Genomic DNA, 115,343 nt, shown 5'->3' with positions numbered 1-115,343 from the left:
GCGTCGAGTACCGAAGCGCCACCACCGTTCCCGAATATCGAGCCGTATGAGCGCGGACTGCTCGATGTCGGCGACGCAAAGCGGGTCCATTGGGAGACCAGCGGCAATCCCGACGGCAAGCCCGCGCTCGTCGTGCACGGCGGACCAGGCAGCGGCGGCCAGCACGGATCGCGAAAGTTGTTCGATCCCAACCTGTATCGGATCGTGATCTTCGACCAGCGCGGCTGCGGGGAATGCCTCCCGCATGCCTCGGATCCCGCTGCGGGTATGGCGCACAACACCACTGACCATCTGATCGCGGATATGGAGCGGTTGCGCAAGCATCTCGGGGTGACCGATCAGATTATCGGTATGGTCGAGGCCGAATTCCTGGCGAAGATCGCCGACGGCGCGATCGTCGCCCCCCACGCAGGCGCGGCGTCAACTATGCGAACCGCGGCCGCGTGACGCGCGCGAGCGTTCGGATCAACGCATCCGATGCCAGTTGCCCACGTTCGATCCGCAGCCCGGCGTAGCACGGATCGCCGTTGTCGACGAGCCCGACGATCATCGGCTCATCCAATTGCTCTGCGGCGAAGGCGTATATCTGCTCCAACTTCGGCACGATCAGCCCGTAGTCGAGCGCCCGTGCCACCCGTCCCTCCATCGCGAGCACCGCATCGACGGACATATTCACCAGCGGATACACCTCGGGAAAGACATTGCGCAGGTCGAGAAACAGCCGAACCGAGCTGCGGCGCGGATCAGCCGACCAGCCGCCGAGGCCCCCCAACCGGCCGAGGGCGAGCGTCGGTCGCGCCACCAGGACGTGTGTGAACAGCACCCGCATGAGCGTCACATTGATCATCAGCCGTTCGGCGGGCAGTTCGGCCGCGGCCAACTCCTGATGTTCCAGATAACCTGCGACGATGCTGCGATTGTGCGCCCGGTACCACGCAGCGGGCGAAGGGGTCGTGAGGAAGTCGAGCCATAGCCTGGCCCCGGGCGTCGAGCCATCGCGCGCACCGGCACGATGCAGCAGCGCTGCCTCCAGCTTGTCGTGCAGCAGGCGGTCGTTGATGGCCCGCCACCACGGGCTGCCGGCCTCGGCGTGCAGCACGCCGCGGCCGAGTTCCCACTGCAGGAAGGCGACTTCGGCCCGACCGTAGGCGCGGAGTTGCGGTGGATAGAAGCTTTCGGCGAGCGCGACACGCCGCTGCGCGTCGGAATGCGCGGCACCGACCCGCCGAGCCGCCAGCTCGCTTGCCTTATCCGCGTTCATCGTCCCCTACTTTACGATCTGGACGTCGCCCACACCCGCAACCGGATACGCACAGCATTCTGATGTCTCTTATAGGCGTTCGTATTGCTGGTCCGATGAATGGGTACCTAACGTCGACATCGCTACGAACTGGCACGCTGGATAGGCAACAGTGCATCGCCCAATTTTCCGATCAGGAGGCACACGATGTCGAAGGTTCTCTTCGTCATGACCGGCGTCGATCACTGGACGCTGGCCGATGGCACCAAACATCCGACCGGCTATTGGGCCGAAGAGGTGGTGGCGCCGTATAAGGCCATCAAGGCGGCGGGTCACCAGATCGTGGTTGCGACTCCCGGCGGTGTCGTACCGACCGTCGACCAGGGCAGTCTCGCGCCCGAGGTCAACGGCGGCGCGGACGGTGCCGCACAGATCGCACGGACCTTGGCCGACGCGGCGGAACTGCGCAGTCCGATCCGGCTCGAGGATGTCGACTCGGCCGACTACGACGCGGTCTACTACCCGGGCGGACACGGCCCGATGGAGGATCTGTCGGTGAACACCGACTCCGGCGCATTGCTCAATGCCGCGCTGGCCTCGGACAAACCGCTCGGCGTCGTCTGCCACGCGCCCGCCGCGCTGCTCGCGACCGCCATCGACGGCGATTCCCCGTTCGTCGGCTATCGGGTCACCGGGTTCACCAATGCCGAAGAGACACAAGCTGGTTTGGCCGATAAGGCCAAGTGGCTGCTGCAGGATCGACTGGTCGAGCTCGGTGTCGATTTCCGTGAGGGCGAGCCGTGGGCACCGCATATCGAGGTCGATCGCAATCTCTACACCGGTCAGAATCCAGCATCGTCGGCACCGCTCGCGGCGGAGATCGTCAAAGCCCTTGGCTGACGCCTCCTGGACCGCGGCGGTGCTGGATGCCACGCGTCGCCGCCTGATCCGCTACGGCCATCCTCCTCGGCCGGGTATCCTGGCGGGTCACCGAACCCGATGAGGCACTGATCATCTCCGGATTCCGCGCGGGTGAACGACAGACCTTCGGCGCGAGCATGGGCTTCCGGATCGTCACCGGCCGCGACAGTCTGTTCGCACCCAGCTCGACCAAGGTGCGCCGAATCTCGTTGGAGCATACGAAAGCCACATCCAGCAGTAGATCAGTTCGCAGCTGGCCGGTGCCGTGGTCTACAAGATCGGGGAGGACTATCGGTCCATCGGGGAATGCGCACAACAGCGAGGTCGAACTCCCGAGTTGGACCGCGAGTCGGCGGCGATCGTCGAACGGCGCGCCGCCGACTCCCGAAGTACCCCTTGGTAAGGGACGTTGGTCCCTTGTCCGACATTCGGCGTCTCTGCGACCGTGATGCGTCCGATCGTCTGCAAGCCGAAAGCGAACTACCCGTGACATCGCTGTTGTGGATCGTGCTGCCCTACAGCGCGTTCGTGTCGTTCGTACTCGGTCACGTGTGGCGCTACCGGCGCGACGGTTTCCGCAATTACACCCGCTATCCGGAGATGGACCGCAGCCAACGGTTCGGATCGACGGCATTCCGGTCCGGAGTCTGCCTCATAGTCGTCGTCCGCCTGATCAAGGTGTTCACCGCCGAACCACATGCCCGCCCCTCCGGTGCGCTGCACGTGGTCGCCACGATCGTGCAGATCGGCGGTGTCGCCGCGGCCTCGGTCGGAGCTGTGTTGCTGTTCCTACCGGATCTGATCGCGGGTCCGTCGCATCCGGTGATCACGCCGCTGGACCGAATCACCTTCCCGGCCTTGTCGGCCGCGCTGCTGTCGGGGGTGATCATCGAATACGATCCGACCACGGTGGCGCGCGAATATCGAACGGGGGAAACGCTTTTCGCCTGGTTCCGTTCGCTGTGCACCATCGATCCGCATCCCGAGGCCATGCAGCATGCACCGCTCATCTACCAGGCGCGCGGCTTGATCCTGCTGCTGACCCTCGGTATCTGGCCCTTCACGAGGCTCGCGGGCATCTTCGCGGGCCCGGTCGTTCGGCTGGTCCTGCGCGCCGTCCCACGCGGGTCTCGCGAATTGGACGGCGCGGCTACGCGAGCCTGAACGGCTCAGTTCTCGTTGCGCGCCTTGGGAAAGCGGGTCTGCCGGGCGACCCAACCGGCCATCTTGGCCCAGTGCCCCTTGCGGGGGGTAACCACTGAAATCAGCTCGCGATCCCATTCGTCGGCCTCGGTAAGGCCGTTGACGGTTTCGACCAATTCCTTGGCTGTCGTCAGATCGTCGACCACACGGTCGCCGAGGACACCGTCGGAACCGACCAGGGTGACGCGCACGCCCGCGCGGCCGATCGGCTGCAGTACGGCGGTGGCGGAGCCGCCGTGCTCGGCGACGAATCCCTTGACCGAATCCACCAGAGAACCCGACAGCCGCACTGGGGCGGCGGCTTCAACACTCATGCCGGCTAGTTTACTGACCGGTACGTTCGGGTCCAGCCCCCGTGGGTGTAGAACGGATCTCATGCGCGCTATTCAGGTTTCCGAGCACGGCGGTCCCGAAGTCCTGAACTACGTCGAGGTGCCGGATCCGCAGATCGGTCCGGATCAGCTGCTCGTCGACACCGAGGCGATCGGCATCAACTTCATCGACACCTATATCCGCACCGGCCGCTACCCGCAGGCGGTTCCCTATATTCCCGGCGCCGAGGGCACCGGCGTGGTGGCCGAGGTCGGGGCGAATGTGACCGAATTCGCCGTTGGCGACCGAGTCGCCTGGGCGGCCGCGCCCGGTAGCTATGCCAAGCGGGTCGCGGTACCGGCGGCGGTCGCGGTCAAGGTGCCCGATGGTGTCGAAGCACCGGTCGCCGCCTCGGCGCTGCTGCAGGGTATGACGGCGCACTACCTGATCGAATCGATCTACAAGCCCGAACCCGGCGAGACCGTGCTGGTGCACGCGGGCGCGGGTGGCGTTGGTCTTGTGCTCACCCAGCTCGCCGTCGCGCGCGGTGTGCGGGTGATCACCACCGTCTCCTCGGACGCCAAGGAGAAGCTGTCCCGCGAGGCGGGCGCGAGTGAGGTCCTGCGCTACACCGATGATCTTGCCGATCGAGTCCGCGCACTTACCGAGGGCATCGGCGTCGCGGCCGTATACGACGGTGTCGGCGCGGCCACTTTCGAGGCCAGCCTCGCATCTCTGCGGGTACGCGGCATGCTCGCCCTCTTCGGGGCGGCCAGCGGCCCGGTCCCGCCCTTCGATCTGCAGCGACTCAACCCGGCGGGCTCGCTGTTCGTCACCCGCCCCACGCTGGTGCACTACACCCGCGATCGCACCGAATTGCTTTGGCGTGCAACCGATATCTTCAACGCGATCGCCAACGGTATCTTGCACGTGCGGATCGGAGCCACCTATCCGCTTGCCGAGGCCGAGCAGGCGCACCGCGACCTGGAGGGCCGCAAGACCACGGGTTCGATCGTTCTGCTGCCGTAACGCACGATCGACGGCACAGCCGCAGCGAGGCCATAGGACCTCGCATCCACTATCCGACGGCACGATCGGCATATCCGCATCCGGTGCGGCTGTGGAACGGTGACAACGCTCGCCAACCAGCGGTCGATCGTCGTCGGTATGGACGGATCGCCTATCGCGGCCGCGCGGTGGGCGGTGGGCGGCCGAGATAGCCGCACGACAACATGGATTCGGCCAGCCAGAACCGGCTACACCACGCACGGTGCCCGACGATCATTTGCCGTGATCAGAATTGATCCCGGGCTCGGCCGGGTCAGTAGTCCCGTCCGGTCAGACCACGGTAGATGAACCGCGTCAGCCCCTCGATCGCCTGCTCATCGGTCAACGCGACGGTGCCGTCCTCGACCAGCGCCAACATGCCCTGGGCGACCTGGAACATCATCGCCAGACTGGCATCAACGCTGCTCGGCAGACGTAATCCCTTGTCGGACAGGCCATCCAGATGATCGGCGATATCCGCGCGCTGTTCGACCCCGAACTGTCCGAGCATGCGAGCGAAATCCTCGCTGACGATCGCAGCCTGAGTGATCGCACGCAGGACCGGCGCATGTTCCCGCGAGAAGGTCCAATACCCCGCGACGTGATACCGCACCGCCTCCGGATCACTGAAATCGGATTTGTGATCGGGCTGCTCCGCGCGCTCGTCTCCCGCGCTCGCCAGATCGTTCAGCAGCGCCTGGAGTAGCTCCTCCTTGCTCGAGAAGTGGTTGTAGAACGACCCGGCCGCGCGCCCCGCGGCGGCGGTGATGTCGGTGATCTTGGTGTTCCAGTAGCCGCGTTCGGCGAACACCCGCCGCGCCGCATCCTTCAGTGCCTTTTCGGTCTCTGCGGACTTCTCCCGGCGACTGGACGTCATTCACACCACCTCCTTGACAGGAAAACCTACCAACCTCACACTGAATTCAGATTCAGTGAATTTCAATTCAGATTGGCGAATATCATGAAAGCAGCAGTTCTGAGCAACGCCGGTGGAGTTCCCGTATACGGCGACTTCGATGAGCCTCAGGTGACCGAAGGTCGGGAACTGGTCGAACTGGTGGCCGCGGGCATCCACCCGATCGTTCGATCGCTGGCCGCCGGTACGCACTACGGCAGCACCGACGCCTACCCCCTGATCCCGGGCCTCGACGCGGTGGCACGCACCGCCGATGGCGCCCTCGTCTACACCGGTTTCGTGCAAGCCCCCTACGGCACGCTGGCCGAACGTATGGCGGTGCCCACCCGGATGCGGATTCCGCTCCCGACCGGCGCCGATCCCGCACGAATCGCCGGTGGCCTCAACCCCGGATTGTCCTCGTGGCTGGTCCTGCGTGAACGCCGCGACACACTGCCCGACCAGCAGCTCGGCACCGTGCTTATCCTCGGTGCCACCGGCGCCGCCGGGCTGCTGGCCGTACAGAACGCCTTCGCGCTGGGCGCGAACCGGGTGATCGCTGCCGGACGCAATCCATCGGCACTCGAGCGGGCTGCGGGATTCGGCGCGAACACGGTCACGCTGCAGGACGACAAGGACGCCACCGCGTCGGTGCTGTCCGAAGCCATCGGCACCGAGGCGCCGAGCCTGGTGCTCGACTATGTGTGGGGCGCACCGGCCGAGGCAGCCTTCGCAGCCCTCGGACGCCAGGGCCTCACCGAGGACGACGCGGATATCGCATATCTCCAGATCGGCTCCATGGCAGGTGCGGAGGCGGCCATTCCGGCGGCGCTGTTGCGCAGCCGGCGCATCACGATCTCGGGTAGCGGAGCCGGATCCCTGTCCGTGCAGTGGATCCTGGCCGCCATCCCCGAATACACGCAGTTGCTCGCCGACGGCCGATTGGACACCGCGGTGCAGGAGTTCCCGCTCTCGAAGATCGAAGACGCCTGGGCCGCCGCGCAATTCGGCGTCACCCGAGTGGTCGTGGTCCCGGATTGATCCATCGACGTATAACACCAAAACAATTCAGTACGGAGCTATCGTGCACACGCAAGTACTCATCGCAGGCGCCGGACCCACCGGCCTCACCCTCGCCATCGACCTGGCCCGCCGCGATATCCCGGTGCGGATTATCGACCGGGCCACCGAATTCTTCGCCGGATCGCGCGGCGACGGCATCCAGCCACGCACGCTGGAAGTTTTCGACGACCTCGGCGTACTGAATGCGGTTCGGCGGGCCGGATCGCCGACACCGGTAATCCGTGTGTACTCCGGCGCTGAATTCGCGGGCGAACATCGGATGGCCGAACCGGTGGAGCCGACGCCCGCGGTCCCCTACCCCAACCCCTGGATACTCGGGCAGTCCCGGACCGAGGCGATCCTGCGCGATCGGCTCGCGGAATTCGGTGTGCGGGTAGAACTCGCCACGGCGCTGGTCACTTTCGAGCAGGACGAGACCGGAGTCAGCGTCGAGTTGGCACACGACGGCCTCGTCGAGACGCTGCGTGTCGCCTATCTGGTCGGCGCGGACGGCGGCAAGAGCACGGTCCGCAAGACGCTCGGAATTCCATTCGAGGGCACCACTGACGATTCGATCCGCATGTTGCTGGGCGATGTCAGTGCCGACGCACTCGATCACGACTACGGCTACTGGTTCGCCGCCGCCGGTCGGCCGATGGAGGGAATCATATTGTCCCCGTTGCCCGGTGGCAGCCAGTTCCAGTTCGGCGCGCCATTGGACTCCGACGCCGAGCCCACCCTCGAGGTGCTGCAGGACTTCGTCGACCGCTATGCCGCAAATCTGGATATCGTCCTCACCGATCTCACCTGGGCAACGGTGTGGCGGCCGAATATCCGTCTGGCGCAGCGGTTCCGGGCGGGCCGGGTACTCCTCGCGGGCGATGCCGCGCATGTACATCCGCCCACCGGCGGACAGGGTATGAACACCGGTGTCCAGGACGCCTACAACCTGGGCTGGAAGCTCGCCGCCGCCGTCGGGGGCGACGAATCACTGCTGGACAGCTACGAATCCGAGCGCCGCACGGTAGCCGCACGGGTGCTCGGCATCAGTACCGATCTGCTGGACAAGCTGATCGACGGTGCGCACGACGCCATGCAGCGCGGCGAGGAGACGCGTCAACTGGATATCAGTTACCGCGATCCCGCCGACCACGGCGTGCTCGTCGCGGGTGATCGCGCACCCGACGCACCGGTCAAAGATGCCGAAGGGCGGCCGATTCGACTGTTCGACCTGTTCCGCGGACCGCACGCGACCCTGCTGTCATTCGGCGAAACCGACGTACCGTCCGAACCCGGTGTCGAGGTCTATAGGGTGATCCGCCCAGGCGCCCAGGCGACCGGACAATACGTTGTGGATGTCGACGGTCACGCGTTCGCCGCCTATGCCGCGGTCGACGGCACCACCATACGAGTCCGGCCCGACGGATATCTAGGCTGACCTACCCGAAGAAGCTGCCGATCGTGTCCCATCCGAGCACCGAATCCACCGCCAGACCACAGAAAACCACGGCCAGATAGTTGTTGGACTGCAGGAACAGTCGCAGCGGCTTCACCGACTCACCGCGTCGCACTCCGGAGTACAGCTGATGCGCCATGAGCAGGAACCATGCTCCGGCCACCAGCGCGACGGCCGCGTAGACCACACCGGTCGCGGGCACCAGCGCGAGAGTGGTCAGCACGGTGAGCCAGGTGTAGATAACGATCTGCTTGGTGACGGCCTGCTCGGTGGCCACGACCGGCAGCATCGGCACACCGGCGGCCCGGTAGTCCTCCTTGTAGCGCATGGCCAAGGCCCAGGTGTGCGGCGGTGTCCAGAAGAAGATGACGCCGAACAGCGCGATCGCGGGCCAACCGATATTTCCGGTCGCCGCCGACCAGCCGACCAGCGCGGGCATACATCCGGCCGCTCCGCCCCACACCACATTCTGCGAGGTCCGGCGCTTCAGGCCGAGGGTGTATACGAAGACGTAGAACAGGATCGTCGCGACGACCAGGAGTCCACTGAGCAGATTTGCCTGCCACCACAACCAGGCGAAAGAACCGATGCCGAGCGTCACCCCGAAGACGAAGGCGTGTGAGGTCGGCACGGCCTCCCTGGCCAGCGGCCGCTTCGCGGTCCGCTTCATCACCTTGTCGATATCGGCGTCGGCGACACAGTTGAGCGTATTGGCGCTCGCGGCACCCATCCAACCGCCGAACAGCGTGGCCAGGATCAGTCGGATATCGACGTGGCCACGATCGGCCAGCAACATCGTCGGAATCGTCGCGACCAGCAGCAACTCGATGACGCGCGGCTTGGTCAACGCGATATAGGCGAGCGGTCGCCGCAGTAGTCGGGACAGCAGGCCATCGCCGGTCAACCGGTCGGCCAGCGCCGTCGCGGAGGAGCCGTGTGCGCCATTGCCACCCGGCTGTTGCCCAATCCGCACTATCTCTCCTCGCACGCTGTGCATCGCATCCGGCATGTACCACTACCGCGCTCCCCCTGCTCTAGCTGGTGCGAGGCGGCAACTACTACAGACGATGGTAGACCCAGCCGCACAGCCTTCTTTCCATAGCCCCTCGCTCCGGCACCCTGTCGCAGCGATTCGACACCCGGACTAAGCCGGGTTCGTCACATGCCGGTCACCGGGCACATCTAGGGTAGTTGGGGTAAACCGGTTCGCATTCCACAGCTGCCGTGCGTGCACCCTGCGCCACCGTCGACGAAACCAATGTCAGGAGAACCTCGGTCGTGTCAGTCACAGACGACATCCGCGCCCTCACTCAGCCGAACCACCCGGACGACTGGACGGATCTGGACACCAAGGCCGTCGACACCGTTCGGGTTCTTGCCGCCGATTCGGTGCAGAACGCCGGAAACGGGCACCCCGGCACCGCGATGAGCCTCGCACCACTGGCCTACACGCTCTATCAGCGCACCATGCGCCTGGACCCGAGCGATCCGAGCTGGGTCGGCCGCGACCGCTTCGTGCTGTCCTGTGGTCACTCCAGCATCACCCAGTACATCCAGCTCTACCTGGCCGGATACGGTCTGGAGCTGAACGATCTCGAGCATCTGCGCAAATGGGGGTCGCTCACCCCCGGCCACCCGGAATTCCGCCACACCGACGGCGTCGAGATCACCACCGGCCCGCTGGGCCAGGGGCTGGCCTCCGCGGTCGGCATGGCCATGGCGGCGCGGCGCGAGCGCGGGCTGTTCGATCCGGACGCCGCGCCGGGCACCAGCCCGTTCGACCACTTCATCTACGCGATCGCCTCCGACGGTGATATGGAGGAGGGCGTCACCTCCGAGGCATCCTCGCTGGCGGGCACCCAGCAGCTGGGCAACCTCGTCGTGATCTACGACGACAACAAGATCTCCATCGAGGACGACACCACCATCGCCTTCACCGAGGATGTCGCCGAGCGCTATCAGGCCTACGGCTGGCATGTGCAGGTGGTCGAGGGCGGCGAGGACGTCGTCGCCATCGAGGCGGCGCTGGCCGCGGCCAAGGCGGAGACCGGCAAGCCGTCGATCATCGTGCTGCGCACCATCATCGGCTACCCGGCCCCCAACAAGATGAACACCGGCGCCGCGCACGGCGCCGCGCTCGGCGCCGACGAAGTGGCCGCCACCAAGAAGATCCTCGGCTTCGATCCGGAGAAGAACTTCCAGGTCGACGACGATGTCATCGCGCACACCCGCAAGGTCATCGAGCGCGGCCAGCAGGCACATGCGGCCTGGCAGCAGCAGTTCGACGCGTGGGCCGCGGCGAACCCGCAGAACAAGGCGCTGTTCGATCGGCTCGCCAAGCGTGATCTGCCCGCGGGTTGGGCCGCGAATCTGCCGACCTACGAGCCGGACCCGAAGGGAATGGCCACCCGCAAGGCCTCCGGCAAGGTGCTCGCCGCGCTGGCGCCGGTGCTTCCCGAGCTGTGGGGCGGTTCGGCCGACCTCGCCGAATCCAACAACACGACCATGCCCGACGCGCCGAGCTTCGGTCCGGAATCGATCTCGACCGGTATGTGGAAGGCCAACCCGTACGGCCGCACCCTGCACTTCGGTGTGCGCGAGCACGCCATGGGCGCGATCCTCAACGGTATCGCCCTGCACGGCCCGACCCGTCCGTACGGTGGCACCTTCCTGGTGTTCTCCGATTACATGCGCCCGGCAGTGCGCCTGGCCGCGCTGATGCGGGTGCCCGCGATCTACGTCTGGACCCACGACTCCATCGGCCTCGGCGAGGACGGCCCGACGCATCAGCCGATCGAACATCTGGCCGCGCTGCGCGCGATTCCGGGGCTGAACGTGGTCCGCCCCGGCGACGCCAACGAAACCACCTACGCCTGGCGCACCATCCTCGAGCGCGACAGCAGCGAGCACACTTCGCACTTCTCGGTCTCCGAACCCGCCCACCAGGACGGACCGTCCGCACTCGCGCTGACCCGCCAGGACCTGCCGATCGTCGAGGGCACCAGCTACGAAGGTGTCAAGAGGGGCGGCTATGTGCTGGCCGAGGCGTCCTCCGGTACCCCGCAGGTAATCCTGATCGCGACCGGATCCGAGCTCCAGCTCGCGGTCGCCGCCCGCACTACGCTGGAGGCGCAGGGCATCGGCACCCGCGTGGTCTCGATGCCGTGTGTGGAGTGGTTCGACGCGCAGGACAAGGCATATCGGGACGAGGTGCTGCCGCCGGCGATCGCCGCTCGCGTGGCCGTCGAGGCCGGTATCGCGATGCCGTGGTATCGGTTCACCGGTGATGCGGGTGAGATCGTGTCGATCGAGCACTTCGGTGCCTCGGCCGACTTCAAGACCTTGTTCCGCGAGTTCGGGATCACCGCGGAAGCCGTTGTGGCTGCCGCGCAGCGCACGCTGGAAAACGTGAAGGGATAAGAGCTCATGGCACAGAACGAAAACCTCGCCGCCCTCTCGGCCGCCGGCGTCTCGGTGTGGCTCGATGATCTGTCGCGGGACCGGATCCAGTCCGGCAACCTGGCCGAGCTCATCGAAACCCGCAGCGTCGTCGGCGTAACCACCAATCCGACCATCTTCCAGGTCGCCCTGAGTCAGGGCCACGCCTACGACGGCCAGGTGAAAGAGCTTGCCGCCCAAGGCGCGGATGTGGATTCCGCGATCCGGACCATCACCACCGACGATGTGCGTGCGGCCTGCGATGTGCTGGCCGTGGCCTACGAGGCCAGCAACGGCGTCGACGGCCGGGTCTCCATCGAGGTCGACCCGCGTCTGGCCTTCGACGCCGACCAGACGGTCGCGCAGGCCATCGACCTGTGGAAGACGGTGGACCGTCCCAACCTGTTCATCAAGATTCCGGCCACCGAGGCGGGCCTGCCCGCGATCACCCGGGTGATCGCGGAGGGCATCAGCGTCAATGTGACACTGATCTTCTCGGTCAAGCGCTACCGCGAGGTGATGGGCGCCTATCTCGATGGTCTGCGCAACGCCAAGGCCGCCAGCCATGATCTGGCCAAAATCCATTCGGTCGCCTCGTTCTTCGTCTCCCGGGTGGACACCGAGATCGATAAGCGACTCGAGGCGATCGGCACGCCGGAGGCGCTGGCACTGCGTGGACAGGCGGGTGTCGCCAACGCGCGCCTGGCCTACGCCGAATACCAGGATGTCTTCGACGGTGGTGCGCACACCTCGACCTACAACCATCTGGCCGCCGCCGGTGCGAATCGGCAACGACCGCTGTGGGCTTCGACGGGTGTGAAGAATCCGGAGTACTCCGACACGCTGTATGTCACCGAGCTGGTGGCACCGAATACGGTGAACACGCTGCCGGAAAAGACTCTGGAGGCCGTCGCCGATCACGGCGAGGTCCGTGGCGACGCGGTCAGCGGTACCGCCGCCGCCGCGCAGGAGATCTTCGACAAGCTCACCGCGGTCGGTGTCGACCTCGACGACGTGTTCGAGGTACTCGAGCGCGAGGGTGTGGAGAAGTTCGAGAAGTCGTGGGAGGAGCTGCTTTCCGCCACGGCAGGCGAACTGGCCAAGACCGGGGATAACTGACCCGATGGCCGGCACTCAGACGAATACCTGGAAGAATCCGCTGCGCGAAGAGCGGGATAAGCGAGTTCCCCGCATCGCGGGACCGTGCAGCATGGTGATCTTCGGCGTCACCGGCGATCTGTCCCGGAAGAAACTGATGCCGGCCATCTACGATCTGTCGAACCGGGGGCTGCTGCCCCCGGGCTTCGCACTGGTCGGCTTCGCGCGCCGGGACTACGCGGACGAGGATTTCGCGGGGGTTGTGCTGGACGCGGTGAAAGCGCACGCACGCACCCCATTTCGGCAGGAGGTCTGGGACCACCTGGCCGAAGGCATCCGATTCGTGCAGGGCTCCTTCGACGACGATTCCGCCTTCGCTAAACTCGCCGATGTGTTGGCGAAGCTGGACAAGGATCGCGGCACCGGCGGCAATCACGCCTTCTACCTGTCGATTCCGCCGAATATGTTCCCGGTGGTGCTCGATCAGCTCTCCGAGCACAAACTGGCCCAACCGACGAAAACCGATGGCGAGGGCCGCAAGCCGTGGCGCCGGGTGGTGATCGAGAAACCGTTCGGTCACGATCTGGACAGCGCGGTCGAACTCAACGCATTGGTCAACCGGGTGTTCCCGGAGGAGACGGTGTTCCGCATCGATCACTATCTCGGCAAGGAGACGGTGCAGAACATCCTGGCACTGCGCTTCGCCAACCAGCTCTACGAGCCGATCTGGAATGCCAATTACGTCGACCATGTGCAGATCACCATGGCCGAGGACATCGGATTGGGTGGGCGGGCAGGCTATTACGACGGTATCGGCGCGGCCCGCGATGTCATCCAGAACCACCTGCTGCAGTTGCTCGCGCTGACTGCCATGGAGGAACCGATCAGCTTCGAGCCCAAACAGCTGCAGGCGGAGAAGATCAAGGTGCTCTCGGCGACCAAACTCGTCGAGCCGCTCGATGAAACCACCGCACGCGGACAGTACGCGGAGGGGTGGCAGGGCGGCGAGCATGTGGTCGGACTGCTCGACGAGGAGGGTTTCGACCCGCAATCGCGCACCGAGACCTACGCGGCGATCACCCTCGAGGTCGACACCCGACGATGGGCGGGTGTGCCGTTCTACCTGCGCACCGGAAAACGCCTGGGCCGCAGGGTGACCGAGATCGCCGTGGTGTTCAAGCGGGCCCCGCATCTGCCGTTCGACCAGACCATGACCGAGGATCTCGGGCAGAACGCACTGGTCATCCGGGTGCAGCCCGATGAGGGCATTACCACCCGGTTCGGTTCGAAGGTGCCGGGGTCGAGCATGGAAGTGCGCGACGTCAACATGGATTTCAGCTACGGCGAGGCGTTCACCGAATCCTCCCCCGAGGCCTACGAACGCCTGATCCTCGATGTGCTGCTCGGGGTGCCGTCCCTGTTCCCGGTGAACGCGGAGGTCGAATTGTCCTGGCGCATCCTGGATCCGGTGCTCGAGCACTGGGCCGCCGACGGTAAGCCCGAACAGTACGAGGCGGGCACCTGGGGTCCGGCCTCGGCTGACGAGGTGTTGGCACGCACCGGGCGCGAATGGCGGCGGCCATGATCGTCGATATGCCGCAGACCACCACCTCTGAAGTCACCAAACGCCTGGTTCGCCTTCGGGAGAGCAATGGTGTGATCACCATGGGCCGGGTGCTGACGCTGGTCGTGTGCACGCTGGACAGCTCCGAGGCCGAGGACGCCATCGACGCCGCCAATGACGCCAGCCGCGAACACCCCTGTCGCGTGGTGGTTTTGGCGCGCGGCGATCGCGATGCCGAGACCCGGTTGGATGCCCAGATCCGCGTTGGCGGTGATGCGGGTGCGGCCGAGGTGATAGTGCTGCGGCTGCAGGGTGATCTGATCAACCACGAAAGCAGCGTAGTCATCCCGTTCCTGCTGCCGGATACCCCGGTGGTGGCCTGGTGGCCACGTGGCGCACCGGAGTTCCCGTCGAAGGATTCGGTGGGACGCTTGGCGACTCGCCGCATCACCGACGCCACCTTCGCGGCCGATCCGCAGGCGACGATCAAGAAGCGCCTCGGCTCCTATGCCTCCGGGGATACCGATTTGGCGTGGAGTCGCATCACCTATTGGCGTGCGCTGTTGGCGGCCGCCATGGACGAACCGCCGTTCGAGCCGGTGGATTCGGTGACCGTCTCCGGACTGCGCGACGAACCCGCGCTGGATATGCTCGCGGGCTGGTTGGCCGCCCGCCTCGACTGCCCGGTGCGTCGTCGTTCGGGTGCGTTGCGGGTGCAAGTGCATCGCCCGACGGTATCGATCGCCATCGAGCGACCACAGACCGGACGCACCGCGACACTGACCCGCACCGGTGACCCGGATCAGCGAATCGCATTGGCGCGCCGGGAAACTCGCGACTGCCTCGCCGAGGAACTGCGACGGCTGGATGCCGACGAGATCTATGCCGAGGCGCTCGCCGGAATCGAGAAGGTGATCTATGAGTGAGCGCGCGAACTTCCCCGCGAACACCGTCGAAGTATACGACGACACCGAGGCCTTGATTGCCGCCGCGGCCGCGCGATTCGTCGCGGTCGTGGTGGCCGCACAGGCGGCGCGCGGCTCCGCATCAGTGGTGTTGACCGGCGGTGGGACCGGGATCGGACTGTTGGAATTGGTCCGCAAGACACCCGGCGACATCGACTGGTCGCGGCTCGATGTGTTCTGGGGCGACGAGCGATTCGTGCCGGCGGGCGATTCCGAGCGCAATGATCTGCAGGCACGGCAGGCGCTGCTGGATCATGTGTCGGTGGACCCGTCGCGGGTGCATCCGGTCGCCACCTCCGATGGTGAGTATCCGGATCCGGTCGAGGCCGCCGCCGAATATGCTGCGGCAGTGCACGCGCACTTGGCGGAATACGGGGCCTTCGATCTGCATCTGCTCGGAATGGGCGGTGAGGGACATGTGAATTCGCTGTTCCCGCATACCGATGCGGTGCGTGAACAGCACGAACTCGTTGTCGCGGTGCCGAATTCACCCAAGCCGCCGCCGGTGCGGGTCACGCTGACGCTGCCCGCGGTGCGGCACAGTCGCCATGTTGTGCTGGTCGTCGGTGGTGCGGCCAAGGCCGAAGCCGTTGCCGCGGCGGTGGCGGGTGCGGATCCGGTGGAGATTCCCGCGGCGGGTGCCGTCGGGTCGGAATCCACTACGTGGCTGTTGGATCGGGATGCCGCCGCGGCATTGCCGAGTACCGCGAGTTAACCCAGCAGTTCCCGCGCGGTTGCGCCGAGGACCAATTCGCGTACCTGCGGTGAGCGGGTGGCGCGTTCGACGGTGGTACGTGCGATGACCGGGTCGCCGTAGGGGGCATCCGAGCCGAACAGAGTGCGCTCGGGAATTTCGGCTATGGCCAGGCGCACCGCGAAAACGATACTGGCAGTGGATAGTTCGAGGTACATATTCGGGCTGTCGCGGACCAGTTCGATCGCGTCCATCCAATGCGCTCCGCCGAGTTGGGAGACCACGAGCGGCACGCGTGGATAGCGGCGTGCGAGGTCGGTCATGGTGCGCAGGTCGGCGGCGGTCGTGGGCGCTGCGCCGTGTACGACGACAGGGAGTCCACCCTGGTCGGTGGCGGCACGGAGTACCGGCTCGATACGCGCGGCCTGGTCGGGCGGCGGGGTCAACTCTCCGATGCCGCACATTCCGCGCCCGACTACCTCGCGTTCGACGAGCGCATCGGCATCGGGTGCGTCGAGCGGCACCGAGGCGAAGCCGATGAAGCGGTCCGGGTAGGCGTCGAGGGCGGCGTCGAGTTCACGCCGTGCCGTTTGGCGACCGAGGGCAGCGCTACCGGCTAGCGCCTGCGTCAGCAGGTCCATCTCTGTGCGGAGTTCGGTCAGGGTTCCGGCCCGTTCCGGATGCGGTCGGGTCATGAAGAGGACGGTCTTGTCCACGCCCGCCTCGTCGAGTAGCGCGATGTGGTCGGTGAGCGGGTCGTGGACGTGGCTGTGTGCGTCGATGATCAACATTTCTCCTGACGGAATCGAGTTGCGGACTCGAGTGTTGATCCCTGACACCGTGGGAAGGTCAAATCATGCTGATCGGTGAGCTGGCGAGCCGGACCCGCACCAACGAGCGGCTGCTGCGGTATTACGAGCGGGTCGGGCTGCTGTCGGCCGAACGCCGCCACAATGGGTATCGCGAGTACGACGCGGCTGCCGAACAGCGGGTCGGACAGATTCGCGCATTGCTCGCCGCGGGACTCTCGACCCGGGTGATCGGGCAGCTGCTGCCGTGCGCTGTCGACGATGGCAGGTTACGGGCCTGTCCTGGCGTATTGCCCGCGCTGCGGGATCGGCTGACAGAGTTGGACCGTCGGGCCGTCGAGCTCGATGTCGCTCGCGATCTGCTGCGACGGACGATCACGCAGACCGAGCGGTCCGGCTGATGCCGTGCCCGACCGAGCCGATAAATACGCGACTCGACACCGCAGTTCTCGGAGAAATTTCTTGCAATCACCGAGATGGTCAGAATATTTTCTGAAATCGTACCGGAATCGACTTCCTCGAGCAGCGTCCGTCGGAGATGATCACAGCGTGACCGAACAGCGAGCCGACCTCGAGGAGCGGTTCCGTGCCGAGATATCGGCGCTGGAGCCACAGCCGAGCCGTCCCGTCGATCAGCCGCTCGATGGTGTCGGGCTCACCGGAGCCCAATGCCTGGACCTGTTCGAATCACAGGCGACCAGTAGGCATCTCGATCTCGCGGCACGCCGATTGGGCAGCGCCAAGCGCGGCTATTACAGCATCGGATCCGCCGGACACGAGGGCAATGCGGCGGTCGCGGCCGCCCTGCGCACCACCGATCCCGTGCTGCTGCACTATCGCTCCGGAGCATTCTTCGTGCACCGGGCCAGGCAGGTGCCGGGTCTCGATCCGATCCGCGATGTGCTGCTCGGCGTGGTGGCGGCGAGCACTGAACCGATATCGGGCGGCCGTCATAAGGTTTTCGGCAGCAAACCGGGCGCGGTGATCCCACAGACCTCCACCATCGCCTCACATCTGCCGCGCGCTGTCGGACTCGCCTTCGCGATCGAACGCGCGGCCCGGCTCGGCGTCGCGTGCGAATGGCCGTCGGATTCGGTGGTGTTGTGCAGTTTCGGCGACGCGTCGGCCAATCACTCCACCGCCGCCGGCGCCATCAATGCCGCGATTCACACTGCGCGCCAAGGGGTTCCGCTGCCCCTGCTGTTCGTCTGCGAAGACAACGGCATCGGCATCAGCGTCGCGACCCCGCCCGGCTGGATCGAACAGTCCTACGGCATTCGCCTCGGTCTGCAGTATTTCGACGCCGATGGCTGCGATCTCCTCGACGCCGCGACAACCGCGACCAAGGCGGTCGACTGGGTGCGCGAACACCGCAAACCCGCCTTCCTCCACCTGAGCACCGTACGGCTCATGGGACACGCTGGATCCGACGTAGAGTCCGCCTACCGCAGCCCCACCGATATCGCCGCCGACCTGCGCCGAGACCCGGTGATCGCAACCGGTCGCCTCCTGGTCACCTCCGGCCTCGTAGCCCCGGCCGAAGTCATCGCACGCTACGACGATATCGGCGTCCGAGTCGCCGCCGTGGCCGAATCGGTGTGCCGCGAACCGAAGTTGACCTCCGCCGCTGCGGTGATGGAACCGTTGGCCCCGCTACATCCGGACCGGGTGCGGGCCGATGTCTTGCGTCGAGGCCCGCTCGGGTCTGGTGTCGCCGGCGAGCTCGGCGATGGCCGACGCGACGCGCAGCCGGCCAATGCCGAGCGACGGGTCGACAACAGTTCCTCCCGCACGAGTACGGTCTCTCGCGACAGTGAGGCGGTCAGAACATCAGCTCGGGTACCGCAGACGGTCGACACCATCGTTCGCGACGTCGCGATGAGCGGCACGACCGCCCACGACCCCCACAAGGGCCGCCGGGCCATAGCGGAACAAACAGTTGCACAAGACGATTCGGTGACGCTGGCGCAGGCGATCAATCAAACGCTCGCGGCACTGCTCGACCGCGACAACGACGTCCTGGTGTTCGGCGAGGATGTCGGCCGCAAAGGCGGCGTATACGGCGTCACCAAGGGCCTGCAGAAACAGTTCGGAGTGCGGCGTGTCTTCGATACGCTGCTCGACGAACAGAGCGTGCTCGGCACGGCCCTTGGCGCCGCACTCGCCGGATTCGTGCCGATTCCGGAGATCCAATATCTGGCCTACGTGCACAATGCCGCCGACCAATTGCGGGGTGAAGCCGCCACACTATCGTACTTCTCACAGGGGCAATACCGGAATCCGATGGTCGTGCGCATCGCCGGATACGGCTATCAGAAGGGGTTCGGCGGCCACTTCCACAACGACAATTCCATTGCGGCACTGCGCGATATCCCGGGCCTGATCATCGCCTCCCCCGCTCGCGCCGATGACGCCGCGGCCATGCTGCGCACCTGTGTCTGCGCCGCTCGCGTCGACGGCCGCGTCTGCGTCTACCTCGAACCCATCGCCCTCTACCACACCCGCGACCTACACCGTCCCGGCGATAGTGCCTGGCTCGCAACACCTTCCGATTCCGACCACATCGCCATCGGACGTGCCCGCGTCTACGGCGATGGCACCGACCTCACCATCGTCACTTTCGCCAACGGCGTGCCCATGAGCCTACGGGTAGCCCAACGCCTCGCATCTCACGGTATTCGAACTCGCGTGCTCGACCTCCGATGGCTATCCCCGCTCCCTCTCGATGACCTTCTTCACCACGCCAACGCCACCGGCCGAGTCCTCATCGCCGACGAAACGCGCCACACCGGCGGCGTCTCCGAATCCCTCTGCGCCGCCCTGATCGACGCCGGTTTCAACGGCCCAATAACCCGCGTGACCAGCGAAGACTCCTTCATCCCGCTGGGCCATGCGGCCAGCACCGTCCTCCTCGACGAACCCCGAATCGAAGCAGCAGCCAGCAAACTCGTCAACCGCTGAACTCACGCGGTACTCGCCAACCCCTCGAATCGGCGAGTACCGCGCGCCCGATGGTCGGCTATCGCCGCAACCGCAGTACCGCTTCCAGAATTTCGCGCATCGACGGCCGAAACCCGGTGCCTGGCTCGTGGATCCACCGTCGAAACCCGCGTCGCTCATCATCAGGAGACGGCAGCACAATGCATTTCGACGCAACGCCGATATTCCAGCGCAGCAGCGCGGGCGTCAGACTCTCCGGACATGGCCCGGAGGGTCCGGTCAGAAAGGACCACCGCCGTGACGCAGGGTGCTCGATCACCGGCCCCAACTGCCCCTGCTGATCGGCAACGAATTCCGTTGCCAGCCCCGAGGGCATCACCACCGCACCGACCGATCCGGTCTGCACGATGATCCGCGTCTCGGCCTCGGGCATGATCACCGCGGGCAGTCCCAGATCACGTTGGTAGTGCCGGCAGCGTTGCGCGGTTGTCTCTGCGCTACTTGGCATTTCACACCATCCGACAATCGTTCGTGGCTGTCGTCATCCGACACCCCCTCTGCCCCCGCGACGCAGTGGATGGTCCTCGATGACGCCCCACCGCCTCGGCGTGCCGTGATATCTTTGGTGTGGTAATGCTAGCGTGATTATCACGCTCCAGGTAGTGAATCGGATGAGTCGGGTCGGGCCGATACGCTGGGGAGCCATGGGAACTCGATTGCGGACCGCGCGAAAATTGTTGCTGGGACGCGAAATCGAGCACATGGTCCGCACAGCGGGCGTAAGTCAGACCGAAGCCGGGAAGATCATCGAGTCGACCCAGAGCCGTATCAACCAGTTGATCAATGGAATCGGTGCCATCAGCGTCGGTGATCTCGAACTTCTCACGACCACATTGGGTTTCACCGACCCCGGTTATATCGAGACGCTCAAAGAACTGCGCCGCGACAATCACAAGCGCGGATTCTGGACCACCGGCCACCGCCGCGCCTACGTCGAGGATCTGCGGCTACTCGTCGATCTGGAGGCGCATGCCAGCCTGTTGCGCACCGCTGAGGCAGAGATCATGCCGGGGCTCATCCAGTGCGAGTCCTACATTCGCGCACTACACGAGCCGGTCGCGACGGCCGGCGTCACCGTCGAGGAGTCGGTGCAGGCGCGGCTGGCGCGGCAGCAGGTGCTGATCGAGGCGGACCCACCGCAGTTCCGCGCGATCCTGTCCGAATCCTGTCTACGCCGCGAATACGGCGGACGCGAGGTGATGCTCGAACAACTCGAGCATCTGTCGAATCTGTCCAGACGACCCAACATCCTGATCCAGGTGCTCCCATTCACCGTCACCACACGCGGGGCGGGGATGGAGGACCGCTACACCCTGGTACGGGTGCCGTCACCGGGTGCGGCGGGCGATCTGGAGATGGCGATCGTGGAGAGTCAGGGCGATATCCGCTACATCGATGACAAACCCGCGGTGGCCGCCCGCGAAACGGTATGGTCCCGGCTCAGCGCCGCCGCTCTCGGCGCCGAGGACTCCCGGAAATTCATGGAGCACGTCGCACGATCGTTGCGCCGCAAGACATTCAGCAGCAGTTGACGAATCAGGAGTACCCGGATGTCCGCCGACTTCGAGCCCCGCGAAATTGATGCGAGCCGACCATCCGCCGCCCGCATGTATCACTACTATCTGTCCGGGGAAGCCGTCTTCGAGGTCGACAAGATCTTCGGTGAGCGACTGTTCGAAATACTTCCATTCCTCGATGTGTGGGCCCATCACAATCGCGGATTCCTGCGCCGCGCAACACGATTCATGGTCGAGCAGGGTATCCGGCAATTCCTCGATATCGGTTCCGGACTACCCACCGTCGGCAATACACACGAGGTTGCGCGGGAAGCCGCGCCGGATTCGCGCGTGGTGTATGTCGACAACGATCTGGAAGCGGTCAATCGTGCCCATGACCTGCTGCTGCACGGCGATGCCCTCGACAACACCGCCATCATCGAGGCCGATCTCCGTTATCCCGACCTGATTCTCGACCACCCGGATACTCGTCGGCTGATCGACTTCGAGCAACCGCTCGGGCTCTTGATCGTCAGCGTCTGGCCGTTTGTACCCGATGCCGCCGATCCGCCCGCGCTGATGGCGCGACTGCGCGATCGACTCCCCTCGGGCAGCTATATCGCGATGACCCACGTGTCCCTGGACGACGCCGGGCCGGAGATCAAGCAGCAAATGGCCGCTGCCGCCGCACTCTATGACGAAACCTCCGATCCGGTGACCCTGCGCACCCGCGCCGCGTTCACTGCGCTCTACGACGGACTGGACCTGATCGAACCCGGTATCGCCTACGCACCGGACTGGCGTCCGGACCAACCGGTCGACCTGGACGATAAGGCGCGGCCGTGTAATTTCGCCGCCGTTGGCTATAAGGCTTAAAGGACTAGCGACGGGCCTGCCAACCCTGCGCGACTCCTGCTCCACCTGTTGAAAGGACATGCAATGACGCAGCCCACCTTCACCGTCGCCGAATTCCGCAAGGCGACCTTCAGCTCGCCCAACCAGAACTGCGTGTGCGTCGCACGTAGGAACGGGTGGACCGCGGTATGGGACGACAAGCTCGCCGACGAGCGCTACACGCCCGAAATGTCATTGCCCGACAACGAACTGCTCGTCTTCACCGACGATCAGTTCGACGCCTTCCAGGTCGGTATGCGGGCGGGTCGCGTCGAGGATCCGCATCTGGCGATATCGCGCCGCGACGGCGGATATGTTTTCCAGGCCGCCATCCCCCAGCTGATCGCAGGCGTGGAACTACGCTTCGACGAGGCCGAGTTCGACGCCTTCCGGCAGGGTGTGCTGAACCACGAATTCGATGGCGCGCGATTCATCGCCGCCTGAGTAACCTCCCGATAACGCCGACGGATCCGACACGCGGTGGCCCGCTTCCCGTGAATCGGATTCGGCGGCGTGACCGAGGAAATACAGTGGACATACGGTGACCAGCGGCGAAAGGGCACGGCTATGACCACGATGTCCATGCTCGGCGAGGTACGACCCGAACACGATCGGGCGATCGAGGAAGGCCGGGTGCTCCTGCACTTTCTGCGGTCATTCCGCATGCCTGTCCTCGACGTATGGTCCGCATGCGTCGAGCTCCGGCAATTGGATCGCTGGTTCGGCAAAGTCACCAGCGGCAACGGCAACCTGACCATCGAACCGTTCGACGGACCGGTCCCCGGCCCCATCGCGATCCGCGTCGAAGACTGCCGCGCACCACATGACCTGGTGATCCATATCGACGGCGGCATCCTCGAACTGCATATGACCCAGGTCGGCGTCGTCACCAATCTCGAACTGATCCGCCGCCACGTCTGCCCGGCCGAGGCCAGCTCGGTCGGCCCACGCTGGCAGTACCTGCTGGACCGCCTCACCGCCTACCTGGACCGACGCCCCCTCCCCAGCTGGGCCGACTACCCCGAATTGACCAACGAATATCGTTGAAGGGTCATTGTGTGAGAGCTGGATCCGCGACCAGGTCGCGAAGGTGAGTGGTGATCAGCGTATTGACCTCGTCGGTGCGTTCCCACTGCACGAGGTGACCCGCATCCGCGATCTTGGTGACGGCGCGCAGGTCGGGAACGTTCGCGCGCAGAGTCGCCAGCGGATCGCGGCCGCTGAATCCCTCCATATCCGGGTCTCGGTCGCCATAGAGGAAATACGTCGGAACACAGATCTCGGCGTCGGCGAATTCGGCGGTGAGTTCCCAGTTCCGATCGAGCACCCGGTACCAATTGAGGCCGCCCGTGAAGCCGGTGCGCTCGAAATCCCCTGCCAGAATGTCGAATTCGGCGGTGGAGAGCCAGCGCCACGGCAGCGGTGGCGCCTCAGGTAGAACATCGAGGTAGCCGGTGCCCGCCGCGGGAAAGCGCCAGGTGTCGAGGTAGTGATAGTCGGCGCTGAGCGAATAGTAGACGCGAGCCAGGAATTCCCTTGTGCTCCCGCCCAATTCAGCATCGGCCACACCGGGTTTCTGAAAATAGTCCAGGTGCAGAAAGTGGCGCTGGGCGGCCTTTGCCCACAACTGCGATGGCGCGCGCGGCGGGCGCGGGGCGAACGGATTATTGAGCACGATGACACCGCTCACCCGCTCGGGCACGCGCAATGCCAGCTCCCACACCAGCGCCGCGCCGAAGTCCAGGCCGACGAACACCGCCTGCTCGGCATCCATGTCATCGAGCAGGGCGAGCAGATCGCCGATGACGGCGCGGTTGCTGTAGTCCTCGATATCGGTAGGCACATCGGTACGCCCGTATCCGCGCAAATCCGGCGCAATGGCCCGGTAACCCGCTGCGGCGACGGCCGCGAGTTGGCGATGCCAGATGAACCAGGTATGCGGAAAGCCGTGGCAGAAGATCACCGGATGACCCTCGCCCTGTTCTGCGACATGCATGCGAATGCCGTTGCTCGTCACGAACCGATGGATCAATTCCACTACGGCCTCCAATAGCTAGAACGTGTTCTTGTTTCACGGTAATATCCCGGGATCGTGAACGGAATACCTCAGGCCCTAGGCGGCCGAGTCGCGGTGGTGACCGGCGCGAGCCGTGGCATCGGCAAGGGCATCGCGCTGGAGTTGGGTGCGGCGGGCGCCACCGTGTACGTCACCGGGCGCTCGGCCGTACCGGGACGCCTACCGGGAACCGTGCACGCGACCGCGGCCGAGATCGACCTGCTCGGCGGTGTCGGCGTTCCGGTTGTCTGCGATCATCGCGACGACGATGCGGTCGAGCGACTATTCGAGCGGATTCGCAACGAGCACGGCCGCCTCGATGTGCTGGTGAACAATGTCTACAACGCCCCCGCCGCCGCGCGTTGGCTGGGCAAACCGTTCTGGGAGGTGCCGCCACAGGCCTGGGATGAGACCTTCGACGTCGGCGTCCGATCACATTATGTCGCAAGCGTTTTCGCGGCTCCCCTGCTGATCGAGTCGGCGGGCTTGATCGCCAATATCTCCTCCCCAGGTGCCGAGCGCTATATGCACAACGCGGTATACGGCGTCGCGAAGGCCGCGCTGGACCGGCTCACCTCGGATATGGCCGATGATCTCGCCGATTCGGGCGTCACCGTGGTCTCGCTCTGGCCCGGCATCGTCGATACCGAACTGCTGCAAATGGTGCCACGCGATAAGGACGGCCGCCGCGTCGTCACGCTGCCCGGCGAGGGCGCCTACGACCTCGACAATGCCGAGTCGCCACGCTTTCCGGGTCGCGCCGTCGTCGCACTCGCCGCCGATCCGGACCGCTGCCAACGCTCCGGATCGGCTTGGCGCATAGCCGATCTCGCCGAAGAGTACGGATTCACCGACGTCGACGGCCGTATCCCACGCAACGACTGAGATTCAGACGAGACTCAGGAAGCGCTGCACCGATCGCAACGGCGTCGGCTTGACCCGCCAGGTCAGATAGATACGCGAGCGCGGCGCATCCACGATGTCGAGATAGACCACGCCCGGATGCGGTGCCCGGGTGCGCGCCAGCACCGGCACGATCCCGATACCGCGTTCCGCCGCGACTAGTTCGATCCATTCGTCGAAATTCGTACAGGTGATGACGGCGCGATCCGGATCGGGCGAATCCCACGATTCGGCATTGGTCGTGCCGGAAACGGTATTGGCCACCAGTGGATAGTGCGCGAGATCGGCCCAGCGCACCTCGACGGCGTTTGCCAGCGGCGAATGCACCGAAACCGCCAGCACCCGCTGCTCCGAATCGATTTCGCGGGATTCGAGATGGTGCGGCAGCCAGATATCGTTGCGGTGGATCGCGATATCGATCGAGCGGTCGTCGAGTGCCGCCATCGGATCCTCCACTCGGCGCAGCGCAATCCGGCCGCCCAGCGCCTCGAAGCGAGTGCGGATCGCAGCGAACCAGGCATCGGGCAACAGCCAGGAGAATCCGACCTCGATCGTGGCGCGCATGCGCAGATCCGCCTTGACGGTCTCGATATCGCCGATGATGCGCCTGCTGTGGTCGAGCAGTTCGGCTCCCTCGTCGGTCAGCTCGAAGCGCCGGGATGTGCGCTCGATCAACCGGCATTCGACCACGCGCTCCAACTGCTGGATGGTTCGGGTCAGCGCGGGCTGGCTCAGGTTCAGCCGGGCGGCGGCGCGGGTGTAATTCGCTTCCTCGCAGAGCGCAAGGTACGCGCGCAGGTGCCGCAGCTCGATATCCATGCGTCGAGCGTATACATGGCGCACAGCAAGCATTTCGCAGGTTTCTCAGTGGAGAATGCCGTCGGATCCTGTGCGGTCCTTTGCAGCATGGCCACGAATCGCTGGACGCCCGCTACCGTCCTGGTGCTCGCGCAGTGCGCGTCGTCGGCGCTGCCCGACGAAGACCATGTGGGTGCGATCTTCGCAGCGCCGCTGTTCGGCGTGACGTTTCATGGCGATCTACATGCTCGCGATCCAGATCGGCACCGAATTGACCGCATCGGGCCGCGGCGACACTAGCCTCGGGCCATGGGGCCGGCAGATGTGGGGTCCACTCTTCACACCGGTAATCGGCAAAGCTATGCGATGGTCTTCGTCATCGCCACCCTCACAGTGACGGCGACGGCGCCCGCCGTCATCGTCGCCGAGCAAATCAAGCGAACTTGATCTCCAGGCCGATACCGAGAATGGCGATGAGCCAGATGAGGCCGGTGAAGATGGTGATGCGGTCGAGGTTCTTCTCGACGACGGTCGAACCCGAAAGGCTGGACTGCACACCGCCACCAAACAAGCTGGACAGACCTCCACCCTTGGCGCGGTGCAGCAGCACCAGCAGCACCAGCAGCACGCTGGTGATGATCAGGAGGATATCCAGGAACATCCGCATGCCGGACAGTCTATGGGTGCGCATCGGCACCCGCATAATCACCCTGGCTCGACGCGACCTACGGAGTGTCTACCGCGACCAGGTGTGTGGTGGTGTCCTGGCCGATCATGAACTCCGCGACGGCGCGTTCGCGCAGTTGATCCTGGGCGGTCAGCCGCACCTGATGCTGGTGCATATGCTCCGACCACGAACGCACCACGAATGCCTCCACATAGCGGTCGACCACCCCGACGTCGCGATACAGCCGCCATTCCATCGCGCCGGTGCGCTGCATGGACCGTCCGACGAACACCATCGCGGACAGGAATTCGTCGACCTTCTCCGGCGGGACATCGTAGGTGCGCAGCACCAGCACAGGTCCGTCCTCGGGATCCGGTTCGACCACGAGTTGCGGTTCCGGCCAGAAGACGCTCGGGCTCAGATCCATCTCCTCCGCATTGTGGCGGATCGGCAGCCAGACCGAACTCAGCGCGGAACCCGCCAACAGCACCGCGGCCGCAAGCAGTGCGGCCACTGGCCCCACCGCGCCAGCGACCAGACCCCACACGAGCGAACCGAGTGCCTGGCCACCCATGAACACCAGCATGTAGACCGATAGTCCGCGCGCCCGCACCCACGCGGGCAGCAGCAATTGCATGGTCGCGTTCATCGTCGACATCGCGAGCAGCCCAGGCGAATCCGGCTCCGACCAACAGCACCAGCACCACCGGCACGCTGTGCAGCAACGCCGTACCCGCCGAGGCTATGCCGAACAGGATCGCGGCCGCGGTCAAGCGTTGTGTTGGTGTGAGCAGGGCGCGAATCCGCCCCAAGCCGACCGCGCCCGTCACCGCGCCGAGCCCGAGCGCGCCGAGCAGCAGTCCGTAGCCGGACGAGGACAAACCCAACTCGTCACGGGCGATGACCGGGAGCAGCGCCCACACCGCGCTGGCCGGGGCGATGAACAGAATCGAGCGCAACAGCACCCGCCGGATCGCGGGCGCGGCACGAATGAACCGGGTCCCCGCCTGCAGCGCGGCCAGCGGACGTTCACTGGGCAGCTTCGATTCCTTCGTCGGTCTGCGCCAGCTGAGCAGCACCGCGACAATGCCGACGAACGAGACCGCATTCAGCGCGAACACCAGCGTCGGCCCCGACACCGAAACCAGCACACCCGCGATGGCCGGACCTACCGCGCGCCCGATATTGATATTCATACTGCCCAGCGCCGCGGCAGACGGAATCTCTTCGCGCGCAACGAGTTCCGGTTGAATAGCCTGCCAAGACGGCCCCGTCAACGCCTGCCCGCACCCGAGTAGGAACAGCAACGTCAACAGCACCCCTGGCGTGGTGTGCCCGGTCGCCGTCGATATCGCGAGCACCGCCGCCAATACCGCCATCGCCGACTGCGCCCCCACCAACAACCTGCGCCGATCCAATAGATCCGCAAGGACCCCCGACGGAATCGACAACAGCATCACCGGCAATGTCGTCGCCGTCTGCACGAACGCCACCAATGTCGCGGCATTGGGCGCATCGACCAGAATCCACTGCGCCCCAACGGTTTGCATCCAGGTACCCAGATTCGAAACCAGCTGCGCGATCCAGAGCGCCCGATAGATTCGCGACCGTAACGGCGCCCAGGTGGATAACGGTGTCGTCGCATCGGCAGTGGTCACGGGCCCGAGCATAGCTACGGGTCGAAATACGTGCCGTTCGCAATTTCCCTCAGTGGTGCGGAGCTGATGGCCGAGGCGTGGTTCGGGTCGGTGCGGTGGCAGGCCGGGGCGGCTGGTAGTCGACCAGCCGGATCGGCTGCCGCAGGTCGACCATGGTGACGACTTCGCGCGCCGCTCGACCGAATAACACCGCCCGAGCCGTGATAGATATCGGTCTCGTCATCGCGAAACCTCCCTGAGGTGTAGCTGCGGTTCACCCACGCTCAGCCGAACCCGAACGGCCGGAACAGCGGGGCGCGTGAACTCGCGAATATGAAGAGTCGGCTTCAGGTCCCCGGCCACCTGCACGCGAACCAGCGGCAGACGCGGATCGCTACGGCCCGCGCGCGACGGATCGCCCGCCTGCTTACGCCGTCGGCGCAGTACGAACGTCGCCACACCGAGGGCGAGAAGGAACACGCCAATTCCCAACACTTCCCCGACGTGGTTCACCCGCCGCGGATCATCCGCCGTTGGCCCTGCGGTCGGCGTGTCGGATGCTTCCACAACTGCTTGTGTGGTGGTCGTCGTGATCGGCTTGGTGGAGGTCGTGGTGGTCGACCCGGACCGAGGGGCGATCGTGATCTGCCGGACCGCGGATTCTTTCTCGCCGCACGCGGCGCTGATCGTCTGCGGTCCGGTTGCGGCCTGATTGGACACGTCGATCGAGGTTTCGAACGACCCCTGGGAGACGGTCACGTTTTTCGGCGAACCGGACCAGCTCGGAGTAATCCGGACCTCGATACAGCGCCAGTAATCGCCGCTAACTGTGAACCGTGTGCCGCGTTCCGCACGAGCTGGCACACCGTTGAAAGTGGGGTCGGGACGCTTACAAGTCTCCCCCACCGCTGTGGGAGTTGTAGTGCACGCACCCGCCTGTCCTGTGGTTGGCGTAGGCGTGGTCGACGCAGACGTGGTCGTGGCATATGTGGTCGGGGCATATGTGGTCGGGGCATATGTGGTCGGCGTAGGCTCCGACACCGCGATCGGTACCGACACCGCGCCCACCACCGCCGCCGCGGCCACCGCGACAAGAAACGCTCGCGCCTCACTTCTCATAACTGCCTCTTTCGAAAACGCGGATCGCCGAGCATCGATCCGTGCCTCGGAATCAAGTCTGTGCCCACCCCGATGCACCGACATGAGTAACCGACTACCTGTTTCGACGGACGCACCCGCCGGAACGGCCAGCTGATTTGCGCGGTTTCCAGCGGCGACGCCCGTACCATCGGCTACATGTCGGCTATAGCGGTGCGCGTCGGAAGCCTGCTGGCCATCGCGGCCAGTCTGATGGCCGGATGTTCGAATGACGACAAGAATGAGGAGAAACCGGCAGTCTCACCGATGGGGCGTACCTTTATCTCGACCGGGGTCGAGGGGCGGCAGATTCCTGGCGGCGGACCGATGACTCTCACCTTCGCCGATGGCAGGATCTCGGCGAACTCCGGCTGTAATACGGCCGATGGCACGGTGGATCTGACCGATGGGATCCTGCATGTCGGAACGCTCGCGAGCACATTGCTGGCATGTCCGGACGAACGTAGTCAGGCCGATAGTTGGCAGGACACCGTGTTGACCTCACTGCCCAAATGGCGGCTCGACGATTCGACACTGACGCTGACCGGGAAGGAAACCACGGTCATTTTGCTGGACAAAAAGATCGCCCAGCCAAATAAACCGCTCACCGGCACGACATGGATCGTCTCCGCCTTGATGACGCCCAATGCACAAATCCGTTCGCAGACGCTGGACGATGTGAAGCCCACCCTCAACATTGCGGCCGACGGTGGGGTCTCCGGGAGCGCCGGATGCAATCGCATGACCGGTCACGCCACGGCATCCCCGACCGCCAACGGTCCGGACGTCACGTTCCGGATCGGCACCACGAAGATGGCGTGCGCACCGGAGATCATGGAGGTCGAGCAGGCGGTGCTGAAGGCACTCGACGGCAAGACGTCCGCAACCATCGACGCGGAAACGCTGATCCTGCGCAATACCAACGGCTTCGGCCTGACGCTGCGCGCGGCATAGCCATGAACCAAAACGCCTCGCGCACACCGGATCTGCGCCACCCGGACCGCAAGCGCACCTGGCATGTGGAGATCGGTCCATGGCCGGATCTTCCGTCCGCCCACATCGAGAAGCTGCCCGCACCGCCGTCACCGGTAACCCTCGTGCGCTACGCGGAGCTATACACTGCCGCCGGGCGCACCCGCCGCACGGAAGACGGCGGCTGGGATATGGATACCGTCGCCGCATTAATAGCGGCGCGAGACGAATTCCTCGACACCATCTTCACTTTGGGATTCATCGACCCGGATGGCGCGCTCCTGGCCGAATGTTCGGTCGGCATTTGCGGTACCAAGGCCAGGCTGTACATCGTGCACGCCACCAAGCAACCCGCCGAACTCGCCCACCTCCTGCGCGGCACCCTGTACCGGTTACATGTGCACTATCCGGACGTGCGGACCGCCGAGATCTCGACGGATCCGCACGACGAGCCACTCGAGCTGGCACTCACCGCCAGCGGCTTCATCGTGAATCACCTCTGATTCCGATTACTTCCGCGTCAGGATCACTCGGTCCGCAATCCGCTCCGCCTCCCCGGGCGGCGCGAAGTAGAGCTCCATGGTCACCCGATCCGCCGACTCCAGTTCGATCACCGTCCGCATCGGAATCGTCTTGCCGACGAACTGCGGACCGAGCACACCCGGATCGGTGAACTCCCCGAACACCTCGATGTCCACAGCGCCGCCGCTGCCCTTGGCGCCCTTGTAGGTCATCATCATTGGCGTCACGCTGTCCACCGTCGACCATTCGTAGCGGTCGTCGGTCGGCGAATAACCGAGCGTGCCGAGTCGGTAGTACGGTTTGCCGCCGAAGGTCCCCTCGGCCTCCTCCTGCATGAAGTTATTGCCCGTCTTGCCGATCCAGTGCCAGCGCGAGGTGATATCGCTCTTGATCGGATTATCCGCGGTACCGCCCGCGATGAAGGTCGATTTCGCGCCGTTCCATTCGCCCACCAGCTGATTCAGCTTCTGGTGCCCAGCATCCTGGTTGGTGGGAGCCACCTCGGAGCTCGATACGATTCCCACCGGCGAGGCGGAGCCGTCGGAGCATCCGGTCCCGAACGCGGTGCACGCCATGAGCGCAACCGTGACCAGTGCGCGCGCCTTAGTTGATCTCACGTGAAAGTCCTTGTCGGCCAATTGGATCTTCAGATGACAGCATCGCATCCCCGGCACCGGTACGCCTCGCCCCGAGCGGGAAGTCCCCAACGCAAATCAGCCCGGTAGCACACGATCAGGCGTGCTACCGGGCTGGTTTCAACATTCCTACCCGTTAGGGCAGCGGACCACCCGCGGCAATCGCGGACAGCGTGGCGAATTCGTCGCCCTTGAGCGACGCACCGCCGACAAGCGCGCCATCGATATCGGTCTGCGCGACCAACTCGCCGACATTCTTGGCATTCACCGAACCGCCGTAGAGCACCCGCACACCCGCCGCGACCTCGGCGGAGGCCAGTTCGACAAGTTCCGCGCGAATCGCACCACAGACTTCCTGCGCGTCGGCGGGGGTGGCGACCTTACCGGTTCCGATGGCCCAGACCGGCTCGTAGGCGATGACGATCTTCGAAATCTCTTCGGCCGTCAGGCCTTTGAGCGAACCACGCAGCTGTTCGAGGTTGTACTCGACGTGGGTCTTCGCCTCGCGGACATTGAGACCCTCGCCGATGCACACGATCGGGGTGATCCCGTACTTCAGCGCCTGCTTGGTCTTGGCCAGCACGATGGCGTCGTCCTCGGAGTGGTACTGCCGCCGCTCCGAGTGGCCGACGACCGCGAAGGTGCAGCCCAACTTGGACAGCATCGCGGCGCTGATCTCACCGGTATACGCGCCCTCATCATGCGTCGAAACATCCTGCGCACCATAGGTGAGCAGCAGCTTGTCGCCCTCGACGAGAGTCTGCACGCTGCGAATATCGGTGAACGGCGGAATCACCGCGACGTCGACCTTGGCGAAGTACTTCTCCGGCAGCGCGAAGGCGATCTTCTGCACCAGGGCGATGGCCTCGAGGTGATTGAGGTTCATCTTCCAATTGCCCGCGATGAGCGGTTTGCGTGCCATGGTTCAGTCCTCCAATACCGCGATACCGGGCAGTTCCTTGCCTTCGAGGTATTCCAGGGATGCGCCGCCACCGGTGGAGATGTGCGAGAAACCGTCCTCGGGCAGTCCGAGCGCGCGCACGGCCGCGGCCGAATCGCCACCGCCGACAACGGTGAAGGCACCCTTGCCCGTCGCGGTCACGATCGCCTCGGCGACACCTCGGGTACCAGCGGCGAAGTTCTCGAACTCGAATACGCCCATCGGGCCGTTCCAGAACACCGTCTTGGCCTCGGTGAGCAGTGCCGCGAACCGGTCCACCGACTCGGGACCGACATCGAGTCCGAGCCAACCATCGGGAATCTCGTGGGCTGGAACCACCTTCGAGTCCGCGTCGGCCGCGAATTTATTCGCGACGACGATATCGCGTGGCAGGTGAATGACGTCCGCGTAACGCTCCAGCAGCCCCTTGCAGGTCTCGATCATCTCCTCCTGCAGCAGCGAGGCGCCCACCGAAAGGCCCTGTGCGGCAAGGAAGGTGAAGCACATGCCGCCGCCGATCACCAGGGTGTCGACCGTCGGGGCCAGTGCCTCGATGACGGCCAGTTTGTCGGAGACCTTGGATCCACCGAGCACGACCGCGTACGGGCGCTGCGAGTTCTCGGTCAGCTTGGCAAGCACCTCGACCTCGGCGGCAACCAGCGTGCCCGCGTAATGCGGCAGCAGCTTGGCCACATCGTAGACCGAGGCCTGCTTGCGGTGCACCACGCCGAAGCCGTCGGAAACGAAGGCACCGTCGTCGCCGACCAGCTCGACCAGCGCCGCCGCCAGCTTGGCCCGCTCGGCATCGTCCTTGCTGGTCTCGCGCGCATCGAAGCGGACGTTCTCCAACAGCAGCACATCGCCGTCGGTCAGACCCTCCGAGCGCGACAGCGCGTCGTAACCGACGACGTCACCGGCCAGCTGGACATTGCGGCCCAGCAGCTCGGCCAGCTTCACCGCGACCGGGGCGAGCGAGAACTTCGGATCCGGCTCACCCTTCGGCCGGCCCAGATGCGTCGTGACGACCACCTTGGCGCCGGCTTCGACCAACGCCCGCAGCGTCGGTACCGAGGCGATGATGCGGCCCGGGTCGGTGATCTCGCCGTTTTCGTCGAGAGGGACGTTCAGGTCGGAGCGCACGAGCACGCCCCGACCCTCGACACCCTCGTTCAGCAGGTCCCGCAGTGTTGCGACCGCCATGTCAGAGCGACTTGCCGACGAGGCCGATGAGGTCGGCCAGGCGGTTGGAGTAGCCCCACTCGTTGTCGTACCAGGAGTACACCTTCACCTGGTCGTCGATGACCTTGGTCAGCGGCGCGTCGAAGATCGACGAGTGCGGGTCGGTGACGATATCGCTGGACACGATCGGGTCCACGCTGTACTTCAGGATGCCCTTCAGCGGGCCCTCGGCGGCGGCCTTGAAGGCGGCGTTGATCTCCTCGACCGTGGCCTTCTTGGCCAGGTCCGCGGTCAGGTCGGTGATCGAACCGGTGGGGATCGGGACGCGCAGCGAGTAGCCGTCCAGCTTGCCGTTCAGTTCGGGCAGCACCAGACCGATAGCCTTCGCGGCGCCGGTGCTGGTCGGCACGATGTTCAGCGCGGCGGCGCGAGCACGGCGCAGATCCTTGTGCGGGCCGTCCTGCAGGTTCTGGTCCTGGGTGTAGGCGTGGATGGTGGTCATCAGACCCTTGACGATGCCGAACTCGTCGTTGAGCACCTTCGCCAGCGGACCGAGGCAGTTGGTGGTGCACGAGGCGTTGGAGATGATGTTCTGGCTGCCGTCGTATTTGTCGTCGTTGACGCCCATCACGACGGTCAGGTCCTCACCCTTGGCGGGCGCGGAGATGATGACCTTCTTGGCGCCCGCGGCGATGTGCCCCTTCGCCTTGGTCGCGTCGGTGAAGATGCCGGTGGATTCGACGACCACGTCGACGCCGAGGTCGCCCCACGGCAGGGCGGCCGGGCCCTCCTTGATGGCCAGCGCCTTGATCCGCTGGTCGCCGACCACGATGGTGTCGTCGCCGTCGAGCGACACGTCCTGCGGCAAGCGGCCCAGGATCGAGTCGTACTTGAGCAGAGTGGCCAGCGTCGCGTTGTCGGTGAGGTCGTTGACCGCGACGATCTCGATGTCGGTGGTGCCGAGCGCCTTCTGCGCCTCCACCGCCCGGAAGAAGTTACGTCCGATACGGCCGAAGCCGTTGATGCCAACCCGGACAGTCACGTTATCGCTCCTCAGCTTTCAAGCGGATTCATTCCGATGCCATAACCACAGTAGTGCCCGAGCTGTGTTCGATTTGCAGCGCCTCCGGCGCTGCGTGTTCGCGGCCCCCCCGGTGTCTCGGGTCCGAGCCGTCGAGACTCGCGCCTACGGCGCATGCGCTTCGACGGCTCGGACCCGAGACGGGCCGCGAACGTCGCTCATAAGACTCGCTCCGTTGTGGTCGACCAGGCCGGAACAGGCTCGTCGTGCAGCGAGTTCATGGTTGTCGGATAACTCTGCGGTGGTGGCCCCGAACTACCGGGCTCATCGCACCGCCAAGTGAATACCACCGATATGCGTCTCGAGACGCATCGACATGTAGCGTCCGATCGAATCGGATCGCCGCCCAGTGGGGCGGCGATCCGACTCACGCTTCGTCGAGCAGTTCGGCGGTGACGGCCGATTCGGTATCGGGTACCCCCAACTCCTTTGCCCGGCGGTCCGCCATGGACAGCAGCCGTCGAATGCGACCCGCCACAGCGTCTTTCGTCATCGGCGGATCGGCGAGCTGGCCGAGTTCCTCCAGGGAAGCCTGTCGGTGCTGTACCCGCAGCTTGCCAGCCGCGGCCAAATGGTCGGGCACCTCGTCGCCCAGAATGTCCAGTGCGCGTTCGACTCTCGCGGCAGCGGCGACCGCGGCGCGGGCCGAGCGGCGCAGATTCGCATCATCGAAATTTGCCAGGCGGTTCGCGGTGGCCCGCACCTCGCGGCGCAGCCTGCGCTCCTCCCAGACGATCCGGGTGTCCTGGGCACCCATCCGGGTCAGCAGCGCGCCGATCGCCTCGCCATCACGCACTACCACCCGATCGGTGCCGCGCACCTCACGCGCCTTGGCGGTGATGCCGAGCCGCCGAGCCGCACCGACGAGCGCCAGCGCGGCCTCCGGACCGGGGCAGCTGACCTCGAGCGCCGAGGAGCGACCCGGTTCGGTGAGCGAGCCGTGTGCGAGAAAAGCTCCGCGCCAGGCGGCTTCGGCATCGCCGATGCTGCCGCCGACCACTTGGGCGGGTAGACCGCGCACCGGACGCCCGCGCACATCGAGCAGACCGGTCTGTCTGGCCAGCGCCTCACCCTCCTTGGACACCCGCACCACATAGCGCGAGGTCTTGCGCAGACCGCCCGCGCCGAGCACGTGCACATCGGAGCCATAGCCGTACAGCTCGAAGATCTCCCGCCGTAGCCGGCGCGCGATGGAGCCCATATCCACCTCGGCCTCGACGATCACCCGCCCGCCGACGATGTGCAGGCCGCCCGCAAACCGCAGCAGCGCAGACAGTTCCGCCTTGCGAGAACTCACCTGCGAGACTGTGAGCCTGCTCAGCTCGTCCTTCACTTCGGCTGTCATCGCCACGAGACGCGCTCCTTTCCACCCAACCCGGAACGCACATCCTGACCCATGTGCCGTCCCTCGACTCGAAGCCCTGCCATATGTGGCCGAGGTTGCCGGATCAGCTGATCCAGTGCGGCGGCAAGCTTTCCGGGGTGATGCCGGTCGGTTCCCGCTTCGGCGACATCGGAGAAGGTTACTCGTGCCCGCAATTGTTCGGCAGCCCTGGCCACATGTTCTCTTTCGCGACCCTCCGGCACCGACCCGGAATCGACCAGTACCTCATCGACCACGAATTCCGGTGCGTGCTGGGACAATACATGGAGATGGCGTTCCGCGGAGAAACCTGCCGTTTCTCCCGGCTCCGCGGCCAGATTCAGCACCAGGACTTTGCGCGCTCTGGTATACACCAGTGCGTCACGCAATTCGGGCACCAGCACATGCGGAATGACGCTGGTGAACCAGGAACCGGGGCCCAGCACAACGACATCGGCGTGTTCGATGGCCGAGGTGGCCTCCGGACTGGCGGGCGGATCGGACGGAATCAGCCGCACGCGCCGCACCTTACCCGGTGTCGTCGCGATGGCGACCTGGCCGCGGATGCACCGGCTCACGCGTGGATCTGCTTCCAGCCCAGCAACATCCGCCTCGATGTCGAGCGCGATGGGCGACATCGGCAGCACCCGACCGGTGATACGCAACATCTTGGCGACCTCGTCGAGCGCGGCGACCGGATCGCCGAGCACCTCGGTCAGCCCCGCGAGGATCAGATTGCCGACCGAATGGCCGGCGAGCGCGCCGGTGCCACCGAAGCGATGCTGCACTGTGCGCGTCCACACATCGTCACCGTCGGCGGCCAGCGCCGCGAGGGCCATGCGCAGATCGCCAGGCGGTGGCACACCGAGTTCGGCGCGCAGTCTGCCGGATGATCCGCCGTCGTCGGCGACGGTCACCACCGCGCTGATCTTTCTGGTCAGCCGCCGCACCGCGGTGAGTGTCGCGTACAGACCATGCCCGCCACCGAGCGCAACTATGGCGGGATCCGATTCCCACCCCGTCATTCGCGCCCCAGATCCCGGTGCACGACCCGTACCACATCGGCCCCGGCAGATTTCTCCGCATGCGGTGAATCGAACACCGCGGAGCCGATCAGTTCGCCGAGCGCCTCGGCTATCGCAACGCTGCGGTGTTTGCCTCCGGTGCAGCCCACTGCCACCGTCATGTATCGCTTCCCCTCTTGGCGGTAACCATTCGTCGTCAGGTCGACCAGGTGGTGGCAGGTGCTCAAGTAATCGGCCGCGCCCGGACGCGACAATACATACTCGCTGACCACGGTCTCCTGTCCCGAATGTTCCCGAAGTTCCGGTATCCAATGCGGATTGGGTAGAAAACGCACATCCAACACCATGTCCGCATCGAGGGGAACCCCGTACTTGAATCCGAACGACTGCACCGTCAGCTGCAGTGCCGTCGGCGCACCGCCGCCGTAGGCCTCCTCCAACTTGCGGTGTAGCTGGTGGATCGAGAGTTCGGTCGTGTCGATTACCAGGTCAGCCGCCGTTTTCACGGCGGCCAGCCGTATCCGTTCGGCCGCGATGCCCGCCGAGAGCGTACCGTCGGCGCTTTCGCTCTGCAGCGGATGGCGTCGGCGCGCGAAGCCGAAGCGCCGGATCAGCACGTCATCGGAGGCCTCCAGGAACAGGATCCTGGTCGGCACGCCCGTGGACCGCAGCTGATCGGTGACCGCCGAGAGGTCGCCGGTGAAGAAGCGGCTGCGCACATCCATGACCAGCGCGAGGCGGCGAATCGGCGGTTCGGCGGAGGCGCCGAGTTCCACCATCCGGCCGATCAGCTCCGGCGGCAAGTTATCAGTGACATACCAACCCAGATCCTCGAGTACGCGGGCCGCGGTGCCGCGACCCGCACCCGATAGGCCGGTCACGATGACCACCTCGACCTTTGGCGGTGGGTTGCCGTCGCCGCGTTCGACAGATGCGCCGAGGGTGCCCGCCGGGCCGGGCCGCCCAGCGGTCGACCGCGGGTTGCCCGCACTGTTGTTCGATTCGACGCGTGTCATGTCCTACCGGATCTGTGTCAGGGTGCCTGTCGATCATCCCGCACCGGTTCCGGTATCGGGCGCAGACACACAACGTAGGTGGCTTATTCCTCCCGCAATGCGGCCAAAACGGCCTTCGCGGTCGCCACACCGATGCCGGGCACCTCGGTTATCTGCTCGACGGTGGCTTCCTTCAGTTTGGCAACCGACCCGAAATGGGTGACGAGCGCGGTCCGGCGGGACTCACCGAGGCCGCGCACCGAGTCCAATGCGGATGCGGTCATCCTGCGGGAGCGTTTGCTGCGGTGGAAGGTGATGGCGAAGCGGTGCGCCTCGTCGCGCACCCGTTGCAGCAGATATAGCGACTCACTATTGCGCGGCATGATCACCGGGTCGCTCTCCCCCGGCACCCACACCTCCTCCAGCCGTTTGGCCAGCCCGATCACCGCGACATCGGTGATGCCGAGTTCGTCGAGGACCTCAGCGGCGGCAGCCACCTGAGGTGCGCCCCCGTCGACCACATAGAGATTGGGCGGGTAGGCGAATTTCCGCGGACGCCCGGTGCGTGGGTCGATGCCGGGGAGTGACGTGAGTTCGAGCTCGTCGTCGGCGTGTCCGTTCTCCGGACCGGATGCCAGCTCCTCGGCGGCCAGTTCATCGCGTTCACGGCGCAGGCGATAGAACCGCCGCCTGGTGACCTCCGCGATGCTGCCGACATCGTCGGAGCGGCCTTCGCCCGCGGCCTCCTTGATCGCGTAGTGGCGATACTCGGACTTGCGCGGCAGTCCGTCCTCGAACACCACAAGCGAAGCAACCACATCGGTGCCCTGCACGTGGCTTATATCCACACACTCGATTCGTAGCGGGGCGCTGTCCAGCTCGAGTGCGTCTTGAATATCTTGCAGTGCAGCGGATCTCGAGGTCAGATCGCCGGCGCGCTTGAGTTTGTGCTGGGCCAGCGCCTCCATCGCATTGCGCTGCACGGTTTCGGCGAGCGCCTTCTTGTCACCGCGCTGCGGCACCCGCAGCCGCACCGCGGAGCCGCGCAGTGCGCTCAGCCATTCCTGTACCTGTTCGGCGTCGGCGGGCAGTTCCGGTACCAGCACCTCCCGTGGCACCGCGGTGGCCGGTTGTTCGTCCTCGCCCTGTTCGGCCATTGCGGCCTGCTCACCGTAGAACTGGGTGAGGAACTGCTCGACCAGTGCGGCGACCTCGCCACCAGCCTCATGGCCGTCGATGGCGTCGCCGGATTTGTCGACCACCCAGCCGCGCTGGCCGCGCACCCGGCCGTCACGGACGTGGAAGATCTGGACCGCGACCTCCAATTCATCGATGGCGAAGGCGACCACATCGGCATCGGTACCGGTGCCGAGGACGACGGCCTGCTTCTCCAGCGCCCGCCGCAGCGCTTGGACATCATCACGCAACCGTGCCGCTGTTTCGAAGTCGAGGTCCTCGGCGGCGGCGTGCATCTTGCGCTCCAACTCGCGGACCATGCGATCGGTGCGCCCGGCCAGGAAGTCGCAGAAGTCCTCGACGATCCGGCGATGCTCGTCGGCATCCACGCGGCCGATGCACGGGGCCGAGCATTTGTCGATATAGCCGAGCAGACACGGTCGCCCGATCTGGTTGTGCCGCTTGAAAACTCCGTTGGAACAGGTGCGCGCGGGAAAGACCCGCAGCAGCAGATCGAGGGTCTCCCGAATGGCCCAGGCATGTGCGTACGGACCGAAGTAGCGCACGCCCTTCTTGCGCGCGCCGCGATAGACGAACAGCCGCGGGTACTCCTCGTTCAAGGTGACCGCCAGTACCGGGTACGACTTGTCGTCCCGATACCGCACGTTGAATCGCGGATCGAACTCCTTGATCCAGTTGTATTCCAGCTGAAGGGCTTCCACTTCGGTGGAGACCACGGTCCATTCGACGCTGGCCGCTGTGGTGACCATCTGTTTGGTCCGCGGATGCAGCGAAGCCACATCGGCGAAGTACGAATTCAACCTGCTGCGCAGGCTCTTCGCCTTGCCGACATAGATCACACGCCCGTACGCGTCCCGGAATTTGTAGACACCAGGTTCAACGGGAATCGTGCCCGGCTTCGGCCGGTAGGTCGCGGGATCTGCCACGGATCCAAGCCTATCGACCGGCTCCGACACATCCGCACGGGCGGCTCAGCCGAAGCGGCGGGCACCGGCGACGCTCGCCTCGCACGCGCCTGCTCGGCCGCGGACAGGGTCGCGCGACGGCGCATCAGGACGAACTCGAGGTCGCCGAAAACTGGAAGCCTCGGGTCGGCGAGGACATAGGCCGTCCGGGATCGCCGGGCGGGCGTTTGCCGACGACGAGGTCGAGTTCGCCGGTTCCATGCGGACCTATCGCGCTCAATGTGCGGAGTCGCAGTGTCGGCGCGTGAAGTTCCTCGCCGAACTCCGGAGCGATGCGTTCATTCTCGGCATCCTGGCCAGCATCGGGGCGGCGGCCGCGGTGTTGCCCGCGCGGGGTATGGCGGGCGACGCACTCGACTGGATCACCAAGGTCGCGATCGCTGTACTTTTCCTGTTGTACGGCGCTCGACGCGAGCCCCGTTCAACCCGCCCGGTCCGAAGCGTTCACCACTGCGCGCCGGTGACCGGGATGTCGAACCACGCCTTGGCCTCCGGTCGCCACAGCTGGTAGACGATCGTCGCCGACGCACCCAACACGAAGAGGACGACGACCAACCTGGCCAGATCCGGCACAGCCTCGACATGAATCCGCAGCACCGCGATGGACTGCAGCACGGCCGACACGACCGCGACACGGCGCACCCGCGGCCCACGACCGATAACGAGTACCGCGAGACCGAGCAGCCAACTGCAGCCGAATTGCATGGCCGCGGATCGTGCCGCCTCATCCCCTGCGATCAGACCCATGACGACCGGATAGGCGAGGCCGAAGCTCACGAGCCCCAATGCGGCCTCTCTGGCCTGGCGGACCGATTCGGGCAGGCCGACGGGACGCGCTGTCCGCACGGCCGACGATTCGAAATATGCCTCGGCTTCATCCATGGCCACTCCCCGTCGAGCTTACGCACCACGATGTGGTGGGCGTCACAGCAAGCTAATTCAGTTCGGGGGCATCGGCATTCAGGACCGGCAGAGTGTGTCACAGGTCACATAATGGACGCTAGGCCAGTTCATGCCGCCGCAACACCTCGAGCAGACCTTCGGCGCGCTCGACCGTCGGCAACGGATCAACCAGCGCGAAACCGCAGCCCGCCGCGACCGCGCCGCCATCGGCCACGGCACTGTCGCCGACCATGAGCGCCGATTCGGGACGCACGCCGAGTTGTTCCACTGCGGTCAGGAAAATCCGTGGATCCGGCTTCACCGCACCGACTTCGAACGACAGCGTGTGGGCGGCGACGAGCCGATCCCAATCATTGGCGGCGAATGCCGGGCGGATATCGAAGGCGATATTGCTCACTACCGCGACCGGGATACCCTGTGCCGCTAGCGTTTTCAGAACCGCACCGGTATCCGGGTACGGCGTCCACACCAGCGGATCGAGCATCCAGTCGTAGAGCCGCTCGACCAGCGCCGGTGTCGGCAGTCCGGCTTGGCGCAGCACCTCGCGATAGGCTGTGCGGTGCATTGCCGGATCAAGATCCCGCCGCTCCCAAGCCAGCTGGCCCTCGGCGTCGAAGACCGCGCCGTCACCGATCGGCCTCGTCATGCGATCCAGGATCGCGTCCTGCTGCGACCGGTTCAGGGGTTTGCCATCGGCCCCGACCAGATCGGCCCAGGTTTCATCGGGTTCCAGCCGGAAGAGCGTGCCGGAGAAGTCGAACAACACCGCCTCGATCGCCACCGTGCCAGGTTACCGACGTCCGGCTTCGAGCGGCGGCCCCATCGCTCATGCCTGCGGAAACCGTATTCGAATGGCTGCTCAATGCGGTTGCCAGCTAACCGTTTTCGCTGAACTCACCAGTGCTGGGCACCGGATTTCCCACGACGCTCGATGATCGGCGATACAGTGCCGTCCATGAGTGGCACGCGAGGAACCTGGGTCAGCGCCGCGGCGGCGCTCACGCTCATCGTCGGCGTTGTCAGCGGATGTTCATCCGATGACACTCCGGCGAATGCGGCGTGTAGTGCGACGCCGAACGGGACCCCGGTGGTCGCGACCGCAGCGGGTGCGGCCCCCGGGGCGACCAAGGATCTGAGCACCAATCCCGAGATCGCGACCGGCTATCGGTCCGATATGACGGCGGTACGTACCAAGACCTATGCGGTGTCGACGGCCAACCCACTCTCTACCAAGGCCGCTTGTGAGGTGCTCAGCAATGGCGGCACTGCCGCGGATGCGCTCATCGCGGCGCAGACGGTACTCGGGTTGGTCGAGCCGCAGGCCTCCGGCATCGGCGGTGGCTCATTCCTGCTCTATTACGATGCGGCCAGCAAGAGCGTAGAGGCGTACGACGGTCGGGAGATCGCCCCGGCGGCGGCGACGGAGAATTATCTGCGTTGGATCAGCGATACCGATCGGACCGAGCCGAAGCCGAGTGCCCGTGCGAGCGGACGCTCGATCGGCGTGCCCGGTGCCCTGCGCATGCTGGAGTTGGCGCATCGCGACCATGGCAAGACCGCATGGCGGGACTTGTTCGATCCGGCCATCGGACTGGCCGATCGCGGCTTCCCGATCAGTCCGCGGCTGGCGGGGCAGATCGCCGAATCCGCTAAGGATCTCGCTGTGGATGAGTCCGCGAAGGCCTACTTCCTCAACCCGGACGGCACGCCGAAACGGGCCGACACCGTACTGACCAACCCGGCAATGTCCAAGACCTTGAACGCCATTGCCACCGATGGCGCCAATGCCTTCTATACCGGCGCGATCGCCCATGACATCGTGGACGCGGCCGGGTCCACGGCGGGAGGACGCACCCCGAGCCTGATCACCGCCAATGATCTCGCCGGATATCAGGCCAAGAAGCGGACCGCGCTCTGCACGACCTACCGCACGCACGAGATCTGCGGCATGCCCAGCCCGTCCTCGGGCGGCATCACCGTCGCGGCCACCCTCGGTATCTTGGAGAACTTCGACCTGTCCGCGCTGAAGCCGAACAACATCGACCGCAACGGCGGCAAACCAACGGCTGAAGCGGTGCATCTGATCTCAGAGGCCGAGCGGCTCGCCTACGCCGACCGGAACAAGTACGTCGCCGATACCGATTTCATTCCGCTGCCGGGCAATTCGCCGCAGACGCTGCTCAACAAGGACTATCTGAAGCAGCGCGCCGGTCTCATCGATCCCGGCCACAGCATGGGCACCGCGCAGCCCGGCGATTTCGGACCGGTTCCAGTCGGTATCGGGCCGCAGCCGCCCGAGCACGGCACCAGCCATATCTCGGTAGTCGATAAATACGGCAATGCCGCCTCGATGACCACAACGGTGGAATCGGCCTTCGGATCATTCCATCTAGTCGACGGATTCGTGCTGAACAACCAGCTCACCGATTTTTCCGCCGACCCGCTCGGCACCGATGGCGCCCCCGTCGCCAATCGGGTGCAGCCGGGTAAGCGGCCGCGCAGCTCGATGAGCCCGACTCTGGTCTTCGACCACAATGCCGATGGCTCCCGCGGCGATCTGACTCAGGTCGCGGGCTCTCCCGGGGGTTCGGTGATCATCCAGTTCGTCGTGAAAGCCCTGATCGGCGTCCTGGATTGGGGCCTGGACCCACAACAGGCGGTCTCCGCGGTCGCGTTCGGCGCCGGAAATAGTCCGGCAACCGGCGTTGGCGGCGAACACCCCGCCATCAACGCCACCGATAACGGCGACCACGACCCATTGGTCGTCCGCCTACGCCAACTCGGCCACCAGGTCTCGGTCGCCCCGCAATCCAGCGGCCTCAGTGCGTTGCAACGTGACGACAGCGACGGGTGGATCGGTGGCGCGGACCCCCGGCGCGAAGGCGCCGTCCTGGGCGACACCCGCTGACGTGCGGCTGCTCTATCCGATCAGCGGCATCGGATAGAGCACCGGGCCGTCATCGAGCACCAGGTCGCCTTGCCGTTCGAATCCGCACGCTCGTAGAACGGCACATTCGATAGTTCGATCGCCACCAGGAAACACGGGTCCGTGGCACCGGATAGATGGCTCTCGATAGACGCCGACACGATACCCATGCGCCGCGCGTCGAGTCGGGTTCCGATGGCCGCAGAGACAGATGCGGAATGGGGCCGAACACCATCGATCCGCTTTACGGCCGGTAACGCCGGCCGCAGCCGGTACGCCGACTAGTCCTGTGCGGCAGTATATTTCGCGCCAAGCGCGCGCAGCTTGTCCAGGGACTCGACGGCGCGTTGCTTGTCGTTGGATCGGATTGCCATGAGCGGCACGTAGTCGTCGTCGACGAGTTCGAGCCGGGCCCAGGACTTTCGGTCCGGGAAGGAGACGCCGCGGATGTACTCCCAGGGAAATTCGGTATCACCCAGGATGTTCCGTACCGAGATGCCGCGCTTGCCGACACGGACACGCGGGCGGGTCAGCAGGAGCACTGCCGCCGCACCGAGTACGCCGATGCCGAACATCGCGAACTGATCCGCGAGCCGAAAGTTCACGCCCGTCGAACCGTGGCGCAAGAGGATGCCGCCCGCGGTGAAACCGGCGACGAGCAGCACCGCCACGGCCCACGCGGTGCGCACCGCGCGATACGGACGCACCTCGAGCTCCCACTCGCCGGATTCCGATTGGCCGGCCGAGGCGGGACCTCTGCGCCAGATACGGACGACCGGCATGATTACGCGGACTGCCGCAGGGCGCGCAGGGTGAGCGCGGCGTCGAGCGCCGCCGCGGCGGCCTGTTCGCCCTTGTTCTCGGCGGAACCAGGCAGTCCGGCCCGATCCAGCGCCTGCTCTTCGTTATTGGTGGTGAGCACACCGTTCGCGACAGGCGTGCCCGCGTCGAGCGAGACCCGGGTCAGACCGGCGGTCACCGCATCGCAGACGTATTCGAAATGCGGTGTGCCACCGCGGATCACCACGCCGAGCGCGACTACCGCGTCGTGCGAGTTGGCCAATTCCTGAGCGACCACCGGCAGTTCCATCGCACCCGCACAGCGCACCACGGTGATGTGCTCGACTCCCGCGTCCTTGGCCACCTTCTCCGCATTCGCGACCAACGTGTCGCAGATCTGGGTGTGCCAACGCGAGGCGACGATGCCGAGCTTCAGATCCTTCGCATCCGACAGCTCGAAGCTGGGTACGCCAGTGCCACTCATCGGTATCCTTTCCAGGCTGCGTCGATGTGAGAAATCACTGCGCGGTCTCGCCGAGATCGAGTTCGTCGAGTCCGATCAGGTCGTGGCCCATCCGATCCCGCTTGGTGCGCAGGTACCGCAGATTTTCGGCGTTGGCGCGCAACGGCATCGGCACCCGCTCGGTGATCTTCAGCCCGTAGCCATCCAGTCCGACGCGCTTGGCCGGATTATTGGTGAGCAGGCGCATGGACCGAATCCCGAGATCCACCAGGATCTGCGCACCGGTGCCGTAGTCGCGGGCGTCGGCGGGCAGGCCGAGCTCCAGATTCGCATCGACGGTGTCGTGACCCGAATCCTGCAGTTGGTAGGCCTGCAGCTTGTGCATCAGACCGATGCCGCGCCCCTCGTGTCCGCGCATGTAGAGCACCACACCGCGACCCTCCTGGGCCACCATCTCCAGTGCCGCGTCCAACTGCGGACCGCAATCGCAGCGCAGCGAACCGAAGACGTCCCCGGTGAGGCATTCCGAATGCACCCGCACCAGCACATCGTCGCCGTCATCGATATCGCCGCGCACCAGCGCGACATGTTCGACATCGTCGTAGATGCTCTGATAGCCGACGGCCTTGAATTCGCCGTGTGCCGTGGGGATCCTGGCCTCGGCGACCCGAATGACCTGCTTCTCGTGCTTGCGCCGCCAAGCGATCATCTCCGCGATGGAGATCAGCGCCAGGTTGTGCTCATCGGCGAAGACGCGCAGTTCCTCGGTGCGGGCCATGTGGCCCTCATCCTTCTGGCTCACGATCTCGCAGATGACACCGGCGGGCTGCAATCCGGCCATTCGCGCCAGATCGACCGCGGCCTCGGTGTGGCCGGGGCGACGCAGCACGCCACCCTCCTTGGCGCGCAACGGAACCACGTGACCGGGACGGGTCAGATCGTCGGCCTTCGCATTCGGGTCCGCGAGTAGTCGCATGGTAGTGGCACGGTCGGCGCCGGAGATGCCGGTGGTGATGCCCTCCCTGGCATCGACCGACACGGTGTAGGCGGTGCCGTGCTTGTCCTGGTTCTGCGCGTACATCGGCGGCAGGCCGAGCCGATCGCAGTCCTCGCCCGTGAGCGGCACACAGATATAACCCGAGGTGTAGCGAATCATGAAGGCGACCAGCTCGGGCGTCGCCTTTTCCGCCGCGAAGATGAGGTCGCCCTCGTTCTCACGGTCCTCGTCGTCGACGACGACGACCGCCTTACCGGCAGCGATATCGGCGACTGCGCGCTCGATGGTGTCGAACCTGGTCACGTCTGTTGTGCTCCATCTCGAAATAGGTGCCCCATTACAGTAGTCGACGGGTTGAGGCGAACCCCGACCGCTCGCTCGGCCACCACGGAGCGAGTCTTACCAGCGACCATTCGCGGTCCGTCTCGCGTTCGAGTGGACCGAGCCCATGCGCCGCAGGCACGGCAAATCAGACAGAGCGCTGTTGGAGGCGTTCGACGTATTTGGCAATGACATCGACTTCCAGGTTCACCGTGCTGCCGACGGTGGCGGCGCCCAGATTCGTCATGGACAGGGTGGTCGGGATCAGCGAGACCTCGAACCAGTCCCGATTGCCGTCGGCGGCCGGTGCGTCGGCGATGCCGAGGCCCGAGACGGTCAGTGAAATACCGTCAACGGTGATCGAACCCTTCTCCACTACATAGCGGGCGATCGCGTCGGGCAGGGAGATGCGCACGACCTCCCAGTTCTGCGACGGTGTGCGCGCGAGCACAGTCCCGGTGCCGTCGACGTGGCCCTGCACCAAGTGGCCTCCGAGCCTACTGTTCAGCGCAGCCGCACGCTCGAGATTCACCCGCGAACCCGTGCCGAGTCCGCCGATGCTGGAGCGATTCAACGTCTCCTGCATCACATCGACGGTGAACGAATCGCCGTCGACCACATCGACAACGGTCAGGCAGACGCCGTTGACGGCGATCGAATCACCGTGTCCGGCATCGGAAGTGACCAGCTTGCCCCGGATCGTCAGCCGAGCGGCATCGGCCAGCTCTTCGGTGGCGACGATCTCGCCGAGTTCCTCGACGATGCCTGTGAACATGCCTTGACTCCCTGTCGCGTGGTTTCTACGGTTGCCGAACAACCGGGATCCGGCGACTATTCCCGCCGGTACGCCGATCCTCCTCAGCCTAACGACGCGGAGTCGTAGACGGCACGGCGGTTCCAGCCAGCGGTCGGTGGATATACCGAGGTTCGGCAAGTAGCGGGAAAGCGGACCGCAGGTCTGCGTGGCGCACATCGAACCAGCGGCAATTATTTTTCGACGGGAAATATTACGCATCCGCGCGGAAATATCGCCGTTTCCCCGGCGACAATGATTATTAATTCCCATTTCCACAACCACGCGAACGGATTTCATCCGTCACACTTAACGTCGCACCGGTCTCAATACCCAACGGAAACACGATTACGCCAAAACCTTGCGCAGCGCCGAAAATGGTCGCAAGATTGTTATGCAGCTGATTCCTACCGTTCAACTCGACCCCAGCAATGCAGTCCGGAACGGTTCCACCCGGTCCGACGCGGTCCGGTGAGTTCGATCCAGGGACATTCACCACTCGAGGAAGCCAGAGACAGCCGTGGGTCAAAACAGGTTCGACACTTATGGGGGTGCTGCGTGACCACCCTTGTCGATTCGACGCTGGAAGTTCGCTGCGCGCAGTACCGGCGCGAATTTCATATGCCGGCATCAATCGACCCGACGTCCCGCCGCATCCTGCTCCATATCGGCGCCCATTACGGCGCGATCACGATGCCCGCCGAACTGGGCGTACTGGTGCAGCAGCAGCTCATCCAGGCACAGATCGCCGCACCGGTGGTGCACCACCCGCGAGCCGAGCGCTGGACCTTCATTACCGGTCCGACCCGCGCCGATACCCTCAGCGCGGCCGTCTCCGCGCAGTTGTTCCGGCTGTACGCGACCGTCGCCTGCACCGGGAGTCAGGTTGTGCTGCCCTCACCGGATGACGAGCGCACCGGCTATCGCACCTGGATCCAGCCGCCGGAGAACGCGAAGACCCTGCCACCGCTGAGCGCGGTGATCGAGGCAACGCGCGCCATCGGCGGCCGGAAAGCGCCCGCCCGCTAGCAGTTTCGCGAGCTAGGAACTGCGCAGCGCTGCGGCCTGCTGCCGCAGCTTTTCGACGGTCGCACCCGGATCGGCGGTGTTGTAGACCGCGGATCCGGCGACGAAACAATCGATGCCAGCCTCCGCGGCGGCCTCGATCGTGTCGGCATTGATGCCGCCGTCGATTTCCACGATCAAACGCAGCTCGCCCGCGTCCACCAGTCGGCGCACGATGCGCGACTTTTCCAGCACGTCCGCAATGAACGATTGCCCGCCGAAGCCCGGCTCCACGCTCATCACCAGCAATGTGTCGAAGTGCCGCAGAATTTCCAGATACGGCTCGATCGGCGTATTCGGCTTCACCGAAAGACCCGCCTTGGCGCCGGCCGCGCGAATATCGCGCGCGACCGCGATCGGATCGTCGGTCGCCTCGGCGTGGAAGGTGACGTTGTACGCACCAGCCTCCGCGTAGGGCGGAGCCCAGCGGGCCGGATCGTCGATCATCAGATGGCAGTCGAGCGGAATGTCGGTGGCTTTCAACAGACTTTCGACCACCGGAAGTCCGAGGGTGAGATTCGGCACGAAGTGCGCGTCCATCACATCGACATGCAACCAATCGGCGCCATGCACGGCTTTCGCCTCATCCGCGAGGCGGGCGAAGTCGGCGGCGAGGATGGAAGGGGCGATCATCGGCGTGGTCGGGCGCGTAAACGTCGAAGAGGACACATCGCGGGAGCTTACCGGTACCTAGGGTTGCTCCGGCCGGGAGTGGGTAGCCTGCATAAGGTGATCAACATTTCGGCGGAACAGGGGCTCTACAGCACCCCGGTGGAGATTCGGGTGGCTGCGTCGGTGACGCAGCTGCCGATCGTGCGCGGGCTCGCCGAAACACTGGTGCTGCTCAGCGATTTCACCCTCGATGAGGTGGCCGATATCCGGTTGGCCGTGGACGAGGTGTGCTCGACGCTGATCGCGGTCGCGGCACCGGCGACCAGCCTGCACTGCCGGTTCACCGTGGGTGATACCGAATTGCTCGTCAAGGTGACCGGCCTCGCCGGGAAGGAGGGGCTGCCGGATCAGCGCAGCTTCGGTTGGCATGTGCTGCGCACGCTCACCGATGAAGTACACGCGACACAGGACCCATTCGACTCGGCCGCATCCGGATATCCGACGACGGTGGAGTTCCGTCGGGTCCGGGGGAAAGCGTAGTGGCGGACGAGAACATCGTGTCCGACGCCGAGCAGGACGACACCGAACCCGTGCTGACCGAAGAGGCCGCGGAGGAAGTCGAAACCCTCCAGGCGTCCGGCGCGGGGTACGACGATGTCGGCGCGCTGTTCGAGCAGCTCGCCGCAAGTAAACCGGGCACCGCGCGGCATACCGCACTGCGTGCCGAGCTGATCGGCCGGTGCATTCCGCTCGCGGATCACATCGCACGCAAATTCAGCGGTCGCGGTGAGCCGTTCGACGATCTGACGCAAGTGGCGCGGGTCGGTTTGGTGCACGCGGTGGACCGCTTCGATATTTCGCGCGGCTCCAACTTCCTATCCTTCGCGGTGCCGACGATCATGGGTGAGGTGCGTCGCTATTTCCGCGACAACACCTGGGCCATGCGGGTACCGAGACGGGTGAAGGAGACTCATCTGCGCATCGGCGCGGCCATCGACGCGCTCTCCCAAACCCTCGGCCGCTCCCCCACCGCGAAAGAGATTGCCGCCGAACTCGATGTGGACCCCGACGAGGTGACCCAGGCCGTCATCGCCGGCAACGCCTACCAGCCGAGTTCCATCGATGCCGCCTCACTCGGGCGCGATACCGAGGCATCGCTACTGGACACCCTCGGCGAAGAGGAATCCCAATTCGACCGGGTGGAGGAGTATGTCGCGATCCGTCCGCTGCTCGCCGGACTCCCGGAACGGGAACGCCGCATACTCACCATGCGGTTCTTCGAATCGATGACGCAGACCCAGATCGCTCAGCGCATGGGTATTTCGCAGATGCACGTCTCGCGTATTCTCGCGAAAACCCTTGCGCGCCTGCGCGAACAGTCCGCCCGCGACTGAGCCGCGTCAGCGTGCCTGCCGTTTGCGTAGTTTCGCGGGCGCCGACAACCACCAGGCGGCGTCGAGCAAGCTCGCGGAGTTGATCGGGCTCGATCCGGTCGAGGTCGATGAGGATGTCAGGGTTTCCGTCGTAGTGCGGGTTGGTGTAGAAGGCCGGGCCACCGGAAGCGACCATGGCCTCCTTCTCCGCCATCTCGCACCGCAGCAACGCCCGCCGACCTGTCACCGTCGCAGGCCGACTGTCGCGGCGGACGCGCGATCTGAGGTCTGGTGCTACTCGAGAGGCTTGCGTAGGGCCGCGAGGAACATGGCGTCGGTGCCGTGGCGGTGCGGCCACAGTTGCGCGCCGGGGCCGTCGCCGACATCGGTGACGCCGGGGAGGAGGTCGCGGGTGTCGAGTTGGATGGCGTTGGTGCGGCGGGCCGCGTCGGCCACCACCGCGACGGTCTCCAGCAGGTGCGGGGAGCAGGTCGAGTAGAGGACCACGCCGCCGGGGCGAAGGAGATCCCATGCGGCGGTAAGGAGTTCGCGTTGCAGCACGACCAGTTCGGCGACATCGGCCGGGGTCCGCCGCCAGCGCGCCTCCGGGCGGCGACGCAGTGCGCCGAGGCCGGTGCACGGGGCGTCGACGAGGATGCGATCGTAGCCGGGGGTCAGGCCGCTCTCGCGACCGTCGGCGACATGTACGTCGACGGGTAGGTCATGCACGACCTTGCGGACGAGTTCGGCGCGATGTTCGGCCGGTTCCACCGCGTCGACGCGATGGCCGTCGATGGCGGCGATCGCACCGAGCAGGGCCGCTTTGCCGCCGGGCCCCGCGCACAGGTCGAGCCAGCGGCCGTTGTCCTGGCCCTCCAATTCCGCGCGGGTCAGCGCGAGTGCGACAAGCTGACTGCCCTCGTCCTGAACTGCCGCCATACCTTCGCGGACGGGTTCCAGCTTGCCCGGATCGCCGCCACCGTCGAGGTAGACCGCGTACGGCGACCATTTGCCCTCTTCGCCACCCGTCACCAGTGCCAGCTCCTCGGCGGTGATATCGCCGGGACGAGCCACCAGATGCACGATCGGACGAGCATCGTCGGCGGCCAGCACATCCCGCAGTTCGCCGGCCCGGGCGCCGAGCGCATCCGCGAACGCCTGCGCGATCCACACCGGATGCGCGAACTCGAAAGCCAACCGCCCCACCGGATCTCGCGGCGCGAGTTCATCCACCCACGCGTCGACGGACTTCTCCCCCGCCCGCCGCAGCACGGCATTCACGAAACCCGCCTTGCCCGCACCGAATTCCATGCGCGCCAAGGCCACCGACGTATCCACTGCCGCATGCGCCCCGATCCGGGTGCGCAGCAACTGATATGCCCCGAGTCGCAGCACATCCAGCAGCGGCCCATCGATCTCGTCAACCGGCCGCCCAGCGCCCGCCGCGATCACCGCATCGAGCAACCCGAGCGAACGGCAGGCCCCGTATGTCAGTTCGGTCGCCAGCGCCGCATCCCGCCCCGAAATCCGCCGCTCGCGCAGCAGTCCCGGCAGCACCAGATTCGCGTAAGCCTCCCGCTCCCGCACCGCCCGCAACACATCCCGCGCCACCAGCCGCACCGGATCGCCATGGGTCACTGAATCCTTTTGCCGCCCACGGCCTTTCGGTGCATTTGCGGTCCGATCCGAAGTGCCGCCAGCCCTGCCGCCTGCGGTCGAAGCCGAACTCCCGGCACGATTCGACCGTCGCTCATCACCGCCCATAGACCGCTTACCCGGCCGCCCTTGGTTTCCTTCCGCGGAACCGGACTTCGCCGAATCCGACCGATTACCCCGTCGCTGCCCGCCGGATGCCACACCGCTGCCCTGCGAACGCGCACTCTGGTCTGGCGAGGCGGCCGAATTCCCGGGCTTCGCCAGATCCCTTTGTCCGGCAGCGGTACCTTCCCGATCGGCCCGCGCGGTGCTGCCCTGCCATCCACCGCGCACCGAGCCTTTGCGCTGCGCCGAAGTCGAGTCTCTGCGCGGGGACGAACCGCCCCCCGATGATGCGGATTTTCGCTGTTCGGTCATATTCCGCCGCTCTGCTCGGGTCCGCGGCCCATCGCCACGGCTCTGGTCGGTGCGCGACGGTCGGGCTTCGTCGTCGCTCCGCGTAGTCTGCGAAGTCTTCCGTTGTGCACCACTTTTCGATGACGACGCGCGGGCGAGCCAACCGCCGTCGACGGATTTCTCGGCGGACTTGCGATTCGTGGTCATTCGACCACCGCGCCCGGCTGCAGGCGTGCGCCGCGGGCCCAGTCGAGGGCGGACATCATGCGTTTGCCCTGTGGCTGGACCTGATCGAGGCGGACCGCGGTAGTCGCGGTGCCGACGAAGACGCCGGATTTGCGGACCTCGATCGTCCGTTCCGGCAGGACTTCCTCGACCATCTCGACCGGACCGACCTTCAAGCGGGTGCCGTTGACCTCGGTCCAGGCACCGGGTGCGGGAGTGACCGAGCGAATGCGGCGATTGATCGCCAGCGCGGGCTGATCCCAGCGGATATGTCCGGCCTCGACCGGTACCTTGGGCGCATAGGAAACACCGTCCTGGGCTTGTGGAACCGCTTGCAGCGTCCCGTCTTCCACGCCGTCGAGCGTCTTCTCGAGCAGTACCGCCCCGCTGTTCGCGAGCCGGTCGAGCAACGCGCCCGCGGTATCGGTCACCGCGATCTTTTCGGTCACCACACCGAAGACCGGCCCGGTGTCCAAGCCGGCCTCGATCCGGAACGTGGACGCGCCGGTGATCTCGTCGCCCGCGTCGATGGCCGCCTGCACCGGCGCCGCGCCACGCCATGCGGGCAGCAGCGAGAAGTGCAGATTGATCCAACCGAAGCGCGGAATATCGAGAACCTGCTGCGGCAGTAGCGCACCGTAAGCCACCACCGGACAACAGTCGGGGGCCAATTCAGTGAGCTGCTCGATGAATTCGGGCTCGGCGGGGCGCCGTGGCGTCAGCACCGGAATGCCATGCTCATCGGCGAGCCGCCCGACCGGCGACCGTTGCACCTTGCGCCCGCGCCCGGCGATCGCATCGGGCCTGGTCAGCACGGCGAGCACCTCGTGCCGCTCGGAATCGATGAAACGCTGCAGCGACGGGACGGCCGGTTCCGGTGTGCCCGCGAAGACAATGCGCATCAGCGACCCCGTCCGAACGGTCCGGCCTCGGTCGAGCCGAGTGCACGCGAACTGCGCACGGTGATACCCGCACTGAACCAATCGGATTCGCGAATGGTGCGCATGGCCTCCTTGCGCTGGGCGGGATCGAGCCGATCGATGAACAGCACACCGTCCAAATGATCGGTCTCATGCTGCACACACCTGGCCAGCAGGCCCTCGGCCGCGAATTCCACCGGCTTACCGTTCACGTCGACACCGGCGGCCCGTACCCGCAGGGCGCGACGCGTGTCATAGCGCAGCCCGGGAATGGACAGGCAGCCCTCGGGCCCGACCTGCTCCTCCGCTCCGACCACCTCGTAGGTCGGATTGATCAAATGTCCGCTGGCGTCCTCGGTGTCGTAGACGAAAACCCGCAGACCGACACCGATCTGCGGAGCGGCCATCCCGACCCCGCCGTCATCGTGCATGGTTTCGGTCAGATCGGTGACCAACTGCCGCAGCTCACGATCGAATTCGGTGACCTCCGCCGCACGTGATCGCAGGATGGGATCGCCGAAGAGGCGAACGGGCTGAATGGTCACGGTGGCGGCTCCCCAAAACGATGAATACGGTCGACTCATTCTAGAGAGCGGCACCGTTCACACCCGATCTCCCCGACTGAACAGGAAAAAGCTGGTAGAACTCCAGTGCGGTCCGGGCGGGGTGTTCAGCCCTCCGCCCGGCCGCCCGAAGGCGACCGCGCAATCACCGTTCGTCTGCGGTGCACTCGCCGTACGTCCGATCGCATATTTCCGTGCGAAGCGGCAGAGGTAGTCAGCGCTGATCCAGAGAAGGCAATACCGTTTCACTGATGATCAGCAGCACCGCGGCAGCGACCGGAATGGCTAGCAGAGCACCGACGATCCCGAGCAAAGCACCGCCGAGCAGAACCGACACGACGGTCACGATCGCCGGCACCTGCACGGTTCTCCCGATGATTCTGGGCACCAGTACGTAGTCCTCGAACAACCGCAGGACGATGAAGAAGATGATGGTTGCCACCGTGACGGGCAGGGATACGGTGAGCGCGACCATGGCGACGATGATTCCGGCCAGGGTGGAGCCCACCACCGGGATCAAATCAAGGACGGCAACCAGAACGGCCAGTAAGAGCGGATAGGGCACGTCGAAGATCAGCAGCCAGACGAAGGTCAACACCGCGGTTATCAGCGAAATGAACAGATTGCCGAGGATGTAGCCGCCGACCTTCACGAAGATCTCGTCGCCGATCAGGATCGCCCGAGGTCGGCGCGAGCGTGGAAACAGTCGGTAGATCGAAGTTCGAACCTGTGCGAAATTGGCCATGAAGTAGCCGGTGAGCACCGCGACGACCACCGTGCCGCTGACGATGCTGAATACGAGACGGCCCGCGCCGAGGATGCCACCGGCCAGCTTCGAGGGATCGGATCCGAGTCCTTGCTGGACGCGGTCCTGGAGATGGAAGCGAGTGTTGAGCGTATCGATCAGTGGATATCGTTGCGCGAGATGGTCGACGTAGTCCGGAGCATTGTGGACCAGCGCGCTGCCCTGGGTGATCAGTGGCGGTATCGCGGCCGCGAGAAACCCGGCCAGCAAACCCATCGCGACCAGGAACACGGCGGTCACGGCAGCCCATCGTGGAAACCACGGCCGAACCAACCACGATACGACCGGTTCCAACCCTATTGCCAGGAACAACGCGATGGTGATCAAGACCAGAACTTGACTCACTGCGATAAGTGCTTGGATCGCGCCGTAGGTCACCGCCACTCCGGCGGCGCCCGCCATGCCGACCATGAACGGCGATCGCGGATCGAATCGTCGCCCCGGCTTGCCAAGCGGGTTCTGCGCCGTGCTGGCCCGCGCCGCCGCCGCTTCCGCGGTAACGATCGGTCCGCCTTCGTCGGTGGTGTGGGGTTGCGCGACCAAGTCCCGGTGGCCCCGCTCCGTCCCTCGAGGGGTGTGGTGCTCCTCGGGTTCTGCGGTGTCGTCATTCCGCATCGGACCGCCCTCTTGCTCGACCTGTGCCATGTCGACGTACCCGTAGGCCGATCATGGAAACAGCACCGACGGCCGGTGCCTGTCAAGGTTATTTCCGGCGTGTTTCCGAGCGCGGCTGAACGTCGACCATATCGCCGAACCGACGTAGCGTCGATGGGGTGATTGTTCCTGAGCACCTGCCGACCACAGTCGGCGAGTTGCGCGCTGGCGGCCATCTGCCGCGCAGCGTGAAGTCCGAGATTCGCGAGAACCTGTTGTCCCGGTTGGGTTCCGGCGACGATCCGTGGCCGGGCATCGTCGGCTTCGATCGAACCGTCCTGCCGCAGCTGGAACGTGCGCTGCTGGCCGGCCATGATGTCGTCCTGCTCGGTGAGCGCGGCCAAGGAAAGACCCGGCTGCTGCGCACCATGATCGGCCTGCTCGACGAGTGGACCCCGGTCATCGCGGGTACCGAACTGGGCGAGCATCCGCTCGCGCCGATCAGCCCGGCCGGTCGCCGACTGGCCGAGGAATTGGGCGATGACCTGCCGGTCACGTGGCGGCATCGCACCGAGCGCTATGCGGAGAAACTCGCCACGCCGGATACCTCCGTCGGTGACCTCATCGGCGATGTCGACCCGGTCAAGGTGGCCGAGGGTCGCAGCCTCGGGGACCCCGAGACCATCCACTTCGGACTCGTACCGCGCGCCCACCGCGGCATTGTCGCCATCAACGAACTGCCCGATCTCGCCGAACGCATTCAGGTCGCGCTGCTCAATGTGATGGAGGAGCGCGATATCCAGGTCCGCGGTTACACGCTGCGACTACCGCTGGACGTGCTGCTCGTCGCCACCGCCAACCCCGAGGACTACACCAACCGCGGCCGTATCATCACCCCGCTGAAGGACCGGTTCGGCGCGGAGATCCGCACCCACTATCCGCTGAGCGTGTCGGCCGAGGTGGCGCTGGTCCGGCAGGAGGCCGAACTGGTCGCCGAGGTCGGCGACCCGCTGATAGAGGTACTCGCCCGGTTCGTACGGCATCTGCGCGAATCGTCCGCGATCGACCAGCGCTCCGGTGTGTCCGCGCGATTCGCGGTCGCCGCCGCGGAAACGGTGGCCGCTGCCGCACTGCGCAGGTCGGCGCTGACCGGCGAACACCCCGCCGTCGCGCGGCCTGTCGACCTGGAATCCGTACCCGCGGTATTGCGCGGCAAACTGGAATTCGAGTCCGGTGAGGAAGGACGTGAGCAGGAGCACCTCACACACCTGATGCGGCGTTCATTCGCCGAGGCCGGGAGTGCACTGCTGGGGGGGCTGAATCTGCGGCCGTTGGCGGAGGCGGTCGGCGACGGTCATCTGGTCACCACCGGCGAACGTGTACCGGGCAAGGATGTGCTGTCCGCGTTGCCGGAACTGCCGGTCCTGCACGAGGTCGCGCGTCGGCTCGGGGTCGGCGCGGACGAACCGCCTGCTCGGATTGCATCGGCGGTCGAATTCGCGCTGGAAGCCCTCTACTTGGCTCGCCAGATCGCCAAGGATTCCGACGACGGCGTCGCGGTGTACGGCTCGTGACCGCCCCGGACCGTTACGCCTACGGGCCGTATCACGATGGGCCCGATCCGCTGGCGCCCCCGCTGGATCTGCGCGAAGCGCTGGACCTGATCGGGCGCGACGTGATGGAGGGCAGTTCGCCCCGCACCGCATTGGAGGAGCTGCTGCGCCGCGGTATGCGGGAAACGCGGGGGCTCGATGAGCTCACCCGGCAGGTGTGGCAGCGCCGCGCGGAGATCAGTCGCCGACACCGGCTCGACGGCACCCTGCAACAGGTCCGTGAACTGCTCGAGCAGGCTCTGAAAGCGGAACGCCGCGAATTGTTCCCGGATCCCTCCGACGACGCCAGATTCGCCGAAGCACAGCTGGACGCATTGCCGCCGAGCACCGCGGCCGCGGTCAACGAGCTGGCCGGATACCAGTGGCGATCCGAAACCGGCAGGGCAAACTACCAGAAGATCCGTGACCTGCTCGGTCAGGACCTGCTCGAATCCCGGTTCCAGGGCATGAAACAGGCGCTGGAGAACACCACACCCGAGGACGTCGAGCGCGTCGGACGGATGCTGTCCGATCTGAACGACCTGCTCGCCGCGCATGCACGCGGCGAGGACACCGAACAGCAGTTCGCCGAATTCATGGCCGAACACGGCGAATTCTTCCCGGAGAATCCGCGCAATACCGATGAGCTGATCGATGCGCTCGCCGCCAGGTCCGCCGCCGCACAGCGCATGCTGAACTCGATGTCGGCAGAGCAGCAAGCCGAACTGGCCGAGCTGATCGGGCAGGCATTCGGCGATCCGCGCATTGCCCAGCAGGTCGCCGCCCTCGACGCCGCCCTCCGGGAACTGCGCCCGGGCGAGGACTGGGACTCCGGCCAACGGTTTCGCGGCAACGACCCGTTGGGCCTCGGTGCGGGCACCCAAGCCCTGCAGGATCTCGCCGAACTGGACGCGCTTGCCGAGCAGCTCAGCCAGTCGTATCCGGGTGCCAGTATCGAGGATATCGATCTGGACGCCCTGGCCCGCCAACTCGGCGAGGACGCCAGTGTGGATGCCGCGCGACTGGCCGAGCTGGAACGCGAACTGCGCAGACAGGGCGTATTCGAACGGGCACCGGACGGGTCACTTCGGTTGACGCCCAAGGCTTTACGACGGCTCGGCGAGACCGCGCTGCGCGATGTCATCGGGCAGTTGCGGTCTCGGCGCGGCGAGCGGGACACCCGGTTGGCCGGTGCGGCGGGCGAGCCGACGGGCGCTACCCGGGCATGGCAGTTCGGCGATACCGAACCGTGGGATGTACCGAAGACCGTGCGCAATGCGGTATTGCGTTCGATGTCGGTGGGCAGTCGCAGCGTCGGGCTCGATGTATCCGATGTCGAGATCATGGAAACCGAGCAGCGCTCGCGGGCCGCGGTCGCACTCTGCGTCGACACCTCGTGGTCGATGGTGCAGGAAGGCCGGTGGCTGCCGATGAAGCGCACCGCCCTCGCGGTGCATCAGTTGATCAGTACCCGATTCCGCTCCGACGCACTGAGTCTGATCACCTTCGGTCGGCACGCCACCACCGTCGATATCGGCGAACTGACCGCGCTGGAAGGCGTTTGGGAACAGGGCACCAACCTGCACCACGCACTGCTGCTGGCCGCACGCCATCTGCGCAGACATCCGGACGCGGTGCCCGTCGTGCTCGTGGTGACCGACGGCGAGCCGACCGCGCACCTGGAGCCGAACGGCGCGGCCTACTTCAACTGGCCGACCGCACCGCGCACGCTGGCCGTGACGATGGCCCAGGTCGATGCCCTGGCCAAACTCGGCGCATCGGTTACCGTCTTCATGCTCGGCGAGGACCCGAGCCTGGCCGCATTCGTCGATTTGGTCGCACGGCGCAGCGGCGGGCGGGTGGTGGCGCCGGATCTGGACGGACTCGGTGCCGCAGTGGTCAGCGACTACCTGCGCGGCAGGCGCCGTTGATCCGCTAGTCGCCGACCACGACAACCTTTCCCGTGGCGTGGCCTTCCTCTTGGTATCGCACGGCCGCGGGTATTTCGATGAACGGATAGGTCCGGTCGATGACCGGGGTGATCTTTCCGTCCTCGATGAGCTCGGTAAGCGCCATGAGATTTTCCCTGTTGCGAGCGCATCGGGTCACCTCCGCCAATGCCACTCGCTGCGAGATGAACGGCCCGAGCGCCAAGGCCGCGAATATCCGTCCGGCAGGTTGCAGCCAACGACCCGCCGGGCCGCCAACCGCGACATAAGTGCCCTGGGCAGTCAGCACGCGGCGGCTTGCCGACATCGAGCGGCTTCCCGCGATATCCACCAGCAGGTCGTAGCGCTGCCCATTGCGCGTGAAATCCGCTGCGGTGTAGTCGATCACCGCATCCGCACCGAGCGAGCGGACCAGCGCCATGTTCCGCGTGCCGCAAACACCGGTGACGACCGCGCCGAATGCATGCGCGAGTTGCACGGCGAACGTGCCGACGCCTCCAGAGGCGCCGTTGATCAATACCCGCTGCCCAGCTTCGATCCGTCCCTCGTCACGCAGCGCCACCAACGCGGTATTTGCCGCCAGCGGTACCGCGGCCGCCTGCTCGAACGACAGATTCTTCGGCTTCGGCGCCAATTCGCTTGCCCTGACACATACGTACTCGGCGAAGCCACCGCCTCTGAGCATCGCGAATACCTCATCGCCGGGCCGGAATCCGGTCACCGCCTTGCCGATATCTTCGACCACGCCCGCCACATCGGCGCCGAGGATGGCGATGGACGGCTTACGCAATCCGACGCCCCCACCCATCAACCGCGCGATATATGGCTCTCCGCGCAGGAAATGCCAGTCATAGGGCTGTACCGAGGTTGCCCGCACGCGAACCAATACCTCGTCGTCGGCAGGTACCGGCTGATCGATATCGGTGAGAGTCAGCTGCTCCGGTGGTCCGAATGCACGAAGGACATAGGCCTTCATCGTGTTCTCCTCAGATCTCGGCACCGAGACGCAGCCCGCGCTCATGAGCCTTACGACGTAAGGTACCCTTACGTTGTAAGGCTCGTCAATAGCCGCAGCGAGCCACTCCGATCGAAGTCATTACGGGTCAAGCAGTCTCACGCAAACGGTCGAGACCATCGAGAATCAGATCGAGCGCGAATTCGAATTCGAACTGGTCATCACACCAACCGAGCGTCGAGTCCGGATCGTCGTGGGCGACCTCGCGCAGCATCCCGACCAGATTCGGGAGCGCCTCGGCCATTGCTTCGAGCGCGGCAACTGCTTCCGCATCGACCGGTCCGTCGCTGGGATCGAACAACTCCTGGGTGAAACCCAGTGCCCGACTACCGAGTACATGCATCGCATGGTGAGTCTGGTCGTAGGAGAAACCGCCCGCGCGCATCAGCCCGAGCAGGCCGTCGTAGTAGCGCAGCACGGCCTGGCTGGTATTGGTCCGCGTCTGAAACACACCGGGCGCCCACGGATGTCTGAGCAGCACCTCGCGCGCCGATAGAATCCGCTGCCGCACGGCTTGCTTCCAGGCGGCAGCGGCAGCGGGCGCATCAATGTCGGCAACGACCTGATTGATCTCCCCCACGATGACATCGACCACGCCGTCGAGCACATCTTCCTTATTGGCCACGTGGTGATACAGCGACATCGCCTCGACCCCGAGCAGTTCTGCCAACCGACGCATCGTCAGCGCTTCGATACCACTCTCGTCGGCGATGCCGATCGCCGCGGAAAGTACTCGCATCCGGCTCAACGGGATTCGAGACTCGACTTCGGCGGGCATCTACGAATCCTCCCATACGGCGTTAGTGCGGTATGGAGAGCAGAAACCGGGCGAAGGATCGATGCCTCCGCCCGGTCACCAGGATTCAGGAATGTCCGGCGATGATGACCTCGGGGATGCCAGTGCCGAGCGGCACCTCCCGACAGGTGGGAGCGGGTGCGTGGACCGGGTCCAGCGTCCGCAGCAGCAGTTCCTGCACGAATGGGTCGTAGACCATGTGGAAGTGACCCGTCTGGTCGACCGGACACTCGTCCTGCAGTGCGATATTTTCCGCATTCGGGCCATGCAGGGCGATATTGCTGAACGGCTGAATCATCTCGTCGACACGGCTGCCGATGGTCACATAGTGCGGGCCGGGCACGGTGTCACCGCCTGCATTGAGTTCGACCATCAGAGACGACCCCTGCACCTGCTGCACCGCGGCGAGCGAGGTGACCTGCGCGAAGGCCTGCAGCGCACCCGGAATCGACTGCGCCACCGGCACCAGTCCATACATCACCCCGCCGTAACTCGGCGATGCGAGGCCGATCCACTGACCGACTTTCGGCGCGCCGCCGAGCTTGTTCACGTAGTAGCGAGTGACGTTCGCGCCCTGGGAAAATCCCACGATGTCGACCTGGGTGGCATTGGTAGCGGCCAGTACCTGGTCGACGAATGCGCCGAACTGGTAGGCGCTGACCCACATGTCCTCGGTGCCCCAGGTGTCTTTGCCGGGCGCACCGCCGTAATTGAGTGCGAAGACACAGAAGCCGAGCGCCGAAATCTGCGGACCGATGGCCGCCCAGTCGGAGTAGGCCGAGGAATCGGTGCCGTGCGCGAGGACGACCGGGCGGGGATGCTCGCGCGTCGGCTTGCAATCGAAGTCGTTGGTACCGGCCGGGGCAATGTTCTTGTGCGCCTTCTGATACACCGCGGCGGCCAGATGGTCCGATTGGAACGGGCCGGTCTGGGTGGGTACATCCGGCGGACGATATCCGGCGATCGGCGCACTCACCGGCGCGGGATCAGCTGGTTCGGCACCCGCTATGGGTGCCGCGCCGAAGCCGATGAAGACGGCTCCGGCCAAGACACCGGCAGACACCGCACGCCTGAACTGTGATACTCCCCAACCCCACGACCAACTTGGCTGTTCCATATCACAATGATGTACCCGATCAGCTCGAAAAGTGCACGCTCAGGCGATATTTCACATTGCCATCACTTTTCGGGGGCGTCGTCCTCGGCGAGAATGCGGTATAGCGACTTGCGCGCCTCGGTCAGCACCTCCGCGGCCCGAGTCGCCTGCTGCGCAGTACCCGCCGCCGCGACCTGAGCAGCCGCACCCATCAGCTGTCCGATGAGCGCGCGCAGATCCATTGCCTGGGTGCCGACATCCTCTTTGACATCAGCCCACGGATCGCCGAGTTCGTCGCGATGCTCGGCGACATAGGTCTCGCCCGCATCGGTGAGCTTGGCGGTCTTGCGACCGGCGACCTTCTCGATGAGCACCAGCCCCTCATCCTCGAGCTGTGCGAGCGCCGGGTAGATGGATCCCGGACTCGGGCGCCAGACATCGTCGCTGCGCTCCCTGATCTGCTGAATCAGCTCGTAGCCGTGCATCGGACGCTCGGTGAGCAGCAATAACACCGCAGCACGTACGTCGCCGCGCCTGCCCCGACCGCCGCGGCCGCGCCCACGTCCGAAGCCCGGCCCGAAACCAGGACCGAAACCCGGCCCGAACTCGGGTCCGAAACCATGCCGCCCACCGCGGCGATGCTGGCGACGACCGGCGTCACCCTCGTCGTGCCCCGGCTTGCGCCAGCGACCCCGACCTCTGAATTCTCCGTATTCGATGTTTTCCATGTCAGCCTCCTTGGGCTCTCGTGTATATCTCACAGTATCGACGATATATCGGCAATGCATCGCATGCAAGTGTGATGGGCGACACGAACCGACCGAGTGCTCTCACCGAGGTCAGCGCCGGCGTCGACGACCTATCCGGCGTCGAACAAAGACCACCACCACCGCGGCCCTCGACTTCGGACTGATATGAGGAACGGCCGCACTTCGTCGACCAAGCTGTATAGGGACTTGTCACATGCGCGGAATGCGCCGGTTGAGCAAGTTGCCAACGAACTGCCGAATGCCGGTCGGCACCTACAGACGGCAACCGCAGCGGTTAGGGCGCAAGCGAATCGATCCAGCGCTCGAGCCGAAGCCCCTCGGTCACCATGAGTTGAGGGTCGCGGAAAGTATTGGTCAGCAACGAGATCCCCTGATAGGCGGCGAACAGCGCAACCGCGAGCTCCCTCGCATCCGCGCGACCCATCGCGATGAACTGTTGCTCGATCCACTCGAGCAGCCTGCGCATACTCGCCGCCGATGCCAGCTCCAGCCCGTCGCCACGTTTGCCCAGCTCCGAGGCCAGAGTTCCGGTGGGGCAACCGAACTGCGCGGCACTGTCTCGTTGGTCGACCCAGCCGCGAACCAGCGCCTTCAGCCGGTCTTGCGGCTCGTCGTAGCACTCCAGCGCGGTGATCAACTCCCGCAGCGTCCGCGCATGTGCGCCGAGTGCGGCCTCCACCAGCTGATCCTTGGTCTTGAAGTAGTAGTACACATTGCCGAGCGGAACCTCGGCGGCCCGCGCGATATCGGCGATGGTCGTCTTCTCCACACCTTGCTCGTGGAACACCTGGGCGGCCGCGGCGGCGAGACGTTCCCGCTTGCCCGCCTTGGGCGTCATGCGCCGACCTTCGACTGAGTTAGTCACACAACTAACTATAGACAAGCTTCCGCTACATCGACTACGGTCGATTTAGTCAGTTAACTAACTCAGGAGTGAACGTGATCGTAGTGACCGGAGCGACCGGCAATATCGGACGAACCCTCATCCAGCACCTTGCCGCCGCCGGCGAGCAGGTGACCGCCGTATCCCGTGGGACTCAGGACATCGCGGTGCCCGACGGCGTTCGGCATCGGCGGGCTGATCTGGCGGATCCCGAAAGCCTCTCCCCCGCAGTCGAAAACGCGGAGGCCCTTTTCCTGCTGCTGACCGGACCTCAACTGGTGACCGGACCTGATCCGGTGCGGTTCATCGAGGTCGCCGCGGCGGGCGGAGTCAAGAAGATAGTGCTGCTCTCGTCGCAGGCGACGGGTACGCGGCCCGGACTCGTCTCACATGCGCGACTGCATGCGTTCGAGTCCGCGCTGCAGCGATCGGAGGTGGACTGGACGATTCTGCGGCCCACCGGATTCTTCTCCAACACCTACGCGTGGATCGAGTCGATCCGGGCCGAGCAATTGATTGCCGCACCCTTCGCTGATATCGCGCTGCCCGCGATCGATCCCGGCGATATCGCCGAAGTCGCGGCGACCGTATTGCGCACGGACGGACATTCCGGACGCACCTACGAACTGACCGGTCCCGCCACGATCAGTCCGCGTCAGCAGGCGCGTGCCGTCGAAGCTGCGTTGGGAACCCCGCTGCGGTTCGTCGAATTGACCCGCGAGCAGGCGCGTTCCGGCATGTTGCGATTCATGCCGGACGATGTCGCGGATGGCACGCTCGATATCCTCGGCACGCCGACGCCCGCCGAGCAACAGGTCAGCACCGATGTCGAACGGGTACTCGGGCGGCGCGCGACCTCGTATGCCGAATGGGCGCAACGCAATCGCGCCATCTTCGGCTGACACTGGCCACCGTTGCGCATTTGCTGCTCGCCCTGGCGATCTCGCACATCGACGCCGAGGGCGAGCAGCGCCTCGTCGAGATCATCGACGAGGCTTCTTGTCCGCCATCGCTCGCCTATTGGAGCGCATCGGCGTATCGATTTCCGCTTGGTCTCCGGGTGTCCATCGATCCGGCCAGGGAACTCCGCGCGATACGGATCGTTGTGCTCGCCCCAGAACCGTTCGATATCGGGGGCACTCGGATCTGTAGCACGAAAGTGGACCGGTGGCAGTTTCTTTCGATCTGTTGGAACCATGTCCGCAACCTCGCGAAAACGGCGCCGCTGGCTACGCACGATCTGTGCTGCTCGCGCCTGTTCCAGGCGAGTTGGAAGTGGTCGTAGGCGACGGTGCGCGCCGGGCTGCGGTTCAGTCTCAGCCGATGTCGACCGGGTCGATTTGGACTCGGAGGGGGGCGTCGGAGCGGTGAGTGCTGCGGACGGCCTGGGCAGCGGTGAGGGCGCGAGCTAAGGCAGCGCCGGAGGTGCGGTTCACGCGCAGAAGCATGCGTTCGACTTCGGCCGGGGTATCGCCACTGTCGAAGGGTTTGCGCGCGCCGGGCGGGAGTGGCACCGGGCCGAGTAGGTCGACATTGTCGGGAAGCTTTGCGGCGGAGAGCAATTCGGCAATGGAATCGGAGGTCCCGTCGATCGCGGCCATCCGCACGGCGGGCGGGAAGCCGACTTCGGCGCGGCTGGCCACCTCGGCGCGGGCGTGGCCGAGTGGGTCCCAGCGCAGCAACGCCTGGACGGTGGGCAGCGAGGGTTCGGCCATGACGATGACCTGACCGTGATTGCGCACCAGGGTGGCGGCCGACATCCAGCGGCGCAGCGTGTCCTCGGCGGCGCGCAGGTCCGCGCGACTCAGTAGCGCCCAACCGTCGAGCAGCAGCGCGACGCCATAGCCGCCGGGCAGCACCGGCTCCGCACCGACTGTCGCGACAATTACCTGCGGACCCGGTTCCACCGTGTCGAGTATCGCGCCGCCGCTGGACCCGCGAATCGGCACACCAGGAAAAGCCCGACCGAGCTCCTCAGCCGTGCGAACCGCGCCGATGACCACTGCACGCAGCGCCCGGGACGCGCACACCGGACAGCGGTATGCGGCCTCGGTGATTCCGCACCAGCGGCACGCGGGACTATGCGCCGTCGCGCTGCGATGCCCGGCTCGCCCATCCGGCAGGGCGAGCGGGCCGTTGCAGTGCCGACATCGTGCGGGCGTGCGGCATTTCGCGCAGGCCAGCGCGGGAATGTAGCCGCGCCGCGGTACCTGCACCAGGACCGCCGCGCCTTCCGCGAGTGCGGATCGCGCGGCAGCGTAACCAACGGCAGGAATGCGGACCGCCCGCGCGACCGGGTCTCGCTCCATCGCGATATCAGAGTCGCCCGGCGCACTGATACGCGGCGAAAATTTACGCACCACGGCACGATCGGCGACCAGATCGTGTGCCCACCCCGAATCGACCACCGCCTGGATCTCCGCCGTCCGGGCGAATCCGGCAGCTACGAAGGCCGCACCGGTCTCGTGTGCCCGCAGCATCGCGACCTCGCGCGCATGCGGATACGGCGCGCGCGGCTCGGCATAGGTGTCGTCCCCGTCATCCCAGATCGCGATCAGCCCGAGGTCGACCGCGGGCGTGAACACCGCACTGCGCGTCCCGACAATCACTCGCGCAGTTCCCCGCAATGCCGCCAACCACCGCCGGTACCGCGCCGCCGGTCCCAACCCCGCCGCCAATCCGACCGCCGAATCGCCCACCAGCCGAACACATTCGGCCAATACCCGATCCAGATCCCGCTGATCCGGCACCATCAGAATCGCACTGCGCCCCCGACCGACGACGACCGCCGCCAACTCAGCCAACCGCCGTGCCCAATCCTCCCCCGGTACCGCCTGCCACCCCGCCCGCACCCCTTTCCCCTGCCCCAGCGCTGATACAAACGCTGCCCCATGAATGTATCGCTCCCAAACCTGCAGATCCACCCCGTCCGGCAGCTCCCTGCCGCTCGAATCAGCCGGCGCCGCAGCAGTATTCGCCGCTTCGGCGGCATCGACAACGAGCAAACCCTCCGGCGCGGCCGCCCCTGCTCCGGCAGCGCCAGGACCAGCACCAGCCTGCCCTGCTGACGCCACGGCACCAGAATCCGCCATCAATTCGATCGAATCCGACAGCGCCTCCGCCCCAGCCCCCGCCGCCTCCGCATCTCTTGCGTTGCCAGCATCCGCAGAACCCGCACCCGCGGGCCCTACCGACGCCACAGCACCAGAATCCGCCATCAGTTCGATCGGATCGGACAGCGACGCCCCAGCCACACTGTCGGCCGACCGCGCGGGCACCGAACCAGTAGAGGATCGAACCTGTGCTACATCGACCGCCTCGCCCCGTGCCGTACGCGCATCGACGGAATAATCGAGCTCTGCGATCACATCAACAGAGGCAGCGGCTTCGCCAGATTTGTCCGCTGTAGCAGCATCACCCACCGACTGCGGGTCGCTGGAATCCACCACGGCCGCTGCGGCATTCAGAGTTTCGGCAGGCCGGACGGTCTCGGCTTGCGACGCCGCCGAGTCGCCTACCGGCACCGGATCCGGCGACGACGAACCCTGCGACGACGATGCGGCCGCGGGCGGTTCGACTGCGGAATCGTCGGCAAGTCGACGATCGAGCGACGCGCGCAAGGTTCCGGATGTGCGAGCCGGCCCGCGCGAAGGAATCGGCGTCTGTGTCGCTCGACTAATAGACCTCTCGGGGCCGTCGTCAGTCGAGTCGGCCGAATCTTGCTGCGGCTCTTCGGGTTCCACCACCTTCTTCGAGCCGCCGTTCTCGGTGCGCGCGTGACGCGGCGGAATCGCGAGGCGTAGGACGTCAGCACGGGTGCCTGCGTAGCGGGCGGCTACGGCCGTGGCAAGGCGCAGGATTTCCGGGGTCAGAACGCGTTCTGCCGAGACCACGCGTTCGAGTTTGACCAGTTTGCCGGTGTGGTCGCTCTGGGACAGACGGGCCAGCAGGTACCCGTCGACGAGTCGCCCCGCGAAGCGGACGCGGACTCGGACACCGGGTTGGGCGATTTCGTCCAATTCCGGCGGCACCAGATAGTCGAAGTCGCGGTCCAGGTGAGCAGGCGACAGCAGCGGGAGCACCCGTGCGATCGGGTGTCCCGCTGCTGTCGAATCGTGCGTCGTCGCGGCTCCGGCATCCATGGGAGCCGTGGCGGTGAGATCCGCTGTGGATTGGTGCACGCGGCCCCGTTTTAACTACAGGCCTACGGCCGCGCGCATCAGGCAGGGCCTCCCAGGGCAGGTCGACGTATCCATCTCAGCCGCTCCTACACGCCCACGGCCACACGCAGTTTGTCCGCACGCATCAGGCAGTGCCTCCCAGGGCCGGTCGAGGTTTCCATCTCAGCCGCTCCTACAGGCCTACGGCCGCACGCAGTTTGTCCGCACGGTCGGTGTGCTCCCAGGGCAGGTCGACATCGGTGCGGCCGAAGTGGCCGTACGCGGCGGTCGGCGCGTAGATCGGGCGCAGCAGGTCGAGGTCACGGATGATCGCGCCGGGGCGCAGGTCGAAGACCTCGGTGATGGCCGTGGCGATGCGCGACGGATCGACCTTCTCGGTGCCAAAGGTTTCGACGAACAGGCCGACCGGTGCGGCCTTGCCGATGGCGTAGGCGACCTGGACCTCGACCCGGTCCGCAAGACCGGCCGCGACAACATTCTTGGCGACCCAGCGCATGGCGTAGGCGGCCGAACGGTCCACCTTCGACGGATCCTTACCGGAGAATGCGCCACCACCGTGGCGCGCCATCCCGCCATAGGTGTCGACAATGATCTTGCGACCGGTCAGGCCCGCATCGCCCATCGGACCACCGAGGACGAACTTGCCGGTGGGGTTGACCAGCAGGCGAATATCGGAGACATCCAGCGGCGCGGGCAGATCGAGATCGGCGAGCACGACGTCGACGACCTTCTCGCGGATATCGGGTGCCAGCAGGTTATCCAGGTCGATATCGGCGGCATGCTGGGTGGAGATGACGACCGTGTCGAGGCGAACGGGGCGATTCCCGTCGTACTCGATGGTCACCTGGGTCTTGCCATCCGGACGCAGGTATGGCAGCACACCCGACTTGCGGACCTCGGTCAGCCGACGCGAAAGCCGGTGTGCGAGTGCGATCGGCAACGGCATCAGCTCGGGAGTATCGGTATTGGCGTAGCCGAACATCAGGCCTTGATCGCCCGCGCCCTGCCGCTCGATCTCGTCATCCGATCCGGCGGTGCGCGCCTCGTGTGAGGTATCGACGCCCTGTGCGATATCCGGCGACTGCGCGCCGATCGCAATATTCACACCGCAGGAATTTCCGTCGAATCCCTTTGCCGACGAGTCGTATCCGATTTCCAGAACCTTTTCGCGGACGATTTTCGGAATATCCGCATAAGCCGATGTAGTGACCTCACCCGCGACGTGGACTTGGCCGGTGGTAACGAGAGTTTCCACCGCGACCCGGCTGCGCGGATCCGCCGCGAGCAGTGCGTCGAGGATGGAATCGCTGATGGCGTCACAGATCTTGTCCGGATGACCTTCGGTCACGGACTCACTGGTGAAAAGGCGGCTGCCGGACGTGGGCACAGTTCTTCCCTCTCCCTCAACGGGTTACTCGTATCGGATTGCGACGGTAACGCGATGTGGCCACCGCACAACCCTTCATTCAGACTATTCCAAACCACCGACGCGACGGGTTTGACGACAGGCAACTGTCTCAGACTATTGAAATCCGTCGATATATCGGGCCGGGGCTCCAGCCTCCAACACATCGACCAGTCCGGGTTGCGGTCGACAACAGCCTAACCATCACTCGGCGGCGTATCCACCGGACACCCTCGATGTCCAGCAAACCAAGCGCGGCAATGAGTCTCAGCGCAGCAGCGGACCGAGTGCATCCAGCACCCGGCTCGCGAGCAATGCCTTCGATCCGTGGTCGAGTGCCTGTTCGGTGCCGTCGGCACCGAGCAGCCAGCCGTCGTTGGTGTCGACCTCGAACGCCTTGCCCTCACCGACCGCGTTGACGACCAGCAGATCACAGCCCTTGCGCGCCAGTTTCGCCCGCGCATGTGTGAGCACATCGCCGTGTTCGTCACCGGTTTCGGCGGCGAAGCCGACGATGGCGGTTCCGGGTAGCTGACCGTCGCGACGCGTCTGAACCAGTCCGGCGAGAATATCGTCGGTTTTGGTCAGCGGGATCATATCGGGCTCGTGTGCGCCCTTCTTGATCTTGGCCGCGGCCACGGTGGTCGGCCGGAAGTCGGCGACGGCCGCGGCCATGATCACCGCATCCGCCCCGAGCGCATGCTTCTCGACGGCGGTCTTGAGCTGTTCGGCGGTGGTGATGTGTACGAGGTCGACGGCGGCGGGTGCGGCCATCTCGATCGTATTGCCCGCGATCAACGTGACGTGGGCGCCGCGCTGTGCGGCGACCCTGGCCAATGCGTAGCCCTGCTTGCCGGAGCTGCGATTGCCGAGGAAACGCACCGGATCCAGCGGTTCCCTGGTACCGCCCGCGGTGATCACCACGCGACGGCCCACCAGATCACGCGGAATGGCATCGGCGCGTTCCAACAGCAGCGTGGCCAGACCGAAGATCTCCTCCGGCTCGGGTAACCGTCCGGGACCGGTATCGGTACCGGTCAACCGGCCCGATGCGGGTTCCATGACGATCGCACCGTGCGCGCGCAGTGTCGCGACATTGGCGACGGTGGCCGGATGCTCCCACATCTCGGTATGCATCGCGGGCGCGAACAACACCGGACATCGGGCCGTCAGCAACGTGGCGGTGAGTAGATCGTCGGCGCGACCCTGTGCGGCACGCGCCATCAGATCGGCGGTCGCCGGGGCGATGACAACAAGGTCCGCCTCCTGACCCAACCGCACATGCGGCACCTCGGGCACATCGGTGAACACATCGGTGTGCACCGGGTTCCCGGACAGTGCCTCGAAGGTTGCCTTGCCGACGAACTGCAGCGCCGACTCGGTGGGGATCACCCGTACCTGGTGCCCGGTCTCGGTGAACCGGCGCACGATCGAACAGGCCTTATAGGCGGCGATCCCCCCGCCGACGCCGACGACGATCCGTGTGGTCACTACGCCTCCGGCCTAGATGTGGTTGTTACTCGCCTTCGGAGTGCTCGAGCAGGTCGGAGTGGATCTCACGCATCGCGACCGACAGCGGCTTCTCCTGCAGGCCGGGCTCGACCAGCGGGCCGACGTATTCGAGAATGCCGTCGCCGAGCTGGTTGTAGTAGTCGTTGATCTGACGGGCCCGCTTGGCCGCGTAGATCACCAGCGCGTACTTGGACGAGGTGCGCTCGAGCAACTCGTCGATCGGGGGGTTGGTGAGGCCGACCGGAGTGTCGTATGCGGGCGCGGGCTTGATGTCCGTACTGCTCACTGAGAGGGCTCCTGCGGGGATCGGTTCTTCGGGCTGGGTGGTTTTTCCGAGAGTGCGAGTCACGAACTCGAATTTGTGCTAACGAACAACGATACCAACTGCTCACAGGCGCTGGTCACCTCGTCGTTCACTATGACGATGTCGAACTCGTCACAGGCCGCCAATTCCGTCCTGGCGGTCTCCAACCTGCGGGCGATCACCTCGGGTGATTCAGTGCCCCGCGAGGTCAGCCGGGAAACCAGTTCGTCCCAGCTCGGCGGGGCGAGAAATACCAGCAGCCCCTCCGGCATGGCCTTGCGCACCGACCGCGCGCCCTCGAGATCCACCTCGACGAGCACCGGCAGGCCGGCGGCGAGTGCGTCACGCACCGGTGCGGCCGGAGTTCCCGAGCGCTGCAGTCCCCCGTGGATATCTGCCCACTCGAGGAGTTCGCCCGCCGCGATCATGGCGTCGAACTCCTCCCGGGACACGAACCGGTAGTCGCGGCCGTCGACCTCCCCGGGCCGGGGGGCCCGGGTTGTCGCCGACACGCTGAAGACCAGTTGGGGCAGCCGCTCGCGGACGCAGCGGACCACGGTCGACTTGCCCACGGCCGAGGGGCCGACCAGTACTACCAGTCGACCCTTCCGCGTGTGTTCGACCACCTTGGTGGTCAGGCGAAGTCGAATCGGGCGAGCAGCGCCTTGCGCTGCCGATCACCCAGTCCGCGCAGACGCCGGGTGGGGGCGATCTCCAGCTCGCTCATGATCTCCGCCGCCTTGACCTTGCCCACCTTGGGCAGGGCCTCCAGCAGCGCCGACACCTTCATCTTGCCGAGGATCTCGTCGGATTCGGCGTCTGTGAGGACCTGCTTCAGGTCGGTGCCGCCACGCTTCAGGCGCTCCTTGAGCTCCGCCCGAGCACGGCGAGCGGCAGCCGCCTTCTCCAAAGCAGCGGCGCGCTGCTCGTCAGTCAGCTGGGGAAGGGCCACGGTTCCTCCGTCTCATCGTTCATTGCATCAACTCCTGCCGGTAACCCAGCAGTCTCAGCGACCGTACCCACGACGTTGCTCGATTGCGAACCCACCCCCCAGGTCAGCGCATGATTCGCCGATGTCGTAGGGGCGGGCCCGGCGGGATGCGCGCAGCGCGTCGATCGCTGCGGTGATCCTACCGCCGGAATTGCGAAATACCCCGCTAGCAGGGGCTTTTCATGCCGAAACGGGGTTAGCGGACTGGTTGCGGTGACATCCCGCATCGGACCAGCAACCGGTCATGTGTCCGACCTGGAACTTTCTAGGATTTTTCCGCGTGTCGCGTTGTTCTTGCGCGTGTCGGCACGGGAAATGACCGATTTCGGGCTACCGCACATGCCACGCCCGTGTGCTCGCCACAAAAATCCCGGCCTTGCCTGGACCGCGGCGCGGCGAGAGCGAGCGGCACTGTGTGCCGGTCCAGTTGGCTCTGTGATCGATCAGGACACCGCCCCGGCCACCAGGCATGCCGGAAACAGGAAAATCGGCGCAGCGGGCCGCACAGCTGTTCGATATGACACGTCATGCCCTGTCAACGGCTCTCCTACCCGGAAACGCGCAATGGACCGACGGCTAGGCGTCGGTCCATTGCGATCATCACCACCTCATCGCCGTAGGAAGGCGAATTCCTCCTGCAGTGCGCTCACCTTGGCACGCAGTGCCGAGACGGACGGACCGGCGCCGAGCACCTCCCGCGAAACATTCGGCACCGCGGCATGCAACAACTGCTCCGGCACGAGCTCACGCACGGTTTCCGGACCGCCACCCTGTGCGCCGACACCCGGCATCAGGATCGGACCGTTGAGCCCAGCAAGATCCGGCGCCTCGGTGAGGGTGGCCCCGAGCACAATGCCGACCGATCCGAATTCCTGGCCCGCGTTGCACTGCGCCGCCGCATCGACCATGGTCTGCGCGATCGTGCGACCGTCCGCGGCGAGCGCCCGCTGCACCTGCGCGCCTTCCGGGTTCGAGGTGGCGGCAAGTACGAACAGACCGCGGCCGTTCACCTCCGCGAGTGTCAAAGCCGGTGCGAGCGAACCGAATCCGAGATACGGCGAGACCGTCAGCGCATCCGAGCCGAGCGGTCCGTCGCCCAGCCAGGCGCGTGCGTAGGCGTCCATGGTGGAGCCGATATCGCCGCGCTTGGCGTCGGCGAGCACCAGGGTGCCCGAGGCCCGCAGCACCCCGATGGTGCGCTCCAGCACCGCGATCCCGCCGGAACCGTAGGCCTCGAAGAAGGCGACCTGCGGTTTGATCAGCGCGACCAGGCCGTCGAAGGCCTCGACGCAGATCTCGGCGAATTTCTCGACGCCATCGACATCGTCGGTAAGATCCCACGATTCGAGCAGGCCGGGATGCGGATCGATGCCGACGCACAGTGGCCCGAAATGCCGCATGGCGTGCTGCAGTCGGGCACCGAACGTCTTCATCGCCGCATCTCCTTGGTCAGCCACGCAGCACCGAATGCAATTCCTGCAGCGAACGCACCCCGATGCCGCCGTTGATACTCGCCTCGATGCCCTGCACCGCCGCGGCCGCACCCTGCACCGTGGTGATGCACGGGATGTTCACACCGACCGCCGCCGTGCGGATCTCGTAGCCGTCCACGCGCGGCCCGGAGTTGCCGTAGGGGGTGTTGAACACCATGTCGACCTCGCCGTCGCGGATCTGCTCCACGATAGTGGGCTGTTCGGCGGGCCCCTCCTCGGAATGCTTGCGCACCTGTTCGCACGGGATTCCGTTGCGGCGCAGCATTTCCGCGGTGCCCTCGGTGGCCAGGATCCGGAAGCCGAGGTCGTGGAGGCGCTTGACCGGGAACACCATGGCCCGCTTGTCGCGGTTGGCGATCGAGACGAAGACCGTGCCCTCGGTCGGCAGCGATCCGTAGGCCGCCGCCTGACTCTTCGCGAAGGCGGTGCCGAAGTCGGCATCGATGCCCATGACCTCACCGGTGGACTTCATCTCCGGTGAGAGCAGCGAGTCCACGCCGCTGCCGTCGGCCTTGCGGAACCGATGGAACGGCAGCACCGCTTCCTTCACCGCGACCGGGGCGTCGAGCGGCACATGCCCGCCGTCGCCCTCGGCGGGCAGCATGCCTTCCTTGCGCAGTTCGGCGATGGTGGCGCCCATGGTGATCCGTGCCGCCGCCTTGGCCAGCGGTACCGCGGTGGCCTTGGAAACGAACGGAACCGTCCGGCTCGCCCGAGGGTTCGCCTCGAGGACGTAGAGCACATCGTCTTTGAGCGCGTACTGGACATTGAGCAGGCCCTTGACGCCGATGCCCTTGGCCAGCGCGATGGTGGAGCGACGCACCGCCTCGATATCGCTACGGCCCAGCGTGATCGGCGGCAGTGCGCAGGCGGAGTCGCCGGAGTGGATGCCCGCCTCTTCGATGTGCTCCATCACACCGCCGAGGTAGACCTCGTCACCGTCGCAGAGCGCGTCCACGTCGATCTCGATGGCATCTTCGAGGAAGCGGTCGACCAGCACCGGATGTTCCGGACTGAGTTCGGTGGCACGAGAGATGTAGCCCTCCAGCGAGGCCTCGTCGTAGACGATCTCCATACCGCGTCCGCCGAGCACATAGGACGGACGCACCAGGACCGGGTAGCCGATGCCAGCGGCGATCTTCTTGGCCTGTGCGAAGGTGGTCGCGGTTCCGTACTTCGGCGCGGGCAGGCCCGCGGCGACCAGTACGTCACCGAATTCACCGCGATCCTCGGCCAAGTCGATGGCGGCGGCGCTGGTGCCGACCACCGGCACACCGGCATCGGTGAGGCGCTGCGCCAGACCCAGCGGGGTCTGCCCGCCGAGTTGCACGATCACACCGGCGACGGTGCCCGATTCGGTTTCGGCGTGGTAGACCTCGAGCACATCCTCGAAGGTCAGCGGCTCGAAGTAGAGCCGATCGGCGGTGTCGTAGTCGGTGGAGACGGTCTCCGGGTTGCAGTTGACCATGACCGTCTCGTATCCGGCCTGCGAAAGCGTCTGCGCCGCATGGACACACGAGTAATCGAACTCGATGCCCTGGCCGATCCGGTTCGGACCGGAACCCAGGATGATCACCTTGTCCCGCTCGCGCTGCGGCGAGACTTCCGACTCGGCCGCGGGATCGAGCTCGTAAGTCGAGTAGTGATACGGGGTCTTGGCCTCGAACTCCGCGGCGCAGGTGTCGACGGTCTTGAAGACCGGACGGATACCGAGCCGGTGCCGCAGTGCGCGCACGCCGGTCTCACCAGCCAATTCCGGTCGCAGCGCGGCGATCTGGCGATCCGACAGGCCATAGTGCTTGGCGCGGCGCAGCAGCGGCTCGTCGAGCACGGGCGCATCGATGACCTCCCGGCGCAGCTCGACCAGTCCGGCCACCTCGGCCACGAACCAGGGGTCGATGCCCGAGGCCGCGGCGACATCCTCGATGCTCGCGCCCAGGCGCAGCGCCCGCTCGACCTGGTAGATGCGTCCCTCGGTCGGAGTGCGCAGGTCGGCCAGGATGGCCTCGGTATCGGTCCACTTGCCGTCGTCGTTGGTCCAGAAGCCCGCGGCCTTGGTCTCCAACGAGCGCAGCACCTTGCCGAGCGCCTCGGCGAAGTTGCGGCCCAGCGACATCGCCTCGCCGACCGACTTCATGGTGGTGGTCAGCGTGGCGTCGGCGCCGGGGAATTTCTCGAAGGCGAAGCGCGGGGCCTTGACGACCACGTAGTCCAGAGTCGGCTCGAAACAGGCCGGGGTTTCCTTGGTGATGTCGTTGACGATCTCGTCCAGGGTGTAGCCGATGGCCAACTTGGCCGCGATCTTGGCGATCGGAAAACCCGTTGCCTTGGAAGCCAATGCGGACGAGCGCGATACGCGTGGGTTCATCTCGATGACGATCAGGCGGCCGTCACGCGGGTTCACCGCGAACTGGATATTGCAGCCGCCGGTATCGACGCCGACCTCGCGCAGGATGTCGATGCCCAGGTCGCGCAGCCGCTGGTATTCCCGGTCGGTGAGGGTCATGGCGGGTGCGACGGTCATCGAATCACCGGTGTGCACACCCATCGGGTCCACATTCTCGATCGAGCAGACCACCACGACATTGTCGCGGCCGTCGCGCATCAGCTCGAGTTCGTATTCCTTCCAACCCAGGATGGATTCCTCGATGAGCACATTGGCCGTCGGCGAGGCGGCCAGACCGCCGCCCGCGATCCGATCCAGATCCTCGTCGTTGTAGGCCATGCCCGAGCCGAGCCCACCCATGGTGAACGACGGCCGCACAACCACCGGAAAGCCCAGTTCCGCAACGGTTTCGCGGACCTCGTCCATGGTGTGGCAGACCCGCGAACGCGCGCTCTCCCCGCCCACCTTGGCGACGATGTCCTTGAACTTCTGCCGGTCCTCACCGCGCTGGATGGCCTCGAAATCGGCGCCGATCAGCTCGACATTGTATTTCTGCAGCACACCGCGCTCGTGCAGGGCGACCGCGGTGTTCAGTGCGGTCTGCCCGCCGAGGGTGGCGAGAATGGCGTCGGGGCGTTCCTTTTCGATGACCTTCTCGACGAATTCCGGGGTAATCGGTTCCACATAGGTGGAATCGGCGAATTCCGGATCGGTCATGATGGTCGCCGGGTTGGAGTTCACCAGCGATACCCGCAGGCCCTCGGCCCGCAGCACCCGGCACGCCTGGGTGCCGGAGTAGTCGAATTCGCACGCCTGGCCGATGACGATCGGGCCCGAGCCGATCACCAGGATATGCTTCAGATCCTCGCGGCGAGGCATCAGGCTCCTTCCATGAGACCGGCGAAACGGTCGAAGAGATAGGCGGCGTCATGGGGTCCGGCAGCGGCCTCCGGGTGGTACTGCACCGAGAATGCGCGGCCATCGACCAGGCGCACGCCCTCGACGGTGCCGTCATTAGCGCAGACGTGGCTGACCTCGGCCTTGCCGAACGGGGTATCGAACTGTTCGCCCTGTTCGCCCTCCAGTGCGAAGCCGTGGTTCTGTGCGGTGATCGAGATCCGGCCGGTGCCGTGTTCGACGACCGGGATATTGATGCCGCGGTGGCCGAACTTCATCTTGTAGGTCTTGCGACCGAAGGCGCGGCCCAGAATCTGGTTCCCGAAGCAGATTCCGAACAGCGGCAGCCCCTGTTCCAGTACGCCCTGGGTAATGGCGACGGCGCCGTCCTGGGTGGCCGGGTCGCCCGGACCGTTGGACAGGAAGACACCGTCCGGCTTCAGCTCCAGGATCTGGTCCAGCGCGACGGTCGACGGCACCACATGCACCCGCATGCCGCGCTGGGCGAACATACGCGGAGTGTTCGTCTTGATGCCGAGGTCGACCGCGACCACGGTGAAGCGCGGGTCGCCATTCGGTTCGATCGTGTACAGCGCGTCGGTGCTGACCTCTTCGGCCAGATCCGCGCCGAGCATCGAAGGCTGTCCGTTCACCCGGGCCAGCAGTTCATCAGCGTCGGCCAGCGCCGAACCGGAGAAGATCCCCGCCTTCATCGAACCGCGGGTGCGCAGGTGACGCACCAGCGCGCGGGTGTCGATACCCGCGATGCCGACGATCTGCTGGCGGTCCAACTGGTCCTGCAGAGTCCCGGTCGAGCGCCAGTTCGACGCGACGCGCGAGGCGTCGCGGACCGCGTATCCGGCGACCCAGATCTTGCCGGATTCGTCGTCCTCGTCGTTCCAGCCGGTATTGCCGATCTGCGGGGCCGTGGCCACCACGATCTGGCGGTGGTAGCTGGGGTCGGTGAGGGTCTCCTGGTAGCCGGTCATCGCGGTGCAGAACACCGCCTCACCGAGTGTTTCACCCACGGCGCCGAAGGCCGTGCCGCGAAAAACCCGGCCGTCCTCCAACACCAATGCTGCCTGTTGTGTCATCCCTCGTCGTCTCCCGTCATCGCCCTGGCCCACGCCGGGTACACCGTCTTGTCGTCACCTCGGAAACCGGTATCTATCTCGGTTCCGGTCGGCAGCTTCCAGCGAATTACCAGCACACCATCTTCCGTCATAACCTTGCCCGCATGTCCGCGTTCGGTCCGCACCGCGGTAATGGATTCCTCTGGAATCCAGAGCACCGTCGCACCGTCGCGCTCGAGCAGAATCCCTCGTTCGAACCGCGTGAGTTCCGCCGTGGCCCGAAACCCCAAGTCGCCCACCGTGATCCGGTCCTGCCAGCTTGGTGCGATAGTGCTGCCGAGATACATTCCGGTGGTCGGCTCCAGTACCTGAGCGCCGAGATCGCCCGGCACGTGCGGTAGTTCGCCGATCCGCGCCGCCTGCCGCGCGGCACGGTTGTGCCAGCCTCGGTACATCAACCAGATGCACAGCGCGAACAGTGCGAGCAGTCCGACCACCCAGAGTGCTCTTTCCACTTACGAACCTCCCGCCGCCTTGCCCTCACGGGCGGTTACCCGGCCTCGGAGCAACGTCGTTGTCACCCGAGCCGGGAACGTCATGTCCTCGAACGGCGTGTTATTCGAAATGCTGGCGAGTTCGGCGGCCCGCACCGTCCAGGTCGCATCCGGATCGACCAGCGTCAGATTGGCCGGTTCGCCGACCTCGAGCGGGCGGCCATGGCCGTCGAGGCCGACGATTTCGGCCGGACGCTCGCTCATCACCCGGGCGACACCGCGCCAGTCCAGCAGGCCGGGTTCGACCATGGTCTGCACGATGATCGACAGCGCGGTCTCCAGTCCGAGCATGCCCGGGCGGGCGGCGGCGAATTCGCAGCACTTGTCCTGTTCGGCGTGCGGAGCATGATCGGTGGCGACGCAGTCGAGAACGCCCTCGGCGAGTGCCTGCCGCAGCGCGATGGTGTCGGAGACCTCGCGCAGCGGCGGGTTCACCTTATTGACCGCGTCGTAGGTCTCCAGGCGCGAGTCGTCGAGCAGCAGATGGTGCGGGGTGACTTCGGCGGTGATCGAAATACCTTGGGCCTTGGCCCATTTCACCAGATCGACCGTGCCCGCGGTGGAGGCGTGGCAGATGTGCACACGGGCACCCGCGTCGCGGGCCAGCAGTGCGTCGCGGGCCACGATCGACTCCTCGGCGGCACGCGGCCAACCGGCCAGACCCAGGCGGGCCGCGGTCGGACCTTCGTGCGCGACAGCGCCTTTGGTCAGGCGCGGCTCCTCGGCATGCTGTGCGATCAAGACGCCAAGGGAGTTCGAGTACTCCAGTGCGCGGCGCATGAGCAGCGGGTCGTAGACGCAGTGGCCGTCATCGGAGAACATGCGCACCGCGCCGACACCGGCCGCCATGGTACCCATTTCGGCGAGTTGCTTACCCGCCAGGCCGACCGTGACCGCGCCCACCGGATACACATCGACCAAGCCGACCTCTTGGCCGCGCCGCCACACGTGATCGGTGACAACCACCGAATCGGCGACCGGGTTGGTATTGGCCATGGCGAAGACCGCAGTGTAACCGCCGAGTGCCGCTGCGGCGGAACCGGTTTCGATGGTCTCGGTGTCTTCGCGGCCGGGTTCGCGCAGATGAGTGTGCAGATCGACGAAGCCTGGCAGCAGTATCTGTCCCTGCGCGTCGATGACCTCGGCGTCGATAATGCCGAGATCGGTTCCGATGGCCGCGATTACCCCATCGCGCACGAGTACGTCGACCGGCTCGCCCTCGCCGTACGGCCGAACACCCTTGAGCAGCAGGCTCATGCCTTCACCTCGCTGGCGCTCGGCTCCGGCATGTGCCATGCGCGCTGGCACATGATGATTCGCTCACTTCGTTCGCTCATGCGACAGCCTCCTGAGTACCGACCAGCAGCCGGAACAGCACAGCCATCCGCATATGCACTCCGTTCGTCACCTGTTGCAGAATCGCCGCCTGCGGGGAATCGGCCACAGGCGAGGCGATTTCCATGCCGCGCAGCATCGGACCCGGATGCAGGACGACCGCGCTCTCGTCCAGCAGTGCGAGCCTGCGCTCGGAAAGTCCGTAGTTGACCGAATATTCGCGAGCCGACGGAAAGAAGCCGCCGTTCATCCGCTCCTGCTGCACCCGCAGCATCAGCACCGCATCGGCGCCGGGCAATTCGGCGTCCAGCGATGACGAGATCCGGGCGGGCCACAGATCCGCACCGACCGGTAGCAGCGTGCGCGGTGCGACCAGTACAACCTCGGCGCCGAGAGTATCGAGCAGGAAGACATTCGAGCGCGCGACCCGGCTGTGCAGGATATCGCCGACGATGACGATCCGCTTGCCCTCGATATCGCCGAGACGCTGACGCAGGGTCAGCGCATCCAGCAGCGCCTGTGTCGGATGCTGGTGGGTGCCGTCACCGGCATTGATAATCGCCGGGCCCTGCCGCCCCTCGGCGACCGCCCACCCATCCATCCAGCGCGCGATCTGATGCGCCGCCCCAGAGGCCGGGTGCCGCACGATGAGCGCGTCGGCTCCCGCCGCGTGCAGCGTCAGCGCGGTGTCGCGCAGTGATTCGCCCTTGGCGACCGAGGAACTGCTCGCGCTGACATTGATCACATCGGCGCTCATCCACTTGCCCGCGACCTCGAACGACACCCGTGTGCGAGTCGAATTCTCGTAGAACACCGTCATCACGGTGCGACCGCGCAGCGTCGGCAGCTTCTTCACCTCACGGCCGAGCAGCGCCTGTTCGAAGCGTTCGGCCTCGTCGAGCAGTTCGGTGGCGGTGGCACGATCGAGGTCGGTCACCGTCAGCAGGTGTCTCACGACTCCGCCTCGCTGACACTCGCTCCGGCGAGCCGGTTCACTGCGCTTCCTCCTGATGCAGATAGACGCCGTCACGGCCGTCGTGTTCGGTGAGCAATACGGAAATATCCTCGCTGCGGGAGGTCGGCACGTTCTTGCCGACGAAATCCGCACGGATCGGGAGTTCGCGGTGGCCGCGGTCGATGAGCACCGCGAGTTGGACCGCGCGGGGACGGCCGAGATCGCGCAGGCCGTCGAGGGCGGAGCGCACGGTGCGACCGGAGAAGAGCACGTCGTCGACCAGGACCACGAGTGCGTCCTCGATGCCGCCCTCGGGCACCGAGGTGCGCTCGAGTGGGCGGTGTGGGCGGGTGCGTAGATCGTCGCGATAGAGGGTGATGTCGAGCGAGCCGAGGGCCGGGCGGACGCCGGAGAACTCCTCGATCTTGTCGGTGAGTCGCGCGGCGAGCGTGGTACCGCGAGTGGGAATGCCGATCAGCACCACGCGCGGTGCGTCCAGCTCGCCCGCATCGAGGGCGGTCTTTTCGATGATCTGATGCGCGATGCGCGCGATGGTCCGGCCGACGTCGGAAGGAGACAGCAATTCGCGTCCCGCGCTCACCCACTCCGGGGTGTGTCGCTGCGACGTTTCGGCAGCGCCGGACTTGGCGGCCCGTTCCTCGGGCACGGCCATGCCGACCTCCTTCCCCGCCTCACCGGACGGTCCGTTAAAGGATGTCTTTACGGCATGCAGCCTAGCAGCGCCGTTCGCCCCGTTTTAACCAGGCGTATCCTGCTGTGAGCGGGGCCACGTACGGTTCGGACACTCCGGGCATTCGGCCGGTTCAGGCTTCACGGACCGCTATGACGACTCCGATGTCCGGATCACCCGAAGCGACAGGCCGGTCCAAGGCGGCGACCATATCGTCCCAGCTACGGAATTCGGTATGCCAGCCGTGTTCCTCCAGCCAGGTTCTGGCGTCGGCGTCGGCGTCGGCGTCGGCGCCGATGCCGGTGCGCGGACGGTCCGCGCCTTCGTCACCACGGACCAGCCGTTTGAGTTCGGCATAAGGCCGGGCGTCTTCGTCGACGGCGAAGCGGCTGACGCCGAAACGACTTCCCGGAGCGGATAATTCGGTAAGGGTAGTGACCACATGCAAAGCATGTTCGTGAGTCAAATAGCCCAGGACGCCCTCATCCACCCAGTGCGTGGGCAGATCCGGCCGAAATCCGTGCTCGCGGAGCAGCTTTGCCCAGTCCTCGCGCAGATCGATGGACAGCACCGCGCGGTCACAGCGGGGTTTCGCATGCGCTGCGGCGAGGATCGGTTCCTTGAATGCGAAGAGCTCCGGCAGATCGATCTCGAACACTCGGATGTCAGCGGGTAGCGCCAGGCGGAATGCCCTGGTATCCAAGCCCGCACCGATCAGCACGATCTGGCGTATCCCCTGTTCGACGGCCTCGGCGACCCGGTCGTCGACGAGCCGGACGCCGACCGTGCGCCCTTCGAAGAACATATCCGCGACCTCTTCCAGCCGCGCCCACCGTTCGATGCCTCCCTCGACCGCACGGTAGGCGTCGCGTGCGGCGTCGACGAACAGCTGCGCGAACGGGTCGTCGTACAGGCGGTCTGTGCGCACGGACTCCTTCGCCCGGATGACCGCGACACCGATCGCGGTCAATGCGACACCCGCCATCGGTACCTTCGGATCGGTTTCGGTCATTACTGCCTCCCCAATAGCTAACTTGCCGCCCGGCTAGTAATTCGGGCGCAGCGAAGACGCTAGGCTTTCACTAGCCGGTCGTCAAGCAAAAAGATAAGGACGCCATGGACGGACGCCGCAGCGATACGCGTGAGCGGATTCGTACTGTCGCAATGGAATTGTTCTCCGAACGCGGCTACGAGAAGACCTCCCTGCGCGAGATCGCCGACCGCCTCGGCGTCACCAAGGCCGCGCTGTACTACCACTTCCGCACCAAGGAAGATATCGTCGCCAGCCTCTCCGACGACCTGCGCCGCGGCATCGACGACATCGTGACCTGGGCCGAGAGCACACCACCCGGCCCGGCCCGGGCCAACGAAATCCTCACCCGCTACGGCGCACTCCTGCACGGCATCGGCCGCAGCATGGTCCGGTTCTGGCACGAGAACCAGCCCGCCTTCCGCCAGCTCGACTTCGGCTCGAGCATGCGCTATCAGTTCCGCGTGCTCGCGGACCTGATGGCGGGTTCGGACGACCAGCCACTCACCGTCTTCCGCGCCCGGGAGGCGCTGCTCGCCATCAGCTGGAGCACTGCCATGATGGGCGATCTCCCGCTCACCGACGACGAGTGCTACGCCGCCGCCGTAGATATCGCCCGGGACATCCTTACCAAGAATCAATGACCGATTCTCGCTAGCACATATGTTCGATAAGGCGTAGATTCGGGCGCATGTCGACACCGCTGCAGGGATCATTGCTCGACGGGTTCGGGGACGTCGGGGTGGGCGGGCTCGATGGCGTGCACCGGACCGCATTGAGTCACGGGGCCTGGGTCGACCTGCTGCCCGGTTGGCTGTCGGGGGCGGACGTGCTATTCGAACGGTTGGCGGACGCGGTGCCGTGGCACGCGGAACGGCGGCCGATGTACGACCGGGTAGTGGATGTGCCGCGACTGCTGTGTTTCTACGAGGAGGGTGCACAGCTGCCGGATCCGACGCTGGACGAGGCACGGGAGGCGCTGTCCGCGCACTATCGCGAGGAACTCGGCGAGCCGTTCCGCACAGCCGGGTTGTGCTACTACCGCGACGGACGCGACAGCGTGGCCTGGCACGGCGATACCATCGGGCGCGGGTCGACCGACGACACCATGGTCGCCATTGTGTCGATCGGCGCGCCACGTGCGCTGCTACTGCGACCGCGCGGTGGCGGCGCGAGTCTTCGATTTCACGTCGGACACGGGGATCTATTGGTCATGGGCGGCTCATGCCAGCGCACCTGGGAACACGCCGTACCGAAGACGCGCAGGCCGACCGGGCCGCGAATCAGCATTCAATTTCGACCCCGGGGTGTGCGCTGACTCCGTAGCCGAGCCTATTGACCTCAACCAGGGTTGAGATAAGACGCTGATGTCCATGAGCGCAACGACAATTCAGCCAGTGGTCACCGACACTACGGTCGACCACACCGAAGACATTGCGGCCATCGAGCAGATCATCGCCAATGTCGAAACCGCATACAACACCAACGACGCTGAACTGATGACCGCCGACGTCACTGCCAATGCGGCAGTGGTCAATGCGGTCGGCGCGCTCACCGTCGGAAAAGACGCACTGCTGGAGGCGAATCGGCGGGGGCTGGCGGGATTCCTGAAGGACCAGTATGTCCGCTACGAGGTCGCCGACATCGTATTCCTGCGCCCCGATATCGCGATCGCGCACAAGCTCGCCCGCGCGACGACGGCCGAGGGCGAGCTGATCGATATCGACCACGCGATGATCGCGCTGTACGTCCTGGTCAAGGAGAACGGTCGGTGGTGGACGGCGGCGCGGCAGAACACATTGATCCCACAGGCGCAATAGCCCTCAATTCAGGAGCGCGGCGAGCCGTTCCTCCGGCGTCGGGAAGCGACGGCGGCGAACGGTCGCGCTGTGCGACCAGATGGCCTGCTCGACCTCCTCCTTCGAGGCATGTCCGTCGAATCGCACCAGCACTTCGGCGCGGGCCTGACGTGCGATATTCACCTTCCTGCGGTACTGCCGAAAGATCTGTACCTCGCCGTTGCGGTCCTCGTCCAGGTACTCGTAGTCCATGCCGTAGTAGGCGTATGTCCCGAGCGTCGCGAGCGAGGTTGCCCACGAACGCAGCTGGTCGCGCGCACCGAAAATCGTGACCATGCCGCCGAGGCGGTCGATCCGTTCCCAGCCGGTCGGCACATCGGCGAAATTCCAGTCGCGCTCACCCGGCCCCTTCGCCCGCCACTGCCGCAGCTCGTCCACGGCGGTATCCAGACCGAACGTCTGCCAGCGCACCGTGCCCTGTGAACCGTCGCGGAATGGCAGCCGCCGACGCAAGGCGACGGCGGCGGCGCGGGTGAAGACGGTCAGGTCAGCGGGCACCAGCACGATCGGATCCGAAGGTGCGGCGTCGAACGGATTGGGATCCAGATGCACCGGATCGATGACGACGATCGTGCCCGGCCGCCGCTGATATGCCAGGCCCCACAGCAGTCGACCCAGCATCCGCGCACCGCGCCAATCGGAGAGCACATGCCAGGTCTCATGGAAATGGTTGGTGGCGAAGCGGAAATCGCTGCCGGGGCGCAGGCTCAGCACCGTATACACCCGCCCGTCGAGCACCATGGTGCGTCGATGCAGTTTCGCCATCTTGTCGGTGGCCGAACCGGTGCGCGGCCGTTTGTTCTGCGCGGCCACGTTCACCTCCAGTTCTGCCTCGCGTGCGTTCCAGGAGACCATGGTCGCCACCGCGCGGCAACGGATTATTTTCGCGCAGTTGAACAGTGGTCCAGAGCACAGCGGTGAGCGCCCAGCCCCGATACATTGGCCATATGAGCAATCCCGGGGCGGGGGTTTTAGCCGTGATGCCGCTGCATACGATCAGCGAGGTCTACGGCGAAAGCGGACTGCGCGAACGACTACTGCTGGAAATAGCCGAACTATCGGATACCGAACGGCTGAACGAGGCATTGGATCTGGCTACCGAATTGCACCGCGACGATCGTTACGGGCGCGAACCGTATCTGAGTCATCTACTGCGCGTTGCCATTCGGATCGTCAGCCACTACGAGGTGCGGGACCCGGACGTCGTCGCGGCCGGGCTGCTGCACGATGCGGTCGAGGATCATCCGGTCGAACTGGCCGGCGCGCGTCCCGGGTCGCCGACCGAGGCCGCCCTCGCCGAACTCTCGGCCCGGTTCGGCGACCGGGTCGCCGAACTCGTCGCCGCCGTCACCAATCCGCAACCGGATCCGGATAGCGATCGGCACGCGCAATACCGCGAACATGTGGCGGCCAATCTCGATCGCGCGCCATGGGCCCGCATTGTCAAACTCTCCGACTTCACCGATAACGGTGTCGGGATCCTGTATGCCGAGGGTCCGTCGATGCGCAAACTCGCCACCAAGTACCGCCCGCTCACCAATATTTACCGCGACCTCGTCACCCGCGCCGATACTCCGCTCGCCGAGCACGTCAAACGACATATCCTGCACCAACTCGACAGCGCCGACGAACGATTCGACGCCATCCTCGCCAGGGACTAAGGTGCGCGCAGCACCGATTCGACGAGTTCACGAACCGCCGCGAGCAGTCGTTCGGTCTGTCCCGCACGTGCGAGTCGCGGCACCTGTTCGCCACCCAATGCGCCGAGCAGTAGCCTGCCGACCACCTCGGCATCCAGGTCCGGACGGGCCTCGCGCAGCAGCGCGGTGATATGGGCGTCCCAGAATTCGTGGATTTCGGCGGCGCGTGGATGCGGCGGACCCTGCAGGTAGGCGACCGTGACCTCGATGTTGTCGGTCATCATTCGCACGAAGGCGTCGAAGAAGGCCAGCAGTCGCTGCCCGGCCGGTGCCCCTGGGCCCAGCGGCGGCGGGCCGCTCCGGACGGCATCCATCACGGCGAAGGTGCTCTCGGCGATCATCTCGTGCAGTAATCCGGCGCGATTACCGAAGCGATGGAAGATCGTGCCCTTACCGACCCCGGCGGCCGCCGCGACCCGGTCCATGGTGAGCGCGTCGGCGCCGTGCTCGGCCAGCAGTGCGGCGGTCGCGGACAGGATCGCCTGCCTGTTCCGTGCGGCATCCGCCCGTTCCCTCGGGCGTTCGTCGGTCATTCCACCACCTTCATTGACAACTTGACCGCCGGTCCATATCGTTCCAAATATCTGGACCGACAGTCAAGTTATGGAGTTATCGATGAAGGCAATCGTAATGACGGGCGTAGGCGGACCCGAGGTCCTGGTCGCACAGGATGTCGCCGTACCGCATCCAGACACCGGCGAATTGGTGATCCGCGCCGAGGCGATTCCGGTGCTGTTCCCGGAGACCAAGCTGCGTTCGGGTGAATTCCCGATGGCGGTCGAACCACCCGTGGTCTTCGGTTTTCAGGCCGCCGGAGTGGTCGTCGAGATCGGGGACGGAGTCGATGCGGCCTTGCTGGGCCGACGAGTCACGGTGGCGACCCGAGGCTTCGGCTCCTACGCCGAATTCGTCTGCGCCCCAGCTGCTTCCGCGATCGAGATACCGGACACCCTCACGTCCGTCGACGCTGCCGCCGTCCTGATGGACGGATCGGTGGCACTGCCGCTGCTCGCGACCGCGGCGCTCACCGGCGGCGAAACGGTCCTGATCGAGGCCGCCGCAACAGGAATCGGCAGCGCACTGACCCAACTCGCCAAGGAATTCGGTGCCGCGCGCGTCATCGCAACCGCTGGCGGTCCCGAAAAGTCCGTGCGCGCAGCGGCATTGGGCGCGGACGAGGTCATCGACCACAACGCGCCGGACTGGCCGACCCGACTGCGCGAAACCCTCGACGGCACAACCCTCGACGTCGTCTTCGATTCCATCGGCGGCACCACCGCCCGAGACCTACTGGCGGTCATGACCCCGGTACGCGGCCGAATCCTCAGCTATGGATGGCTCTCCGGAGCCCCAGCCCAGATCTCCACAACGGATCTACTCCCCTACGGCCTGACGCTCACCGCCTGCGCCGGACCGGCCTGGCTCGCCGAGGTATCCCGTTGCGGCACTGCCGTCCTCAACCGAGCTACCACCGGAACCCTGTCTCCCCAAGTCGATTCCGTGCTTTCCCTCGACGAGGCGGCCAAAGCACACCAACTCGTGGAGCAGCGCTCCTGCATCGGCAAGATCGTTTTGCGTCCCTGACACATCGCAGCCGTCACCCAGCGACACGCTTCTCCTCGGAAGCGCTCGTCGGGAGTGCGTATCCAAGCAGAGACGGAATCTCATCGGACGTTCCGCATCGCACGCCGGATTGAAATGAACTGTCGCCGTTGCTGTTTCCCGTGGAGCATCCGGTGCGTCGACTGCATTGTTGCACCGAGTGCATCCACGGGTCAGTGGCGGCGGGCGAAAGTCGGGGCATGTTCGGGGAGTATTCCTCGAGCGATCAGGAAGGGGGGAATGGTGCGGAGAATGGGGATTCGGCGCAGGATGCGTAGCGGCAAGGGCGTAGTCGCGGCATTGGCGATATTGATGCGGCCGGATAGGGCGGGCCCTATTACGGCGGCGTGCAGGATGCGTTGCAGGCCCTGAGTGACGGCGGTCGGGAGGGTACGGCGACGCTGCACCTTGGCGAGATCGCGGGTGGTCACGGTGCCCGAACGCAGTGGTGGGGCAAGGATTCTCGCGGTGGCGACCGCATCCTGAATCGCGAGGTTGATTCCGACCCCACCGGCGGGGGACATGGCGTGGGCGGCGTCGCCGATGCAGAGCAGACCATCGGTGTACCACTTGGTGAGGCGGTCCAATTTCACGTTGAGCAGTTTCACCTCGTCCCAGTCTCGCAGCGCATCCTCCCGGTCGCGCAGCCACGGTGCGGAATCGGCCATGCTGCGCACGATTTCGGTGGCCGGACCACGCCTGGCCGTCGCATCGCCTCCCTTCGCGATGAGCGTCGCGACCTGCCAGTAGTCGCCACGGTCGAACATGACCGCGGCCCGGTTGGCGCTGAGCAGTCCGATCAAACCGGCGGGGTCGATATCGGTGCGCGGCAGGCGGAACCACCACACATCCATCGGCGTCGGCCAACTACGGGATCCGAGGCCGACTTCGGCCCGCAGCACCGAATCGCGGCCATCGCAGGCGACTGTCAGATCGGCGCGGATTTCGCCGGTTTCGCCGTCTCTGGTGCGGTAAGTGACACCCGCGACCCGACCGTCCTCCCGGATCACCGCTGTCGCTTCGGTATTCATACGCAGCCGGAAGCTCGGCTCCCGGTCGGCCGCTCCGGCCAACAGGTCGAGCAGATCCCACTGCGGCACCATCGCGATGTATTTGTGCGTACCGGGCAAATGTTCCAGCGTGAACACCGTCTGCACCGAACCGCGGATCGGCAGCTGGATCTGCTGCAGTTTGCGTGCGGGCAGTTTCGCGAATTCCTCGCCGAGGCCTAATTCGTCGAGCAGGTCCAGGGTCGTGGGATGTACTGTGTCGCCGCGGAAGTCGCGCAAGAAATCATTATGCTTCTCCAGGACGGTGACATCGATACCGGCGCGGGCCAGCAGCAGCCCGAGCACCATTCCAGCCGGTCCACCACCAACCACCAGACACGTCGTACGTTGCATTGCCCCGACCTCCCTCCGTGCGCACGCGCCGGACGGACATTCCGCGGGCGCGGATGTAGCGATACCTTGGGCCGACTTCAATGGTATGCCGCAGCCGAGCACAAGGTCCGCAACCGGTCGATCTCTCATCTCGACCCGCTCAGAAGGGTGCGTCGGCGGCCAACTGACCCACTTCCGGCAGGTAGGGGTCGAGTTCGCCGGATTCGAACCGCGACATGCCGATGACATGCCAGAACTGCCCGGCGATATTGCCCTCGAATTTGTATCGACCATCGGGCGCGAGCGCCGCCCATCCTTCGGGCAGACCGAGCAGGATCGCGCGAATCGACGGCGCGTCATCCTCCGGCCGCGACCACAGCAGGATATTTCCGTCGTCGCCGCCGCTTGCCAGCAGCTTGCCGGACGGGTCGAAGCTCAGCGACCAGACTCGGCGCTTATGCCCTTCGAGGGTATGCAGATGACGTCCGGATGCCATGTCCCACAACCGAACAACCAGATCATCGCCCCCGGTCGCCAATGTGCCGGTGCGCGGATCGACCGCGGCGGTCCAGAGCCTGCCGGTATGCCTGGTCAGCGTATGCAGCGCAGCACCGGATTCGACATCCCAGATGCGGGCGGTGGTATCCCACGACACGCTGGCGAGGCGGTCCTCGTGGAAGGCGACCGCGTACACCCGGTCACGATGTCCGCTCAGCGCCCGCAGGAACCGTCCGGAGCGGACATCCCACAGCCGAACCACGGAATCGTCGCAGCCGGTCGCCATCAGCGCACCGTTGGCGCTGAACGCGATCGACCGCACCCGCCCGCGATGTTCGGCGCACACGGCATGCAGTGCGCCGGTGGTGCGCACCCAGATGATCACCGTGTCGTCGTCATTGGCGGTGGCCACATAGTCGCCGGTCGGGTCGAAGGCGGCGGCCCAGATCGGTGCGGATTCGACATTGATGTGCCGCTCGTACAAGTCGGCGTCGAGGTTGAACAGGCTGAGCCGCCCGTCGTTGCCGATGAGACCGAGCTGATGGCGGCCGAGTTTGTTGAATATCGCCGATTCGAAGGTGAGCAAGCGGTCGTCGCTGCCGATCAATCGACGTACCAATCGCCCGGTCACCGGGTCCCACAGCCGAACCACACCGTCGTTACCAACGCCGGAGAGCAGGGTGCCATCCGCATTGAAGCTGACCGTGCGGACCTGGCGGCCATGGCCGGTCAATGTGTGTTTGCAGGTGCCGGTCACCGGATCCCAGAGCCTTGTGCTGAATTGGTCGTCGGTAATGGCCAATTGGGAACCGTCCGGGCGAAAGGCGAAGGGCCAGATGGAACCGGTATGCGCGGTGAGCCGGTGTCGCAACTCCCCGGTCTCGCTGGCGCGCAGACAGACCAGTCCGGCGCTGTCGCCCGAGGCGAGCAGATCACCCGCCGGATCGAAACCGAGCCAGTAGATCGCCGCCGTATGTTCGGTTAGCGACTGCCGCTGCATGCCGGTGTCCGCATCCCACAAACGCAGTCCGCCATCGGTATCCCCGCTCGCCACGATCGGGCGGCGGGGATGGAAGGCCACCGTATAGACCCGCCCGGTGTGGCCGGAGAGATCGCGAATCTTGCGGCAATTCAACGGATCCCACAGCGCCAGCGTGCCATCGACGCCACCGACCGCGAGCAGCTCGCCGGTCGGATTGAACGCCACGCGGAACACCGAACCGGACGCACCGCTGAATTCCCCGCTCTCCCGCCCACTTTCTATATCCCACAGCCGCACGGTGCCATCGCGATACGAGGCGGCGACCAGCGGTCCACGAATATCCAAGCTGTAGACGAGTTCCCCACCGCCAGCCGCGGGACGGCATTCGTGTCGCAGTTCGCCACTCGGCAACGTCCACAGCCGCAGCACGCCATCGGCGTCACCGGTGGCCAGCAGATCACCGGCGGGACTCAGCACCACCGGCCACGGCCAATTCTTGTGCCCCAACAGGATTCGGCGCAGTTCGCCGGTATCGGCGTCCCAGATGCCCACAGTGCCGTCGCCGGATCCGGTCACCAGCACCGTATCGGTGAACGCCACCGCGAACGTCCGGGCACGGTGGGTCTGCAAGGTGCGCAGCGGCCTACCGGTTTCGGCATCGCAGATGAGCACACCGCCGTCATCGCTGCCGATGGCCAGCGTACCGCCGTCCGGGTTGTAAGCGACCGGCTGTGGCAGTCGGCCGTGCCTGGCGTGGAAGCCGTGCCGTACTCCGATCGCGGCAGGTGCGAATTCGGTCTGCGCCGCGACTCCTGGCACCCACGCCGCACCGCGCAGATCAGTGCCGGTCGGCGTGCCGGTTACCTCGATGAGTGCCGCGCGGGACCAGCGGCTACCGCTGGCCCGAGATCCGGTCAGATCGGTGTGCACCAGGCGGGCGCGGGTGAGATCGGCCTCCGCAAGATCCGCACCGACCAGGCTGGCCTCGTCCAGACGCGTGCCGACCAACCGCGCACCGCGCAGTACGGCCCGATCGAGGTTCGTGCCGACCAATCGGGCGCCGCTGAGATCGGCTCCGGTGAGATCGACATCGCGTAGATCCCGATAGGACAGATCCTCCCCCGCCAGGCTCGCACCGCGTAGATCCGCTGTCGGTGCGGTGCGCAACCGGGTCGCCACTCGAATGGCATTGGTGCGCGACACTTCGTCGGCCGCTTGGTCGGCGAGCACACCCTCGGCCCATGTACGCAGTGCCCCGTTATCGGCGAGGTCACAGAGGAAGTCGATCGAGAGTTGGGATAGCGGAGACTGGCTCAACTGGGCGGGCGCGAGGGTGCCGACCTCGAATTGTTCGGCAATGTGGTTGGCCACTAACCATTCCATGACCGAGGAATGGATGAAGCCGAACAGGTTGTCCTCGGTGCGCACCAGCAAGCTGCCCGAGCCGATGGCGTGCGCCGACTGCTGCACCGACATCCGGCTCGATCCGGTCAGCTCGGCCGAATCCGCTGCCACCTCGGTCAATTCGGACAGCCGCAGATATGGTTCGCCGGTTTCCCAGACGCGCAGCGCGAATGCCGTGACACCGAGCCATAATTCGTGCAGGCGCAGGCCAGGCAGCGCACCGGCCACGGCCGCGGTCCGGTCGGCCTCGTAGGTGAGCCAGGACTCCAAGATCTCCCGATACAGCCCAGCAGGACCAACCGCCTGTTTCGCGCCCGCCGCTGCCCGAAGCCGCCGCTCGTCCAGATCGGCGATGAAGCCGAGCATTCGGGGATTCTGTGCCAGCCCGAGCAGATCCTCGATACCGGTGATCAACCCCATTCTGGCGTCGGCGCGTCGGATATCGCCGCCGTAGCGGTTGGTCAGGAAGGCGTGGATTTGGGCGGGCGCGAAATCCTCGATGCTCACTATGCGCCGATCCTGCAGCAGACCAACGCGTTCACCGAGCGCGGTGAGCACCTGGGCGCGGGATTCGAAATGCTGGGTGCGACTGGCCACGATGATCTTGGCCTTACCGACGGCCGCCTGCAGCAGAGTTTCGAGGTGATCGGCGGCGAAGTCGTAGCTGATTCGGGTGACGAGTTCGTCGAAGCCGTCGAACAGCAACACCACCCGGCCCTCGCGCAGCATGTAGTGCAGCGCCTTCAGATCGATCCGGTCCTCGCCGTGATTGGCCAGATGTGCGGCGACCAGACCGTCCACCGAATGGGTTTTGTCCAAGGTCCGCAGGTCGATCAGGATTGGGATCAGCGCGGGCATGGTTTCGGTGATGCGGCGGGCCAACTCACGCAGCGCGAAGGTTTTCCCGCGCCCGAAATCACCGAGTATCAGGATGAATCGGCCGTGGTCGGCCGCGATCACCTTCATCAGTTCGCCGACCAGATCGTCACGGATCTGCTGATCACCGTGTTCGAGGATCCGGAAGCGCTGCGGCACATACAGATCCGGCGGATAGGTGCGATCGGCGCGTAACCGCGCCGCCTGCTGCGTGAGATAGTCGTCCAGATCGAGCAGTCCCTGGAATTCAGTGAAGCTGCGCACCCGCAGACCGTGGCTGGCCGCCTCCTCGCGCAGCGAACGCGGCGGCGCCGCACCGCGGTACACGAGTTCGGAACCGTATTCCGGATCGTGGCCGAGGAAGTCCTCCACCACCTGCCTGGTCATATCACCGACGTGCACACCGACGCGCCACTGGGCGATGACCTCGTCGTCCTCCTTGGTGATCAGCAGATGCGGCGGGTCGACCTCGACCCGCCGGACTTTCGCGCCGGGATAACGGGTTTCGCACACCTCGGCCACGCGCTCCAGCAGCCGCCCATGCGGATCGACCGTGGGAGTTTCGGTAGGTGGGTCCGCAAGCTCCGGTTCGTCCGTTCCGAGGAGCTCGGGCTGTTTGGCAGTCGGCAGCGCCGCGTTCACCTTCAACCAATCGAAGTCGAATTGCGCGGTGGACTCTCCGCGTCCGGAGAACCTGGCGAGTCCCGCGGCCGTCAACTGGATGATCTCGTCGCGCCCCGCAGCGGCGGCGGGCAGGACGGGCAGCGTCTCGTTGAGCCGGTCCAGATGCGGCCCACCAGGTCCCGGGCCGTGCAGCAGCAGATTCAACCGTCCACCGAGCAGCCGAGACAGCGTATCCGCATCGCGCAGCAGATCGGGATCATGGGCGGGCGTGCTCGCGCCGGGCAGCGGATCGTGCCGGAGGACACCGAGACGCAACCACCCGTTGTCCTCGAACGGGCGCAGCCGCTCGGCGAACCAGGACGCCTGCGGTTCGCCGATCCGGCCGTAGTTGTCTTCGGGCAGATGGGTCGCCGCCATGGTCGAATTCAGTCCGGCGACCACTACCCGCAATTCGGGAATCGGGAACAGTGTCCACGGCTGACCGATATCGAAGACGAGGTGATCCAGGCCCTGATACAGCGCACTGAACATTCGGGCGTACTGCTCGAGCTTGGGGAAGTACGGTGGCTGCGGTTTGCGATCGCGAGCCTCGCAGTTCAGGAAGTACGCGTGGCAGGCGGGTTTGGAGACGTCGTGATTGCCAGGCACCACGATCAGCCGCTCCGGACCGAGGCCGAGCAGCATGCGTAATCCGCTCAGAAAGGTCAGCGCTTCGTCGATCTCGCGTGGACGGCCGGATTCGGTCATATCGCCGGACACCACGATCAGGTCCGGTTTGGCCACACCCTGGTTCACCAGATGAGTGACATTGGCGTGGATATGCGCCTGCAATTCGGCAGCGGTGCTCGGTTCGTCCGGCGCGAGCAACCCGCGACCGAAACGCGGACCCGCGACATGCAGCACGGAGACGCTGGTACGCGGCTCGTCAGGGTCGTTGGCACCCGGAAAAGCAGGGGCCGCAACCGGTGCGCGGCGCGACAGTACGGATTCGGGTGTGTCAGTGATGGTTTCGATGGCGAATCGGTCCGGACCATCGTGTGGGAAGCCAGGTTCCGACGGCGGCTTCGCCCGCCCCGCGAGCAGATGTCCGACTCGCTCCAGCAGGATTCGGCGCGCCTCCTCGGCGGTGGACACCCGCACCAAGTCGAGATAGGTGATGGTGGCGAGCAGACCCTCCAGCGTGCATTCGGCAATGCGCACCGGCATCAACTTGCCCGGGTCGGTGCGGTAGGCGGCCTGCCATTCCATGGTCCCGTAGTAGGAACCCAAATAGTTCTGCGACAACACCACCAGCACCACCGCCGAATCGCGCACGCCGCGATCCATGAAGTCGATGAAGTTGGTGCCGGGCACGAAATCCCACGCCTGGATGAGGGTGCTGTAGCCCGCGGTCTCCAACTGCCAAGCCAGCCAGGTGGCCCATCGCTCGTCGGCCGGTGAATAACTGATGAAGAAGTCCCGCCGCCCACCCGAAGTCACAGCATCAGTATGCCCCGATGGGTCGCCGCGCCAAACGGCAGAAGATCATTACCAGGCGGACCGAATGCGGAAGTACTTCAGTCGACATGCTGCATGATGGGCATGTGTCCGAACAACAGGTCGATTCCGCCGCGGCGAACCCGCCGTCGAGTGCCCTGGTGTCCGCGCCGCCGAGACGGGCACTGAGCACACTGGATTGGGTCCGGCTCGGACTGCTAACGGCCGGACTGCTCTGCGTGGCGACCGGATTGCTGCCGCGCGCCGAGGCCGCCGACAATATGCGCCGGATCGGTCCGCTGTTGCTTTTCCTGTGCAGTGTGATAATTCTCGCGGAGCTGACGCGGCAGGCGAAGGTGTTCGATGTGATCGCACACCGGCTCGCCATTCTCGGCCGCGGCTACTATCCGGCGTTGTTCCTGCTCTGTGTGCTTTTCGCAGCGGCGACAACGATTCTGCTCAATCTCGACACCACTGCCGTTTTGCTGACTCCGGTCATGCTCGCGCTGGCGGTACCGGCCCGCATTCCACCGCTGCCGTTGGCGATGACCACGCTCTGGCTGGCCAATACGGCGAGTCTGCTGCTGCCGGTCTCGAATCTCACCAATCTGCTCGCCGCCGACCGGGTCGCGCTGCGCGCCACGGATTTCGCGACGCGGATGTGGGCACCGCAGCTGGTGTCGATCACGGCAACCATGGTGTGCCTTTGGGTCTGGTACTGGCGGCGCGGGCGACGTGAAGCCGACCGGTACGTACCGCCGGAACCGATTCGTCCGGCCAATGCCAAGGAGCGCACGCTGCTCTACACAACGGCAGGCGCGTGTCTGCTGTTCATTCTGGCGATCCCGTTCGTGGGTGACCGGATCGGTATCGCCGCCACCCTCGCCGCCGCCATTGCGGTGGTCGCCTTTGCCATCTTCGATCGTTCGTCATTGCGACTATCGCTGATCCCCTGGCAGTTGCTGGTTTTCGTGGTCGGGTTGTTCCTGCTGGTGCCGACGCTCAGCAGGTTCGGACTCGCCGATGTCATGCGTGCGCTGATCGGACACGACTCCGGAGTAGTCGGGGCGTACCGCGCGGCGGGCGCGGGTGCCGGATTGTCCAATGTGGCCAACAATCTTCCGGCTTACACCGCAGGTGAGGCGGTAGTGCCAGCGGAAAATCGAAATCAGTTGCTGGCCTTGCTCATCGGCGTCAATGTCGGACCGATCGTGACGCCATGGGCGTCACTGGCGACCCTGCTGTGCCTGGAGTTCTGCCGTTCCCACGGGGTTCGGGTGCCGATGCCGCGGTTCTTGCTCACCGGACTCGGGCTCGCGCTCGTCGCGACGACCGGTGCCGTGGCCGCGCTACTCGCGACGGGATAGCTCAGCCCGGCAGCCCCGTCACGCTCACCTCGGCAGCGGCCTTCACCAGCAATGCCAGCTCCGGCAGCATCTCGGCGCTGGCGGCAATGAAGTCCACTTCGCCGCCGGGAAGTTCGAGATGGTCGTTGAGCGGTGCTCCGTCGAAATCGGTGATGTGGATACCGGATTCGCGGGCCAGCAGGATGCCTGCGGGCAGATCGACCAAACCCGCTCGGTAACCGACGAATCCATCGATATCGCCGCGGCTCAACATGACCCAGCACAGCAGCGGAGACCACAATTGGATCAGGCGACGGGAGCCGGATTCCAGGGCCAGGCGCAGCGCGCGGGCCGTCGTATCGGTGCGGGCCACCGGATAGCCCTGCAGCCAGGCGAGGGTCGGGGCGGATTCGGAGGGACGGTGCCGAGGTCGCCACAGGGGGCCGTCCGGACCGGTCGCGCCGGATCCGCGCACGGCGGACCAGGTGCGCTCGGCCAATGGTTCGTGGACGATGCCCAATACCGGAACTCCGTTATGGCACAGCGCGATACCGATCGTGCAGACCGGCAGTCCGATGGCGACGTTATTGGTGCCGTCCAGCGGGTCGACGACCCAGCACCAAGAATCGTCGGCTCCGTGCAGCCCGGATTCCTCGGCGAGGATGCGATGGTGCGGGAAGGCCCGGCGGATATGGCCGACGATGATATGTTCCGCGCGCAGGTCCAGATCGGTGACCAGATCACCGCTGGCGTCCTTGGTGCGGACCGTGAGTGCTCCGGCCAGACCCTCTCGAATCGCCCCACCCGCCTCGATCACCGCCTCGCTGGCAACCTCGGCGGCGGTCATGAGGATGGTGTCCAGCCGGTCGAAGGGGCTGATCGGATCCGGATCGGCCAGCGCCGGACCGTCCGGTGGCAGCACCAGGTTCGCTACGTCACCTGCTCGCATCGGTCCTCCAGTTGTTCCGGCAGGGTGGATTCCTGCTGGGAGACGGCGGCCGGCGGAGCCGGCAGGGTGGGTAAGTACAGCTGGTCCAGCACCGTTTGCGCGGCGCGCCGGATCTCGGTCGGGGTACAACCGGTTCGGTGCACCCAGTGGTCGACAGTGGCGATGGTGCCGAGAGATCGGTCCGCTCGACCGCGGCGAACCTCGCCGAGTACCACGGTGGCCGCCTCGCCGCGCACGTCGGAGAGGTGAAATACCCCGTGTGGGAGGGTGTATACCTCACCCGCACGGAAATGCTCAGTGGACCGGGTGCGATAGCGGACCAGACGATCGGTCGCGCGGACCACGTCACCGTCGGCGCCACTGTGGATTTCGAAGATGCGATGGGTCGCGTGGTCCGCAGAGCTCTCCACTTCGAGTATTTCGTTGCCGACCTCGCCGTACAAGACGACGCTGAGCAGATCCCAGCTGTGCGCGTGCATTGCCGAGGTCGTCGGATGCGAGCGCAGCCCTTCGGTCCAGACGTGCACGCAGACGCCGAGTCCGCCGTCGCGCCACGCGGGAAAACACAAGAAACCCAAGGGATGCCGGACCGCGCCGACCTCGACGCGACCGTCGAGCACCGCGGTCATGAAATCACGCGCCCAGCCTCGCACCGCGGGGCCCGCCGCATCGGAGGCGATCAGCGTACGTAGTCGCGCGTAGTCGTTCATTCAGTACGGATTCCTCGGCTGCAGTGCGCGTCGCACGATATCGGCGACATCGCGATCGGTATAGGAAGCCGGGAGCCCGAGACCGAGCAGATCGAATAACGCACGAGTCTGATCGACCGACGGCTCGTCGGCGAGCGCGAGTTCCTCGCTCCGGCTCAGCGGCACCTGTCTGGCCTGCTTGAAACTGGCCACGAGTTCGCGGTTGAAGTCCCGGTAGTAGGGCTTGTCCCGCTCGAACATCAGGGCCGGAGTATTCGGGTTGTCCTGCGTGACAATGACGCAACTGGACGAGAGGTCCCAGCGGAAGGTCGTCATCACCGTCGAGAGTCCGACATCGATGGTCAAGAAGGTGAACCGCTGCCGGTACCAGCACGCCGCGAGCACCGTCGCGAAGGACTCCTTGCGGGTCCGCTCGGTGGTCCACAATTCGCCGGTGCGGTCGGCCTCGGGCACCAGCGAGGAGCGGAACTGCGCGTAGGTCTTGCACAGCTGCTCATTGGTCGGATCCAGCACCTCCACCTGGATGCGCAGCGGACGTTGTTCGCGGCGCGCGTTTTCCACGCACTCCCGCAGCGTCACCGCGCGCAGATAGGTTCCGGTGCCGCCCTTGAAGAGCCACTGTTCGGTACCGCGCCGGGCCAGCGTATGCGCGTGCCCGATCTCGGGACCGTAGAGCAACTGCACCGAGGTCGTATCGCGAATGGCCCTGGCCGACAAGTGCCGATCGCGCAGGAGCGTGGTGGCCAGCAGGCCGAGCACCAGGAGAATGACCGCGTTGATCAGATCAGAATCGAACAGGCCGATATCGATCAGCGATATCACGCCGAAAATCACCGCGAGCACCAACGCGACGAGACCGTCGATATTGTTGCGCAACCAGATCAGCACCCGTGCCATAGGTTTCGGCCTCCCCTAGGGTTTCTACCCAGGATAGGTGCACCTGTGTCGACGCAGCGAGCGAACCGTCGAGTCCCACTGGCGGTGACGGCGTCCAGTCGGGCGGCGCGTAGAACAGGCCTGAACCAACGGGGAGATCGTGTTCGCCGTGAGCGACGTAGACCACATACCGAAACCTTGACCTCGAGTGGGGTTGAGGAACCAGGATCGACCGTGCCCAGGTTCACCGAATGCGGTGCACACCATCCGTCGGTGCACACCGCTGAGCCAGGTGCACCCGATTCCGCGAGCCGGTCAGCATCGGCGGCTCGCGGGTTGGCTCCCGCTGGGCCAGTACACCCACCAGCGGGAGCTCGGGGCAATGGCATCGGTCGCGGCACGTCGTCTGAAACATCAACAGCCGCAGACCATTGCGGCATGCGGCCGCGCCGACGGCAATCAGGCGGAGACCGCGATCTCCCACTCGTACACGGTGAGTTCCGAGGAACCGGTGGTGTGCACCGGATCGGTGAACGCGATTTCCCTTGCGGCTTCGAGACTCTCGGCATGGATCACGTACGCACCGCCGGTGCCGTCGGTGAACCGACCGCTCTCCACCAACTGCCCGCGTTCGAGCAACTCGTTCAGGAACTGCCTATGCGGTTCGATCACGGCCTGGTCGAACGACGACTTGCGCATCGCCATGACCAGGTACTTGTTGGTCACGCCTGCGACTCCGGACGCGGTGCCCTGGTCGCCGCGGCGGCCGCACGCACCTGCGGGGCGACCAGCACGACCTGACCGAGCACACCGTTGACGAATCCCGGCGAATCGTCGGTGGACAGCTCCTTGGCCAACTCCACCGCCTCGTCGACCGCGACGACCGGCGGAACATCGTTGGCGTGGAACAACTCCCACACCGCGATCCGCAGGATGGCCCGGTCGACCGCGGGCAGCCGGGACAGCTCCCAGTCCTTGAGGTAGGACTCGATGGTGCCGTCCACCCGATCCAGATCATCGGCGACGCCCTCGACCAGGGTGTGGGTGTAGGCATGCAGCGGGGCTACCGCCTGATCCTGGGTGGCCAGCTCGGCCCGCTCGCTGAGCAGGTCGGCCGCGTCCACATCGCGGGCCTCGGCCTCGAAGAGCAGATCGACCGCCCGGCGGCGGGCCTTGTGGCGCGCGCCGAGCTTCTTGAACGTGGACTTCTTGTCTACGGGCTGTTCCGCCACAGCAGTCATTATCCCTGTCACTTGTTTGATGGCGGTAGCAGCGGGCCCCTGGGTGTCACGCTCCGCTGCCTCCTCCGGGCCCGTCGCTACTGCCGCGAAGGACCGGCGATCAGGCGTTCACGCGGCCGAGGTAGCTGCCATCGCGCGAATCGATGCGCAGCTTGTCACCGGTGTTGATGAACAGCGGGACCTGTACCTCGGCGCCGGTCTCCAGGGTGGCTGGCTTGGTGCCGCCGGTGGAGCGGTCGCCCTGCAGACCGATATCGGTGTGCTGCACCTCGAGCTCGACCGTGACCGGCAGTTCGACGTAGAGCGGCGCGCCCTCGTGCGTTGCGACCTGCACGACCATGTTCTCCAGCAGGAACCGCGCGCCCGGTCCGATGGTGTCCTCGGAGATGGAGATCTGGTCGAAGGTCTCGCCGTCCATGAAGACGTAATCCGAGCCGTCGTGGTACAGGTAGGTCATATCGCGACGGTCGACGGTGGCCGTTTCCACCTTGACGCCCGCGTTGAAGGTCTTGTCGACGACCTTGCCGGACAGCACGTTCTTCAGCTTGGTCCGCACGAAGGCGGGGCCCTTACCCGGCTTGACGTGCTGGAATTCGACGATCTGCTGGAGCTGACCGTCGATCTTCAGCACGAGGCCGTTCTTGAAGTCGCTGGTGTCCGCCACTGTTCTCGGATCTCCTAGTTCTGGATATGCGGTCTCGGTGACCGGCGTCATTCGACAACGGTCAGCTCTTTGCTGGTGTTGGTGAGCAGATCCGGGCCCCCCTCGCGCACCACGAGCGTGTCCTCGATCCGGACGCCGCCGCGGCCGGGGAAATACACACCTGGTTCGACGGTCACCGCCACGCCAGACAGAAGTGTACCGGTTCCGGTTTTGGCGATTCCCGGCGCTTCGTGGATTTGCAAGCCGACACCGTGTCCGAGACCGTGCACGAATAACTTCCCGTGTCCGGCCTCCTCGATCACCGCACGCGCCGCCGCATCCACATCGGTGACCGGCGCACCGGGCTTCAATGCCTCGCGCCCGGCCCGCTGCGCCGCCTCGACCAGCGCGTACACCTCCCGGTGCCAGTCGGATGCGGTGCCGAGTACGAAGGTGCGGGTCATATCGGAGTGGTAGCCGCCGACCACGGCACCGAAGTCGATCTTGACGAAATCACCCGTGGCAAGGACCGCCCCGGTGGGCCGGTGATGCGGGATGGCGGAGTTCGCACCGGTAGCCACGATGGTCTCGAAGGCGACCGCATCGGCGCCGTGTTCGAACATCGCCCACTCCAGATCCCTGGCGACCTGACGTTCAGTACGGCCGGGGCGCAGGCCGCCGCGTTCCATCAGGGTCGCCAGCCCGGCATCACCCGCGGCGCAGGCGGCACGCAACTGTTCGATCTCGTAATCGTCCTTGACCATCCGCAACTGTTCGACCAGCCCGGGAGTGGCGACGAATTCCAGACCGGTCTTCTGCTCGATGAATCCGCGATGCTGGTCGACGGTGACGATATGGCTCTCGTAACCGACTCGGCCGAGCTGCCACTCTCCCGCGAGTTCCACGATTCGTCGGGCGGTGGCTCTCGCGATTTCGGCGCGCAGGTCGGGCACCTGCTCGACGACCTGGCTCAGATAGCGCCCGTCGGTGCCGATCACGGTGCGCTCTTCGGAATTACGGATATCCCAGGAGGTCACCAGTAGTGCGGCATTGGACCCGGTGAAGCCGGTCAGGTACCTGATGTTCACCAGATCGGTGACCAACAGCGCGTCGACCTCGTTCTCCACCAGCAGACTGCGCAGTGCGCTACGGCGCGCAGCGTAGTCGGGCCCAGGGCCCACGTGATCAGCAGACATGTCTCAAAACTACCGCCGACACACCGTAGATCCCGCATAAAACACCGGTCTAGCGGTATTCGAGCGAGGCGATCGATGTTCACATATCGATCGGTTATCCCCAATTCGGAATCGGGGGCTGCTTCCACGATCGGGGCGGACGAGGCTGAAAGCCATGTCCCCCATCGCTTTTGCCCTGCTGGCGACTTGGTGCTCAGTGCTCACCGTCTTCGATATCCGACAGCGTCGACTACCCAATGCGCTCACCGCCTCCGGCGCAGTGATCATTTTCGGATACGCGCTGTTCACAACGCAATTCACCGCCGCGGTGGTCGGCTCGGTCCTATTGACGATGCCATATTTATTGGTGCACTTGATCGCACCGGCCACACTGGGGGCCGGTGATGTGAAACTGGCCGTCGGGCTCGGCGCGGTCGCCGCACTCGGCGGCGCGCAGGTGTGGGTGCGGGCGGCGCTCGTCGCACCGATTCTGACCGCGGCATTCGGGCTCGCCGTATTGGCTCACTGGCGGATTCGATCCGGTGCTGATCGGGCCGGACCACCTGCGTTACCCCATGGGCCAGCCATGTGCCTTGCGACGGCGCTGAGCCTGGCGGCGGCACATGGCCAGCCGATGCCGTAGCGCCACCGTGCCGGTGATCACGGCGGGCCGCGTGCCGGAGCACCCGCGCCGACATGGGAAGATGGACAGCGTGTTGCGCTGGATAACTGCCGGAGAATCCCATGGTCCCGCTCTTGTCACCATCCTCGAAGGGATGGTGGCCGGTGTCGAGGTGACATCCGACGAGATCTCCGCTCAGTTGGCGCGCCGCCGGCTCGGGTACGGGCGCGGCGCCCGGATGAAGTTCGAGGCCGATAAGGTCACCGTCATCGGCGGGGTGCGGCACGGGCGCACCATGGGTGGTCCGGTGGCCATCGAGATCGCGAACTCCGAGTGGCCCAAGTGGACGACGGTCATGTCCGCGGATCCAGTGGACGAGGACGAACTCGCCGATCTGGCCCGCAATGCACCACTGACCCGGCCGCGGCCCGGCCATGCCGACTACTCGGGCATGCTCAAGTACAACTTCGACGACGCCCGCAATGTATTGGAGCGGGCCAGCGCCCGCGAGACCGCCGCGCGGGTGGCGGCGGGCACGGTCGCCAGGAACTTCCTGCGCCAGGCCTTCGGGGTCGAGGTCATCTCGCACGTCGTCTCGATCGGTACCGCCGCCAACACCACCGGTATCGTGCCGACCGCCGCCGACCTGGCCGCGATCGATGAGAGTCCGGTACGTGCGTTCGACAAGGACGCCGAGGCCGCGATGATCGCCGAGATCGAGGCCGCGAAGAAGGACGGCGACACCCTGGGCGGTGTGGTCGAGGTGGTCGTGGACGGACTACCGGTCGGATTGGGTTCGTTCATCAGCGGCGCGGATCGGCTGGACTCGCGACTCGCGGGCGCGCTCATGGGGATTCAGGCGATCAAGGGCGTCGAGGTCGGCGATGGTTTCGAAACCGCGCGCCGCCGCGGCAGCCAGGCCCATGACGAGATGAAGCCGGGACCGGACGGCGTGCTGCGCTCGACCAACCGCGCCGGTGGCCTCGAGGGCGGTATGACCAACGGCGAGCCGCTGCGCGTGCGCGCCGCGATGAAGCCGATCTCGACTGTGCCGCGCGCGCTGGCCACGGTCGATATGACCACCGGCGAGGAGGCAGTCGCCATCCACCAGCGCTCGGACGTCTGTGCCGTGCCCGCCGCGGGTGTGGTCGCCGAGACCATGGTCGCACTGGTGGTCGCGCAGGCCGCGCTGGAGAAGTTCGGCGGGGATTCGCTGGTCGAGACCGTTGACAACATCACCAGCTACGTCAAGCGCGTCGGCACCCGACCACACGTGCGGCAATGATCGTGCAGTCCGATCCGCGCGCACCGCGCGTGGTGCTGGTCGGACCGCCGGGGGCGGGGAAGTCGACGATCGGCCGCAAGCTCGCCAGGGAACTCGGTGTCGAGCTCTACGACACCGATGCTGGAATCGAACGCGAGACCGGACGCACCATCCCAGAGATCTTCGCCGAGGATGGCGAACCGGAATTCCGCCGGATCGAGGAGCAGGTGGTGCGCCGGGCGATCCACGCCGAACGTGGTGTGGTCTCACTCGGTGGTGGGGCTGTACTGTCCAAAGACACCAGGGCGCTGCTGCGCAATCGCACTGTGGTGTATCTGGAAATCAGTGTGGCCGAAGGACTTCGGCGTACCGGCGCGAGTACCCAGCGGCCACTGCTCAACGGTGCGGATCCGGGTGCGAAATATCGGGAACTGATGCGCAAGCGCAGGCCGCTGTACCGAGAGGTCGCCACGGTGCGGGTGCGCACAGACGGCCGCAGTCCGGGCCGGGTGGTGCGGATGATCATGGTGAAGTTGGGCATGGAATCGGTGCTGCCGCAAGACTCGGAGCCCGATTCGAGCGGAACCCCGGCGGCTGCCGTAGCGCCGAAACCACAGGGCAGCAATAGATCTCGTGCTCGGCGCGCTGCCAGGGCCCGGGCGGCTGCCCGTCGTCGGGCCGCCGCCGCACAGGCGGATGGCGCAGAATCCGCGGCGTCCGAGCGGATCAAGCCCACGGGCAAGATCACCGCGAGCAACCGAATCACGACCGATACCGCCACAGTCGAGCGCCCGAAGCCAACCGGCAAAATCGCCAATGGCCGTGCCGGTTCCGAAGGATCCGGTGACCCGCCAACACCTGGAAGCCGGTCCCGCCGCACCCGGGCCCGCCGCGCCCGCGCGCGAGCGCTCAAACAAACAGCACGCACAGAATCGGAGCCGAGTACACGTGAGTGAGCGAAGCGAGCGAGCTATCAGCCCAGCTCAGCAGCAGCCGACAAGCCCGACCGAGCCGAGTCGCATCGAGGTCCGCACCGCCGATCCATATCCGGTGATCATCGGCCGCGGCCTGCTCGGTGAGCTCGTCGAGTCGGTCGTCGGCGCGACCACCGGCGTACGCACCGTCGCGATCTTCCATCAGCCGCCCCTCGCCGAAACCGCAGAGGTGGTGCGCAAGGCCTTGGCCGACAAGGGTGTCGACGCGCACCGCGTCGAAATCCCGGATGCCGAGGCGGGTAAGGATCTGGCCGTGGCCGGCTTCTGCTGGGAGGTGCTCGGCCGCATCGGCCTGACCCGCAACGACGTCGTGGTATCCCTCGGCGGCGGGGCGGCCACCGATCTGGCCGGATTCGTCGCCGCCACCTGGATGCGCGGGGTGCATATCGTGCATGTGCCGACCACGCTGCTGGCCATGGTCGACGCGGCCGTCGGCGGTAAGACCGGTATCAATACCGAGGCGGGCAAGAATCTCGTCGGCAGCTTCCACGAACCGGCCGCGGTGCTGGTGGATCTGGCGACCCTGGAAACGGTGCCGCGCAATGAGATCGTCGCGGGTATGGCCGAAATCATCAAGGCTGGTTTCATCGCCGACCCGGTGATCCTGGACCTGGTGGAGCGCGATCCGGAGGCCGCACTCGACCCGACCGGCGATGTGCTGCCCGAACTGATCCGCCGCGCCATCCAGGTGAAGGCCGATGTCGTCGCCGCCGATCTCAAGGAAGCCAGCCTGCGCGAAATCCTCAACTACGGCCATACCCTCGGCCACGCCATCGAGCGCCGCGAGCGCTACCGCTGGCGGCATGGTGCGGCCGTCTCGGTCGGTCTGGTCTTCGCCGCCGAACTCGGGCGCCTCGCCGGACGCCTCGACGATGCCACCGCCGACCGGCACCGCAGCGTTCTGGCCAGCGTCGGCCTGCCGACCAGCTACGACGCCGACGCCCTCCCACAACTCCTCGACGCCATGCAGACCGATAAGAAGACCCGCTCCGGCGTGCTGCGGTTCGTTGTCCTGGACGGCCTCGCCAAACCCGGCCGCCTCGAAGGTCCGGACCCCACCCTGCTGGCCGCGGCCTATTCGGCCATCGCGCGGGAGGACAGCGCCAGCGGCGGCGCGATCCTGCTGTAGACACGCACATTGAAGCGGCGCATCCGAGTCGGCTGCGCCGCTTCGTCACGATGTCGACATCGCCCCACGGGCTGCATGGGCGGACTCCGCAACCGTCCTCGTCGACCATGTCCACGGTGAACAGACCCACCGAACCCGCCCGTACCCTGGACGCGAACAGTTTGGCGGCCCAGCTGGAAAACGAAGGCGACCCTCCGGCCGTATCGGCCGATCAGAGTCGCCTCCAGTCGAATACGTGAGCGGCTACGCGGGAGTCGCGGCGGCGCCCGGTGCCTGGGGTGTAGGCCGATCAGCGGACTTGTTGATCTGGCGGTCGGCAATGATGCGGCCGATGCCGATGCCGATAAGACCCGGGATGAAGACCAGCAGAACGATGAAGGACGCCCCCGCGGTCAGTTCGAAGAGCAGACCGTTATCGCCGAGATCGAATCGGGGCAGCCAGTCCAGCAGCCACGAGACCACGCCGCTGCCCAGACCCGCGGCGACCGCGGCCTCGAGCCACAGGATGGTCAGGTCGGAGCCGTGCTCCGGATCCGGATGGACCTCACGGTCTCGGCGGCCATCGAGCACACCCCAGAACACGACCGCGACGAGCAGCACCACCAGGCACAGCGGTCGCATCCAACTGCCCTGGGTCGGCCAGTACACCATCGCGAATCCCAGCGCGGCACGCAGGAAAACGACCAGCGCACCGAGCCCGATGGCCCGAAACACCCAACCATTCATGGTCAACACCATAGCCTCGAGTCGGCCGGATCCAAATGAGAACCGGTTACAGATTTATCGCCGCGGCCATTTCCGCGTGCGGAGCCGGGCGGCCGGTGAACTGTTCGACCTGCCCATAGGCCTGATTCAGCAGCATCTCCAGCCCGCCGACCACCGTGTGCTCGGCCCGCACGACCGCAACGGCCAGTGGCGTCGGCCATGGATCATAGATGGCGTCGAGCACCACTGGGGCCGCCGCCACTGCCTCGGCGACGACCGCGGCCGCCTCTGCCGGGATCGTGCTCACCACGGCACTGGCATCCGCGCACGCCCCGCGCAACGCGTCTTTGTCGAAGCCGATCACGGCGGTGGTCATACCGAGCCGCTCCGCGAGATCCACCGCGTTGCGCGCCCTTTCGGCATCGCGGGCGACAACGGTCACCGTTTTCGCCCCGAGTTCGGACAACGCGAGCAGCGCCGGACGCGCGGTCCCGCCCGCACCGAGCACGACGGCCTCGGTCAATTCGCCGACACCGGCACCGCGCAATGCGCCGAGTACCCCGTCGACGTCGGTGCAGTCGGCACGCCAACCCTGCGAACCGGTCCGAACCAAGGTGTTCGCCGAGCCCACCAGCACCGCCCGCTCCGTGCGTTCGCTCGCATATGCGAGGGCGGCTTCTTTACCCGGCATCGTCACCGAAAGCCCGATCCACTCCGAGCCGAGCCCATCGACCAGATCGGGCAACTGCTCGGCCGAACATTCGATCCGCTCATAGGTCCAGTCGAGGCCGAGGGCACGGTAGGCCGCCAGATGTAGCTGCGGCGACCGCGAATGCGCGATCGGCTTACCCAGCACGGCCGCCTTGCGCGTTGTCGGCATCGCCTCACCGCCCACTGTCGAGAATTCCGCTCTGCCTGGCCTTTTCGATATTGCGCAGATGTTCGCTGTAGCTCTCGGTGAACAAGGTGGTCCCCTGTTTGTCGACGGTCACGAAGTACAACCATGTCCCCGGCTCCGGATTTTCCACCGCGCGCATCGCATTCAACGACGGCGCGGAGATCGGCGTCGCGGGCAGTCCGGGCATGGCGTAGGTGTTCCACGGCGTGCGCTTGGCACGGTCGGTGTCGGTGGTCGCGACCTCGGTGCGGTCCAGCGCGTAGTTCACCGTGGAGTCGAACTGCAGGGGCTGGTTGGCCGCGAGCCGGTTCACGATCACCCGCGCCACTTTGCCCATATCCTGCGGCAGCGCTTCGCGTTCCACCAGCGAGGCGGCGATCAGGGTCTGGTACGGATTCAGCTTGGTTTCGGCGCCAGATTGCAGCAGGCCGGTCGACTCGTAGCTGCGCGAACTCGCACTCACCAGCTGCTTCAGGATCTGCTCCGGGGTACCGCTCGGATCGAAATCCCAGGTGCCGGCCGCGATCAGGCCCTCGAGTTGCCTACTGCGGTCCGGCACGTCGCGCACCCGCTGCTCGGCCCAGCTCGGCACGCCAAGGGCGGTCAGATCCGCGCCCGCACCGGCGGCATCGAGCTGGTCATAGGTGATGCACTTCTGATTCGTACCGGTGCCGACACAGCTGGCATCGGCGATCTTGCGGTAGATTCCATCCTTGCGCGAGCCGGTATTCACATCCTGCTGGTCGTGCAGCTGCCGTCCCTCGGAGACGACCAGATTGCCGACCCGCGAACTCTTGCCGAGCAGTACCGTCACCGCCTGGGTGGATGGGCTGTGGCTCGGGATCGCGTAGTACCCGGGCTGCACCGAATTCATATTCGAATTGCGCACGGCCGCTTGGAAGAAGGCCTCGCTGCTCGCGACGACGCCCTTCTTCTGCATCTCCTCCGCGATCTGGTTCGAGGTGTCGCCCGGATGCACCTGCACCACCACCAGCGGTCCGACCGGACCCGAGAAATCCTCGGGCGCGCCGAACATCTTGACCACTTTCAATCCCGCGAATACCGCGGCACCGGCGAACAGCACCACGAACAGCGCACCCATCAACCACAGATTCCGGCGACGCTTCTTCCGCTCGGCGGCCTTGCGGGAAGCCGCTCGCGACCGGCGGCCCCGCGAGGGCGCACTGCGCGAACGCTCCGAGCGGGACTCCGCATGCTCCTCGCTCCGACTACCGCCGCGCTCGGACCTGCCGCGACCGGACCGCGCAGACGCGGCACCGGAGCGGCCACCGCCCACCCCGTCACCGCGCGACCGCCGCGGCAGCGCACTCTCGCCACGCTGCGGACGCCCGCGCCGCGGTTCCGTACGCTCGGCCCGCTGCGCGGCCGCGCGCCGCGAACGCTCGGCCGCGAGTTCCTCGTCGTAATCTTCGTCGGTGTAGCGCGGAATGACTGTGGTGTCGTCGTCGTAGTCCTCCCATGCCTGGTCGTTTCGCCGGTAACGCCGTTCAGCCTCGCGCTGACGGAAACGTTCCTCGGCTCGCGCCCATCGATCCGTCATGCACCGTCTCCGGACTCAGACGCCGCTTCGGCCGACTTCAACACCGCACTCCGTTCGTCCAACCATCCCTGCAGGATCGCTACGGCGGCCGCCTGATCGATCACCTGCCGCTGGCCACGCGCGCGAACTCCACTGTCTCGCAATGCACGTGCAGCTGACACCGTAGTCAAACGTTCGTCGGAAAGTCGGATAGGCACGGGTGCTATGACTGCGCGCAAACGCTCCGCGAATGCCATAGCCGCATCGGCAGCGATCCCCTTTTCCCCGCGTAATGTCCGTGGCAGACCGACAATGACCTCGACAGCCTCGTATTCCCGCACAATTTCGGCAATTCTGGAAATATCGCTTGCCGGTCCGGGCGCGCGCTTATTCGACTTCGCGCGCGCCACCGTTTCCACGGGCGTGGCGAGCATGCCGTCGGGATCGCTGGATGCGACCCCGATTCGGACACTGCCGACATCGATGCCGATCCGCCTGCCGCGGCCGGGATCGGTGTCAGGCGAGGGACGATGACTCGCCGAGTCGCCCATCACCCGGCCAGTTCGGCCACCCGAGCACGGACCGAGGCCAGACCGACTTCGATGCCAGAGGGGTCCGAACCCGCGCCCTGCGCCATCTCCGGCTTGCCGCCACCGCGACCGGAAATGCTCGGGCCGAAGCTGGCGACCAGATCTCCGGCCTTGAAGCCGAGATCCTGCGCGCTTTTATTAACCGTCACGACGAAGGGCACCTTGCCATCGGCATTGCCGAGCAGCACCACGACCGCCGGTTCGGTGCCGAACCGGCCACGGATATCGGTGGCGAGGGTGCGCAGGTCACCGGCGGTCACGCCGAGGGGCGCGGCGGCCGCCACCAGCAGCACGCTGCCGATCCGCTCGGCCTCCTCGACGAACTTCGCCGCCGAAGCGAGCACAGCGGCGATCTTGGTGCGCTCGAGCTCCTTCTCGGCCACCTTCAGCCGCTCCACGAGCTGTTCGACGCGGGCGGGCACCTCCTCCGAAGGCACCTTCAGCGAGGACGCGACAACGGCCAGCAGCGCACGCTCCTTCGCCAGATACTTATAGGAGTCCAGGCCGACGAAGGCCTCAACGCGTCGCTTGCCGGAACCGATCGCCGATTCGCCGAGCACGGTAATCGGGCCGATCTGCGAGGAATGCTGTACGTGCGTACCACCGCACAGCTCCATCGAGAACGGTCCGCCGATCTCCACCACGCGCACCTGGTCGCCGTAGTTCTCACCGAACAGCGCGAGCGCGCCCATCTGCTTGGCCTTGGGCAGATCGGTGACGAAGGTGTTCACCGGGAAATCCGCGCCGACCGCGTCATTGGAGACCGTCTCGATATCGGCCTTCTGCTGTTCGGAGAGCTGACCCTGCCAGTTGAAGTCGAAGCGCAGATAACCGGGCTTGTTCAGCGAACCGGCCTGCACGGCGTTCGGGCCGAGTACCTGCCGCAGCGCGGCATGCACCATATGCGTGCCGGAGTGGCCCTGTGTTGCGCCCTGGCGCCAGGCCGGATCGGCCTGGGCGAGTACGACATCGCCCTCGGTGATCTGGCCCTGTTCGACCGTGGCCTTGTGCACCCACAGCTTCTTGGCGATCTTCTGCACATCGTTGACTCGCAGCTTGAGGCCCTGCGCCGTAATGGTGCCGCGATCGGCGATCTGACCACCGGACTCCGCGTACAGCGGGCTCCGGTCCAGAATGACCTCGACGTCCTGGCCAATGGTGGCGGTCGGCACCCGCACGCCGTCGGCGATCAGCGCGAGGACGTGCGCCTCGGAGGTCAGCTCGTCGAAACCGGTGAACTCCGTTGCGCCGCGGTCGACCAGCTCCTTGTAGATGGACAGGTCGGCATGTCCGTGCTTGCGCGCCTGGGCATCCTCCTTGGCCATCTTGCGCTGCTCGGCCATGAGCGAGCGGAAGCCCTCCTCGTCGACCGACAGTCCGGCCTCGGCCGCCATCTCCAGGGTCAGCTCGATCGGGAAGCCGTAGGTGTCGTGCAGTTTGAAGGCGTCCGAACCCGGAATCGTCTTGCCACCCTTGGCCGCAACCTCGTCCACGGCGTCGGCGAACAGCCGCGAGCCGGTGTTCAGGGTCTTGAGGAACGCCGTCTCCTCGCCCACCGCGACATTCTCGATCCGCGCGAAGTCGGTGGCCAGCTCCGGATACGACGGCGACATCAGCTCGCTGACGACGGTCATGAATTCGCCGATCACCGGCTTGTCCGCACCGAGCAGCCGGGCCGAGCGCACGATCCGGCGCAGCAGGCGACGCAGCACGTAGCCTCGGCCCTCGTTGCCCGGATTGACGCCATCGGCGATCAGCATGGCCGAGGTGCGGGCATGGTCGGCGATGACGCGGAAGCGCCGGTCGTCCTCGTGTTCGACACCGTAGGACCGGCCGGTCAACTCCTCGGCCTTATCGATGATCGGGCGCAGCAGGTCGGTCTCGTACACGTTGTCGACGCCCTGCAGCAGCAGCGCGATGCGCTCGACGCCCATACCGGTATCGATATTCTTCTTCGGTAGCGACCCGACGGGCGGGTAGCCGAGCTTGGGACTCTGCTCACCGCGGATGTCCTGCATGAAGACCAGATTCCAGATCTCCAGGTAGCGGTCCTCGTCGGCGACCGGGCCGCCGTCCTTGCCATATTCGGGACCGCGGTCGTAGTAGATCTCCGAACACGGGCCGCCCGGACCGGGCACGCCCATATCCCAGTAGTTGTCCTTACCGTCGCGGAACTGGATCCGCTCCTTCGGGATCCCCGCGACTCGGTGCCAGATCTCGGCGGCCTCCGGATCGGATTCGTAGGCCGTCACCCAGATCCGCTCGGGATCGAAACCGTAGCCGCCGTCCTCCTGCGACTTGGTGATCAACTCCCAAGCCAGGGTGATGGCGCCCTCCTTGAAGTAGTCGCCAAAGGAGAAGTTGCCCGCCATCTGGAAGAAAGTGTTGTGCCGGGTGGTGACGCCGACCTCTTCGATATCGCCGGTGCGGACGCATTTCTGCACACTGGTCGCGCGCGGGAACGGCGGCGCCTCCTGGCCCAAGAAATACGGCTTGAACTGAACCATGCCCGCGTTGACGAACAACAGGGTCGGGTCGGCCAGGATCAACGAGGCACTGGGCACCTCGGTGTGTCCGGCACGGACAAAATGGTCCAGGAATCGCCGTCGGATCTCGTGGGTCTGCACAGATATCCAGCCTACCGGTGTCCCGCATCCCCTTTTTCAGCGCCCGGGTGGTCTGCATCCGCCGGCGCCGAGCTGGACCCGGTCTGCGAGTTCATCGTCCGCGGACGATTCTGCGCAGCTTCTCGACACGGCGTTGGATATCGCGTTCAACGCCGTGATCGGTGGGGGTGTAGTAGTCACGGCCGACGATTTCGTCGGGCGGATACTGTTGGGCCAATACGCCATCCGGATCGTCGTGCGGGTATTTGTAGCCTTGGGCGTTGCCGAGGGCAGCGGCTCCCGCATAGTGGCCGTCGCGCAGATGTGCTGGGACCGCGCCCGCCTTGCCTGCCGAAATATCGGCCAGGGCAGCGCCGAGCGCGGCGGGTACCGCACCGGATTTGGGGGCCGTGGCCAAGTGGATTGTCGCGTGAGTCAGGGTGAGTTGAGCTTCGGGCATGCCGATGAGTTGCACGACATGCGCGGCCGCGACCGCGGTCTGCAGCGCCATCGGATCGGCCATGCCGATGTCCTCGCTCGCCGAAATCACCAGGCGGCGGGCGATGAAGCGGGGGTCCTCGCCCGCGCTGAGCATGCGGGCCAGGTAGTGCAGTGCCGCATCGACATCCGAGCCCCGGATGGATTTGATGAAGGCACTCACCACGTCGTAGTGCTGGTCACCGGCACGGTCGTAGCGGACGGCGGCCTTGTCCACGCTGGCCTCGACCAGATCCACATCGACGGTACCGTCCAACGAGGATTCCGCCGATGCCTCCAGTGCGGTGAGCGCCCGCCGCGCGTCACCACCCGCGATCCGCACGATGTGCTCGAGTGCTGCCTCGGTCACCGTGTACGCCCCGTCGTAACCGCGCGGGTCCGCGAGGGCGCGGTCGAGCACCAGCCGAATATCGGCCGCGGTGAGCGACTGCAATTGCAGCACCAGCGAACGCGACAGCAGCGGCGAGACCACCGAGAACGACGGATTCTCGGTCGTCGCGCCGACCAGCAGCACGATTCGGTTCTCCACCGCTGCCAGCAATGCGTCCTGCTGCGTCTTGGAGAAGCGATGCACCTCATCGATGAACAGCACGGTCTGCTCGCCCGCGGTGAGACGACGGCGGGCCACATCGATGACCGCGCGCACCTCCTTCACACCGGCCGACAAGGCCGACAGCGCCTCGAATCGACGACCGGTGGCCTGCGAAATCAGCGAAGCCAGCGTCGTCTTACCGGTTCCCGGTGGTCCATACAGCAGCACCGACGCCGCGCCCGAACCCTCGATCAACCGCCGCAGCGGTGAGCCGGGCCCGAGCAGATGCTGTTGACCGACCACCTCGTCCAATGTCGCGGGGCGCATCCGCACCGCCAGCGGCGCACCGGCATCGCGGCGCACCACACTGTCGATGGAGTGTCCGGTCGGCACCTCGTCGCCGGGCACGTCGAATAAGCCTTCGCTCACACCGAGCACGTTACCGAGGGGGACCGACAGCTCCGGCGCGCGTGCCGATTTGCCTGTGCGGTGCACGCTCGTCGGCAATTCGGTGATGAGCGCGCCGCTGGTGTTCCCGCGGCTGGAACCGGCGACCACCGAGCCATTACGACCATGATGGTGTGCTGCTCCGGCCCGCATCGGCGCGACTCGCGAGACTCCACGCGATTCCAGGCGCAGAATTTTTCTCGCGACAGGTTGTCGATTTCCGCCGAGCTCGCTCGTCGGAACGAATACGACGGCCCGATCGGCGGGCCGGCCGAACCCGAAGGAGCGAGATCATGAGCCAGTACCTGGTGCTGATTTACGAGGACGAAAGCGCGTATGCAGGCGCATCGGAGCAGGTTATGGGCGAGGCCTACCAGGCGCACGTGACCTTCCAGGAGATCGCGGGCGACGCGGTGCAAGGCGGTAACGCGCTGCAACCGACCGCCACCGCCACCTCCATCCGGCAGAACGACAACGGCGATTTCACCGTGACCGACGCCCCGTTTGCCGAGGCGAAGGAGGCCCTGGGCGGCTACTACCTGATCGAGGCCGCGGATCTGGACGCCGCGATCGCAGTGGCAAAGCAAGTCCCCGCCCGCTTCGGCGGTGTCGAGGTGCGTCCGATCATGACCTTCGACTAGACCTGTGCCGATCGACACCGATGCGGTCGCCGCAGTCGACCAGGCGCACCGTCGCGAATGGGCCTTCGTGCTCGCCGCGACGGTGCGGCTGGTCCGCGACTTCGACCTCGCCGAGGAATGCGTCCAGGACGCTTATGCGCGTGCGCTCACCGAATGGGCCGCGCACGGCGTTCCGACGAAACCCGGCGCCTGGCTGACCACCGTCGCCCGCCGCCGCGGCCTCGACCTGCTGCGCCGCGACTCCACCTTGCAGCGCACACTGCCCATGCTGGTCACCGACCAGGCCGAGGACACCGCCGACCTCGCGCTCGCGGAACTGGATTCGGCCTCCGCTATCCCCGACGACCGGTTGCGCCTGATCAGCACCTGCTGCCATCCGGCTTTGGCCCGTGAAGCCCAGGTGGCACTGACCCTGCGACTGGTCTGCGGTGTCACCAACGCCGAGGTCGCCCGCGCCTTCCTCACCAGCGAATCGACCATGGCGGCCCGAATCACGCGCGCCAAGAAGAAGATCGCGGTGGCGCGCATTCCGTATCGCGTGCCATCGGTGCGCGAACTCCCCGACCGCCTCGACGCCATCTGCGAGGTCATCCATCTGCTGTTCACCACCGGTCACACCGCGCCCTCGGGTGACGCGCTGGTGCGTGCCGATCTGGTCGAACGCGCGCTCCAGCTTGCCCGGATGATGCACGCACTCGTCCCGGACGACCCTGCCGTCACCGGCCTGCTGGCCCTGATCCTGCTCACCGACGCACGACGCGAGGCCCGCGTGGATACCGAAGGCCGACTATGCACCCTCGAACACCAAGACCGCTCCCGCTGGGATCGCGCAGCCATCGCCGAGGGCATCGCGTTGGTGAAAACCGCTCTGCCACATACGGATCGATACACGCTGCAGGCTGCCATCGCCGCCGTGCACGATGAGGCACCGTCCTGGACGGAAACCGACTGGCGTGAGATCACCGGTCTGTACGCACTGCTATTGCGAATTTGGCCGTCCCCGGTGGTGCGCCTCAATCATGCGGTGGCAGTTGGCCTTTCCGGCAACCCGACCCGAGCCCTCGACC

General features: G+C 65.7%; 105 protein-coding genes and 4 pseudogenes (2 of these 109 cut by a window edge). 43 read left to right on the top strand and 66 right to left on the bottom strand.

Annotated elements, in window-relative coordinates; translation table 11 throughout:
• Positions 1–333, top strand: a pseudogene (locus tag ACIBG0_RS03695) (alpha/beta fold hydrolase); its annotated part reaches 12 nt to the left of the window's first position; the annotation flags it as partial.
• A 91-nt stretch (positions 334–424) separates the two neighbouring features.
• Here the strand turns inward: ACIBG0_RS03695 and ACIBG0_RS03690 are convergent.
• Positions 425–1,261, bottom strand: coding sequence for a hypothetical protein (locus tag ACIBG0_RS03690; protein WP_397028876.1), 837 nt, complete (start codon positions 1,259–1,261; stop codon positions 425–427).
• A 186-nt stretch (positions 1,262–1,447) separates the two neighbouring features.
• On the opposite strand from ACIBG0_RS03690, the gene ACIBG0_RS03685 reads away from it, so the two are divergent.
• Both ACIBG0_RS03685 and ACIBG0_RS03680 read left to right on the top strand, forming a co-directional pair.
• On the top strand, positions 1,448–2,140 hold the full coding sequence (locus ACIBG0_RS03685; protein ID WP_397028874.1) for a type 1 glutamine amidotransferase domain-containing protein: 693 nt from the start codon (positions 1,448–1,450) through the stop codon (positions 2,138–2,140).
• A 507-nt stretch (positions 2,141–2,647) separates the two neighbouring features.
• Positions 2,648–3,325 (top strand): respiratory nitrate reductase subunit gamma, encoded by a 678-nt coding sequence (locus ACIBG0_RS03680; RefSeq protein WP_397028872.1) that lies wholly within the window; start codon positions 2,648–2,650, stop codon positions 3,323–3,325.
• Positions 3,326–3,330: 5 nt separating this feature from the next.
• Here the strand turns inward: ACIBG0_RS03680 and ACIBG0_RS03675 are convergent, their stop codons facing one another.
• Positions 3,331–3,678, bottom strand: a complete 348-nt coding sequence (locus tag ACIBG0_RS03675) for a hypothetical protein (protein ID WP_397028871.1) — start codon at positions 3,676–3,678, stop codon at positions 3,331–3,333.
• A 61-nt stretch (positions 3,679–3,739) separates the two neighbouring features.
• Between ACIBG0_RS03675 and ACIBG0_RS03670 the strand changes: the two genes are divergently transcribed.
• Positions 3,740–4,705, top strand: coding sequence for a quinone oxidoreductase family protein (locus ACIBG0_RS03670; RefSeq protein ID WP_397028869.1), 966 nt, complete (start codon positions 3,740–3,742; stop codon positions 4,703–4,705).
• Between the two features lie 292 nt (positions 4,706–4,997).
• On the opposite strand, the gene ACIBG0_RS03665 is transcribed toward ACIBG0_RS03670, so the two are convergent.
• Entirely contained in the window at positions 4,998–5,600 is a 603-nt protein-coding gene (locus ACIBG0_RS03665; RefSeq protein WP_397028867.1) for a TetR/AcrR family transcriptional regulator, read from the bottom strand.
• Positions 5,601–5,684: 84 nt separating this feature from the next.
• Between ACIBG0_RS03665 and ACIBG0_RS03660 the strand changes: the two genes are divergently transcribed.
• The gene (locus tag ACIBG0_RS03660) at positions 5,685–6,659 is read left to right on the top strand and encodes a zinc-binding dehydrogenase (protein ID WP_397028865.1); all 975 of its coding nucleotides are present in this window, start codon (positions 5,685–5,687) and stop codon (positions 6,657–6,659) included.
• Positions 6,660–6,702: 43 nt separating this feature from the next.
• On the top strand, positions 6,703–8,118 hold the full coding sequence (locus ACIBG0_RS03655) for an FAD-dependent monooxygenase (RefSeq protein ID WP_397028863.1): 1,416 nt from the start codon (positions 6,703–6,705) through the stop codon (positions 8,116–8,118).
• A gap of 1 nt (position 8,119) precedes the next feature.
• On the opposite strand, the gene ACIBG0_RS03650 is transcribed toward ACIBG0_RS03655, so the two are convergent.
• Positions 8,120–9,109, bottom strand: a complete 990-nt coding sequence (locus ACIBG0_RS03650) for a heme o synthase (protein WP_397028861.1) — start codon at positions 9,107–9,109, stop codon at positions 8,120–8,122.
• Between the two features lie 305 nt (positions 9,110–9,414).
• Between ACIBG0_RS03650 and tkt the strand changes: the two genes are divergently transcribed.
• From tkt to pgl, 5 genes are read left to right on the top strand one after another with little or no spacing between them, the layout of a single operon-like run.
• Entirely contained in the window at positions 9,415–11,556 is a 2,142-nt protein-coding gene (gene tkt / locus ACIBG0_RS03645; RefSeq protein ID WP_397028859.1) for a transketolase, read from the top strand.
• 6 nt (positions 11,557–11,562) lie between these two features.
• The gene (gene tal / locus ACIBG0_RS03640) at positions 11,563–12,693 is read left to right on the top strand and encodes a transaldolase (protein ID WP_397028857.1); all 1,131 of its coding nucleotides are present in this window, start codon (positions 11,563–11,565) and stop codon (positions 12,691–12,693) included.
• 4 nt (positions 12,694–12,697) lie between these two features.
• On the top strand, positions 12,698–14,257 hold the full coding sequence (gene zwf / locus ACIBG0_RS03635; RefSeq protein ID WP_397028856.1) for a glucose-6-phosphate dehydrogenase: 1,560 nt from the start codon (positions 12,698–12,700) through the stop codon (positions 14,255–14,257).
• Entirely contained in the window at positions 14,254–15,162 is a 909-nt protein-coding gene (opcA, locus tag ACIBG0_RS03630; protein WP_397028855.1) for a glucose-6-phosphate dehydrogenase assembly protein OpcA, read from the top strand. The genes zwf and opcA overlap by 4 nt, the downstream gene beginning before the upstream one ends.
• Positions 15,155–15,916: a 6-phosphogluconolactonase gene (gene pgl / locus ACIBG0_RS03625; protein WP_397028853.1), complete on the top strand. Its 762-nt coding sequence runs from the start codon at positions 15,155–15,157 to the stop codon at positions 15,914–15,916. Before opcA ends, pgl begins: the two co-directional genes overlap by 8 nt.
• Here the strand turns inward: pgl and ACIBG0_RS03620 are convergent.
• Positions 15,913–16,686 carry an amidohydrolase family protein gene (locus ACIBG0_RS03620; RefSeq protein WP_397028851.1) on the bottom strand — a complete coding sequence of 258 codons (774 nt, stop codon included), beginning with the start codon at positions 16,684–16,686 and terminating at the stop codon, positions 15,913–15,915. The genes pgl and ACIBG0_RS03620 overlap by 4 nt on opposite strands.
• A gap of 65 nt (positions 16,687–16,751) precedes the next feature.
• Here ACIBG0_RS03620 and ACIBG0_RS03615 point away from each other — a divergent pair, with 65 nt between their 5' ends.
• Both ACIBG0_RS03615 and ACIBG0_RS03610 read left to right on the top strand, forming a co-directional pair.
• A complete protein-coding gene (locus ACIBG0_RS03615; protein ID WP_397028850.1) occupies positions 16,752–17,105 on the top strand; it encodes a MerR family transcriptional regulator in 354 nt (117 codons plus the stop codon).
• A gap of 148 nt (positions 17,106–17,253) precedes the next feature.
• Positions 17,254–19,665 carry a thiamine pyrophosphate-dependent enzyme gene (locus tag ACIBG0_RS03610; RefSeq protein WP_397028849.1) on the top strand — a complete coding sequence of 804 codons (2,412 nt, stop codon included), beginning with the start codon at positions 17,254–17,256 and terminating at the stop codon, positions 19,663–19,665.
• 58 nt (positions 19,666–19,723) lie between these two features.
• On the opposite strand, the gene ACIBG0_RS03605 is transcribed toward ACIBG0_RS03610, so the two are convergent.
• On the bottom strand, positions 19,724–20,152 hold the full coding sequence (locus ACIBG0_RS03605) for a hypothetical protein (RefSeq protein WP_397028847.1): 429 nt from the start codon (positions 20,150–20,152) through the stop codon (positions 19,724–19,726).
• Between the two features lie 196 nt (positions 20,153–20,348).
• On the opposite strand from ACIBG0_RS03605, the gene ACIBG0_RS03600 reads away from it, so the two are divergent.
• From ACIBG0_RS03600 to ACIBG0_RS03585, 4 genes are all read left to right on the top strand, one after another.
• The gene (locus ACIBG0_RS03600; protein ID WP_397028845.1) at positions 20,349–21,236 is read left to right on the top strand and encodes a Scr1 family TA system antitoxin-like transcriptional regulator; all 888 of its coding nucleotides are present in this window, start codon (positions 20,349–20,351) and stop codon (positions 21,234–21,236) included.
• An 18-nt stretch (positions 21,237–21,254) separates the two neighbouring features.
• On the top strand, positions 21,255–22,076 hold the full coding sequence (locus ACIBG0_RS03595) for an SAM-dependent methyltransferase (RefSeq protein WP_397028843.1): 822 nt from the start codon (positions 21,255–21,257) through the stop codon (positions 22,074–22,076).
• Positions 22,077–22,139: 63 nt separating this feature from the next.
• Positions 22,140–22,538 (top strand): hypothetical protein, encoded by a 399-nt coding sequence (locus ACIBG0_RS03590; RefSeq protein ID WP_397028842.1) that lies wholly within the window; start codon positions 22,140–22,142, stop codon positions 22,536–22,538.
• Between the two features lie 123 nt (positions 22,539–22,661).
• Positions 22,662–23,141, top strand: coding sequence for a hypothetical protein (locus ACIBG0_RS03585; RefSeq protein WP_397028840.1), 480 nt, complete (start codon positions 22,662–22,664; stop codon positions 23,139–23,141).
• Positions 23,142–23,145: 4 nt separating this feature from the next.
• Here the strand turns inward: ACIBG0_RS03585 and ACIBG0_RS03580 are convergent, their stop codons facing one another.
• The gene (locus ACIBG0_RS03580; protein WP_397028838.1) at positions 23,146–24,132 is read right to left on the bottom strand and encodes an alpha/beta fold hydrolase; all 987 of its coding nucleotides are present in this window, start codon (positions 24,130–24,132) and stop codon (positions 23,146–23,148) included.
• 54 nt (positions 24,133–24,186) lie between these two features.
• Here ACIBG0_RS03580 and ACIBG0_RS03575 point away from each other — a divergent pair, with 54 nt between their 5' ends.
• Positions 24,187–25,035 carry an SDR family NAD(P)-dependent oxidoreductase gene (locus tag ACIBG0_RS03575; protein ID WP_397028837.1) on the top strand — a complete coding sequence of 283 codons (849 nt, stop codon included), beginning with the start codon at positions 24,187–24,189 and terminating at the stop codon, positions 25,033–25,035.
• 3 nt (positions 25,036–25,038) lie between these two features.
• Here ACIBG0_RS03575 and ACIBG0_RS03570 read toward each other — a convergent pair whose 3' ends face one another.
• The gene (locus ACIBG0_RS03570; protein ID WP_397028836.1) at positions 25,039–25,872 is read right to left on the bottom strand and encodes a LysR family transcriptional regulator; all 834 of its coding nucleotides are present in this window, start codon (positions 25,870–25,872) and stop codon (positions 25,039–25,041) included.
• Between ACIBG0_RS03570 and ACIBG0_RS03565 the strand changes: the two genes are divergently transcribed.
• On the top strand, positions 25,852–26,151 hold the full coding sequence (locus ACIBG0_RS03565; protein ID WP_397028834.1) for a hypothetical protein: 300 nt from the start codon (positions 25,852–25,854) through the stop codon (positions 26,149–26,151). The two genes, ACIBG0_RS03570 and ACIBG0_RS03565, sit on opposite strands and share 21 nt — an antisense overlap.
• A 9-nt stretch (positions 26,152–26,160) precedes the next feature.
• Positions 26,161–26,298 carry a hypothetical protein gene (locus ACIBG0_RS03560; protein WP_397028832.1) on the top strand — a complete coding sequence of 46 codons (138 nt, stop codon included), beginning with the start codon at positions 26,161–26,163 and terminating at the stop codon, positions 26,296–26,298.
• Here ACIBG0_RS03560 and secG read toward each other — a convergent pair.
• The 3 genes and pseudogenes from secG to ACIBG0_RS03545 form a co-directional block, all read right to left on the bottom strand.
• Positions 26,285–26,518: a preprotein translocase subunit SecG gene (secG, locus tag ACIBG0_RS03555; RefSeq protein ID WP_062991810.1), complete on the bottom strand. Its 234-nt coding sequence runs from the start codon at positions 26,516–26,518 to the stop codon at positions 26,285–26,287. The genes ACIBG0_RS03560 and secG overlap by 14 nt on opposite strands.
• 58 nt (positions 26,519–26,576) lie before the next feature.
• Positions 26,577–28,188, bottom strand: a pseudogene (locus ACIBG0_RS03550) (MFS transporter).
• Positions 28,189–28,395: 207 nt separating this feature from the next.
• The gene (locus ACIBG0_RS03545) at positions 28,396–29,274 is read right to left on the bottom strand and encodes a hypothetical protein (RefSeq protein WP_397028830.1); all 879 of its coding nucleotides are present in this window, start codon (positions 29,272–29,274) and stop codon (positions 28,396–28,398) included.
• A 177-nt stretch (positions 29,275–29,451) separates the two neighbouring features.
• Here ACIBG0_RS03545 and ACIBG0_RS03540 point away from each other — a divergent pair, with 177 nt between their 5' ends.
• On the top strand, positions 29,452–30,246 hold the full coding sequence (locus ACIBG0_RS03540) for an META domain-containing protein (RefSeq protein WP_397028828.1): 795 nt from the start codon (positions 29,452–29,454) through the stop codon (positions 30,244–30,246).
• Between the two features lie 2 nt (positions 30,247–30,248).
• Positions 30,249–30,767 carry a hypothetical protein gene (locus tag ACIBG0_RS03535; protein ID WP_397028826.1) on the top strand — a complete coding sequence of 173 codons (519 nt, stop codon included), beginning with the start codon at positions 30,249–30,251 and terminating at the stop codon, positions 30,765–30,767.
• 6 nt (positions 30,768–30,773) lie between these two features.
• Here ACIBG0_RS03535 and ACIBG0_RS03530 read toward each other — a convergent pair whose 3' ends face one another.
• From ACIBG0_RS03530 to uvrC, 8 genes are all read right to left on the bottom strand, one after another.
• Positions 30,774–31,403 (bottom strand): DUF1579 family protein, encoded by a 630-nt coding sequence (locus ACIBG0_RS03530; protein ID WP_397028825.1) that lies wholly within the window; start codon positions 31,401–31,403, stop codon positions 30,774–30,776.
• 154 nt (positions 31,404–31,557) lie between these two features.
• Positions 31,558–32,343 carry a triose-phosphate isomerase gene (tpiA, locus tag ACIBG0_RS03525; RefSeq protein ID WP_397028823.1) on the bottom strand — a complete coding sequence of 262 codons (786 nt, stop codon included), beginning with the start codon at positions 32,341–32,343 and terminating at the stop codon, positions 31,558–31,560.
• A 3-nt stretch (positions 32,344–32,346) separates the two neighbouring features.
• Entirely contained in the window at positions 32,347–33,561 is a 1,215-nt protein-coding gene (locus ACIBG0_RS03520; protein WP_397028822.1) for a phosphoglycerate kinase, read from the bottom strand.
• Between the two features lies 1 nt (position 33,562).
• Positions 33,563–34,582: a type I glyceraldehyde-3-phosphate dehydrogenase gene (gene gap / locus ACIBG0_RS03515; protein WP_397028820.1), complete on the bottom strand. Its 1,020-nt coding sequence runs from the start codon at positions 34,580–34,582 to the stop codon at positions 33,563–33,565.
• Between the two features lie 406 nt (positions 34,583–34,988).
• The gene (gene whiA / locus ACIBG0_RS03510) at positions 34,989–35,972 is read right to left on the bottom strand and encodes a DNA-binding protein WhiA (RefSeq protein WP_364340266.1); all 984 of its coding nucleotides are present in this window, start codon (positions 35,970–35,972) and stop codon (positions 34,989–34,991) included.
• Entirely contained in the window at positions 35,963–37,009 is a 1,047-nt protein-coding gene (yvcK, locus tag ACIBG0_RS03505; RefSeq protein WP_397028818.1) for a uridine diphosphate-N-acetylglucosamine-binding protein YvcK, read from the bottom strand. The genes whiA and yvcK overlap by 10 nt, the downstream gene beginning before the upstream one ends.
• Positions 37,006–38,025, bottom strand: a complete 1,020-nt coding sequence (gene rapZ / locus ACIBG0_RS03500) for an RNase adapter RapZ (protein WP_397028816.1) — start codon at positions 38,023–38,025, stop codon at positions 37,006–37,008. Before rapZ ends, yvcK begins: the two co-directional genes overlap by 4 nt.
• An 83-nt stretch (positions 38,026–38,108) precedes the next feature.
• On the bottom strand, positions 38,109–40,127 hold the full coding sequence (uvrC, locus tag ACIBG0_RS03495; protein WP_397028814.1) for an excinuclease ABC subunit UvrC: 2,019 nt from the start codon (positions 40,125–40,127) through the stop codon (positions 38,109–38,111).
• 238 nt (positions 40,128–40,365) lie between these two features.
• On the opposite strand from uvrC, the pseudogene ACIBG0_RS03490 reads away from it, so the two are divergent.
• A pseudogene (locus ACIBG0_RS03490) lies at positions 40,366–40,587 on the top strand (hypothetical protein); the annotation flags it as partial.
• A gap of 23 nt (positions 40,588–40,610) precedes the next feature.
• On the opposite strand, the gene ACIBG0_RS03485 reads toward ACIBG0_RS03490, so the two are convergent.
• Both ACIBG0_RS03485 and ACIBG0_RS03480 read right to left on the bottom strand, forming a co-directional pair.
• On the bottom strand, positions 40,611–41,048 hold the full coding sequence (locus ACIBG0_RS03485) for a hypothetical protein (RefSeq protein ID WP_397028813.1): 438 nt from the start codon (positions 41,046–41,048) through the stop codon (positions 40,611–40,613).
• A gap of 118 nt (positions 41,049–41,166) precedes the next feature.
• A complete protein-coding gene (locus ACIBG0_RS03480; protein WP_397028811.1) occupies positions 41,167–41,850 on the bottom strand; it encodes an HAD family hydrolase in 684 nt (227 codons plus the stop codon).
• Between the two features lie 174 nt (positions 41,851–42,024).
• On the opposite strand from ACIBG0_RS03480, the gene ACIBG0_RS03475 reads away from it, so the two are divergent.
• Positions 42,025–43,977 (top strand): gamma-glutamyltransferase family protein, encoded by a 1,953-nt coding sequence (locus ACIBG0_RS03475; protein WP_397028809.1) that lies wholly within the window; start codon positions 42,025–42,027, stop codon positions 43,975–43,977.
• A 299-nt stretch (positions 43,978–44,276) separates the two neighbouring features.
• Here the strand turns inward: ACIBG0_RS03475 and ACIBG0_RS03470 are convergent, their stop codons facing one another.
• The 4 genes from ACIBG0_RS03470 to ACIBG0_RS03455 all read right to left on the bottom strand — a co-directional run bounded on the left by ACIBG0_RS03470 (position 44,277) and on the right by ACIBG0_RS03455 (position 47,331).
• Entirely contained in the window at positions 44,277–44,777 is a 501-nt protein-coding gene (locus tag ACIBG0_RS03470; protein WP_397028807.1) for a PH domain-containing protein, read from the bottom strand.
• Between the two features lie 2 nt (positions 44,778–44,779).
• Positions 44,780–45,259: a 6,7-dimethyl-8-ribityllumazine synthase gene (ribH, locus tag ACIBG0_RS03465; protein ID WP_397028806.1), complete on the bottom strand. Its 480-nt coding sequence runs from the start codon at positions 45,257–45,259 to the stop codon at positions 44,780–44,782.
• Between the two features lie 34 nt (positions 45,260–45,293).
• Positions 45,294–46,538 (bottom strand): bifunctional 3,4-dihydroxy-2-butanone-4-phosphate synthase/GTP cyclohydrolase II, encoded by a 1,245-nt coding sequence (locus ACIBG0_RS03460; RefSeq protein WP_040692104.1) that lies wholly within the window; start codon positions 46,536–46,538, stop codon positions 45,294–45,296.
• Between the two features lie 166 nt (positions 46,539–46,704).
• Positions 46,705–47,331: a riboflavin synthase gene (locus ACIBG0_RS03455; RefSeq protein ID WP_397028804.1), complete on the bottom strand. Its 627-nt coding sequence runs from the start codon at positions 47,329–47,331 to the stop codon at positions 46,705–46,707.
• Between the two features lie 576 nt (positions 47,332–47,907).
• On the opposite strand from ACIBG0_RS03455, the gene ACIBG0_RS03450 reads away from it, so the two are divergent.
• Positions 47,908–48,378, top strand: coding sequence for a hypothetical protein (locus tag ACIBG0_RS03450; RefSeq protein WP_397028802.1), 471 nt, complete (start codon positions 47,908–47,910; stop codon positions 48,376–48,378).
• A 12-nt stretch (positions 48,379–48,390) separates the two neighbouring features.
• Here ACIBG0_RS03450 and rpe read toward each other — a convergent pair whose 3' ends face one another.
• Positions 48,391–49,047, bottom strand: coding sequence for a ribulose-phosphate 3-epimerase (rpe, locus tag ACIBG0_RS03445; protein ID WP_397030180.1), 657 nt, complete (start codon positions 49,045–49,047; stop codon positions 48,391–48,393).
• A gap of 96 nt (positions 49,048–49,143) precedes the next feature.
• Here rpe and ACIBG0_RS03440 point away from each other — a divergent pair, with 96 nt between their 5' ends.
• Together ACIBG0_RS03440 and ACIBG0_RS03435 are read left to right on the top strand one after the other, a co-directional pair.
• A complete protein-coding gene (locus tag ACIBG0_RS03440; protein ID WP_397028800.1) occupies positions 49,144–49,566 on the top strand; it encodes an ATP-binding protein in 423 nt (140 codons plus the stop codon).
• Positions 49,566–50,420, top strand: a complete 855-nt coding sequence (locus ACIBG0_RS03435) for an RNA polymerase sigma factor SigF (protein WP_397028798.1) — start codon at positions 49,566–49,568, stop codon at positions 50,418–50,420. The genes ACIBG0_RS03440 and ACIBG0_RS03435 overlap by 1 nt, the downstream gene beginning before the upstream one ends.
• A 273-nt stretch (positions 50,421–50,693) precedes the next feature.
• Here the strand turns inward: ACIBG0_RS03435 and ACIBG0_RS03430 are convergent, their stop codons facing one another.
• The 4 genes from ACIBG0_RS03430 to ACIBG0_RS03415 form a co-directional block, all read right to left on the bottom strand.
• Positions 50,694–52,163, bottom strand: coding sequence for an RsmB/NOP family class I SAM-dependent RNA methyltransferase (locus ACIBG0_RS03430; protein ID WP_397030178.1), 1,470 nt, complete (start codon positions 52,161–52,163; stop codon positions 50,694–50,696).
• Positions 52,164–52,654: 491 nt separating this feature from the next.
• The gene (fmt, locus tag ACIBG0_RS03425) at positions 52,655–53,578 is read right to left on the bottom strand and encodes a methionyl-tRNA formyltransferase (protein ID WP_397028796.1); all 924 of its coding nucleotides are present in this window, start codon (positions 53,576–53,578) and stop codon (positions 52,655–52,657) included.
• Positions 53,578–54,141 (bottom strand): peptide deformylase, encoded by a 564-nt coding sequence (def, locus tag ACIBG0_RS03420; protein WP_397028794.1) that lies wholly within the window; start codon positions 54,139–54,141, stop codon positions 53,578–53,580. The genes fmt and def overlap by 1 nt, the downstream gene beginning before the upstream one ends.
• 232 nt (positions 54,142–54,373) lie before the next feature.
• A complete protein-coding gene (locus ACIBG0_RS03415) occupies positions 54,374–55,579 on the bottom strand; it encodes an AI-2E family transporter (protein ID WP_397028792.1) in 1,206 nt (401 codons plus the stop codon).
• A 158-nt stretch (positions 55,580–55,737) separates the two neighbouring features.
• Between ACIBG0_RS03415 and ACIBG0_RS03410 the strand changes: the two genes are divergently transcribed.
• Both ACIBG0_RS03410 and ACIBG0_RS03405 read left to right on the top strand, forming a co-directional pair.
• Positions 55,738–57,132 carry an ATP-binding protein gene (locus ACIBG0_RS03410; protein ID WP_397028790.1) on the top strand — a complete coding sequence of 465 codons (1,395 nt, stop codon included), beginning with the start codon at positions 55,738–55,740 and terminating at the stop codon, positions 57,130–57,132.
• Positions 57,129–59,081, top strand: coding sequence for a VWA domain-containing protein (locus ACIBG0_RS03405; RefSeq protein ID WP_397028788.1), 1,953 nt, complete (start codon positions 57,129–57,131; stop codon positions 59,079–59,081). The genes ACIBG0_RS03410 and ACIBG0_RS03405 overlap by 4 nt, the downstream gene beginning before the upstream one ends.
• A gap of 4 nt (positions 59,082–59,085) precedes the next feature.
• Here the strand turns inward: ACIBG0_RS03405 and ACIBG0_RS03400 are convergent, their stop codons facing one another.
• The 5 genes from ACIBG0_RS03400 to ACIBG0_RS03380 form a co-directional block, all read right to left on the bottom strand.
• Positions 59,086–60,075, bottom strand: coding sequence for an NAD(P)-dependent alcohol dehydrogenase (locus tag ACIBG0_RS03400; protein ID WP_397028786.1), 990 nt, complete (start codon positions 60,073–60,075; stop codon positions 59,086–59,088).
• 127 nt (positions 60,076–60,202) lie between these two features.
• A complete protein-coding gene (locus ACIBG0_RS03395; RefSeq protein ID WP_397028784.1) occupies positions 60,203–60,892 on the bottom strand; it encodes a TetR/AcrR family transcriptional regulator in 690 nt (229 codons plus the stop codon).
• An 85-nt stretch (positions 60,893–60,977) separates the two neighbouring features.
• Entirely contained in the window at positions 60,978–62,027 is a 1,050-nt protein-coding gene (locus ACIBG0_RS03390) for an esterase/lipase family protein (RefSeq protein ID WP_397028782.1), read from the bottom strand.
• Positions 62,028–62,089: 62 nt separating this feature from the next.
• On the bottom strand, positions 62,090–62,734 hold the full coding sequence (locus tag ACIBG0_RS03385) for a PadR family transcriptional regulator (protein ID WP_397028780.1): 645 nt from the start codon (positions 62,732–62,734) through the stop codon (positions 62,090–62,092).
• Positions 62,735–63,050: 316 nt separating this feature from the next.
• On the bottom strand, positions 63,051–63,641 hold the full coding sequence (locus ACIBG0_RS03380) for a TetR/AcrR family transcriptional regulator (protein WP_397028779.1): 591 nt from the start codon (positions 63,639–63,641) through the stop codon (positions 63,051–63,053).
• 74 nt (positions 63,642–63,715) lie between these two features.
• Here ACIBG0_RS03380 and ACIBG0_RS03375 point away from each other — a divergent pair, with 74 nt between their 5' ends.
• Both ACIBG0_RS03375 and ACIBG0_RS03370 read left to right on the top strand, forming a co-directional pair.
• Complete coding sequence (locus tag ACIBG0_RS03375) at positions 63,716–64,561, top strand: NAD(P)H-binding protein (RefSeq protein ID WP_397028777.1); 846 nt, start codon at positions 63,716–63,718, stop codon at positions 64,559–64,561.
• Positions 64,528–64,944 carry a hypothetical protein gene (locus ACIBG0_RS03370; RefSeq protein ID WP_397028775.1) on the top strand — a complete coding sequence of 139 codons (417 nt, stop codon included), beginning with the start codon at positions 64,528–64,530 and terminating at the stop codon, positions 64,942–64,944. The genes ACIBG0_RS03375 and ACIBG0_RS03370 overlap by 34 nt, the downstream gene beginning before the upstream one ends.
• Before the next feature lie 31 nt (positions 64,945–64,975).
• On the opposite strand, the gene ACIBG0_RS03365 is transcribed toward ACIBG0_RS03370, so the two are convergent.
• The 14 genes from ACIBG0_RS03365 to ACIBG0_RS03300 all read right to left on the bottom strand — a co-directional run bounded on the left by ACIBG0_RS03365 (position 64,976) and on the right by ACIBG0_RS03300 (position 82,448).
• Positions 64,976–67,801 (bottom strand): hypothetical protein, encoded by a 2,826-nt coding sequence (locus ACIBG0_RS03365; protein ID WP_397030176.1) that lies wholly within the window; start codon positions 67,799–67,801, stop codon positions 64,976–64,978.
• Between the two features lie 211 nt (positions 67,802–68,012).
• Complete coding sequence (gene metK / locus ACIBG0_RS03360; protein ID WP_397028773.1) at positions 68,013–69,227, bottom strand: methionine adenosyltransferase; 1,215 nt, start codon at positions 69,225–69,227, stop codon at positions 68,013–68,015.
• A gap of 285 nt (positions 69,228–69,512) precedes the next feature.
• Positions 69,513–70,736 carry a bifunctional phosphopantothenoylcysteine decarboxylase/phosphopantothenate--cysteine ligase CoaBC gene (coaBC, locus tag ACIBG0_RS03355; RefSeq protein WP_397028771.1) on the bottom strand — a complete coding sequence of 408 codons (1,224 nt, stop codon included), beginning with the start codon at positions 70,734–70,736 and terminating at the stop codon, positions 69,513–69,515.
• A gap of 25 nt (positions 70,737–70,761) precedes the next feature.
• Positions 70,762–71,043, bottom strand: a complete 282-nt coding sequence (rpoZ, locus tag ACIBG0_RS03350; RefSeq protein WP_040692158.1) for a DNA-directed RNA polymerase subunit omega — start codon at positions 71,041–71,043, stop codon at positions 70,762–70,764.
• 59 nt (positions 71,044–71,102) lie between these two features.
• A complete protein-coding gene (gene gmk, locus ACIBG0_RS03345; RefSeq protein ID WP_364340211.1) occupies positions 71,103–71,687 on the bottom strand; it encodes a guanylate kinase in 585 nt (194 codons plus the stop codon).
• Positions 71,688–71,695: 8 nt separating this feature from the next.
• Entirely contained in the window at positions 71,696–72,013 is a 318-nt protein-coding gene (gene mihF, locus ACIBG0_RS03340; protein ID WP_040692163.1) for an integration host factor, actinobacterial type, read from the bottom strand.
• Positions 72,014–72,660: 647 nt separating this feature from the next.
• The gene (pyrF, locus tag ACIBG0_RS03335) at positions 72,661–73,485 is read right to left on the bottom strand and encodes an orotidine-5'-phosphate decarboxylase (RefSeq protein ID WP_397028770.1); all 825 of its coding nucleotides are present in this window, start codon (positions 73,483–73,485) and stop codon (positions 72,661–72,663) included.
• 16 nt (positions 73,486–73,501) lie between these two features.
• Positions 73,502–76,810, bottom strand: a complete 3,309-nt coding sequence (gene carB / locus ACIBG0_RS03330) for a carbamoyl-phosphate synthase large subunit (protein WP_397028768.1) — start codon at positions 76,808–76,810, stop codon at positions 73,502–73,504.
• The gene (gene carA, locus ACIBG0_RS03325; RefSeq protein WP_397028766.1) at positions 76,810–77,922 is read right to left on the bottom strand and encodes a glutamine-hydrolyzing carbamoyl-phosphate synthase small subunit; all 1,113 of its coding nucleotides are present in this window, start codon (positions 77,920–77,922) and stop codon (positions 76,810–76,812) included. The genes carB and carA overlap by 1 nt, the downstream gene beginning before the upstream one ends.
• A complete protein-coding gene (locus ACIBG0_RS03320) occupies positions 77,919–78,416 on the bottom strand; it encodes a transporter (RefSeq protein ID WP_397028764.1) in 498 nt (165 codons plus the stop codon). The genes carA and ACIBG0_RS03320 overlap by 4 nt, the downstream gene beginning before the upstream one ends.
• Positions 78,417–79,712: a dihydroorotase gene (locus ACIBG0_RS03315; RefSeq protein WP_397028762.1), complete on the bottom strand. Its 1,296-nt coding sequence runs from the start codon at positions 79,710–79,712 to the stop codon at positions 78,417–78,419.
• A gap of 76 nt (positions 79,713–79,788) precedes the next feature.
• Positions 79,789–80,745 carry an aspartate carbamoyltransferase catalytic subunit gene (locus ACIBG0_RS03310; protein WP_397028760.1) on the bottom strand — a complete coding sequence of 319 codons (957 nt, stop codon included), beginning with the start codon at positions 80,743–80,745 and terminating at the stop codon, positions 79,789–79,791.
• Positions 80,746–80,782: 37 nt separating this feature from the next.
• Positions 80,783–81,418 carry a bifunctional pyr operon transcriptional regulator/uracil phosphoribosyltransferase PyrR gene (pyrR, locus tag ACIBG0_RS03305; RefSeq protein WP_397028758.1) on the bottom strand — a complete coding sequence of 212 codons (636 nt, stop codon included), beginning with the start codon at positions 81,416–81,418 and terminating at the stop codon, positions 80,783–80,785.
• A 151-nt stretch (positions 81,419–81,569) separates the two neighbouring features.
• The gene (locus ACIBG0_RS03300; RefSeq protein ID WP_397028756.1) at positions 81,570–82,448 is read right to left on the bottom strand and encodes an SAM-dependent methyltransferase; all 879 of its coding nucleotides are present in this window, start codon (positions 82,446–82,448) and stop codon (positions 81,570–81,572) included.
• A gap of 104 nt (positions 82,449–82,552) precedes the next feature.
• On the opposite strand from ACIBG0_RS03300, the gene ACIBG0_RS03295 reads away from it, so the two are divergent.
• The 3 genes from ACIBG0_RS03295 to ACIBG0_RS03285 are packed head-to-tail and all read left to right on the top strand — an operon-like array spanning position 82,553 to position 84,286.
• Positions 82,553–83,110: a TetR/AcrR family transcriptional regulator gene (locus ACIBG0_RS03295; RefSeq protein ID WP_397028754.1), complete on the top strand. Its 558-nt coding sequence runs from the start codon at positions 82,553–82,555 to the stop codon at positions 83,108–83,110.
• A 47-nt stretch (positions 83,111–83,157) separates the two neighbouring features.
• A complete protein-coding gene (locus ACIBG0_RS03290; RefSeq protein ID WP_397028752.1) occupies positions 83,158–83,784 on the top strand; it encodes an alpha-ketoglutarate-dependent dioxygenase AlkB in 627 nt (208 codons plus the stop codon).
• 55 nt (positions 83,785–83,839) lie between these two features.
• Complete coding sequence (locus ACIBG0_RS03285) at positions 83,840–84,286, top strand: SgcJ/EcaC family oxidoreductase (protein ID WP_397028749.1); 447 nt, start codon at positions 83,840–83,842, stop codon at positions 84,284–84,286.
• 3 nt (positions 84,287–84,289) lie between these two features.
• Here the strand turns inward: ACIBG0_RS03285 and ACIBG0_RS03280 are convergent, their stop codons facing one another.
• Positions 84,290–85,180, bottom strand: a complete 891-nt coding sequence (locus ACIBG0_RS03280; protein WP_397028747.1) for a hypothetical protein — start codon at positions 85,178–85,180, stop codon at positions 84,290–84,292.
• A gap of 92 nt (positions 85,181–85,272) precedes the next feature.
• Between ACIBG0_RS03280 and ACIBG0_RS03275 the strand changes: the two genes are divergently transcribed.
• Complete coding sequence (locus ACIBG0_RS03275) at positions 85,273–85,986, top strand: HD domain-containing protein (protein ID WP_397028746.1); 714 nt, start codon at positions 85,273–85,275, stop codon at positions 85,984–85,986.
• Here ACIBG0_RS03275 and ACIBG0_RS03270 read toward each other — a convergent pair.
• Positions 85,983–86,558, bottom strand: a complete 576-nt coding sequence (locus ACIBG0_RS03270; RefSeq protein WP_397028744.1) for a TetR/AcrR family transcriptional regulator — start codon at positions 86,556–86,558, stop codon at positions 85,983–85,985. The genes ACIBG0_RS03275 and ACIBG0_RS03270 overlap by 4 nt on opposite strands.
• Positions 86,559–86,640: 82 nt before the next feature.
• On the opposite strand from ACIBG0_RS03270, the gene ACIBG0_RS03265 reads away from it, so the two are divergent.
• Positions 86,641–87,609 (top strand): zinc-binding alcohol dehydrogenase family protein, encoded by a 969-nt coding sequence (locus tag ACIBG0_RS03265; RefSeq protein ID WP_397028742.1) that lies wholly within the window; start codon positions 86,641–86,643, stop codon positions 87,607–87,609.
• 191 nt (positions 87,610–87,800) lie between these two features.
• Here ACIBG0_RS03265 and ACIBG0_RS03260 read toward each other — a convergent pair whose 3' ends face one another.
• Together ACIBG0_RS03260 and ACIBG0_RS03255 are read right to left on the bottom strand one after the other, a co-directional pair.
• The gene (locus ACIBG0_RS03260) at positions 87,801–89,030 is read right to left on the bottom strand and encodes an FAD-dependent oxidoreductase (protein ID WP_397028740.1); all 1,230 of its coding nucleotides are present in this window, start codon (positions 89,028–89,030) and stop codon (positions 87,801–87,803) included.
• A gap of 139 nt (positions 89,031–89,169) precedes the next feature.
• Positions 89,170–94,872 (bottom strand): TIR domain-containing protein, encoded by a 5,703-nt coding sequence (locus ACIBG0_RS03255; protein WP_397028739.1) that lies wholly within the window; start codon positions 94,870–94,872, stop codon positions 89,170–89,172.
• 104 nt (positions 94,873–94,976) lie between these two features.
• On the opposite strand from ACIBG0_RS03255, the gene ACIBG0_RS03250 reads away from it, so the two are divergent.
• Complete coding sequence (locus ACIBG0_RS03250; protein WP_397028737.1) at positions 94,977–96,236, top strand: SLC13 family permease; 1,260 nt, start codon at positions 94,977–94,979, stop codon at positions 96,234–96,236.
• 1 nt (position 96,237) lies between these two features.
• Here the strand turns inward: ACIBG0_RS03250 and ACIBG0_RS03245 are convergent, their stop codons facing one another.
• The 7 genes from ACIBG0_RS03245 to ACIBG0_RS03215 all read right to left on the bottom strand — a co-directional run bounded on the left by ACIBG0_RS03245 (position 96,238) and on the right by ACIBG0_RS03215 (position 101,830).
• Positions 96,238–97,164 carry an inositol monophosphatase family protein gene (locus tag ACIBG0_RS03245; RefSeq protein WP_397028735.1) on the bottom strand — a complete coding sequence of 309 codons (927 nt, stop codon included), beginning with the start codon at positions 97,162–97,164 and terminating at the stop codon, positions 96,238–96,240.
• Positions 97,146–97,874: a hypothetical protein gene (locus ACIBG0_RS03240; RefSeq protein ID WP_397028733.1), complete on the bottom strand. Its 729-nt coding sequence runs from the start codon at positions 97,872–97,874 to the stop codon at positions 97,146–97,148. Before ACIBG0_RS03240 ends, ACIBG0_RS03245 begins: the two co-directional genes overlap by 19 nt.
• Positions 97,875–98,771: a hypothetical protein gene (locus ACIBG0_RS03235; protein WP_397028732.1), complete on the bottom strand. Its 897-nt coding sequence runs from the start codon at positions 98,769–98,771 to the stop codon at positions 97,875–97,877.
• 438 nt (positions 98,772–99,209) lie between these two features.
• Entirely contained in the window at positions 99,210–99,476 is a 267-nt protein-coding gene (locus tag ACIBG0_RS03230; RefSeq protein ID WP_397028731.1) for a YciI family protein, read from the bottom strand.
• Positions 99,473–99,982, bottom strand: a complete 510-nt coding sequence (gene nusB / locus ACIBG0_RS03225) for a transcription antitermination factor NusB (RefSeq protein ID WP_397028729.1) — start codon at positions 99,980–99,982, stop codon at positions 99,473–99,475. Before nusB ends, ACIBG0_RS03230 begins: the two co-directional genes overlap by 4 nt.
• A 109-nt stretch (positions 99,983–100,091) precedes the next feature.
• Entirely contained in the window at positions 100,092–100,655 is a 564-nt protein-coding gene (gene efp / locus ACIBG0_RS03220; protein ID WP_062993495.1) for an elongation factor P, read from the bottom strand.
• A gap of 47 nt (positions 100,656–100,702) precedes the next feature.
• The gene (locus ACIBG0_RS03215) at positions 100,703–101,830 is read right to left on the bottom strand and encodes a M24 family metallopeptidase (RefSeq protein WP_397028727.1); all 1,128 of its coding nucleotides are present in this window, start codon (positions 101,828–101,830) and stop codon (positions 100,703–100,705) included.
• A 154-nt stretch (positions 101,831–101,984) separates the two neighbouring features.
• On the opposite strand from ACIBG0_RS03215, the gene ACIBG0_RS03210 reads away from it, so the two are divergent.
• From ACIBG0_RS03210 to aroB, 4 genes and pseudogenes are all read left to right on the top strand, one after another.
• Positions 101,985–102,452: a prepilin peptidase gene (locus ACIBG0_RS03210; protein ID WP_397028725.1), complete on the top strand. Its 468-nt coding sequence runs from the start codon at positions 101,985–101,987 to the stop codon at positions 102,450–102,452.
• A 70-nt stretch (positions 102,453–102,522) separates the two neighbouring features.
• Positions 102,523–103,716, top strand: a complete 1,194-nt coding sequence (aroC, locus tag ACIBG0_RS03205; RefSeq protein WP_397030174.1) for a chorismate synthase — start codon at positions 102,523–102,525, stop codon at positions 103,714–103,716.
• Positions 103,713–104,231, top strand: a pseudogene (locus ACIBG0_RS03200) (shikimate kinase); the annotation flags it as partial. The gene aroC and the pseudogene ACIBG0_RS03200, both read left to right, overlap by 4 nt.
• A 412-nt stretch (positions 104,232–104,643) precedes the next feature.
• Complete coding sequence (gene aroB, locus ACIBG0_RS03195) at positions 104,644–105,819, top strand: 3-dehydroquinate synthase (protein ID WP_397028723.1); 1,176 nt, start codon at positions 104,644–104,646, stop codon at positions 105,817–105,819.
• Positions 105,820–106,062: 243 nt separating this feature from the next.
• On the opposite strand, the gene ACIBG0_RS03190 is transcribed toward aroB, so the two are convergent.
• The 6 genes from ACIBG0_RS03190 to ACIBG0_RS03165 form a co-directional block, all read right to left on the bottom strand.
• Complete coding sequence (locus ACIBG0_RS03190; RefSeq protein WP_397028721.1) at positions 106,063–106,545, bottom strand: B-4DMT family transporter; 483 nt, start codon at positions 106,543–106,545, stop codon at positions 106,063–106,065.
• Between the two features lie 46 nt (positions 106,546–106,591).
• Complete coding sequence (locus ACIBG0_RS03185; RefSeq protein ID WP_397028719.1) at positions 106,592–107,404, bottom strand: shikimate dehydrogenase; 813 nt, start codon at positions 107,402–107,404, stop codon at positions 106,592–106,594.
• A 4-nt stretch (positions 107,405–107,408) separates the two neighbouring features.
• A complete protein-coding gene (gene mltG, locus ACIBG0_RS03180) occupies positions 107,409–108,983 on the bottom strand; it encodes an endolytic transglycosylase MltG (protein WP_397028717.1) in 1,575 nt (524 codons plus the stop codon).
• Positions 108,980–109,513 (bottom strand): Holliday junction resolvase RuvX, encoded by a 534-nt coding sequence (gene ruvX, locus ACIBG0_RS03175; protein ID WP_397028715.1) that lies wholly within the window; start codon positions 109,511–109,513, stop codon positions 108,980–108,982. Before ruvX ends, mltG begins: the two co-directional genes overlap by 4 nt.
• Positions 109,513–112,179, bottom strand: a complete 2,667-nt coding sequence (gene alaS, locus ACIBG0_RS03170) for an alanine--tRNA ligase (RefSeq protein ID WP_397028713.1) — start codon at positions 112,177–112,179, stop codon at positions 109,513–109,515. Before alaS ends, ruvX begins: the two co-directional genes overlap by 1 nt.
• A 91-nt stretch (positions 112,180–112,270) precedes the next feature.
• A complete protein-coding gene (locus tag ACIBG0_RS03165; protein ID WP_397030172.1) occupies positions 112,271–113,617 on the bottom strand; it encodes a replication-associated recombination protein A in 1,347 nt (448 codons plus the stop codon).
• A 311-nt stretch (positions 113,618–113,928) separates the two neighbouring features.
• Here ACIBG0_RS03165 and ACIBG0_RS03160 point away from each other — a divergent pair, with 311 nt between their 5' ends.
• Both ACIBG0_RS03160 and ACIBG0_RS03155 read left to right on the top strand, forming a co-directional pair.
• Positions 113,929–114,276 carry a YciI family protein gene (locus tag ACIBG0_RS03160; protein ID WP_397028712.1) on the top strand — a complete coding sequence of 116 codons (348 nt, stop codon included), beginning with the start codon at positions 113,929–113,931 and terminating at the stop codon, positions 114,274–114,276.
• A 4-nt stretch (positions 114,277–114,280) separates the two neighbouring features.
• On the top strand, positions 114,281–115,343 hold the 5' portion of the coding sequence (locus ACIBG0_RS03155) for an RNA polymerase sigma factor (RefSeq protein WP_397028710.1). 194 nt of this gene lie beyond the right edge of the window; only the first 1,063 of its 1,257 coding nucleotides appear in the window; the start codon lies at positions 114,281–114,283; the stop codon falls past the right edge of the window.

Source organism: Nocardia sp. NPDC050630 (genome assembly GCF_044457245.1).
GTDB lineage: Bacteria > Actinomycetota > Actinomycetes > Mycobacteriales > Mycobacteriaceae > Nocardia.
Note: the sequence above shows the minus strand (reverse complement) of the source record. Positions and strands in the feature narration are given on the sequence as shown.

Bases quoted from the DNA above. Each gene is read 5' to 3' on its own strand.
- ACIBG0_RS03690 (WP_397028876.1), bottom strand. From the start codon at position 1,261: ATGAACGCGGATAAGGCAAGCGAGCTGGCGGCTCGGCGGGTCGGTGCC.
- ACIBG0_RS03685 (WP_397028874.1), top strand. From the start codon at position 1,448: ATGTCGAAGGTTCTCTTCGTCATGACCGGCGTCGATCACTGGACGCTG.
- ACIBG0_RS03675 (WP_397028871.1), bottom strand. From the start codon at position 3,678: ATGAGTGTTGAAGCCGCCGCCCCAGTGCGGCTGTCGGGTTCTCTGGTG.
- ACIBG0_RS03670 (WP_397028869.1), top strand. From the start codon at position 3,740: ATGCGCGCTATTCAGGTTTCCGAGCACGGCGGTCCCGAAGTCCTGAAC.
- ACIBG0_RS03665 (WP_397028867.1), bottom strand. From the start codon at position 5,600: ATGACGTCCAGTCGCCGGGAGAAGTCCGCAGAGACCGAAAAGGCACTG.
- ACIBG0_RS03660 (WP_397028865.1), top strand. From the start codon at position 5,685: ATGAAAGCAGCAGTTCTGAGCAACGCCGGTGGAGTTCCCGTATACGGC.
- tal (WP_397028857.1), top strand. From the start codon at position 11,563: ATGGCACAGAACGAAAACCTCGCCGCCCTCTCGGCCGCCGGCGTCTCG.
- zwf (WP_397028856.1), top strand. From the start codon at position 12,698: ATGGCCGGCACTCAGACGAATACCTGGAAGAATCCGCTGCGCGAAGAG.
- opcA (WP_397028855.1), top strand. From the start codon at position 14,254: ATGATCGTCGATATGCCGCAGACCACCACCTCTGAAGTCACCAAACGC.
- pgl (WP_397028853.1), top strand. From the start codon at position 15,155: ATGAGTGAGCGCGCGAACTTCCCCGCGAACACCGTCGAAGTATACGAC.
- ACIBG0_RS03620 (WP_397028851.1), bottom strand. From the start codon at position 16,686: ATGTTGATCATCGACGCACACAGCCACGTCCACGACCCGCTCACCGAC.
- ACIBG0_RS03615 (WP_397028850.1), top strand. From the start codon at position 16,752: ATGCTGATCGGTGAGCTGGCGAGCCGGACCCGCACCAACGAGCGGCTG.
- ACIBG0_RS03605 (WP_397028847.1), bottom strand. From the start codon at position 20,152: ATGCCAAGTAGCGCAGAGACAACCGCGCAACGCTGCCGGCACTACCAA.
- ACIBG0_RS03600 (WP_397028845.1), top strand. From the start codon at position 20,349: ATGGGAACTCGATTGCGGACCGCGCGAAAATTGTTGCTGGGACGCGAA.
- ACIBG0_RS03595 (WP_397028843.1), top strand. From the start codon at position 21,255: ATGTCCGCCGACTTCGAGCCCCGCGAAATTGATGCGAGCCGACCATCC.
- ACIBG0_RS03590 (WP_397028842.1), top strand. From the start codon at position 22,140: ATGACGCAGCCCACCTTCACCGTCGCCGAATTCCGCAAGGCGACCTTC.
- ACIBG0_RS03585 (WP_397028840.1), top strand. From the start codon at position 22,662: ATGACCACGATGTCCATGCTCGGCGAGGTACGACCCGAACACGATCGG.
- ACIBG0_RS03570 (WP_397028836.1), bottom strand. From the start codon at position 25,872: ATGGATATCGAGCTGCGGCACCTGCGCGCGTACCTTGCGCTCTGCGAG.
- ACIBG0_RS03560 (WP_397028832.1), top strand. From the start codon at position 26,161: ATGGGGCCGGCAGATGTGGGGTCCACTCTTCACACCGGTAATCGGCAA.
- secG (WP_062991810.1), bottom strand. From the start codon at position 26,518: ATGCGGATGTTCCTGGATATCCTCCTGATCATCACCAGCGTGCTGCTG.
- ACIBG0_RS03545 (WP_397028830.1), bottom strand. From the start codon at position 29,274: ATGAGAAGTGAGGCGCGAGCGTTTCTTGTCGCGGTGGCCGCGGCGGCG.
- ACIBG0_RS03540 (WP_397028828.1), top strand. From the start codon at position 29,452: ATGTCGGCTATAGCGGTGCGCGTCGGAAGCCTGCTGGCCATCGCGGCC.
- ACIBG0_RS03535 (WP_397028826.1), top strand. From the start codon at position 30,249: ATGAACCAAAACGCCTCGCGCACACCGGATCTGCGCCACCCGGACCGC.
- tpiA (WP_397028823.1), bottom strand. From the start codon at position 32,343: ATGGCACGCAAACCGCTCATCGCGGGCAATTGGAAGATGAACCTCAAT.
- ACIBG0_RS03520 (WP_397028822.1), bottom strand. From the start codon at position 33,561: ATGGCGGTCGCAACACTGCGGGACCTGCTGAACGAGGGTGTCGAGGGT.
- yvcK (WP_397028818.1), bottom strand. From the start codon at position 37,009: ATGACGGGGTGGGAATCGGATCCCGCCATAGTTGCGCTCGGTGGCGGG.
- rapZ (WP_397028816.1), bottom strand. From the start codon at position 38,025: ATGACACGCGTCGAATCGAACAACAGTGCGGGCAACCCGCGGTCGACC.
- ACIBG0_RS03485 (WP_397028813.1), bottom strand. From the start codon at position 41,048: ATGGATGAAGCCGAGGCATATTTCGAATCGTCGGCCGTGCGGACAGCG.
- ACIBG0_RS03475 (WP_397028809.1), top strand. From the start codon at position 42,025: ATGAGTGGCACGCGAGGAACCTGGGTCAGCGCCGCGGCGGCGCTCACG.
- ACIBG0_RS03470 (WP_397028807.1), bottom strand. From the start codon at position 44,777: ATGCCGGTCGTCCGTATCTGGCGCAGAGGTCCCGCCTCGGCCGGCCAA.
- ribH (WP_397028806.1), bottom strand. From the start codon at position 45,259: ATGAGTGGCACTGGCGTACCCAGCTTCGAGCTGTCGGATGCGAAGGAT.
- ACIBG0_RS03455 (WP_397028804.1), bottom strand. From the start codon at position 47,331: ATGTTCACAGGCATCGTCGAGGAACTCGGCGAGATCGTCGCCACCGAA.
- rpe (WP_397030180.1), bottom strand. From the start codon at position 49,047: ATGATCGCCCCTTCCATCCTCGCCGCCGACTTCGCCCGCCTCGCGGAT.
- ACIBG0_RS03430 (WP_397030178.1), bottom strand. From the start codon at position 52,163: ATGGGCGGTGATGAGCGACGGTCGAATCGTGCCGGGAGTTCGGCTTCG.
- fmt (WP_397028796.1), bottom strand. From the start codon at position 53,578: ATGCGCATTGTCTTCGCGGGCACACCGGAACCGGCCGTCCCGTCGCTG.
- ACIBG0_RS03415 (WP_397028792.1), bottom strand. From the start codon at position 55,579: ATGCGGAATGACGACACCGCAGAACCCGAGGAGCACCACACCCCTCGA.
- ACIBG0_RS03400 (WP_397028786.1), bottom strand. From the start codon at position 60,075: ATGAAGGCCTATGTCCTTCGTGCATTCGGACCACCGGAGCAGCTGACT.
- ACIBG0_RS03395 (WP_397028784.1), bottom strand. From the start codon at position 60,892: ATGCCCGCCGAAGTCGAGTCTCGAATCCCGTTGAGCCGGATGCGAGTA.
- ACIBG0_RS03390 (WP_397028782.1), bottom strand. From the start codon at position 62,027: ATGGAACAGCCAAGTTGGTCGTGGGGTTGGGGAGTATCACAGTTCAGG.
- ACIBG0_RS03385 (WP_397028780.1), bottom strand. From the start codon at position 62,734: ATGGAAAACATCGAATACGGAGAATTCAGAGGTCGGGGTCGCTGGCGC.
- ACIBG0_RS03370 (WP_397028775.1), top strand. From the start codon at position 64,528: ATGGGCGCAACGCAATCGCGCCATCTTCGGCTGACACTGGCCACCGTT.
- ACIBG0_RS03365 (WP_397030176.1), bottom strand. From the start codon at position 67,801: ATGGATGCCGGAGCCGCGACGACGCACGATTCGACAGCAGCGGGACAC.
- pyrF (WP_397028770.1), bottom strand. From the start codon at position 73,485: ATGAAGACGTTCGGTGCCCGACTGCAGCACGCCATGCGGCATTTCGGG.
- carB (WP_397028768.1), bottom strand. From the start codon at position 76,810: ATGCCTCGCCGCGAGGATCTGAAGCATATCCTGGTGATCGGCTCGGGC.
- carA (WP_397028766.1), bottom strand. From the start codon at position 77,922: ATGACACAACAGGCAGCATTGGTGTTGGAGGACGGCCGGGTTTTTCGC.
- ACIBG0_RS03315 (WP_397028762.1), bottom strand. From the start codon at position 79,712: ATGAGCCTGCTGCTCAAGGGTGTTCGGCCGTACGGCGAGGGCGAGCCG.
- pyrR (WP_397028758.1), bottom strand. From the start codon at position 81,418: ATGGCCGTGCCCGAGGAACGGGCCGCCAAGTCCGGCGCTGCCGAAACG.
- ACIBG0_RS03300 (WP_397028756.1), bottom strand. From the start codon at position 82,448: ATGACCGAAACCGATCCGAAGGTACCGATGGCGGGTGTCGCATTGACC.
- ACIBG0_RS03295 (WP_397028754.1), top strand. From the start codon at position 82,553: ATGGACGGACGCCGCAGCGATACGCGTGAGCGGATTCGTACTGTCGCA.
- ACIBG0_RS03290 (WP_397028752.1), top strand. From the start codon at position 83,158: ATGTCGACACCGCTGCAGGGATCATTGCTCGACGGGTTCGGGGACGTC.
- ACIBG0_RS03285 (WP_397028749.1), top strand. From the start codon at position 83,840: ATGAGCGCAACGACAATTCAGCCAGTGGTCACCGACACTACGGTCGAC.
- ACIBG0_RS03280 (WP_397028747.1), bottom strand. From the start codon at position 85,180: ATGGTCTCCTGGAACGCACGCGAGGCAGAACTGGAGGTGAACGTGGCC.
- ACIBG0_RS03275 (WP_397028746.1), top strand. From the start codon at position 85,273: ATGAGCAATCCCGGGGCGGGGGTTTTAGCCGTGATGCCGCTGCATACG.
- ACIBG0_RS03270 (WP_397028744.1), bottom strand. From the start codon at position 86,558: ATGACCGACGAACGCCCGAGGGAACGGGCGGATGCCGCACGGAACAGG.
- ACIBG0_RS03265 (WP_397028742.1), top strand. From the start codon at position 86,641: ATGAAGGCAATCGTAATGACGGGCGTAGGCGGACCCGAGGTCCTGGTC.
- ACIBG0_RS03260 (WP_397028740.1), bottom strand. From the start codon at position 89,030: ATGCAACGTACGACGTGTCTGGTGGTTGGTGGTGGACCGGCTGGAATG.
- ACIBG0_RS03245 (WP_397028735.1), bottom strand. From the start codon at position 97,164: ATGCGAGCAGGTGACGTAGCGAACCTGGTGCTGCCACCGGACGGTCCG.
- ACIBG0_RS03240 (WP_397028733.1), bottom strand. From the start codon at position 97,874: ATGAACGACTACGCGCGACTACGTACGCTGATCGCCTCCGATGCGGCG.
- ACIBG0_RS03235 (WP_397028732.1), bottom strand. From the start codon at position 98,771: ATGGCACGGGTGCTGATCTGGTTGCGCAACAATATCGACGGTCTCGTC.
- ACIBG0_RS03215 (WP_397028727.1), bottom strand. From the start codon at position 101,830: ATGTCTGCTGATCACGTGGGCCCTGGGCCCGACTACGCTGCGCGCCGT.
- ACIBG0_RS03210 (WP_397028725.1), top strand. From the start codon at position 101,985: ATGTCCCCCATCGCTTTTGCCCTGCTGGCGACTTGGTGCTCAGTGCTC.
- ACIBG0_RS03190 (WP_397028721.1), bottom strand. From the start codon at position 106,545: ATGAATGGTTGGGTGTTTCGGGCCATCGGGCTCGGTGCGCTGGTCGTT.
- ACIBG0_RS03185 (WP_397028719.1), bottom strand. From the start codon at position 107,404: ATGCCGACAACGCGCAAGGCGGCCGTGCTGGGTAAGCCGATCGCGCAT.
- mltG (WP_397028717.1), bottom strand. From the start codon at position 108,983: ATGACGGATCGATGGGCGCGAGCCGAGGAACGTTTCCGTCAGCGCGAG.
- ruvX (WP_397028715.1), bottom strand. From the start codon at position 109,513: ATGGGCGACTCGGCGAGTCATCGTCCCTCGCCTGACACCGATCCCGGC.
- ACIBG0_RS03160 (WP_397028712.1), top strand. From the start codon at position 113,929: ATGAGCCAGTACCTGGTGCTGATTTACGAGGACGAAAGCGCGTATGCA.